Origin of the sequence: Sphingobacterium sp. WOUb80 (assembly GCF_050058145.1) — a bacterium.
Lineage (GTDB): Bacteria > Bacteroidota > Bacteroidia > Sphingobacteriales > Sphingobacteriaceae > Sphingobacterium.
In genome coordinates this window covers 5,882,487-5,997,829 of record NZ_CP165617.1, presented here as the reverse complement: position 1 = coordinate 5,997,829, position 115,343 = coordinate 5,882,487, and the positions used below count along the sequence as shown (strand labels likewise).

Below are 115,343 nucleotides of genomic sequence, written 5' to 3'. Positions count from 1 at the left end.
CGTTTCGCAACCGGAGCAATGTCCTTTGGATCAATTTCCCACGAAGCGCATAGTACCCTTGCCATCGCCATGAACCGCATCGGCGCAAAATCAAACACCGGGGAAGGCGGGGAAGATGAATTGCGTTATCAACCGCTTCCAAATGGAGATTCCATGCGCTCGGCAATTAAACAAGTAGCCTCGGCTCGTTTTGGTGTCACATCCAATTATCTGACACAAGCCGACGAACTACAAATCAAAATGGCCCAAGGTGCCAAACCAGGAGAAGGAGGTCAATTACCGGGTCCCAAAGTGGATGCCTGGATTGCAAAAACAAGACACTCTACACCGGGTGTCGGTCTGATTTCACCACCACCCCATCACGATATTTACTCCATCGAAGATTTAGCGCAACTGATCTTTGACCTAAAGAATGCTAACCGTCAAGCAAGAATCAACGTAAAATTGGTTTCTAAAGCGGGTGTTGGAACCATTGCTGCCGGAGTTGCGAAGGCCCATGCCGACGTGATTCTTATTGCAGGTTTTGACGGCGGTACAGGTGCATCTCCAATCAGTTCGATCAAACATGCTGGACTACCTTGGGAATTAGGTCTTGCAGAAGCGCATCAGACACTTGTTAAAAACAAATTGCGCAGTCGTGTCGTGTTACAAGCGGACGGCCAGGTAAAAACAGGTCGCGACATCATCATCGCTACTCTATTGGGCGCTGAGGAATGGGGCGTATCTACAGCCGCATTGGTTGCCGGCGGCTGTATCATGATGCGTAAATGCCACCTGAATACATGTCCTGTAGGTGTTGCAACTCAAGATCCAGAACTGCGTAAATTATTCTCTGGAAAACCAGAAGATATTGTCAACTTATTTACCTTCCTCGCGGAGGAAGTCCGTGAAACAATGGCTTATCTTGGTTTCCGCACCATCAACGAAATGGTCGGACGCGCTCAGTTCTTAAAGAAAAGGGAAAATATAAACCATTGGAAAGCTAAGAAAATTGATTTCACAGACATTCTACATGTGGAACGCAACGAGCCCGGACAATCGTTATACAATACCGAAGAGCAGGATCACGGTATGGCCATGATTTTGGATTGGGGCCTCCTAAAACAATCAAAATTGGCTTTAGATAGCAAAACTCCTGTATTTGGCACTTTTAAGGTCAAAAATACAGACCGTACTATCGGAACAATGTTGTCCAATGAGATTTCAAAACTCTACGGTTCTGAAGGCCTACCTGACAATACCATCAATTTCAAATTTGAGGGTTCCGCCGGACAAAGTTTTGGTGCATTTTCAACGAAAGGTCTTTCATTTGAATTACAAGGTGAAGCCAATGATTACGTTGGAAAAGGACTATCAGGAGCTCAGTTAGCAATCTATCCAGTTGCAGAAAGTGCACTTGTACCGGAAGATAATATCATTATTGGCAACGTTGCACTATTTGGAGCAACATCCGGCCATCTATTCGTCAACGGACAGGCCGGTGAACGCTTCGCCGTACGTAACTCAGGTGCAACAGCTGTAGTTGAGGGTGTTGGTGACCATGGCTGTGAGTACATGACAGGGGGCCGTGCACTTATCTTGGGGGCAACCGGTCGTAACTTTGCTGCCGGAATGAGCGGGGGTATCGCCTGGATCTACGACATTAACGAGGATTTCCGCGAAAACTGCAATCAGGAAATGGTCGATCTGGATCCATTGGAAAGTGAAGACGAAACTGCAATTATCGCTTTACTGAAACGTCATATCTTGCTCACCAATAGCCGTAGAGCAGATTTCATTCTACAAAATTGGTCAAGAGAAAAAAATAAATTCATTAAGGTATTCCCAAGAGAATACAAAAATGTCATTCGTCAAAAATTAGTTGAAGCATAATATAGGAAGCACAGATCATGGGAAAAATTACAGGTTTTAAAGAATTTGAGCGCGTGCTTCCGACAAAAGAAGCTGTGGAAGGTCGCGTACAGCACTATAAAGAATTCAATAAAGGGTATTCTGAGAACGAGCTCAATAAGCAGGCCGCGCGCTGCATGGACTGCGGTATTCCATTTTGTCATTCAGGTTGCCCACTGGGCAATGTCATCCCTGAATTTAACGATGCCGTATACGATGGAAAATGGGAAGAGGCCTATCAGATTTTGTCCTCCACCAATAACTTCCCTGAATTTACAGGTAGAATATGCCCGGCACCATGCGAATCAGCCTGTGTGCTCGGTATACATAGTACTCCGATCACTATTGAAGAAATCGAAAAACATATTATTGAGATTGCTTTTAAAAAGGGTTATGTCAAAGCACATAAAAGCTATTTAAAAACAGGCAAACGCGTCGCCGTCGTGGGCTCTGGTCCAGCCGGACTTGCTGCTGCCGCTCAGCTCAATAAAGCAGGTCACGATGTTATTGTCTTCGAACGTGATGATCAGGTTGGAGGCTTACTCCGCTACGGTATTCCGGATTTTAAATTAGAAAAATCGGTGATCGATCGTCGTGTCAATCTCATGAAAGAATCGGGAATAGAATTCAAAGTAAATACAGAAGTTGGCAAAGACATCAGCTTTTATGAATTAAAAGCTTATGATGCTGTTATACTGGCAACAGGCTCAACTGTTCCATGGCACATGCAATTGCCGGGACATGAAGCTAAAGGCATACATTTTGCCATGGACTTTTTAACTCAACAGAATAAAGAAGTAAGCGGAATTGCTGTCGAACAAGATCGTATCTTAGCAACAGACAAACATGTTGTTGTCATCGGTGATGGTGATACTGGATCAGACTGTATTGGTACATCCAATCGTCATCGTGCAAAAAGTATCACACAGATTGCCCGCAAACCTACGCCTTCTAAACAACGTCTGAAGAACAATCCTTGGCCTATGGACAAGCTCACATTCGGCACCTCCTCTTCCCAAGAAGAAGGCTGTGAAAGACTTTGGGCTACAGAAACGCAAGAATTTATTAAAGATGAAGATGGCCATATCAAAGCTATAAAAATCAAAGAGGTTCAATACGAAGTTGATGAATTTGGAAAAAGAACCCGCTTAGGAGAATCCGAGATTCGTGAAATACCAGCAGACCTCGTATTATTGGCTATTGGTTATCAACATACTGAACATACACTCCTAGAACAATTAGGTGTCCGTGTCGATGAAAAAGGAAATATCCTTGCAAATGACAAAGACTACCAAACGACAATTGATAATATCTTCACTGCCGGAGACTGCCGCAAAGGTCAGTCGCTTGTAGTTTGGGCCATCTCTGAAGGACGTGAATGTGCTCGAAAAGTAGACGAATACTTAATGGGATATTCAGAACTTGAAAGCAAAGACTTCCTGGCAACAATAAATGCATAAAAGGAGCTCGCTCTCAACAGAGAGGTCATACCAGTGATATGCCATGCCAGCGTTTAATCTTTAGTATCAAAGACAAAAGCTTGGACAGTATAAAATCATAAAAAAGGTCCGTTGAGAATTCAACGGACCTTTTTTATGATCAGTAATTAGTTCCTATTTCAATGGGTCCTTAAGCTTAACAAAATAAATACTGTTTTTGTCTACAGTCTTTATGTAAGGCAATATTTTAGACTCATAGAAGCCTTTTCCAGTCACCCCAAAATCATCATCATTACATACCGCGATCAGGAATGGGTTAATGACAGCCAAGCCCTCTGCTTTATCATGCGGATACAATTCCTTGATGTCAGTCATTAAATCGGCGACCAATGTCTTATTGACTGGTTTAACATTATATTTTGCCAATGTAGCCGCGTCTTTGAGTTCCTCCACAGTTTTACCATCAAATAATTTCCCCGTTGCGGTATTATTTGCATCCGAGATATCTGTTGCGCCAGAAAGATCTATTTTATAAATTTTCTTAAATACAGTAGAGCGAGTTGCTTCTGTCGCGTATTCCCCATCACGTTCCAAGACAATAAATGTTGAATTGCTCACCGCAGCGATTTCACTTACAGCCTGCAAATCGGTACGCTCCATCATATAGACATATTGTTTCGTGGCGCCGCTCGCAATATCCAGCGTAACAATACGGATTGCCAATGAATTTTTAATCGCATCTTTAGATGGATTATAAAGTGGAAATTGCATAATTCCGACCAGTGTTTTACCGTCTGGTGTAAGCGTCAATCCTTCCATTCCCCGATTAGGGCGACGTTTGGCAAATACCAAAGGCAACTTTTTACCCGTAGACCAAGGGTTAATCCGTTCGATTTCTTTTCCCGAAGCGTCAAAATGAACGATATGTGGTCCGTATTCGTCACTGACCCACCAAGAACCATCCGCGCCCCTCGCTAGTCCCTCTGAATCAATTCCATCCTCACTTTTCCCTAGATCTTTACCATCAACCCCCAATGCTTTCTCTCCAGAACCACCCTTCCCTTCGGGATTTGGCAGACCATTCAATTTCACCCCATCTTTATTTTTCAATTCGATAACAGACTCCAATGTTAGCGTATTTTCTTTTAATCTGAATTTACCGATCTGCGGTGCAAATGCTGGAGTAGCAAATATTTTACTATCACTTTCTGTCCCATCTATATTTGGTCCCCTATCCGTTAAAAGATAAAATATAGATTTATCAGTAGGATCTTGGACCATCGATGACCCATAGCCACCATTATACACTTTTACACCATTAATATCACTCAATACTTTTGGGTCTGTTGCTATTGCCTTTTGCGGATAGGTCAGTTCTATCGGGTCAGTAATCTGAGACACATCATCTTTACTACATGAAGCACACAATAGGGCCATCCCCAGTACACTGTATATTTTTTTCATCTGTACAAATTTTTCAAATAATGTTTACTGCTATTCAGGTTCATTCCAATAGCCAAATTCTATTACTGTTGCCTTGCATATCTGATAAAACAGTAGGGTTAGTCTAAACAATCTATGCTTGGCTGGCTGTCCGAATACTGATGCAAACATAATTGCCAGATATCAGCCAATCATTAACATAAGTTTAAATAAACTGCATCTATCGTAAAAAACATCCTATAAAAATTAAATATCTTCGGTTATGGAATTTCGCATTTTCATGCATCACTAGAAAAATAACAGCTAATTGTGCCGCGAACCATCGATGTATTCACGGACCTCACCTACTAAACATAGAAAGATGAAAAAGATCATAGTTGCCCTTTTCATAATTTTGGTATTTTCCAATGTGGATACGAAATCTCAGATCAAAACTACACGCGAAATACCCAGCTTAAGAATTAAAAATGACGATGGCCAGCAAAACAAGGTGATGTTGGCAGACCTAAAAGTAGATGTTGCGATCTTCGGAAATATAGCCAAAACGACGATGACAATGGTGTTTGACAATAAGACCAATCGCGATCTCGAGGGTGAACTGACATTCCCTATGCCCGAAGGTGTCTCTGTGAGCGGTTATGCCTTAGATATAAACGGCAAATTGCGTCAAGCAGTTCCAGTCGATAAAAATAAAGGAACCGAAGTATTTGAAAGTATAGAAACACGCCGGGTGGATCCGGGTCTATTGGAAAAAGTCGAAGGAAATAATTTCCGAACTCGGATTTACCCATTACCAGCGAATGGTAAGCGCACGGTTCAGATTAGCTATTCAGAAAATCTGACCATAGAATCCGATCAGGCTCGTTACTACCATCTACCCTTAAACTATACTGCCCCCATTGAAAACTTCGCCTTGGATATTCATGTTTTTCAAGACAGCCATAAACCAGATTTCACAGAGAAACCGGATGGTTCTCTGGCTTTCTCACAACATAACAGCAATTACACAGCTTCTTTACATAAGCAACAGTTTAAATCCCAGCGAAATTTAGTCATTCAACTACCAACAGACAACAGGGAATCATCAGGCCTATTTCAGGAAAATGGCGACAATACCTCTTATTTTCTTGCCAATGCAAGCGTCAACTCCGTAAAACCTGCTCAGAAAAAATGGGGGCACAGCATTGGAATTATATGGGACCGTTCGCTGAGCAGTAAAAATAGAGATATAGAAAAGGAGCTCGCGCTATTAGATCTCTTTTTTAAAGACAACCCCAATATGACAGTTGATCTGGGCTTATTGGACATCCGTTTTGTAAAAGGGCATACGTTTCAGGTACGACAAGGTAATTGGACTGAGCTCAAAAACTACATCAAAGAAATTGAATACGATGGTGGAACAGACTATAGTCAAATAAAAACCGGTGTAATACAGGGCAGCAATTACCTGCTGTTTAGCGATGGCCTTTCTACATTTGGTCAAAGTAAAATGAACCTTAACAATCCAGTCTATTGTATTACGTCGTCCAATGGATCGGACTACGGTGTCCTAAAACAAATTGCCCAAAAACATATTGGAAAGATGATCAATTTAGTCAATACCTCCATAACTGAAGCTTATCATAATCTAAATACGATAAACCTTATCTATCTGGGGATAAAAGAAAAAAATGATTTTGAGGAAGTTTACCCTCAGAAAGGCTCCCCAATACAAGCTAATTTTTCTATCGCAGGCTTAGGCAAACGCCCAGGATTGAAGCAGCTCACCGTACTTGTAGGAGATGGGCAACAAGCACCACAAGAGATTAGTATAGCGCTGCAGCCTGACCATGGTGAAATTGACCTACAGCAGATCTGGGCACAAAAGAAAATTGAAGCGCTGGATCTTCAATACGAAGACAATCGTGAAGAAATTGAAACCCTTGGTAAACAGTTCGGTATTGTTACCCGAAATACCAGCTTAATCGTGCTCGAAACTGTAGAAGATTACGTACGTTATGCAATAACTCCGCCTGCCGAATTGCTTTCCGAATTCAATAGGCTTATAAAAGAAGAACGTATAGAAAAGGAAGAACGTGTCGCAGATCTGTTGGATCAGGCTCAAGACATTACTGAACAGCTTCAGTCCTGGTGGAATACCGATTTTCAGCAAAAAAAGAAATACCCAAAGCGGAATAAGTCAATTCAGTCTACAAATGATATGGCTGTCGAAGAAGAATCCGCTCCAAATGTTGTTGTTCCCCCCATTCCGTCGCGCCCCACAGCTAGTCCCGCAGCACCCACGCTAGCCTTAGAATCGCGTTCATCTGACGGGGCCACAGCGAAAAGCATCTCGGCAACTGGCAATTCAAGCACTGCCCATGTAGCAACCAGCGAACTAGCGAGGGCTGCCGCATCTGAAGACTTTCTTCAGGAATTTGCTGTTGTTCAATCCCTAGAAGAACGTGTAGCTGGCCTACAAACGGCAAGCAGCATTAACAACGTACGTGGAAAAATCAGCATTCCCGAAATTAAAGAAGACCAGGCCTATTTACAGGACCTTATGCAATCCAAAGATCCTTACAAAAGCTATCTCCAACTTCGGAATCAATATATGGGAACGCCAACTTTTTATTTTGATGTTGCCAACTTCTTTTTCAAAAGAGGAGATCGCGAAAAAGCCTTACTCATCTTAAGTGCACTTGCAGACCTACAAATTGAAAATCCAGATCTCTACAAAACCATCTCCTATAAGTTACGGGAATGGGGAGATTACGATAATGCACTATTCGTGACAGCTAAGGTATTAAAATGGCGTCCAATGGATCCACAAAGCCACCGCGATTATGCCCTTGTCTTACAAGACAAAGGTATGTTCAAGGAAGCACTAGAGCAATTATATGGGATTTTGACCCAAAGCTACTCCCCGGAAGCTGCCGATCGCGATGACGGAATTGAAGAAACATTGGTTATGGAAATCAATAATCTCATTAAAGCAAACAAAGCTGCACGCTCGAATATTGCCGTGGACAAAAAAATTATCGCCGATCTGCCCGTTGACATCCGTGTTGTCATCAATTGGAATTCACAAAACACCGATATAGACCTTTGGGTCACTGATCCAAATCAAGAAAAATGCTTTTATAGTAATCCAGCCACGGCGATTGGGGGTCGACTCAGCAATGACTTTACTGGCGGCTATGGCCCTGAACAATTTTTATTGAAAAAAGCACTAAAAGGAAAATATAAAATTGAAGTTGATTTCTTTAACGATGGTTCCCTGACGCTAGCAGGTCCAGCGGCTGTCATGGCCGAAATCTATACCTACTATAGCAGTGGAAAGCAAGAACGAAAAATCGTTACGATCTACCTTGACCGCAATAAGGAGCGCAATATTGGGATTGGCGAATTTTCATTCCAGTAGATTACCCGAGACAGTGAAGTCAATAAATTGACTTCACTGTCTCAATTAATGCAATTTACGAATAACAAGATCCTTTTGTCTATTCTCTAATTTGGTTTTTACATAAGGGTAAGTAAATACTGCTCCTAAAACGATACAGGCTCCAAGATAAAACCCGCCGCTCATCGTCTCCTTTTGCCCAAATATCAACATCGCCAACAGAATACCATAAACAGGCTCCAGGTTTGTTGTCAGCGCAACAGTAAAAGCAGATAATTCCTTCATAACAGCAACGCCCATAACATAAGCCACCGCCGTACAAACCACACCTAACAACAGCAGATAAATTAAATCTTGCTGCCCCAATTTCATTTCAGCATTGAAATCTCCTGTAAACAACATCAATATGCTGATCCAGAAGCATGCCCCCAGCATCTCATAGAACGTAATCAGGGTTGGGCTCGATTTTTTAACCATGCGCGCATTGGCTATCGAAAATATACTCGCGCAAAACGCACAACCAAGCCCCGCCAATAGACCTACGAGGTAATGTGTTTCAAAAGAAAAGATCGTATAAATACCGATGATAATGACCAAACCAACAACAATATCCAACAGCGCAATGCGCTTTTTATTCACAATAGGCTCCAATATTGCCGTAAATAAAGTCACCGAGGATAGCGTAACCAATGTCACCGATACGGTAGATACTTTGATTGAATAAAAAAATAATACCCAATGCAGTCCAACAACGGCCCCCACCATAAAAAATTGGAGAAACTGTTTCCGCGAAACTACAATCGATTGTTTGGTTACCAAGAAATAGATCAACAGCGCGATAGACGCTATTGCAACACGATACCACACTAAATGAAGGGCAGATACGGAAATCAGACTACCCAAAATTCCGGTAAATCCCCAAATAAGTATCGTTAAATGCAGAATTAGAATATTCCGATTTAATTGAATTTTAGTCATATTCTCTAGAATACATTTGTATAGAAATGATGAGCAATACCTATTATTTCCCTTTATAAGGCAGGCTCACTGAAGTTATTGAAAACTGGCCAAAAAATTATTTTGGCGCTTTTATCGCCAGGTATAGTGCTACCAAAAAGAAGGTAACATTCGGAATTAATACGGCTATCAACGGTGGCAGTCCCCCTTTCAAAGAAAACATAGTTGCAAACTGTATAAATACGATATACGTAAAACTTAACGCGATACCAATACCAAGACTCAATCCTATCCCCCCACGCACTTTCTTGGAGGACAGTGCCACGCCCATCAAGGTCAGTACAAAAGCAGAAAATGGATACACATAACGCTTGTATTTCTCAAGTAATAAATCGTTCATGACTCCGGTTCCCCTGATCTCCTCCTTATGTATACGAATATTTAATTCGCGTGTATCCATGGCGGTAAACATATTATCACGCACCTCAAAATCAGAAGGTTTCATATCCAAGGTTGTGTCTTTAACAGCTCCTTTGTCCATGCGTTCATGTAGTCCATTGATAATACGATTGGTGTACCCTTCGATCTTCCATTTTGTTGCCACCGAGTCCCAGGTAATACGGTCAGCCATCATTTTCTCCTTAAGGGTATCCCCTTTGAAAATTTCAAGTACAAAGCCGTAGCCTGTTTTAGTTGAATTATCAAAATTGTCTATATAAACATAGCTGTTTTTGTCCAGTTGCATGTGGGTAGAAACCCTCGAGTTATCCTTAGGAGGCTTTACGTAGATATTTTCAAAATCAACCTTCATCTTATTGGTATTCGGAATAATAAAAATGTTGAATACCAAAGAAATGGCAAAGATTAGCGTTGCAGCAATCATGTAGGGACGAAGCAAACGATTAAAGCTATATCCTGCGCTCAGAATCGGGACAATTTCAGTTTGATCCGCCATCTTGGATGTAAAGAAAATAACCGCAATAAAGTTGATCAACGGACAAAGAAAATTTAAGTAAAAAGGAATAAATCCAGCATAATACTCAAAAATAATCTTATCGAGGGGTGCATGATATTTTAAAAAATCATCCAATCGTTCGGACACGTCAAAAACCACCATGACAACAGTAAATATCGCCATAGTGAATAAAAAAGTACTTAGATACTTTTTGATAATGTAACGATCGATTAACGACAGCATTTTTTTAACTTGAGCTATTTAGTTCTACAAACGTTGATCCAATATTTTCACCATTTTGTTTTTCCAATCGTAGAAAGTTCCATCAATGATTCGCTCCCTAGCCTGATTAACCAACCAAAGGTAAAAATGTAAATTATGTAAAGAAGCAATTTGTGCCCCAAGAATTTCCTGCGATTTAATCAAATGCCTTAGATAAGCTTTCGAATAAAATTGATCTGCGTGCAGATCACTCTCCGCTTCTATGGGTGAAAAATCATCTTTCCACTTTTCATTTTTGATATTGATAATACCATTTTGCGTGAAAAGCATACCATTTCTAGCATTCCGTGTTGGCATAACGCAATCGAACATATCCACCCCTAAGGCAATATTTTCGAGAATATTTACTGGTGTTCCTACCCCCATAAGATAACGTGGTTTGTCATGCGGTAAGATATCACAGACAACTTCGGTCATAGCATACATTTCTTCCGCAGGTTCGCCTACCGACAATCCACCGATCGCATTTCCTTCGCGGTTAAACGAAGCAATAGTCTCCGCAGATTTTATTCTTAAATCTTTGTAAACAGACCCTTGAACAATTGGAAACAACGTCTGATCATACCCATAAAGTGGATCTGTACTATCAAAACGATCCACACAGCGTTTCAGCCAACGATGGGTCATATCCAAAGAACGACGTGCATACCCATAATCACATGGATAAGGCGTACACTCGTCAAATGCCATAATGATATCCGCACCGATAATACGCTGCGTATCCATTACATTCTCCGGTGTAAATAGATGTTTCGATCCATCGATATGGGAACGAAAGGTGACCCCCTCTTCTTTGATTTTACGCACTTCCGTCAACGAATACACTTGATAACCACCTGAATCCGTTAAAATAGGTCGATCCCAGCCATTAAATTTATGCAATCCACCCGCTTTATTCAACACATTCAATCCTGGACGTAAATAGAGGTGGTATGTATTACCCAGAATAATCTGCGCTTCAATATCGTTCTTCAATTCATGTTGATGAATTGCTTTCACTGTACCTGCCGTACCAACAGGCATAAAAATAGGTGTTTGAATGGGACCGTGTGCAGTTTCGACAACACCTGCACGTGCTTTTGACAACTTATCTTGTGCTTGTAGCGTAAATTTCATTAATATTTTTCCTCTGAGACTATTTCTATTTTAAAGGATGATCTGCCATAGACATGGCGATATCGGCTTTTGGAGCAAAAAACAAAAAACTCATTTTCAACCAGTTGTAACTTAAAAAGTCGTTATAGCTTTACTAATTTTCACCCAAGCTCGGATTCATCCCTAGAATACGTTGCAAAAATACTATAAAAAGATTTGCAAACAGGATGTTTCAAAAATAAATTATCATTTTTCCCCTATAAAAAAGTTGCGGAAAGCACTTATCTTTGTGAGCTATGCTTGACCTTCACGTATTTTTGGCCAATCTTCCATATATTGCTTTCGGAGTATTAGGTCTTTTCCTATTGATACAATTATACTACATCTTATTTGTATATAGCAAATTGAGTAGTTATCAAATTGAACCTATACAAGAGGGAACTGAATTTCCACCGCTATCCGTTATTATTTGTGCACACAATGAACAAGATAATATTCCGGAATTCCTCCCGAGTATACTGAATCAAGACTATCCCAATTTTGAAGTAATTGTGGTCAATGACTTCTCGACTGACAATACGCCTTGGATATTGCATGAGTTCGAAGCAAAATATCCCCATTTAAAGATTGTCGATATCAAAGAGCATATTCGCTTGAAACACGGTAAAAAGTTTGCCGTTAGTATGGGAATCAAAGCATCAAAGCACCAGACACTTGTGTTTACCGACGCAGATTGTGCGCCACAATCCGATCAATGGCTCAAAGAAATTGCCGCAGCTTTCAGACCGGAAACAGAAATTGTACTGGGCTATTCTCCTTACTTTAAGAAAAAAAGCTTGCTAAATCTATTGATTCGATTTGAAACTAGCCATACTGCCATGAGTTATTTCTCCTATGCACTAAAGGGCGATGCCTATATGGGAGTAGGGCGTAACATGGCTTACAAAAAAGACCTTTTCTTTCGTAACAAAGGTTTTGCGGCACATATGCATATTAAATCCGGCGACGATGATCTTTTTGTCAACCAAAATGCAAATCCGACCAATGTTAACATTGCTCTGGCAGCCGAATCTATTATCTATTCGGCACCTAAAATGACCTGGAAGAGCTATTACAAACAAAAAGCAAGACATTCAGGCGCCTCTACCATTTACAAAAAGCGACATCAGCGCATGCTGGGCACCCAGCTGGTATCGGCAGTCTTCTTTTACATAGCACTTATCGCAACAGCGATTGCTTTTCCAATGTACTGGTATGTTCCCGTTACAGCCTACCTCCTAAGGCTGATTGCACAATGGATAATATTTGCCAACATCTATAAAAAACTAGAAGTAAAGGAACTGATTTGGTGGCTGCCTTTGGTAGACTTCATCTACTATTTCTATATTTGCATCAATGGCATCTTCAGCAGAAAAAAGAAAAAAATAAGCTGGAAATAATTCACTTTTAAAACACGAAGCTTTGAATCCAACAGTTGATATCATCAATAACTATTTTCCAAAATTAACGGATATTCAAAAAGAACAGTTTGCAAAACTTGCCGACCTCTATACATTTTGGAATAGCCAAATCAATGTCATTTCACGTAAAGACATTGATAGCCTCTACCTGCACCATGTGTTACACTCGCTAGGTATCGCTAAATTTGTTCAAGAGCTCACGCCAGGAACACAGATTTTGGATGTGGGCACCGGAGGAGGTTTTCCAGGTATCCCAATGGCAATTATGTTTCCTGAAGTCAAATTTCATTTGGTCGATTCTATCGGTAAAAAAATTAAAGTCGTTCGTGAAGTGGCTGCTGGACTTGGTCTCCAGAATGTTGAAGCCGATCATATCCGCGCAGAACAACTCGACGACAAATACGATTTTGTAATATCACGAGCTGTAACAAGACTTGGAGAATTTACGCCTTGGATCCGGAATAAATTCGCAAAAAAAGATAAAAACGGTATCCCTAATGGAATTCTTTACTTGAAAGGCGGAGATCTCTCCGAAGAAATCAAAGAATCTAAGCTCAAAGCAGAATTGCACCCGCTTTCAGGTTACTTTAAAGAAGACTTCTTTGATACAAAATATTTGGTCTATGTACCTATGTAGTTAAAGTTTTGCATTACCCATAGGAAACTGAAGTCGCCTATGGATAATGTCTACAGAATCGAGGTAATTCGTTAAACACTGATGGATATAAGCAATCTTCTCATACCGATCATTTTCACGAAGCCACTTTAAGGAAGGCTCATAGTATATCCTAAATTTACGCAAAGAATCTCCCGACAGCTTGCTGTATTCCTTTGTCAAAGGATACCATTCCTCACGAATCAAATCCTGTTGGTATTCTTTTTCAAACTGACGTTGAAGCTTCCTCGAATTTCGTCCCTTTCGACTGAATTTATTGTAAAGCTTGTTCAGATTGACAGCAATTCCTCCCTGATGAGGCAAGGTTACCATATTTTTCGTATCACCCCAGAAAAAGATGGATTTATGCTCCTCTTTTTTTTCTTCCCATTTATCCGCTGCTGATTTACGTTTGATCGAAACAGTATCCAAACGCAAAGTATCTTTTTGACTTCCTTTTTTTCCAATGGTATCCTGATAATAAAATTCCGCTGGATAGGCAAAAAGTCCCTGCTGATAAAATGAAAAGTATATACAGAAAAACAATAAAGATAGAAATCCGATACGTACCATATTTATAATTGATAGACTAAAAATAACCAACTATAAATAAAATTAAAAAGGATTTAACTATCTTTAACTTACAGAACTAAAGACCTAACTCCTTTTTAATTTCTAAGCCAATTAGATTGATTTCTTCATCCATACCAAACATAGGAAGCTCCGTTTCTGGATTAAGTTTCAACCAGTTTGTATCATTGTCTTTAATAATCTTTACGTATTCTACACCATCCTTAAAAATAACATACGTATCTTCTTCCTCAGGAAAAACAGAATAAACTACATCTCCTAATTCGATATCAAAAGGTTCTTTCATTTCCATAGTTAAAATATCATTTATCGACCAAAGTTACCAATTCCGCTGCTTTCTTTCCATAATTGACCAATATTTCATCTCACGAAATCTCAAATAAGCGCAAGAAAGTCTCATTCATACCATCGCAATCCGCGGATTTTCCAGTAGACACGCGATCTCCAAATTAAGGACTTCGTCATTCCACTAAAAATACTACAAGCCTAAGCAATTCTAACAAAAAGTGCGACAGCCAGTTATATTTTTCTTATATTTAAAGAACCCAATTATGAAATTAATTTATCCCATAGCTTTGACAAAAATCAAGGGCATTGGCCCTAGAACAGCACGTAACATCATTGACCAAGGTCATGAGTTAGCGGACATATTTGCTTACTCAAAAAAAGATTTGATGCAAATTCTTGGGGTACGTGAGTCAATCGCCGAAGCAATATACAATAAAAGCTATATGCCCGCCTGCGAAAAAGAACTTGCTTTTATCGAAAAACACCAGATACAAGCACTATGGCTGGAAGACGAAAATTACCCCGATAGGCTGCGGCAATGCGAAGATGCTCCGCTTGTCGTCTACTATAAAGGAAACCAGCCGCTCAACAGCACAAAAGTTATAAGTATAGTTGGAACCAGACACGCAACCTATTATGGTCAGAAAATATGCGAAGATCTGCTGGATGCTATGAGTGGAACCAAAGACGTCTTAATCGTTAGTGGTCTTGCCTATGGTATTGACGCATTCGCACATCGCAATGCACTAAAAAATAATATGCCTACCGTCGCTGTGTTAGGACATGGTCTCGATCGGATTTATCCGGCATCCCATCGCGAACTTGCCACAAAAATGCTAGATCAAGGTGGTCTGCTGACGGAGTTTACATCCAGCACATTACCTGAACGCAATAACTTTCCTATGCGCAATCGCATTATAGCCGGTATGGCTGATGTCACCATTGTCGTAGAAGCTGCCATTAAAGGAGGTGCTTTAATTACTGCCGAAATGGCCAACAGCTACAATCGGGATGTCTGCGCATTCCCGGGCTCCATCTATGAAAAAAGTTCTGAAGGCACCAACTATCTCATCAAAACTAACCGCGCTCATATGATTAGAGGGCTTCAGGATCTCGAATACCTCATGAATTGGGAGATCAGCACAAGAACTGTTGAAAAGCAGCTTAGTCTCCCTTTAACATTGACGAAAGACCAACAACTCCTTTTTACACTCATTCAGCAAAAGGGACAATTAGAAATAGACCATATGATTGACCTCACAAAATGGCCTCAAAGTAAATTGGCATTAATCCTATTGGAGCTTGAAATGCAGTCACTCATTCACAGCCTACCCGGAAAACGGTATAAAATAGTCGGACAGACCGAAATTCAAAAGAATTAGTTCTTTTCCGATCATGCAACAGCGCCGAAATGCCGTTTGGAGCACAATTAAAATTTACCATTATATCAAACCAAAAACCAAGAATTAATGAACGAAAACAATACAAAAAGTATCTGGAAAGTCATCGGAGCCTCCTCCATGGGAACGCTTATTGAATGGTATGACTTTTTCATTTTTGGCAGCCTATCCATTGTAATTTCCACCAAATTCTTTCCAGCAGAAAATCCAACAGCTGCTTTTCTTTCAACCCTCGCCACATTTGCTGCAGGATTTGTCGTCCGGCCATTTGGCGCTCTATTTTTTGGCCGACTAGGCGATATTATCGGTCGAAAATATACGTTTATGGTCACTTTAATGCTCATGGGGGGCGCAACATTTCTCATCGGTTGCATCCCCAGCTACGAGAGTATTGGTTTTTGGGCACCACTGTTGGTGTTGATCCTTCGTCTCTTGCAAGGTCTTGCGCTAGGTGGGGAATATGGTGGTGCAGCAACTTACGTCGCCGAACATGCCCCATTGGGCCAACGGGGCTATTGGACATCCTGGATACAAACAACAGCTACTTTTGGCCTTTTCATATCACTCGTTGTCATCCTCCTTACCAAAGGCTTTCTCAGCGAATCACAATTTGATTCTTGGGGATGGCGGGTTCCTTTCCTCCTCTCTTTAGTCATGGTATACGTTTCCTATCTTATTCGTAAGAAAATGAAGGAATCGCCCGAATTTAGCAAGGCCAAAGCGGAAGGAAAAACAAGTACAAATCCGCTAAAAGAAAGTTTTGGCAACCGCTACAACCTCAAATTTGTGCTGCTCGCACTCTTTGGTGCAGCCATGGGGCAGGGCGTTGTTTGGTACACCGGACAGTTTTACTCGATGAGTTTCATGAAAACAGTCATGCACCTTCAATCTGACCAGGCCGATACCATCCTCGGCATCGCACTACTGTTGGGAACTCCATTTTTTGTCGTATTTGGGTGGCTTAGTGACAAAATTGGACGAAAATGGATCATGCTCGGGGGGATGTTACTTGCCGTATTGACTTATCGCCCGATTTACGAATCCATGTACCAGCTTTCCAATGCAGAACAGAAAGTCAAGGTGAACGAAACAACGGAAGTCCCCTCTGGAACGCAAACAACCGAAATCATTTCAACCACCAAAACTCAATATGAGGACCAGACGGAAGTTACAAGAACCAGCATGATACATCAGTCAGGAAAACTCAAGGGACAGCCAATGACCAAAACTACAGTCCATCTTGCAGGAAAGAACTATATGCTGCTCGTCCTGCTGATCTTTATACAAGTGATTTATATTACAATGGTGTACGGCCCCATTGCAGCATTTCTTGTTGAACTATTCCCTGTAAAGATCCGCTACACATCCATGTCCTTACCCTATCATGTTGGAAATGGAATATTCGGCGGGCTCCTTCCTGCGGTATCGACATACTTAACGACAAATGCCGAAGCATCCAATACCCCGCAATTCTATCTTGCAGGTTTGTGGTACCCTATTATCATTGCCATTGTATGTTTTATCATTGGTAGTATTTATATCAACAACAAATCAACTCCCGCAACACATGAATAATCTCAAAAAATTCCTCGGCATACTTTGGATCGTTTTAGCTTTATTTACAGCCTATTTCTCTATTTTTGAACTGGCGCTGCCAAAGATTTCAACGGGACATCAGGAAGATCTGGTATTTGGGATCATTATCCTGTGCATCTTAACCCCCATAATCTCCATTGGACTCGGCTTATTTGGCTATTATTCCCTATTGGGCGAATACAATAAGGAAAAAATGTAGTTCCAAAAATAAGATCGGCTTTGAATAGGCGAAATTAGACGATTAGACCTATTCAAAGCCGATCTCCTATACGTCAGATTATTCTACTCCCGACGTTTTGAAAAGAATATTTACAGCAAATGGACTTCGTCATGCACTTATTTTACGCCATTTTTAGCTGGTTTACACAGATACCAACTATTTTCCACCATAAAATAGTACTAAGAGCAGCTACCAAATACAATTTATTACTATGATAATCAGTAGCATAAGATAAAATAGCATTTTTTCTTTCCTAAAACTGTTTTTTTTTCTACTTTTGTGGCGGGTAAGTCTTCTACGACCAGCTCCCATTGACTCCCCCAGGTTGGGAACAAAGCAAGGGTATTTGGTTGAGCGGTGCGATAGGAGTAGCTTACCCTTTTTTTATGCCCATTTTTTTGACTAATCCTCCGGTCCAAAATTCAATTCTAACCTAATAATCAGCTAAATATCTTATATATCCCAATTGTTACCCGCATTTCCCCTATTTATAGAAGCCCTGTTACACAAGGAGTTTTAATCGCTTGGCATGTACATTCAACACAATTATAATTGTATATAAAAGCAAATTTATATAAGTTTGTAATCGAATAAGAACTATCGTATGAGTTGGTTTAAAAGAGAAAAAGCTGGTATTAGCACAGCTACCGCTAATAAAAAAGAAGCACCTGATGGTATGTGGAACAAATGTCCTACATGTAAAAAACCATTGTTGCATCTTGAACAAGTAGAAAACGACTATGTTTGTCAATACTGTGGCCACCACTTAAGAATTGGCTCCAAAGAATATTTTTCAATTTTATTTGACAATAACGAATTTACAGAACTATTTCCTAATCTAAATTCTGGTGATCCATTAGAATTTTTCGATTCAAAGCCATACCCTGAACGTTTAAAGGAAAGTCAAGCCAAAACAGGCCTTAAAGATGCTTTACGTTCTGGCCATGGAAAAATGAATGGTCAAGACATCGTTATTGCTTGTATGGACTTTAGTTTCATCGGCGGATCAATGGGATCTGTCGTTGGTGAAAAAATCGCGCGTTCGATAGATTACTGTATTGAGCATAAAATTCCATTTATGCTAATCTCCAAATCAGGAGGTGCACGTATGATGGAAGCCGCATTTTCATTGATGCAAATGGCTAAAACTTCGGCTAAATTAGCGTTATTGGCAAAGGCAGGACTTCCTTACGTTTGTTTATTGACAGACCCTACCACAGGAGGAGTTACAGCATCATACGCGATGTTAGGAGATGTAAATATCGCAGAACCTGGTGCATTAATCGGATTTGCTGGACCACGTGTCATTAAGGAAACAATAAAAAAGGATCTTCCAAAAGGATTCCAGACTTCAGAATTTGTTCTTGAACATGGATTTTTGGATTTCATTGTCGACCGTAGACAGTTAAAAGACAAAGTAGCGACTTATCTTAAATTAGTGGGATAAGCATCCTCAAAATATAAAAGAAAGCGGTGCCAAGAATATTCTTGGCACCGCTTTCTTTTATATCGGCATTGAATGGACATTATTTTAACGATATTGCCAAAAAGCCCATATTTTTCTTTTGGACAGATAATCCGTTTCACCCTCCTTGTCATAAGCTTCCCGCTCAAAAGAAATACGCCGGTAAGCTTTATCAAAATCTCTAAATCGAATAAAATGAACGGCAAATTCAATGAGATACCATACATAGAAAAAGAGAATACCTAATTCAAGCGCCTGTCGCAAATGTATACGCTCATGTCGAATCAAGTCGTCCTTCTGTTTAAAAAAAGTACTTTTCAGAAAGATAAAGGGATAAATAGTAATTGCATTGGCTTTTCCAAAAGAGAATAGATTCGTCCAAAATTTGCTAACTATAATCATATACGATGCCCAGACTGGTTTTCAAACTAATCAAACTTAGAAAAATTTACGTTTATACACAATTATCAGTAGACCGTTTTTCAATCTGCGCTACATCGCTTTGTTTCAGTCTCCAATCGGACAAGAGATCGCAAAAATTTCTTTTTGAATTGGAATTTTTATTAAGTTTGCTATAGATTAATCGTGAAGATATGCCGTACAAAGAGCGTGAAATAAATAAATTGTATTATACAATGGGAGAAGTTACAGAAATGTTTGATGTAAATGCGTCCCAAATACGTTTTTATGAGCGTGAATTTGATATTCTACAACCTAAGAAAAATAAAAAGGGTAATCGCTTATTTACGCAAGAAGATATTGCCAACTTAAAGATCATTTTCAATTTGGTTAAAGAGAAAGGTTATACATTGCAAGGTGCGCGTGATTACCTACGTGACAACAAGTCTGAAGCAAAAGAAAATCAACGTGTTGTAGATTCATTGGAGCGTTTAAAAAGCTTTCTTCTGGAAGTTCGTGACTCTTTATAAGATCTGTAAATTACTTTAATTGAGGACTGCTATTTTTATATAGTCATCAGAGTTATGGTTGCCCTCCTAGGCAACCATTTTTGTATATACGATAACTTTAACTGATACCATTAAACAAAATTCAAAGTGATCTCTGATATAACAAATAAGCACCAGCGTCAAAGACACTGGTGCTTACATTTACTAAACAACTCTACTCATGGAAATTAAACTTAATTGACTTGAAGTGATGTCGGACCAAATTCTTCAAAGTAAATAGCTGTTCTTGGTACATTATGCTCAATCAGAAAATTATAATGTTTTGCAATAAACGCACCTGGACCGCAGATATAATACTCCGCATGCTGCTGTATAATATCGTCCTTGATCCTTGACAATTCTACCCACCCTTCATAATATGAACTATCTTCCACCTCCAATTGATCATAGAAAATATGTTGATTGACATTGATATTAGCATGTGTGATCTCAGCGACACGATCCTTAAACGCATGTACTGCCTCGTTACGACATCCGTGTATCCAAGTAATCGGCACCTCAACATTATTGTTATTAGCTACTAGTTCTTCCAACATCGATATCAATGGTGTTTGGCCAACACCGCCACTAATAAAGACTTTTGGTTTAGCTGCTTCGTTTTGCAAAACAAAAACACCTGCAGGTGCAGACAGATCAACTAAATCCCCCTCCATGACATGATCGTGGAGATGGTTACTGATCATTCCGTTGGGGTGTATAGTTCCTGCCTCACGCTTAACTGAAATTCGGTAATATTTTCCATTAGGTTGACATGAAATACTATATTGGCGGGGTTGTAAAAGATTTAGTTCAGGTAAGAACAGGCGTAAACTGATATATTGACCAGGCAAAAAATCTGCTACTGAACCACCATCAGATGGGTATAGATAAAATGAAGTGATTTCAGTCGATTCTTGGATTTTATGTTTCACAACGAACGGCCTCCATCCCGCCCATCCACCAGGTTTACTAGTTTGTTGTTCATAAATTTTTTGTTCGTGACCACTCATCAAAGAAGCCAATTGTTGATATGCAGCAGTCCATGCTTCCAAAAGTTCAGGCGTAGCACCGTCACCTAATACTTCGCTGATCGAAGCGATTAGGTGTCTCCCAACAATTGCATAATGTTCAGGCCGAATATCTAAACTAGTATGTTTATGACCAATATTGTTAACAACAGGCATTAATACAGAAGGATCTTCAATGTGTTCAGCATATGCTAATACGGCCATTGCTAACGCTGTTTGTTGCTTGTTATTCCGTTGATTTCCCATATTAAAAACATGTTTCAATTCTGGGTTGTGTTCAAACATCCGATTATAAAAATGGCTTGTTAATAATACACCATGCTCCTTAAGGATCGGTACTGTAGCCTTTACCAGATTTTTTTGATCTACTGTCATTTTAAATGAATATTAACAATAAAAGATGATTTTATCTTTTATTTAGTGAAAAAAAATTACTTGTTTAATATCAACTGACCTGCAATAAGCTCATAATTAAATAGCCCTATTGGTTACAGTATCGGATTAATGTTATTACTTCTATAGTACATGATCTTGGATAAAAAAACAGCGGCCATTTTATCCCCTCTCCACTTGGCCTCGTCAGCTGCTGCACCTTCAAAATATTGATCAACTGTTTCGCACCACAAAAATGTCCAACTATTAAAATGTGAAGTATCAATAGGCATTTGAGCATGAACAGGAAAGGGACTATTGTGATAGGTATGTTCCCCGAGCAACATTGTTTGCCAAAAGCGATACATTTTTTGAAGATGGTTTTCCCAATCCCCTATTCGTTCATTAAATACAGGGCCAATAGTCGAATCCTTCTTCACTTTTATATAAAATGAGTCCACTAAAAGGCGGATGTCTGAAATAGTTGTGATGTCCATTGTTAACCCTACATATACTAATCGCTTATGCGATAGGACAAAGGTATAAAAAACAAATAAAAGACAAAAACATCTTTTACTATTTTTTATGCAAGTTAAAGCACTCCCTTTATGAGCAGCGATGTGATTAGACTTACCACTTTTTATTTCAAACTGAGGATTTTCCGGGTTCGCATGATGGGTATACCGTTTGTAATCAAAGTTTTCACGATGTACGTTAACAACTACCCTAGATACTTCCCACCACTTAATCATTATTCGATTTATTTCCATTAAATTTTCTTTAACTTTATATAAGCCATGAAAACTGTACGTCATTTTTACAGAAAAACAAACGCATTAAATTGTTGCATTAATAATCAATCATCATGAAGATTGTCCTAAAAAGAATCTATTCACCAACAAGTCCAACAGACGGACTACGAGTCCTCATTGATAGATTATGGCCACGAGGAATGACCAAAGAAAGGGCGAGTTTATCGGAGTGGAATAAGGACCTTGCGCCCTCCGAATCGCTTCGGGTGTGGTTCCACCATAATCCAGAATTGTGGGATGAGTTTTCAAAAAAATATAGAATAGAACTCGAGCACAATAATTTTGGAAAAGAATTCCTAACACGCAACCAGCAGCAAGAAATAATTACCTTATTATATGCGGCTCACGATACAGAACATACACATGCCCTAATCCTTCAAAAATATTTACAGGATATATACAGACAACAAGCTTAAATAAACTATCAGTTCATCTTTATGCAAACAGCATCTATTTTTCAAAACGTTACCTATCAGGACAAAAAGCCCAAAATGGACCTCCTACTGGAAACAAATGGCAGCAAAGAATATCGCTTGGCTTTTGCCAAAGGACAATATCTGAAGGAACATAAAACGGCTGCATCGATTATTGTCGAAATTGTCGAGGGCAATATTGATTTTGGCGTTAATGGAAGCAAAATCAGTCTAACAAAGGGCATGTTAGTGACACTAGAACCAAATGTACCTCACGATCTCTTTGCCATTACCCAAAGTATCGTCCGGCTGTCTATTCACAAAAAAGACTAAAGAATAGTCTGTGTGACTTAACGGTCTTTGAGCTCAATAACCTCAAGGTTCTCAATTTTATCTTTATTGATATCAAACCGCATTAAAGTCCTTACTTTATGCCAGCCCTGCTTACCTGCTGCACCTGGATTGAGGTGAAGGCATTGAATCTTGGGATCGAAGATAACCTTTAAAATATGTGAGTGCCCCGTAATAAATAATTTTGGCGGATTTTTCATCAGTTCTGCTTTGATTCGAGGAACATATTTCCCGGGATAGCCACCAATGTGTGTCATAAAGACATCCACCTCTTCGCAAGTAAACCTTAGATCTTCTGGGAACCGTAAACGGATGTCCTGACCATCAATGTTTCCGTATACTCCACGCAGTGGCTTAAAAGCTGCTAACCGATCCGCAACATCGTTATCACCAAAATCTCCCACATGCCATATTTCATCGCAGGCTGCAAAATGAGTAAATACAGCTTCATCTAAAAAAGAATGTGTATCTGAGAGTAATCCGATTTTTGTCATCACTTAAAAAGCTAAAAAATAAGGAGCCAAGGCATTTCGATAAGCTTCTGAATAAATACCCTTGGCGGCATAAATAACAAAGGCACGTTTTACGAGCTGTTCAACACGTAAGCGTTCAAATGTAACGATTTTCCGAATGACCGATTCCCCTTCAAAGGAGCTTATTTGCACTTCACTGGAACAGTATAAGCCTCTTTCTGCTGAAATTTTAGTCAACGTTTCCGCTAATGCCGTCGGAACAATCAGCACTAATTTCCCCGAGCTCGATAAACGTAAAGCAGCGAAATCCAGCAGTTCAGCAAAAAAATCCAGATCGGTATGTCGCGCCAGTTTCTTGCGATCATCCGGATTATGCAATGAATCTGTGTAAAACGGTGGATTTGATACGATCAGATCGTAATACCCTTGCACATCCATTTGCTGAAAGGAGGAAGCATGCAACACTAAACGTTCCTGGAAAATGGAATTACGGAAATTTCTGTCTGCCATCGCAGCAGCCAAAGGGTCAATTTCAACAGCCTCTACCCTGCTGTCTACAAGTCGTTGAGCCAACATCAATGCAATAACCCCCGTACCTGTACCTACATCCAGTACCCGGTCCACAGGTTCTACCTCCAGCAAGGAAGCCAGCAGTACGCCATCTGTGTTAATTTTCATTGCACAGTCAGACTGATCAACCTCAAACTGTTTAAACCGAAATATCGACGCCATAAGCCAAAGATAAAACTTTTACAACCTTTGGCACAAACAAACCAGTGTATCATGCAATTTATTTGCTAATTTAGTCAGCAACAAATCTATATAAGCCATGAATATCCGTCAGCTTGCTCTTATGATATTGATCATCATTGCTGTGTTTCCCACAAAACTACTGTATGCACAAGAGAATTGTGACCGACATACAGCTGAAATACTTCCGTTATTGACAAAGACATTGAACAACAATGACTTTGATAAAATTGATCCTTTACTCAATAGTATGCAAGCAAGCTGTGGTGTCAACGAGTTTGTACAGCGTTTACGTATTCTTGTATACATCATTGAAAAGAAGAATAGCACAACAGAGATCAAACATTATCTAGACAACCAATTCGATAAAATCTTTCTACAGAGACTAGATGCGGCAGACCGGGAAGATTTCGCAGGTCAATACGATCAGGATAAAGCAAAATACAATTTCGTGCCATTAAGGCATCCCCTGGACGGCCTGATAAAAGTAAGAGCTAAAGCTCTTCTTGCTTCGGATAGTTATACGTTAAGCGATCAGGAGAAAGATATTTTACAGCTCTTTTCGGATACTGAAGTTGTCAATGCCATACAAGACCAACAATCTGACGAACAAGATAATCAACAGCGGTTTCCAACACCCAAAGTGTACAGAGATAGACAGAAAGCAAAAATGGGCTATGTTCCTTCAATCGGCGTAGTTACCCCACTTGGCGGAGCGAACAAAATTTTCGGAACCAATATAAGCTTTGGATTTATGCTGATGAGCTCGCTGGAAAGAAAATTTATTTTCGAAGGGGGCTTCAAAGTGCGTATCAACTCAAACGACCGCAATATTGATTACAATTACGAAGGCTCCAATGTTTCTGTCAATTCTTCCGCCACTGCGTTTATGGGCGGTGCGGTAGGCTACAAAGTTTTTGACAATGATAAATTTATACTGATTCCAAAAGGTATCCTGGGCATTGATATTACAGATACCGGCATCACAGAAAGTGCATATTCCTCTGGTTATTATGATCCAGATGGCTATTATTATGATGGTGGATACACCGATCGTATGGTAACCATCAATAATGTCCACTTGGGGCTTGGTCTTGCATCGCTATTTCGCATGAAAAACCAAAAGTATATCGGTTTCGAACTTGGCTATCACTACACGCCCTATGATGCAAGCAGTAAAGTATTGAGCCCGATACAAGCAAATTACGGAAGCTTGGAGCTATTCTTCAGATTTTAAGCAATAGCCCTTCAAAAACCTTCACTTCATGACTTCGCACACACCAACAGCAATGAAAGTGAGCTGAAGGTTTTTTCTGGCCAATAAGACCAGACACTTTCAGAAAAAAATACGCCAGATGATGTTTACCCTAAAAAACATCATCTGGCGTATGTAAATCGAAGAACACAACTCCCACTTGAGATCAAGTGTCCTAATATCCAAAGAAAGATTTAATTCTTTAAAAGGCGTTGTATCTCATCCAATTTCATTAATGCTTCAACCGGAGTAAGCGAATTAACATCCAGGTTATTCAGCATATCCCTGATCTTATTCAAGACAGGATCATCAATAGAAAACATCTGCAATTGGTAGGCCTGTTTCTGGATTTTGCGCATGCTATCTTTAATCTGCTCTCCTCCTGTACGCTCCTGCTCCAGCCTTTTCAAGATTTGATTAGCCCGATTAAGTAGCTTTTGCGGCATTCCAGCGAGCTTCGCTACGTGAATTCCGAAACTATGTTCGGAGCCTCCAGGAACAAGTTTACGCAAGAAAATAACTTTGTTATTAACCTCCTTCACCGTTACATTATAGTTTTTTATACGATCCAGCGAAGTAGTCAGCTCGTTTAATTCATGGTAATGCGTGGCAAACAAGGTTTTTGCCTTAGCTGCAGGATGATTATGTAAAAACTCGGCAATAGCCCAAGCAATAGAAATGCCGTCATAAGTACTTGTACCACGACCGATTTCATCCAGAAGAATAAGACTGCGGTCCGATAGATTATTCATGATGCTCGCAGTTTCATTCATCTCCACCATAAACGTCGATTCCCCTGAAGAAAGATTGTCCGAAGCACCGACACGGGTGAAAATTTTGTCAACCAAACCGATCTTAGCCTCTTTTGCTGGAACGAAGCAACCAATTTGCGCCATTAGCACGATCAATCCAGTCTGACGGAGCAATGCAGATTTACCCGCCATGTTAGGGCCCGTAATAATAATAATCTGCTGTGTTTTCGGATCTAAAAAAGTATCATTGGTAATATAATCCTCACCTATTGGCAGGTTTCTTTCAATGACAGGGTGTCTTCCACCTTTAATATCCAAAACCTTGCTCTCGCTGACTTCGGGTTTTACATAATAGTTTTTCTCCGCTACAACAGCAAAGTTAAGCAGTACATCTAACTTAGCTATGAGCTGGGCGTTGAGCTGAATAGGTTTGATGTATTCAGCAATGGCAACCAATAGCTCAGCATATAATCTATTCTCAAGCGCTTGGATCTTCTCCTCTGCACCGAGAATCTGTTCTTCATATTCTTTAAGTTCCTCCGTAATGTAACGTTCAGCATTCACCAGTGTCTGTTTACGAATCCACGTCGTCGGAACCTTATCTTTGTGCGTATTTGTGACCTCCAGATAATAACCGAAAACATTATTGAACGCTATTTTTAAAGAAGGAATGCCTGTGAGCTCCGCTTCCCTTTTTTGGATCTCAAGCAGATAATCCTTGCCACCAAAAGCGATCTTGCGCAAGCGATCCAATTCAGGGTCCACCCCTTCCGCGATTACACTCCCTTTATTGATTGCGACAGGAGGCTCCGCCTGAACCTGTTGCTCGATTTTTTCACGTATAACAGCACAAGCATCCAACTGATCTGAGATTGTCCGAAGAGAATCAGCATCTTTACGATCTGTAAGTTCCTTCAATTTCTCAATAGCATATAATGCGCGCTTCAATTGTACAATTTCCCGCGGATTTGCTTTTTGCAGTCCGATCTTGGAAATTAAACGTTCCAGATCTCCCACCTGCTTGATCTGACTAATCAGTTCATCCCGTAAGTCACGGTTAGTGAAAAAGAAATCGACCACATTCAATCGCTCCTGAATACTCTTTTTGTCTTTCAGCGGCATCACGATCCAGCGCTTGAGCAGACGCGCTCCCATTGGACTGGATGTATGATCCAATACATCGGATAGTGTAACCGCATTTTCATTCAACGATCCGATTAATTCCAAATTGCGAATCGTAAAACGATCTAGCCACATAAAACGGTCCTCTTCAATACGGGAAAGCGTAGAAATGTGCTGCAGATTACGATGCTCGGTTTCATTGAGGTAATGCAATGCTACACCAGCAGCAACAACTCCTGCTGTCATGCGGTCCACGCCAAATCCTTTCATTGACGAGACTTCAAAATGCTTCAATAGCGTTTCTGTGGCATAATCACCTGTATAAGGCCACTCGTCAAGAAAATAAGTATAATATTGTGATCCAAACTGCTCTGTAAACTCCTTGCTCTGTTTTTTGGAAAGGATAATTTCTCTCGGTTTAAAGCCTTGAAGCAATTTATCTATATAGGCCACACTACCTTGAGCAACCAGAAATTCGCCTGTTGAAATATCCAGGAAAGAAATACCGATCCGCTCCTTTTCGATAAAAATTGATGCTAAATAATTATTCGATTTCTGTTGAACAATATTGTCACTGTAAGAGACTCCAGGTGTCACCAGCTCGGTCACACCACGCTTAACGATTGTTTTTGTCGTCTTTGGATCCTCCAGCTGATCACAGATCGCCACCCGTTGGCCCGCACGTACAAGTTTCGGAAGATAGGTTTCCAATGAATGATGGGGAAAACCAGCCAATGCAGTTTCCGATTCCGAGCCATTGCCACGCTTTGTCAAAACGATGCCCAAAATCTGGGCAGCTTTGATCGCATCCTCACCAAATGTCTCGTAAAAATCGCCAACACGGAACAACAACAACGCTCCAGGATACTTAATCTTGATCGCATTGTACTGTTGCATCAATGGGGTCACTTTCTTTTCTTTTGCCAACTTTTAAAATCAATTTTTATGAAGCGTAAAAATAGGATAATATCGTCGCTTTGGCAAACGATACACTCAACTTCTCGACAAAATCATTTCCATTAAACAAGAATATAAGCTAAGTTTGTATCCGAAAAAAATTAGTCATGGCCATCAAAAGATCTGGTAAACAAAATACGTCCAGCAAACAACAAAATACCTTCAAAAAAAAATCCTTCAACCCATTGAAGTCCATAAAATCCCCTATCCTGCGCATTGTGACACGGGTAATCCTCTATTTTATTGGTATTTCACTCTTTTGGGTCATTAGCCTGCGGTTTATTAATCCTCCCATCACTTGGTTGATGATTCAACGTGGGTTTGAGCTAAAAGAACAGGGCAAGGGATTTAAACTGGAAAAAAACTGGCTGGATTACGATGAGCTTTCGGACAACCTAAAGTTAGCGGCCATTGCAGGAGAAGATGCTCACTTTATGACACACTGGGGATTTGACATGAAAGGCATTCAAAATGCTATCAAAAAAAATGCACAAGGAAAGAAATTACGCGGCGGAAGTACAATTAGTCAGCAGGTGGCCAAAAATGTCTTTCTATGGCCCGGCCGTTCCTGGTTAAGAAAAGGCTTCGAGACCTACTTTACCATTCTTATCGAAACATTCTGGAGCAAGAAACGCATCCTTGAAGTTTATCTCAATGTCATTGAAATGGGACAGGGAGTTTATGGTGCTGATGCGGCAGCTTCGTATTACTTTAGCAAAACAGGCAGCAATCTTTCCAAAAAACAAGCCGCATTAATCATAGCCATATTACCGAACCCAAGAGAGTGGGATGCACGTAACCCTTCTGCCTATGTCAATAGACGCGCAAATGCGATAGCAAAATATATGCATCATTATACTATTCCCGAATAAGCGAAAATATCGCTATTCGGCGGATCGACCAGAAGAAAAGCAATACAGATCTATAGATAAAATCTATAGATCAAAAAGAAAGGCCATATGTAACTATGGCCTTTCTTATATAACTCGTTTTACAACTTATCTAAAAAGTCGTTTATGCCAGCTCTGATGGAAGGGTATTACCCAAGCGTTTTCCATTTGATGCTCATGAGTAATGGTATTATCAAATACTAAGGTATTATCGTTGATGGTACCGTCTGCCAGTAGCTTCTCAAATCCGTCACGATTAACCACGCCTATTCCCTGATCCCCTTTATATGCAAATTGCATTCGATCAAATAGTTGAATACCATACTTCGATTCAACTCCTTTTAAAAACCGAACCGAACTATCAATAGAACAACCTGATGCAGCCGCGACTTCCTCGTCCACCTTTAGGATGATAAAAAGATTATCCCGTAATTCAGCGGAAGCAGAAAGTGGCTTTCCATGCACCTTCCATTGTTCAGCAAAAGCTTTCAGGTCAGTAACAATCTCCTGTCCCTCTGTCGCCGTTAACAGGCGATCGGCCTGATAAATCCAGATACGCTTCATATGCAATGATTTTTTTACAGATCCATTTAGCCGATATGAATTGGCTGATTAATCCGATACTGTTTACACTCCCGGACATATGGAATACCTGTTCCATTATATCCATTTCTATTTCAATTTTAAACCAGATTCAACACATCGAATCTGGTGCACCCTTGTGTTTTATAACACCAATTTGGCCTGCTTCCCGTTATCGCTAACCAATATAATATGGAGAGATCATCAAATAAACGATCACGCCGGTAACAGCCACATAAAGCCACATGGGGTAAGTAATACGCGCAAGCTTTTTATGACGCTCATAAGAACCCGATATACCTCTAACAAAGGTAAAAAGCACAAAAGGGATAATGATAATAGAAAGCAAAATATGCGTGATCAGAATAAAGAAATAGATCGGTCTCAAAATTCCTTCACCACCATATTTTGTTTCAATTGACGTCATGTGATAAGCAACATACATCGCCAGAAAAGCCAGAGAACAAGCAATGCACAATTTTATTAAACGTTCGTGCAATAATTTATTACCTTTTTTTATCGCTGCTACTGCCCAGAATAGCAATACAGCCGTAATGCCATTGATAGCTGCATAGATAGGGGGCAAAAATGTCAGTGGTTTCACGTCATAGCCCAGTTTCTGTAAATTGACCGAAAAAAGAATGGCGACGACTACGGGTATGACGATAGATAGCAACCAGATCCATTTACTATACTTCTTTTCTTTATTAAGACTCTCTTCCATGATAAAATTACCTCTTTTGTTCTATTGTAGCTGGATGGTTTCGAATTTCCTCGACCAATAATAATTTAATTTCATCCTCAAGGCGATCAACATCCGTTTTGACGTTGATGTCATATATACCTCTTATCCGTCCTTTTGTATCGAGTAAAAGATAATTAGAACCAATAATAAATGGCTTGCCACGTTCATTGTTAACAAGTGCGTCCTGCAACAAACTTTCCTTCGCAAATTTAAAGATATCGACGGAAGGATCTGTCACAAAAAACCAAGATTTGGTCCAGGGTTTGTAAACTTTCGCGTATTTAGCTAACACTTCTGGAGTATCGTATGCCGTATCAACCGTAATTGAATACAAGCGAACCTTCTTATTCTGAATAAACCGATTAGCGATTTGATCCAAACGCTTAATCATCGTCCTCGATAATGAAGCATCTCTAGAGTACATCAGATGGACGACAGAAAGTGTTGTATCATTATCCAATAGATGCACTTTCTTGCCATCGAAATTCACAAAATCAACCGGAGGTACAGTATGGTAGATTGTATCGGGAATATCACGTCCCCATTTACGATGGGTAGTTCCCGGAACCTCTTTCTTTCCAAAAATTGGCAAAGACGCGTAGCTATTAGAACCGCTTTTATTTAGTACAAAATATAAAAATCCTGGCAATAAAAGAATTACTGCCAGGATCAATATAGTTTTAATACCTTTCTTTTGTCCAGTATTATTATCCATTCACTTTATCTATTTATTTGGAAACAATTGATGTTCTTGAAAAGCAGATGCCAAGTGCCCTCCTTCAACAAGCATCAAAACAATAAAATAAATAATAAAAATAAACACAATTGCAACGGTAACAATGAAACTCGACTTCTCGAATTTCAAGTGCATAAAGAATGCAACGATATAATAAGCTTTAACTAAAGTAAGCACGATATAAATAGTATTTACTAACGCACCTTTAGCTAAAATTTGCCAATGGTGCACGAAGCCCAATGCAATTAAAAACTCTAGACAAGTAAGGGCTAAAAGTACACCAAATACTCTCCAGATGGCCTTCTTATCCATCCCACCTTCGTGAGCGTGCTCGCCATGAGCGATATTATCTTGATATTGTGACATAGCTATCTAAATTTATTATTTCGGAATTAGATTAAGTAGAAGAACGTAAATACGAATACCCACACTAAATCCACAAAGTGCCAATATAAACCTACTTTCTCGATCATAAGATAAGAACCGCGGTTTTCGAATGTATTATTTAATGTCATACATAGAATGATGATATTCAAAATAATACCCACAGTAACGTGGAAACCGTGAAAACCAGTAATTGTAAAGAACAAGTTAGCAAATTGCAAGGCCGAAGTATAAGAAATGTCATGTGTGAAATATGGCATTAATGCTGTTTTGATGGCATCACCTTCCAAACCTGTTGCTGGATTTTTACCAAACCAGAAACCCATGTGGTGTAAGTGAGTCCACTCGATAGCCTGACAACCTACGAAACAGATACCTCCCAAAATAGTCCAAAGCATCCATTTAACAACTTCATTCTTTTGATTACGGTGACCAGCTTCCACGGCTAAAACCATAGTTACAGATGACATAATCAAAATAAAGGTCATTAAACCGACAAATACCAACGGTTGACCATGCTCTGCAATTCCAGGGATAGATTGGAAGATCTTATCAGGATCAGGCCATGTTGGATGAGAAAAGCGTTGTGCGCCGTAATAAACCAAAAATGCAGAAAATGTGAAGGCATCCCCTACCAAGAAAAACCACATCATGATTTTTCCATACTCTAAGTTCCAAGGTGATTTCCCACCATTCCATGGACCAGTTTTTACCTTATCCAATTGCGATACTGTTGTACTCATTGTTTACTATTATTGATTCAAAAGTAAGAAAACATATATATAAATCCATAAAAGATCGAGAAAATGCCAAAAAATACTGGCAAGATCCATGCGGAAAAGATTGCCGTCTTTAGGAAGTTTGCCACTCCCTATAATCGCGCCAATCAAAACGATCAACCCCGCAATAATATGCGCCAAGTGCATCCAGATAAAAACGTAAATAAACGATTGTGATGCATTGTTATTCACAAAATAAACACCCCTATCGATCAATACATTCCAAGCATGAACTTGCAAGGCAAAAAATACAACTCCCAAAATAAAAGTTGCTATCAAAAACAACCGCTGTTTGGAAGATTCGCCATTTTTAGCCGCTCTATGTGCTAAAAACATCGTTAGACTACTCACCACAATCACCAAGGTACTATATAAAAGTGCATTTGGCAATAGGGTCTTAATCCCTTTGTCCACGCCGCTCGCTGTATATACAATGAAACCACTGGATAACGCCGCAAACATCATGAACATACCCAACATACCCAACCATAGGTTGAACTTTTGGGCCTTTCTCTGTACTAACTTCTCGTCAGTTTGTGCTTGTATATCTAACATTATTTCAACGGAATAAAGTTAAGCAATAATACGAGTTGTGTCACAGGTAAATAAATAAATGAGGTAAACATCACTTTCTTCGCTGAAGGAATATCACAATTCTTAAACAGCAAATAACCGTAATAACCAAACATTATTCCACCGACCACGGATACAATCGTAAACCAAATTCCACCAAAGCCAAAATGATAAGGTATAAAACCCGCAGGTATCATAAACAAACCTGAAATAAATACCATAAACGCAGATATCTTATCACGTTTTGTCGTCGGCAATAAGCGAAAACCCGCTAATTTATAGTCATCATCCACAACCCAGGCAATTGCCCAGAAATGCGGAAACTGCCATAAAAACTGAATAGCAAACAACACAAAGGGAATGATAATAATTGCCGCTTCGTTATGTCCACTATAGTAGGCTAAATCGTCTTGCGAAAAAGCTGCATAATATCCAATTAATGGCGGAAATGCACCTGGAAACGCGCCGACAAACACTGCTATTGGTGATTTTCTTTTTAATGGTGTATAGATAAATGCGTAAAGAAGGATACAGAAAACCGACAGCAGACCAGCGACAAAATTTAAACGAACAAGCACCAAGGTTCCTAAGATGCCCATAAAGACACTCAACACCAAAGCCTGTCCTGTTGTCATGCGGCCTGATGGCAACGGTCTGTCCTCCGTACGTTTCATCAGTTTATCCAAATCCTTTTCAATGATCTCATTAAATCCGTTGGCAGAACCTGTCACCAGAAAACCACCTATAGTCAACAATAACCAATTGAACCAGAATATATCACCCTGTTGTTTTGATCCTATCAGAAAAGCAATTGACGCAGAAAATACCACAGTCAACGTAAGTCTCAACTTAACAAGCTTTTTGAAATCTGAAATAAATTCTTTCATAACTAAAAGAGACCTCCTACTATCAGTGTAATTAAACACGTACTTTTAAACATAAACACCCCGAATTCCAAGATTAGTGCCTTTGCTTGTTTAACAATAACAACAGGTAGAACTGTGCCCCAAATAAGAGCGTAGCTACCACCAAATGCGTTGTCTGTGCAAATGCAGGTATTGCAAATCGAGCTAAGATAATTCCTGATAGCATTTGGATACCCACTAGAATCAATGCGATTAAAGCAAATTTATATTGCTTAGAACCCGTATTAAAACTCGTGCGGACCAAAAAGAATAATACAATAACTAAAATCAAAGAACAATATGCCAACCAGCGATGTAACTCAAACTGTTGGCCAATAGTTGTTATAAAATCAGTCCGGGCTATCGTTGAACCGGTTAACAAATCAACCTCCTCACGAACTCCCGTTCCGACAATTACCTGTGTTAGCATCAATAAAATTGAAGCAACAGCAAGTCCTTTTAATATACCCAAAGAACGATTGACCAATAAGGTCTTGTTGCGCAAAGTAACTGCTTTGAAATATGTATAAATACTAATACAAACAATTACAATGGCTAAGAGCATATGTACCGTAATAATCCAGGGCATCAGATTTGTCGATACAACGATCGATCCCAGCCAAGCCTGAAGTACTACAACAAAAAGATTAATCACTGACCAAACAACGATCGAGCTTTTTGATTTTAAATAGGTGAAAGAATAAATAGCTGTAAATAACAAACAGAATCCGGAAACAACGCCTACCAACCGATTGATATATTCCGTCCAAGTTTTCGCAACATTAAACTCTTCATGCTGCAAAATACTCTTATCGGTACGGAGCTTGTAAGCCATTTCCTTATCGCCGAAAAATTCTACAATTTTCGCGAAACGTTCGTTCTTCTTTGCTCTTCCTTCAATATAATGTTGTTCATATCCTTGAGGTAATTGGGAGATATCTGTTGGAGGAATAATACGGTTAAAACATCTTGGCCAATCTGGGCATCCCATTCCTGACCCTGTACTCCGAACAACTCCTCCAGCAATAATGACCAAAAACAACACAATGATCGTTATAAAATTGGTCTTTATAAATCGCTTCTCAGCTGCTGGAAACATAATACTACCCCTACCTCTTAAAATACAAACTTCTATAAAATAGAGTAGGAATCCCTACTCTATTTTATAAGATTTTATTAGTCTTTTCTACCATTTTGAGCATTCCATTCTGCCTGGATACGCTCAGCTTCCTCGTCTCCTTCGAAATCATGAGGCAAATTAGAGCTCATTGTTTCAGAGAAAGGAACACTTTGAGGAATAAAATCCTCACCGTGACCTGGCTTACTGTAATCGTAAGGCCAACGGTGTACAGTTGGAATTTCTCCTGGCCAGTTACCGTGGATATGCTCTACCGGAGTAGTCCATTCCAACGTATTTGATTGCCAAGGATTTTGTGGTGCTTTTTTACCGAAGAAAATCGATGTAAAGAAGTTCCACAAGAAAGCTACCTGACCTAAAGCAGCGATGATTGCAGCCCAAGTTACCAATTGGTTTACAGAAACCCATTTCGCCATGAAAGCAAATTCTGTAAATGCATAGTAACGGCGAGGCACACCATCGATACCCATAAAGTGCATTGGGAAGAATACCATGTAAGCACCAATGAAAGTCAACCAGAAGTGTAAATAACCCAATTTTGTGTTCATCATACGACCGAACATCTTAGGATACCAGTGGTAAACACCACAAAGCATACCGAAGATCGACGCCGATCCCATTACCAAGTGGAAGTGGGCAACAACAAAATACGTATCGTGTAAGTTGATATCTAACGCTGCATTACCTAGGAACAATCCTGTCAAACCACCAGAGATGAAGAATGATACCAAACCGATAGCAAACATCATCGCCGGAGTGAAACGGATATTACCTTTCCACAACGTTGCAAGATAGTTAAACGCTTTCACAGCAGAAGGAACCGCGATAATCAATGTTGTAATCATAAATACACCACCCAAGAACGGATTCATACCTGTTACAAACATGTGGTGACCCCATACGATAAACGATAATACAGTGATACCGATCAATGAATAAACCATCGCATGGTAACCAAAGATTGGTTTACGTGAGTTGGTCGCAATAACTTCAGAAGTTAAACCTAAAGCAGGCATAACAACGATATATACCTCAGGGTGACCTAAGAACCAGAACAAGTGTTGGAACAAAATTGGTGAACCACCTTCGTTCGGTAAAATTTGTCCTTGAACAACAAGATCCGACAAATAGAATGACGTACCAGCCGCACGGTCAAAAATCAACAGAACAACTGCAGAAACCAATACTGGGAATGACAACATACCCACGATAGCAGTTAAGAAGAACGCCCAGATTGTCAAAGGCATTTTCCATAAGTCCATTCCTTTTGTACGCATGTTCAAAATTGTACTTACATAGTTAATACCACCGATCAACTGTGAAGCTACAAATAGAACCATACTCACCAACCACAAAGTCATACCTGTTGCAGATCCAGCGATCGCAGTAGGAACAGCCGATAGTGGCGGATAGATTGTCCAACCTGCAGAAGCAGGTCCACTTTCTACGAAGAACGATGCAACCATAATAACTGATGCTACAAAGAACAACCAGTAAGATAACATGTTCATAAAAGGAGATGCCATATCGCGTGCTCCGATTTGATATGGAATCAATAAGTTACTAAAAGTACCTGATAGACCAGCTGTTAACACGAAGAATACCATAACGGTACCGTGAATGGTTACCAAGGAAAGGAAAAACTCCGGTTTTATACGACCTCCTTCAGCCCATTTACCCAAGAATACTTCTAATATAGGGAACTCTTTATCCGGCCATGCTAATTGGATACGGAATAATACTGATAAAAGCATCGCAAAAACTGCCATGATGATACCAGTGATCAAGAATTGCTTAGCAATCATCTTGTGGTCACCCGAGAAGATATACTTTCTGATGAACGACTCCTCGTGATGATGGCCGTGCGAATCGTGATGTTCAGCGCTATGCGATATTACTGTACTTGACATATTCGATTTTATATTCAAAAATTCTTAATTAGTTCAAAGATGCTGTAACTTGTACGCTATCCTTTTTCACGTTAGCTGTTTTACCGCTGAACTCTTTTTGCAAATCCTCAGTAAAATATTTGTTTTGTTTAGCTAACCACTCTTTATATTTCTCTTCAGTTACGACAACCACTTTCTTCGCCATGTTAAAGTGACCTTGACCACAGATCTTGTTACACAACATCACGAAGTCATAGTTATAATCACCCAAACGATCACGCATCTCTTCTGTTGTAACAGTAGGTGTAAACTGGAAATAGTTGGTCATCCCTGGTACCGCATTAATCTGAACACGGAAATCAGGAATATAGAAAGAGTGAATAATATCTTTTGAAACGATATGGAAACGAACTGGTTTGTTTACAGGCAACCAGATTTCAGATCCTTGAATATCATCCCAAGAATTTTTATCATTAAAGTCAATACCGTAAGGATTGGTTGGTGTCGTCATTTTATAATTACGTTTACCAATAATCCCATCTGAACCAGCATAACGGACATTCCATTGGAACTGCTCGCCTAATACCTCAACTTGTAATGCTGATTTTTGAAGATCTTCAGGAATATTTGTGATTGATCTCCATGTAAAGAAACCGAACAATACCAATACTGTCAAAACAACAGCAGGAACGATTGTCCACAATTTCTCGATTGCATTGTTATGAGGATAATAATAAGCCTGACGTTTTGCACGCATGCGGTACAAGAATGTAAATGTCATCAACAAGATATGTGTGATAACCAATACAAATGTTGTAATTGCTGTCGTAATGATAAACATGGTATCAATACGCTCACCGTGCTCAGTTACTGCAGATCTCCAATAAGCGGCTCCCCAGTGTACATATGACCAATATACACCGTAAAGGAATACAACCAAGAAAATAAATAACAATGCCGATTGAAACGTGTTATTCGCAAACGGATTGTATTTACCGTTCATCTTTCTTGTCAATTCATAGATCGAAAGTACTTTACCGATAACGGCAACAACTGTACATATAACCAAGAATAACAAGACATAATATGTGAAGTTTTTATAAACCTGAGGGTCTATTTGCTTCACTTCTTCAACAGCAGGAGCAGCAGCGCTAGCTTCTGTAGAAGAACTAGCAGATGCAACAGCAGCAGTACCTGCTGCCGCTGTTGTATCTTTTGCAACCGAATCCGTTGCTGCAGGGGCAGCTACTGCTGTAGTTGCCGCTTTAGCAGAATCAGATGCTACTGTATCTTGTTGACTTGCTAGGATAGGAGTCGCAAAAAGCAATCCTAGTGCAAGCACAAAACCCGAGATGGATTTGAATCTATTATTTAATTTAAAGCTCATTTCTTTTATAACGTTTTTACGTAACCTTCCTTTAAAAGTGAAACTATATCTGGTGATGCAAACTCTCATCCAAGAAAGGATGATTTTTAGGCACCAATGCTTGTTTACTCAATTTACTCATCACTAAGAAGATGAACAAACCTAAGAAACCAAGTGCAGTTCCGATTTCAATGACACCAAATCCTCTGTGTTCCGCTACCGTACCTGGCATAATCATGATGTAATAATCAAGCCAGTGACCAGCTAACAATAAAATACCGACAAACAACATGACGTTTTGTTTACGTTTCGCATCACGGTCCACTAATAATAACAATGGTGCCACAAAGTTAATGATAATACTCAACCAAAACCAAGGTTTGTATTCAGGTTCCCAACGTTTGTAGAAATAAACTGTTTCTTCAGGAATGTTTGAATACCAAATCAACATGAATTGTGCAAACCAAACGTAAGTCCAGAAGATCGAGAAACCGAACATCAATTTACCCAAATCGTGTAAATGATTTTCGTTTACCCAGTTCATATAACCAGCTTTCTTCAATACAACAACGATGATCGTGATACATGATATACCGCTAACCCACATTGCTGCAAAGTTATACCAACCGAACATTGTCGAAAACCAGTGTGCCTCTAAAGACATTACTGTATCGAAAGACCAGATAGGTGTAGTAAAACCGAAGATAACCAAGAAGATTGCAGACAATTTGAATGACTTTTTGTAAGAAGTCAATCCGCCTTCCAAATCTTCTTTATAAGAAAGTTTCGCAAAAATAACAGCAAAAATGCTATATGTTCCCATAAATACAACCTGACGAATCAAGAAGAATGGAACATTTAAATAAGCAGATTTACCTGCGATAATAGGGTCAAAATTTGTACTATGCGGATCAGTGATACCATCTGCATTCCAGTGGTGATATAAGTTATGCGTGGTTAAACCTAAACCTACAATAACTAATAAAATCAATGAAGCAATTGGTAAAACACTCGCCATAGCCTGAGGTATACGTACCAAACCTGCAGACCATGCAGATTGTGTTACATATTGCAAGGCAACAAAGAATGTTCCGGCTGCGCATACACATGTAAAGTAATAACCCATCAATAACAAGTTGGCATAAGTACGCTCTACAGTAACGTGATCGCCCGAAAGCAACCCGATAGCTACAGCAGCTACGCCTAGTACAACAGCGATAATACTGAACATTTTAGCTTTGCCAGCAAACTCGTATCGCTCGTTGAAATTATAATCGTGATGATGACTGTGAGTTCCCATTTATATATCTGATGTTAGATTATTTCTTTTGTAATTCGTGAACATACATAACAACTTTCCATCGCTCCTCTGGAGATAATTGAGATGCATGTGATCCCATGGAGTTGTGTCCGTAATAAATTGTATGGTAAATTTTACCATCAGTCAAGTCAGCCATCAAACCACCTCTTGAAGAGCTCGCCGCATCTGTTCTGTGATAAGATGGTGGCGGAGGAAAGTTCTCTAATTGACGCGTACCTCTTGAATCAGTCACGCTACGATCTTTCGTGATAGGACCATCACCTTTACCTTCTACTCCATGACATATAGAGCAATAAGTTGTGAACAAAGCTTTACCTTTTTCAAGATTTTCTGCATTTACGACTAAAGGACTTTTTACTTCTCTTCCTGCGCGTTCATAATCCTCTAATGTATTGGCATACTCAAAACGAGTGAAACCAATAGGATCTGTACCTTTAGGAGGTGTTTGTGCTGTTTTTCCATCAGCAAAATTCGCATTAGGTTGATCCGGATTGAAAGCAAGCGGATCGTACATGTTACGAGAAAACTCTAAACCTGTACTACGAGTTGTTTTGTCACCACAAGAAGAAACAAGTGCTGTCAATGCCACAGCTGCGCATAGCGTTCCAAGTAAATTCTTCTTATTCATAGCTAACATATTTTCTATCATTGTACTTAACTTCAACAGCTCCGGCTTCTTTCAATAAGCTATCGATCAAAGCGTGATCTGTATTTTCTTTGGCATCTACTGCAAGGATGAAACGGTCATCTGTTGCTCTCAAGTCCATTACACGAGGTGTACGTCCCGGGAACAAGTGGTTGCGGAAGAAAAACGTAGCAACCATACCCAAAGCACACAATAAGATGGTAACCTCAAATGTAACCGGAACAAAGTTTGGCATACCAAATGATGGTTTACCACCGATGTTCATCGGCCAATCGTATGCCATTGTATAATACAACAAACTAAAACCTAATGTCGTTCCTAATGCTCCAAAGCAAAATGCTGCGATAGGCAAGCGAGAAGGTCTTACGCCTAACTTCGCTTCGATGCCGTGGATAGGCATCGGAGTAAAGCAGTCGTAAATACTTATATTGTTTGCTTGCAATTTGTCGATCCCATGCATCATTTCATCTGGATCCGCAAAACTACCTAATATATATTTTGTATTGCTCATTGCTGATTATTTTCTAACTGATAATTCTTTAATCTCTTCTTCTGTCACTGAATCATATTTCTCTAATGACTCTTGGAAGTATTCTACTTGCTCGTCAGGGAATGCGCCTTGTTGAGCCAATTTAGTTTTATGTTGTAATGAAGATGATTTCAACAACAATTTCACTTCGGCAATAGCGATACCTGGTAGGAAACGTAAGAACAACAAGAATAATGTAAAGAACAATCCAATTGAACCTACAAAGATACCTACGTCTGTCCAAGTTGGGTAGAACATTGCCCAAGATGAAGGCAAGTAATCACGGTGCAATGAAGTCACGATAATTACAAAACGCTCAAACCACATACCGATGTTTACAACAATCGATAAGATCCATGAGATAGGAATACTTGTACGGATTTTTTTGAACCAGAACAACTGTGGAGAAATTACGTTACAAGTCATCATTGACCAGTAAGCCCAAGCGTATGGACCCAACATACGGTTCTCGAAAGCATACATTTCGTATTCTGAACGAGAGTACATGGCGATAAACAACTCAGTCAAATAAGCCACACCTACGATGGAACCTGTCGTCATGATAATGATATTCATGGACTCAATGTGGAACATCGTGATGTAGTTCTCAAAGTTCATTACTTTACGTAAGATCAACAATAAAGTCTGTACCATCGCGAAGCCCGAGAAGATCGCACCCGCCACGAAATATGGAGGGAAGATCGTCGTGTGCCATCCAGGGATAACCGAAGTTGCAAAGTCCATGGATACGATCGTGTGTACAGAAAGTACCAGCGGAGTAGAAATACCTGCCAAGATCAATGACACGATTTCAAAACGTTGCCAAGTCTTAACTGAACCATTCCATCCGAATGATAATACAGAATAGATTTTTTGTTTTAATCCAGTAGCACGGTCACGAATTGTCGCGATATCAGGCAACAAACCACAGTACCAGAATACCAAGGATACTGTAAAGTAAGTTGAGATCGCAAACGCATCCCATACCAAAGGAGAGTTGAAGTTTACCCAAAGTGATCCAAATTGATTTGGAAGTGGGAAAATCCAATAAGCCAACCAAGGACGACCCATGTGAGCTACAACGTATGTAGCCGCACAGATTACCGCAAAGATCGTCATCGCCTCTGCAGAACGGTTGATTGAATTACGCCAGTTTTGGCGGAAGATTAATAATACAGCTGAAATCAACGTACCCGCGTGACCGATACCTACCCACCATACGAAGTCGGTGATATCCCAAGCCCAGCCTACAGTTTTATTCAGACCCCAAGCGCCGATACCTGTCCAAAAGGTATAACTAACGCTAACTACCCATAATAAAGCACCTAATACAGCAACGGTAAAACCAATCCACCATGCTTTATTTGGTTTATTTTCAACCGGTAGTAAGATATCATCCGTAATTTTTGCATACGTAATGTCCTTACCGGTCATTAATGGTTCTCTTAATATTGATTCGTTATGCGATGACATAGTATTTTTATTTCAAATATTGTACAAGATTACGCCTCAAAAGTGTTTCTAACTTTTGTCATATAACCGATACCCGGTTGAACATTGATTTCCTCAAGTACGTAATAAACACGCTCGTTGCGTAATGCTTTAGATACTTCTGATTCTGGATCATTTGCATCACCAAAGATAATTGCATTTGCAGAACATGCTTGTTGACAAGCCATTTGGATATCGCCATCTTTAACTTTACGATTTTGAATCTTAGCTTGTAATTTACCTGCTTGAATACGTTGGATACACATTGAACATTTCTCCATTACCCCACGTGAACGAGTAACAACATCTGGATTTAAGACCAATTGTGTGAATTCATTGTTCAAGTAGTTGTCAAAACGCGAATCATTCCAGTATGCAAACCAGTTGAAACGACGAACTTTGAAAGGACAGTTATTCGCACAGTAACGTGTACCAAAACAACGGTTATATGCCATGTGGTTCAAACCTTCTGAAGAGTGTACTGTTGCCAATACTGGACAAACCGTTTCACAAGGTGCGTGACCACAGTGTTGACACAACATCGGTTGGTGAACAACAGTGATATCTTCGAAATCTAAATCAGCCGAAGCTCTCGCAATTTCTTTTTCTTTTGTAAGATCTTGATCTTTTCCTTCGATTGTATAGTAACGGTCAATACGTAACCAGTGCATTTCACGACGACGACGAACCTCATCACGACCTACAACAGGAATATTATTTTCAACGTTACAAGCAACGATACAAGCACCACAACCTGTACATGCGTTCAAGTCGATCGCCATCACCCATTTGTGACCAGGTTGCTCATATTTGTTCCACAAATCGTATGTTTTGTGATTATCTGTAAAGCGTCCTGCCTCAGAGTTAGGATCTTTCAAATATTTCGCAAATGTCGTTTCACGAATAACGTTACGACCTTCGATCGTGTGGTGTGTTTGTGTTTGTGCCAATTGGTAAGTACCAGACGCTTTTGCTACAGTTGCTTTAGCAACACCTTGTACTGTACCATTGATGATAGAAGCAAAAGGGAATGCGTTTTTACCAACTTCATTACCTGCTTTACCAACTTTTGTACGGCCATAACCTACAGCAACTGAAACTGTTCCTTGTGCTTGACCTGGTTGTTGTACAACAGGTAATTCCAATTCAACACCATTTGCTTTTACAGTTACTTTACCATCTTCACCCAAACCTAATTTCTCAGCATCTTTCGGGTTAAGCGCAGCGTAGTTATCCCAAGTTACTTTAGAAACCGGGTCAGGCAACTCTTGTAAGTAAGCGTTGTTCGCATAGCGACCGTCACGAAGACCTGCAGGCTCATAAAGTTTCAATTCAAACTCTCCTGTAATCGCTTTGCTTGATGCCTCAATCGCAGAAGCTGCTGCTGCAGCATTTCCTGTAAATGCAGGAGCTGTTGCCGCTTTAGCACCTTTATATTCAAAACCAGTTTGCAATACAGCATCCCAGTTTTTCGTAGAACCCGCTAAGATTTGTGTAGACCACAAGTTCTTAACAAAGTTGTACATATCTGTATCATTTCCTGCCCAAGTCAACAAGCTTTGTTCAACTTGACGTGTTTTGAAAACAGGATTGATTGTTGGTTGAACGATAGAGAACAAACCTTCTTTTGGATTCGCATCACCCCAAGATTCCAAGAACGTACTTGCTGGAGCAATCGCTGTCAATTCAGAAGCTGTTTCATCCGCACGTTGCGAAAATGATAAGGTGAAAGGAACTTGCTTCAACGCTGCTTTTACATCTTCTGCCTTGAAGTAGTCATACACCGGGTTGCTATTCAAGAAGAATGCAACACCAACTTGACCTGATTTCGCTGCAGCTAAGAAAGCTTGGAACGAAGAATCCGAACCTTGGTATTGTTTAGAATAGTTATCCAAATCGATGATTGTACCGTAAGCACCTAATGCAACGTTGATTGCATTCACCAATACCTGTACATTGACATCGTTAGATCCAGCAACAACAACTGCTGCGCCTTTGCTGTTCACCAATTCTTTCGCCGCTAGAGCGACACCTTTTTGTGCTTTTTTGTTTGCAGTAGCACCAGCCAAAGACTGACCAGTGATTGCATTATATAAAGCAACCAATGTAGCACCTTCTTCCGAAGGTTTGATTGCGATACGAGCATCCGCATTTGTACCAGTCATCGAAAGACCAGACTCAAATTGCACGTGACGTGACATTTTTCCGTTTTTCAACGATTTATAATCACGGTTTTTAGCGTATTGCTGTGTATGCTCCTCACCTGCTAACCAAGTTCCTAAGAAATCAGCTGCAACCGAAACAATCACATTTGCTTTTTCAAAATTGTATGAAGGGACAACAGCTTTACCAAATGAAGCTTTATTCGCCTCGATAATACCACTGTAAGACACAGCATCGTATTGTACATGGTTAACTGTTGGGAATTTCGTTGCGAAAGCAGCGATAGCCGCCAACGTCGAAGGACTGTTTACGGTGTTAGAAACGATCGTAATTTGTTTACCAGAAGATGCTGCTGCATTCAAAGCTTTAACAACTTCCCCATCCAATTTAGACCACTCCACATCTTGACCTTTCAATTGTGCCTGTTTCAATTTGGACTCATCGTATAAATCCAATACAGAAGCAGCAGTCGTTGAGTCCAAACCTTGGTTCAAACCAATTGCATTTGGGTTAGGCTCAACATTGATCGGACGACCTTCACGAGTTTTAACCAAGATGCTTTGACCGTTGAACGTCGAAGCATAATAGTTAGGGATACCTGGAGTTACCTCTTCAGGTTTAATCAAATAAGGAACTGCCTTATGCACAGGAGTACGGTTACAAGCCGCTAAAGAAACAGCACCCAAACCAAATCCTAATGCTTTCAAGAAGTCACGGCGAGGAGTTTTAGTACTCAAGCCAGCTTCGTTTAATACATCTTCTACAGGAATAGATTCGGCAAACTCACCCTTGCTTCCTTCAACGAAAGCAGGAGTTTGATTTAACTCTTCCAAACCTTTCCAATATTTTTTATTGCTATCCATTTAAGCTGTATATAAGATTGCGTATTTCAAATAATTATTAATAGTGACACTTACCACACTCAAGACCACCGATCATGGCTGCAGTCATTTTCTCACCTTTCTTAATTCTTTCGTGTGCTTTAATCAAATCTTCATAGTATTTGTTATCCGATTTGATATCTGTCTTTTTGTGACAATCAACACACCATTTCATCGTCAATGGAGAGTATTGGTATACTTCTTCCATATTTTGGATCGGACCGTGACAAGTTTGACACTCAACACCAGCTACCACAACGTGTTGTGAGTGGTTGAAGTAAGCAAAGTCAGGTAAGTTGTGGATACGAACCCATTGAATTGGTTTTGGATTGTTACCGTAAGTACGCGTATCTGGATTCCAATCCAATGCACGATAGATTTTAGCAATTTCCGGAGAAATCTCACCATCATAATGCTCTGAAGCAGTGATTGTATTGTGACAGTTCATACATACGTTGGCCGATGGAATAGACGCATTTTTAGATTTAAATGCTCCACCGTGACAGTATTGACACTCAATTTTGTTAACACCAGCGTGGATTTGGTGAGAGAACTTAATTGGCTGAACCGGCTGATAGCCTTGGTGAACACCAACGTTCCACATAGTTTTCCAACCACCGACAGCTAATAAAGCAACCAACATCAAGACTGTAAAGCCAACCAACTTCTTGTTTTTAACGAATGCTTTCGCAAACTTCACAAAACGTTGGCTATCTTCTGGCTCTTGTTGCGCAGCAATAGCTTCTTGGTTTTTAGCAATAACATTTTCTAAGGTACGGATCACACGATTCAACACCACGATAACCACAACAGCCAAAACAACAACTGCGATCAAGCCCAAAATCATGAACATAGACGCGTTATCATCTTTAGCTCCAGCACCATCTTTGCTTGGATCTTTCGGTTTCTCCTTAGAAGCATCTGTGATATACGCTAATACCGACTTGATCTGATCGTCAGACAAATCAGTAAAAGAAGTCATCACAAGCTTGTTGTTCTCTTCGAAGATTTTAACTGCATCAGCATCGCCAGACGCAATTAAAGCCTGAGAGTTCTTGATCCACTTGATTAACCAAGCTTCGTCTTTCGTCTCTGGAATCCCCTTTAAAGCAGGACCAACCACTTTTCTGTCAATCGCGTGACAGGATGTACACTTAGATTTGAAGATTTTTTCACCTTCCTTGACATCTTGCGCATGCAACGTCGTAACGGCAAATAATAGCATCAAACTCGTTGACACCACCCTCGCAAGGCTTCCCAAAACGGATGAGATAGTTCTCATATTTAGCACTTTATACTATTTATTTGTGAATGTAAAAAATTAACTCCCATGGTTAAAGGAGCCACTACCCCCTTAACAATGCCACAAAAGTATGATTTATTAACAAATCGCTGACAATTTTGTGACCTTTAATATCAATTTATAATCATTCTAAACAAATGCGTTTAAACAAGGATAAAAACCGCTTTAAGCAACTAAAGTAGTTCCATCGCTACAACTTTTCATTTGGATAGCCACTCAAATATAAGACAATTCCATGACAATGTAAAATACCCAAAATACAAGCTCCACATAGAGACAAAAAACATTTTTCGCCTTTATTTCCGTAACTTTATAAAATGAATTCAGGCTTGGCTTTGATCAGGTCTATGTCTATCATGAAAGAATCAGGAAACTGATCTTTTAGTGCAAGGGAATGAATTTAACTGCTCCAACTGGGACGTTCTTCTCATACCCTCAATAAAAACTTAATAAAACGACTATAATGGAAACAAACAAAAAATACAACCCGCTAAGTAAAGAAGAAGAATACATTATTATACATAAGGGAACCGAGCGTCCTTTTACCGGTGAGCTTTTAGACAATAAAGTCAGGGGAACTTATATCTGCCGCCGCTGTGACAGTCCTTTATATCGCTCCGAATCAAAATTTGAATCTGGCTGTGGCTGGCCAAGTTTTGATGACGAGATTCCTGGAGCCATTACACGCATTACGGATGCAGACGGTCGACGTACCGAAATCTTATGCAGCACATGTGGCGCGCATCTCGGTCATGTATTCCTTGGAGAAGGCTTTACGACAAAAAATACGCGTCACTGCGTCAATTCTATTTCGATGAAATTCGTAGCCGATACTACAAAGTAACTTTCACTTTAGTCGACTCACGAACTTTCAGTTCACAAGGCAACACCATTTTACGTGTTGCTTTTATTTTGCCCTGAAGACGAAGCAACAAAATATTGATCAGGTTTTCAGCAATGTCCTTTATCGGCTGTGAAACAACCGTGATAGAAGGTTCGACCAGCTTAAAAACCGTATGATCGTCAAAAGCAATAACTGCTGGCATCGCAAAGTTAAATGTTTTAGAGGCCTTCAAGCCCGAAATCGCCAGATAGTTTGTGGAGAACAAAACGGCATCCAGCCTATTTTCACAGATAAACTCCCGCAATAGTTCCATTGCTTCCTCATCCGAAGCATCCATCTGGATCTTTTGAATAAAACTTTGTTGCTTATTATTATCCATAGCCTTCATATAGCCATCTGAACGCTCCTTCATTTGTGTCTGATCCGAATAGAGCGATACAAACCCTATACGCCTATAGCCTTGTTGACACAAATGGTTACTGGCATCAAAGGCCCCCTGAAAATTGTCCGCACCAACATAATCCGTTTCAAGGCCTGGAAAATAACGGTCGAAGAGTACAACCGGAATATTATTCTGCTGTAACTGCTTTACGGTATCTTCCAATCCATCGGAAGGCGTAATAATAAAACCATCTACCTGCCGATCGTAAAACATCTGGATTAACTCCTTCGCTTTTTCAACGTCATTGTTGGTACTACAATAAATAATACGATAGCCCTGCTCATAGACCTTACTTTCGATCAGACGTGCTATATTCCCAAAAAAAGGATTGGAAATATCTTCGATGATCAAACCCAGAATCTTCGTCTTCCCGGTACGAAGACTTTTTGCCAATTCGTTGGGCTTATAGCCGACCTTTTTGACATAGTCCAAAACCCGCTTAGTCAAAGCCTCACTAATACGCTTTTCTTTTGCCTTATCATTCAAAATAAAGGACACAGTAGTTACAGAAATCCCCAACGCCTTTGCGATATCACTGATCAGAATACGTTTCTTCATGTAGTAGTAGTAGGTTTGTTAAGTTTTTTATTACGAAGATTACTAAAGTAAAAAATTTAACGACAATTTACTAAAATAATAATAAAATTGCGCTAAAAGGTTTTATTTACTAATTTTAAGCAGTTTTCAAATACCCGAACAAAACCTATGACAGGAAATAAACTACTCAAAACAGTGTTGGGCACAATAATTTTGCCATTTTGTGCGCAAGCCCAGCAAAATCTTACACAATATGTCAACCCCTTTATTGGGTCAGCGGATCATGGTCACGTCTTTGTTGGTGCAAACGTACCATTAGGTGCAGTACAATTAGGACCTACTCAAATTCCACAAATTTGGGACAAGTTCAACGGATGGGATTGGTGCAGTGGATACAATTACAAAAGCCAGGAAATTTTGGGTTTTACCCATACCCACCTGAGCGGAACAGGTATCGGTGACCTCAACGACCTTATGATCGTCCCGGCCAACGGAAAATTACAATTGACACCGGCAGAATTCAACAAAATGAATACAGGTTATGGTTCTTCCTTCAAAAAGGAAAATGAGGTAGCCAAACCCGGATTCTATAGTGCTTATTTAGACGATTATCAGGTACAGGCCAACTTGACGGCAACCGAGCGCGTTGGCTATCATCAATATCGTTATGAAAAAACAGATAATGCGCATATTTTGGTCGACTTAGGTTACCATATCAATTGGGATAAACCGACAGATACCTACATCAAACAGGTGAACGACTCGACCTTTGTTGGTTACCGCTTTTCAACAGGATGGGCAACTGACCAAAAATTGTATTTTGCCATCAGAACTTCCCAACCGATACAAAAAGTAAGATTTTTCGACGGTAAAGAAGAAAAATTAGGCCAAACAACATTTAAAGGACAGGCAATCAAGGCGGCTTTATTCTTCGATGCTGTTAAAAACAAAACCATCGAACTTAAAGTCGGTATTTCTCCAGTAAGCTCGACCAATGCCCTGAATAATATCAATGCAGAGATTCCAAGCTGGAATTTTGAGAAAGTAAAACAAGAAGCGGATCAACGTTGGAACAAAACCTTAAATAAGATTCAATTTGAAGCCGACAAGGATACAAAGACCATCTTCTATACGGCATTATACCATACCTACTTCGCTCCTACCATCTTCAATGATGCAAATGGCGATTACTTAGGAACCGACAAACAGGTATATGAGAAACAAGATTTTGTCAACCATACGGTATTTTCGCTTTGGGACACCTACCGTGGGCTTCACCCGCTGATGACCATCTTGGAGGATCGTAAAATCAACCAGGATTTTATCAAGACAATGTTGGCTATCTATCAACAACAAGGTAAATTGCCAATGTGGCACTTACAAGGCAATGAAACCAATACCATGGTGGGCCTACCTGCGATTCCAGTGATTGCGGATGCCTTCTTGAAAGGAATTATTGACGAGAAAGATTATCCTTTGGTCTGGGAAGCTGTTAAGACCACAGCCATGGGCAACGATCATGGCCTGAAATATGCACGTGAACTGACTTACATTCCGATCGACAGCATGCCGAATGAATCTGTAGCATGGGCATTAGAATATGCGATTGCTGACTTTGGTGCGTATAAAATTGCCGAAAAATTAGGTAAAACAGAAGACGCTGCCTATTTCAAAAAACGCTACAAACTATACGAGCAGTATTTTGACAAAGAAGTAGGTCATTTCGTCGGCAAAAAAGCCAATGGCGAGTTCCGCAGACCTTTCGACCCATTAATGGCCAAACACCGCGAGAATGACTACTGCGAAGGAAATGCATGGCAATATACCTGGTTAGTACCTCAAGATGTCAAAGGTCTGATCAATCTTTTCGGTGGTGAAGATAAATTTTTGAAAAAACTGGATTATTTTACGACCATGTCATCGGATCTTGGCGGTGAAGCCTCTCCGGATATTTCAGGACTAATCGGCCAATATGCGCAAGGTAACGAACCAAATCACCATATCCCTTACTTATATGCTTACGCTGGACAACCTTGGAAAGGTGCAGCTTTAGTCCGTAAAGCGATGACTGAGTTTTATACAAACACTCCAGCTGGTCTATGTGGTAATGATGACGTCGGACAAATGAGCGCATGGTATGTGTTCTCAGCAATGGGCTTCTATCCATTGAATGCAATGAGTGGTGTTTATGTCTTCGGATCCCCGATGATGCAACATGCGAACATCAATCTACCGAATGGCAAAACTTTAGCTATCGATGTTAAAAACCAAGGCAAAGCAAATCAATATATCAAATCGATCAAATTAAATGGCAAGCCTTACGCTAAAACGTTCATTACACATGCGCAACTTTTAGAAGGTGGACAGATGGAAATTGAGATGAGTGCTACGCCAAACAAAAACTTTGGTAAAAACAAAGCCGATTGGCCTTCAAGCATTGACAATAATTAACTGAAAAATTGTCAGTAAAACATTAATGGATTAATATTTGTTAATACCTTAATAACATATTTAAGGAGAAATAAAACATGGCAGATTTCAAAAACATCAATATACAAGATATCCCAGACGGAGGTGATAATCCAAAAGACTTCTATGAAACTTTCAAAGAGCGATTGGAAGATTTAGAAACATTTCCAAAGGACTATACGTACAAATTCATCTTACCGAAAGATCAGGACCACTTCAATCAAATCCAAAGTGTATTTGATGACACAGGTGCCCGATTTGATTTCAAGGACTCCAAAACAGGTAAGTACACTTCGATTACGGTAAACTTGAACGTAAAAGACGCCGATCAGGTGATCTACTTCTACAAAGAAGTAGCAAAGATAAAAGGTGTTATCATGTTATAAAATAACAAATGCAAATAAGGCTGTCGAATTGACAGCCTTATTTGTTTATTTACTTCAACAGCTCCTGCTTCACCAAATCCTCACATGCAAGTAGCTCTTCAATCATTACTTGATCAAATAATTCTTTAGGAACTTTCAATTTCAAAAGATAATAAATTGGACGCCCTGAGCGAATACCCGGCTTCCATTTTTTCTGCTTTCTCAGAAAATTAAAAAGCAGCCTATCTCCTGAACCACTTTCCCTATCCAATAGCGAGCCATCTTTTGCCACAAGCACCTCAAAGACATGGTCAGCATATAACGTTCTGCTCAATTGCCCTTCATTCATAGTATCTTTTAAATAGCTTAGCCAGCGAATCTTAAAATTCTCCATTCCGTCCCTTGGCTCCAGAAAAATATCAACTGCTCTAAAAATTTCTGATGTATCGCTTATTTTTGATACCTGTGCCATAACAGGGATAGATAGCAGAAATGCAAAAAAGAAACAGTATAATCGGATGGCAATTAAAAACATATAGTTAAGTTAATCAAATTTTGCGTAAAAAAAAAGCCCGCTTAAAGCGGGCTTTTCATATCATTAAAAAAAGAATAAACTTATTCTTGACCGGCACCAGCTACAGGAGCATCGCCGGCAGGTTTATCCTGCTTTGGTTTGTCTTCTTTTGGAGGACGAGGTAATAGCGCTTTACGCGAAAGCTTCATTTTACCTTGTTTGTCGATATCCAACAATTTAACCGTTACTTTATCACCTTCTTTGAAAATACCGTCCATTGTTTCAAGACGTTTCCAGTCGATTTCAGAGATGTGCAATAAACCATCTTTACCAGGCATGATTTCAACGAAAGCACCGAATGGCATAATTGATTTCACTTTACCTTCGTAAGTTTCACCAATCTCTGGTTTAGAAGCGATTGCTTTAATACGGCCTACTGCATCATCGATAGCGGCTTTATTATCTGCGAATACTTGAACAACACCTTTGTTATCAACTTCTTCGATCGAAATTGTAGCACCGGTCTCACGTTGCATCTCTTGGATAATTTTACCACCTGGTCCGATTACAGCACCAATAAATTCTTTATCGATCAACAATTGAACGATACGAGGTGCATGTGGTTTGTAGTCTTCACGTGGAGCAGAAATTGTTTTCTTCATTTCACCTAAGATGTGTAAACGCGCTTCTTTTGCTTGATCCAAAGCTTGCGTCAACACTTCCCATTTCAAACCATTGATTTTTAAGTCCATTTGACAAGCAACGATACCTTTTTCTGTACCAGTTACTTTAAAGTCCATATCACCTAAATGATCTTCATCACCTAAGATATCCGATAAGATCGCATACTTACCTGTTTTCTCATCAGAAATCAATCCCATAGCAATACCTGAAACTGGCGCTTTCAATTTCACACCCGCATCCAAAAGTGCTAATGTACCAGCACATACCGTAGCCATTGAAGAAGATCCATTTGATTCCAGGATATCAGAAACAACACGGATAGTATATGGATTTTCACTGTCTGCAGGAAGTACCTGTTTCAATGAACGCATAGCCAAGTTACCGTGACCAACTTCACGACGACCTGGACCTCTATTAGGTCTTACCTCACCTGTAGAGAATGCCGGGAAGTTGTAGTGAAGAATAAATTTGTTATAACCGTTGATAAAAGCACCATCAATCATTTGCTCATCGTCTTTAGCGCCTAAAGTAACCGAAGTCAATGATTGTGTTTCACCACGTGTGAATACAGCCGAACCGTGTGCAGCAGGCAAGTAATCCACTTCAGACCAGATCGGACGTACAGTACGTACATCACGGCCATCTAAACGCATACCTTCATCCAAAACCAGGTTACGGACAGCATCATACTGAACATCGTGGAAATATTTTTTGAATAAAAATGCCGTATCATCATCCAATTCCTCTGGCATTGTTGCTCTGTACTCTTCCGCGATTTTTGCGAAGTTCTCAGAACGGTCATGTTTTGCAGAAGCAGATTTTGCAATAGCATAAACCTTATCGTATGTAGCTGCAAAAATAGCATCTCTCAATTCAAGGTTTTCAGGCTCATGGTTATACTCACGCTTAACAGTTTTACCAACTAAATTAGCCAGCTCTACTTGAGCAGCAACTTGTTTTTTGATAGCTTCATGAGCAAAGGCAATTGCTTCTACCATTTCCGCTTCAGAAATCTCTTTCGCTTCACCTTCAACCATACCGATATCTTGTGCAGAACCAGCAACAATAAACTCTAAAGTTGCATTTTCAAGCTCAGACAATTTTGGGTTGATGACCAACTGACCGTCAATTTTCGCAACACGGACTTCAGAAATTGGTCCATTGAAAGGAATATCAGACACAGCAATAGCTGCAGAAGCAGCCAAACCTGCTAAAGCGTCAGGCATAATATCTTTATCGGCAGAGATCAAGCTAATTGCCACTTGTGTATCTGCGTGATAGTTTTCAGGGAACAAAGGACGTAATGCACGGTCTACCAAACGTGAGATCAAGACCTCATAATCTGACAATCTAGCCTCGCGACGTAAGAAACCTCCTGGAATACGGCCTGTTGCCGCATATTTTTCTTGATAATCTACTGACAGAGGTAAAAAATCAACACCAGATTTAGCTTCTTTAGCTGAAACAACCGTTGCAAGCAACATCGTATCACCTTGTTTTAATACTACAGCACCATCAGCCTGTTTTGCTAATTTCCCTGTAGACAATTCGATCTGGGTGCCATTACCCATATCGATGGTTGTTTTAATTTCGTTGTAATTCATTTAATCTTGTTTGTGACATGCTTTTCATCTTGTTGGCAGCATGCCAATATTTTAAATACATTAGATTTCAGCACAAAGGTAAATTAAAATATTAAGATTAATGCAATTAACGACAGGCTAAATCATCAAACCATCGGAACAACTGCTTCAAAAAAACACTAACTCTTTCAACAACGTAGTTCGGATGCAAAAAAGTTCCGCAGTAAAACAAGTTTTATTTGATATCATTTTCATACTTTGTTCGGTGCTTGTTCGGTACTTGTTCGGTGCTTCTTCGGAGCTTGTTCGGTTGGAAGCGAATAAATAGCGACTAAGCTCCGAAGAAAAAGCGATTATATTACGACTAAATGGCGAAATTAAAGTAGGGAAGAGCCGACACTATCCACCCTCATGGCTCAAGGGCGTTCAGAACATAAAGCTCCCGTTCTGACGCGAAAAATCGGATAATATAGCAGACAAAATAAGCACAACAAAACCTTCATGACTTCGCAGATATCAACAGTAATGAAAATGAACTGAAAGTTCTCTCTGACCAATAACATCGGACACTTTCAAAAAAAAAGCCATCCAAAAATTGGATGGCTTTCTTAACACCTTTGTGTAAAAGCTTATTTGATAATATCACGTAAACCTAGACCTTTAATGATCGCACGGTAACGGTTGATATCTTTTTTGTAAAGATAAGCTAATAATGAACGACGTTTACCTACCAACATTTGTAGGGCACGTTGTGTACCGAAATCTTTTCTGTTTTTTTTCAAGTGCTCAGTTAAGTGAGCAATTCTCTTAGTGAATAAAGCAACTTGACCTTCAGTAGATCCTGTGTTTGTAGCTGATCCAGCAAATTCTGCGAAGATATCAGCTTTGTATTCTTTACTTAAATACATTTCCTGAATAATATTAAAGCGTTAAAAATTTTATTAATTGGCTGCAAAGATAGCAAAAATCTTTGGTTGCCAAAATAATTTAATATGCAAAGGTTCAGATACCGTTACACCTTTACATAGATTTTCTTCTTATCCAACCAATAGCAGATTACCCACATTAAAGTCAGAAAACATAAGGAATAAACAAAAGAACCTACTTCAGGTATCCCAGGTACTTTCGCACAAACGTATTTATAGAACCAGGCAAAAGCGTCGAGGTATTTTTGCGTACCATCTTCTTTTACACCATCAGGAATACGGAACAACCCTAGGAAGCGCGGCAGGATACCGCTCAATACAAAGATGAACAATGGATTTTTACCAAAAACATCAAAAAACTGTGTCAATTTATTTTTGACACCCTGCACTTCAATAAACCAGATCATACCACCTATAGTCATTGTCGCCAAACCTGTTGTATAAAGCACATAGGAACTTGTCCAGATCTTTTTATTAATCGGGAAACCCAAAGCCCATATCCAAGCCAATACGACCAAAATAAATCCAGTCACAAACATCCCTGCCAATAATTTAAAATGGGGTTCATTAGACGCAGGCACCTTCGTCCACAACCAATCCACCTGACCTTGTTTTTTAATAAACACACCAACCAAATAGCCAAAAACCACCTGAACGATCGTTGGTAAGGTACTCATCAGGCCTTCAGGGTCAAAGGGTACCCCCTCACCTTTGTAAACATGCGGTAAACCTAGAATGGCAATATCATACTTTGTTCCGAACCAGCCTTCCAAGCTATAAGGATCTGCTCCTCCAGCTATTGCACATATTGCCCAATATAACAAGAGAATAACCGCCGAGATCCAGATAATGGTTTTCTCTTTAAAATAGTACGCTAAAATCGAAGCAAAGCAGTAAGCAACAGCGATGCGTTGGAGTACACCAAAAATCCGAATTCCTCGGCTCGGATCAGTTCCGTCCACCCATTGTTTAAATACCAGCTCCGCACCATCCCATTTCACAAAAGGCCACCAATTAATGAAAAGCCCAATGGCAAAAATCAAGATCGTCCGTTTAATTACTTTCTGCCAGAATACGGCGGGACCAGCCTCCTGTAAACGAGGTATAACAAAGGACATGGCATTACCAACTGCGAAAAGAAAAAAAGGAAAAACAAGGTCTGTAGGTGAGCATCCATGCCATGCTGCATGTTTTAGCGGTGCAAACATATGAGCCCATGTCCCCGGATTATTTACCATAATCATCAGTGCCACAGTAGCCCCACGAAAGACATCCAAGGAGTAATAGCGTTGTTTCATAATCAGATACTATAATTAAGAGGTAAATATAAGGTATTTGATATTCATTTTTATGCCTAATCCATAATTTAATGGCACAAACAGGAAAGACAAGTGATAACATTGTTACACCAGCAAGCGTTTGCATCGATTTAAGGGTTAATAATCAACAACTTTTTAAATATTTTTAAAAAGTATTTGGAACTTAATTCTAAATATTTAATTTTATCCAACAACTTTTATACTAACCATATTTTGTTGTTTAAATGAAAGCTTCAGAAATATCCGTCTGATCAGCAAAAAAAATTATTAACGAAAGTACCTTAGATTAACAGTGAACATCAGGTGTAATCCCATGGATTTGCCCATCACTAAACAACTTTATTAACCTTAAATAATAGAAAATGAGTGTCTTTTACAAAAAAAGTGCGGGCTTAGCCCTATGCACGCTGTTTAGCGCAACATCCCTCTATGCGCAACAAACTCTCACAGGAACGGTGAGAGATGCTAATGGGCCTATTTCCGGAGCCACTGTGGCAATAAAAGGAACAGATCGCGGAACTCAGACGAAAACAAATGGAACATTTTCGATTAAAGTATCACAAGGAGAAACCTTGCGTGTATCAATGGTCGGATATCGGCAACAGGAAATCAAAATCGGAACCTCAAACACATTAGACATCGTTTTAATTGAAGATGCATCTTCCTTAGACGAGGTTATTGTCACAGCAATGGGGGTGAAAAAAGAAAAAAGGTCGCTCGGATATGCAAGTACCACAATCTCAACAGAAGACCTAGCGGATAAGGGCTCGGCTATGAATGCGTTGACTTCTATGTATGGTACAGTTCCTGGGTTAAAACTAAATCTAACGGCAATGGGTCCTGGGGGAGGTATAAACGTAAACATTAGAAATGCAGTCGCATTTTCCGAAAGTTCAAATGTAAGACCATTATTTGTAATCGATGGAATTCCAATGTTGGACTGGCAAACCGATATTAATAGAAATCCAGGAAATGGCCTCAACGATCTTAATATGGACGACATTCAATCCTTTGAGGTGCTTCGAGGAGCAAAAGCCTCTTTATTATATGGCTCACAAGGAGCAAATGGAGTTATTTTGATCACTTCAAAAGCAGGAAGGAAAAGACCCGGATATGGAATCGATGTAAATTTATCACATCAATTTGACAGTCCATGGATATTACAGGAGCTCCAAAATGAATTTGGCTCAGGATATCCAGTTGGTTGGGGTTCATATGGAAATAATTACACTGAATACGGTTTTTATAAGAGAAATAACCAAGCCGCTTATGCGCCTGTAACGTACAATTTCGGTCCAAGGTTTAATGGTGAAGAAATATTATATTATGATAATACGATGAAACCATATGTAGCCCAACCTGACAATATTCGTGATCTCTATAGGAACGGCTACACTTCTACTGCAAACGTATCAATACAGGGCGGAGGATCACAAGGTGGTTATCGATTAGCTTATACAAATAAAAACTATAAAGGAATCTTTGAGGGCTTTAATATTAAAGAGAATAAAGTAACCTTCAATGGCAATATGAGCTTGACTGATAATGTAAACCTCCAATTGGTTTCTACCTACAGCAATAGCTTTAACCACAACCCTCCTAATCAAAATCAAGACGCCTTCGTTACCTATGGTGTTCCACGAAATTTAGATGTAAAAGAATTAAGAAACCAGATTATTGACCCAGAGACTGGTTACTTCTTTTGGTATATGAACAATATTCAGTCACAATATGTTTCTGGAAGCATTGTAAGAGAGAATCTAGCAAAAAACTATTTGTATAGCCAACAAAAAGACAAATACGACAATAACAGAAACCACTTCACAAATTCATTAAATCTTGATATAAAAATAAATAAAAACCTTAGCTTAAGTAGCATCGGTGGGTTTGACTGGATCATTAATGACTATAACACCTACGAAACTCTAAGAAGACCTTTATCCCAAGGGACCGGAGGAAGTGCTGGACTTAGAACACAACAAGATATTCGCTGGAATGCCCAAACGATGCTCCGCTACGAAAAAGACTTAACTCCAAACTGGAATGTTTCAAGTTTTATTGGCGGTGTTTATCAATCCTCGTCTTTCAGAATGTTATCGAGAACAACAAATGGAGGGTTCATCACTGCAGATTGGGAGTCTCTAAAAAATTCAAAAAACGATTTGAGATATAGCGATTCAAAAATCGGATCCGACGTTCTATACGGTCTATTTGCCTCCGCCCAGTTCAGCTATAAAAACAGGTTATTTTTGGATTTACAAGGTCGAAATGACTGGTCTTCTATCCTCCCGCCATCAAACAATTCGTATTTCTACCCTGGAGCAAGCGCATCCTGGATATTTTCTGAGAGCTTAAATGTTCCTGAATGGCTTAATATGGGAAAGGTGAGAGCTTCTTGGGCTGATGTTGGTAGACCTGGGGCAAGATACTTCGGCAATAACGTATATGCAATTGGATCATATGATAATGCTATTTACTATAGTGCAAGTAGTACAATCCCTCCATCCAATCTCAAACCAGAAAGAAAACGTGAATTTGAAATAGGATTTGACACAAAATTCCTAAAATCTAGGGTAGGCTTAGAATTTAGTTATTTTACAAGTAATAATTACAACCAAATAATGCCATTAAGTGTGGCTTCATCAACTGGATACACCAATATAGGGATTAATGCAGGTAAAGTTTCTACAACAGGATACGAATTTGCTTTAACAGGTACACCTATAAAAAGTAAGGATTTCTCTTGGGATATTATTATTAATGGATCGGCCTCCAAGCCCATGGTTAAAGAGCTGGATAAAGGTATAACAACTCAAAATCTCTGGGGAGCAAGTGGTTCCCGTATTGTTGCACAAGCAAATCAACCCTACGGTCAGATTTTAGTGAAACCGTATGCTGTAACCGAAAACGGCGAACGACTTGTAAATAACGACGGAACCTACTATACTGATCCTACTAAAGACAAAGTTGTTGGGAAAATAACACCAGATTTTATTGGAGGTTTAATCAATAACTTCTCTTATAAGGGATTAACTCTTGGATTGAATTTCGACGCTTCCTTTGGCAGCACTTTAATATCGCAAACAAACATGTACTTAATTGGTAATGGTAGTAGTAAAGAGACAATCGCGGGAAGGGATGAAGCAAGTGGAGGGCTTCCTTATTACATCAATAATAGTGGTTCATATATTGGCTTACCATCCCATAATTCAACACTACCTGGAGACTCCAAATACCCTATGATATTCCATGACGGCGTCATCCTACCAGGTATAAAACAAGATGGTACTCCTAATGACAAAATTATCAATGCGGCAGACAAATATGGTTATTTTTGGCAATCATTTATGGATATTCAAGAAGATGTTGTCTATAAAAACGACTATATAAAACTTAGAAATATCACATTATCATATGCATTGCCAAAGTCAATCACTTCTAAGATGAAATTTGAGAGATTGGTTGTTTCCGCATTTATGAATAACGTTGGTTACATACACCGCACAATGCCCAATGTAGATCCTGAATCAAATAACGGAACAAATGTCTTCTATGAAAACAATGCATTTCCTTCAACACGTAGCTACGGACTAAGTTTAAGAGCTTCATTCTAAAAAAATATAACATGAAAAAATATATAACAATACTTTCCAAACTGTTTTTTTCATCAGTTCTTTTGACCACAATATCATGTCAAAAAACACTAGAAGAAAAATTTCTCGATCCAGATGGATTTACACAACCTACAGTGCAAGGATTTATGGCTGATGGTCTTCAAAGATTAGGAACTTTCAGAACAGATTATGGAGCCTTGTACCATACATTTCCTGTATTTAATAGGATGTTAGGCACGGGTGGTTTCTCGAATGATGGTGTTACCAACACTTTTTCCTGGGGCCATAATCCATTTGAATCCTCCTTTGATCGCATGAGGTCACTAAATGAGCTTGATCTAAGATATGATGCCATGTCAGACCAAGATAAACAAACATACTTACCATATAAAGTTGTATCGGATGTCGTAAAAAGCTACATATTTTATAAGCTTACTGAAACACATAATAGCATACCCTATTCTGAAGCCCTACAGGGAAAAGGAAACAATTTCTTTCCAAAATTTGATAAGCAAGAAGATGTATATGCTGGAGTCTTGAACAAATTAGAAGATGCCTACAACAAATTTTCTAATTATACACTTGGAACTTCTTCGCCAGAGAAAGACTTCCCTTCGTTTGATATACTCCTGAAAGGAGATATTGGCAAATGGAAGATCCTTATTAATAGTTTACGTTTACGTATCGCACTTAGACACACAAACACAAACCCACAATTGGCAAAAGCTGTTATTCAAAAAGTATTAACTACATCTGTATATGCTAATTCAGCGGAAAATAGCATTCAATATTCAGATAAAAATACTGATAGAGCTCTGGAGTACCTTATAAACCGTGCCATGCAAGAACAAAGAAGTTCATTTTTTGCTCCAGCAGAAATGATAGCTTTACTTACTCCCGATAACACACATACCGATCCCAGACTTTATGTATTATTTCAACCTGATCTTTTTGGGAAGTATAGCGCAATTCAAAAAGAAGGCCCTTATTCTAAAGAATATAGTGCATCTATCACAACGACTGATCTAACAAAAACATATCCATCTCTGTACAATCGGACCACGTTTGAACAAAATCCAGGCTTACCAAGTCAGATAATCACTTCTACAGAAGTCAAACTGATCCTATCCGAAGCCGCACTAAGATGGCCTGACCTAAATTTAAATGCAACAACACTGTTCAAAGAGGCTATCAAAGAATCTATAGACAAGTATTATCTGATCAACAAGGCAAATACAACAGCTTATGCTGGAAAAATTACAGAATCCCAAGTAGCAGCGCCAACTCCACAGGCTATCACAAATTATGTGGATTATATAGGCAGCAAATTTGCCCAGGCATCAGATCTTGAAAAGAAAGGAATGATATATGATCAGAAATTTATAGATTTCAATGTAGTTAATCCTTTTGACCTTTGGAGTGAGACAAGACGATTAATCAAAGAGCTGGGTGCCAGGGTGATCAAAAAACCAACAAACATCCGTTTTATGGAACGTACAATTTATCCGACTTCAGAGTCAACAAATAATAGTAAAAATTTTACTGAAGTAGCAAAAGATAATAATTATACGTCGCCAGTCTGGTTTTCGGGCAGAACAGAAGCTTATAAATAGATGTAATTCATACTAAAAATAATTTGTTTAAATGCCCTCAAAATTTGAGGGCATTTTTTCTAACCTTGCATCAAATTTAATGAAAAATTGATACACCTTTTTAAAGTATTTTAAAAAGTATTTTGAACTTATGATAAAAATACGTTATCTTTATCATACAATTATAACCATTTCTGTCACTAGCCAATTTTACCAAATGAAAGCTGACATACTAAGATTATTATACTATAATGAGAGGCAATCGATTGCAGAGATCTCAAAATACCTATCTAAAAGCACACCTATTGTCACAAAAACAGTTAATGAGCTTGTTAAAGAAGGTCTAATCCTTGATAATGGTCTTGGAGAGTCTACGGGGGGGAGACGCGCATCTCAATATGGATTAAACAATACCCTTCCCTACTTAATCGCTAGCATAGCAATAGATCAACGATATAGTTCCTTTACGATTTCAGATCTAGCGCAAAATATTATTGTGCAGCAGAAAGATGTCGCTATCGATCTGAAAGAGCAAGATGCTGGTGAATTGATTCTAAAGCATCTGGAAGATATTATAGCTACAAATCAAATAAAAACACAGCATATTATTGGTGTGGGTATCAGTATGCCGGGGTTCGTCAATCCTGAAGAAAAAATTAATGATTCGTACCCCAAAAACTCTTCACTCCATCACCTCTACAAACAAATTGAAGAAAAACTAAGAATTAATACCGTCATTGACAACGATTCGAGGTGTATCGCATGGGCCGAAAAAGAGTTTGGACATGGAGTCGATATCGCGCACACCCTAGTCATCAATCTTAACTGGGGCGTCGGCCTTGGAATCATCATTAACGGCGAAATTTTTAAAGGTGCTACCGGATTTGCCGGAGAATTTAGTCACATTCCACTGTCAGACAAAAACACGTTATGCTCATGTGGCAAACGAGGATGCCTAGAAGTCGAAGCTTCTTTAAATGCCGCCATACAAAACACAGAAACCGATATCGAAAATGGCGAATACTCTATCTATTCCACTTTTGCAAAAGTAAGCCAAAATAAATCCGATGCGCTAATTGAAGCCGCTAAACTTGGCGACCAGATTGCCATTAACAACCTCGGAAAAATTGGTTATATGCTGGGCAAAGGAATCTCAACATTACTTCATATCCTCAATCCGAACAAAATAATTATCAGTGGACGTGGTGCTGAAGTGGGAGATATTATAGCGCCTCAGATACAAGTTGCCATCAATGAATTCAGCATACCAAAAATAGCGAAGATGACAGCCATTGAAATATCTTCACTTCATAAAAATGCACAGCAAATGGGGACTGCTGCCTTGGTAGCAGAGCACCTGATCGATAACATTATAAACTAAATCAATTCATATAACACCTATTCTATGAGTCTATTTCACAAAAAAGCTGCAGGAATAGCGTTAGGCACTCTCTTTAGTGTCACATCGCTATACGCACAGCAATCTCTCACCGGCACGGTAAGGGATGCAAACGGACCTATCGCTGGAGTCTCCGTTTCAGTAAAGGGGTCAAACCGGGCAACACAAACCAATGACAACGGTACTTTTTCCATTAGCGCAAGCAAAGGTGAAACATTGCGTATCTCAAGAGTCGGTTACCGATCCCAGGAAATAACAATAGGATCGAATACTGTATTAGACATTAACTTATCCAACGAAGATGCTGTATTGGACGAAGTAATTGTTACAGCATTGGGCATAAAAAGAGAAGCTAAATCACTTGGTTATTCGGCTCAAAAAGTGAATGCAGCAGATATCATGAAATCCTCACCGCCTGACCTAACTTCAGGACTAATGGGGAAATCTGCGGGGTTAAATATCACCAGTTCAAATGGTATACAGGGAAACTCTCAACGGGTCGTTATTCGAGGGAATAATAGTATTCTTGGAAACAACCAAGCTTTGATTGTAATAGATGGTATCCAAATAGACAATAGTCCGCTTGGTGGGCAACAGTCAAAGGTAGGGCAAGAAAGCCTTGAAAATCAAAAAGACTGGGGATCATTTCTCAACTCGCTAAACCCAGATGATATTCAAGAAGTCACGGTCCTAAAAGGAGCAACTGCTGCCGCGTTATATGGTTCTAAGGGGGCAAACGGCGTATTATTAATTACAACCAAAAAAGGTGATAGCAGAAAAGGACTTGGGATAGATTACAATTTCAGCACCTTATTATCGAACCCGTACCGATATTCAGACGTACAGAATAAATATGGTATGGGGCTGTCAAGCGCCATGTGGAGTGCTGACAATAAATTCAGAAAAACAACAGACGGCCAAAATAGATTTCCAGACCCTTGGTCAGATTTATATACGGATATACCTGGAGGATTTCAAGCTTACGATATGTTCAGCTGGTTTGGACGCGGAGTATCTTGGGGTCCAGAACTGGATGGAACAGAGATACTGTGGTGGGATGGAAAAGTTAGAAAATGGGATCCACAGCCCGACAATAGAAAAGCATTCTATCGCACAGGCAGTACCACCACCCATAATGCTTCTTTCAGTAAAACTGGAGACTTTGGAAGCTTTCGGTTTGGCTACACAAGGCTAGATAATAAGGCAATCTTAAAAAACAGTGATTATCAACAAAATAACTTCAATCTTGGTTCGAGTATCAATATATCGAATAAGCTCAAGTCGGAAGTTACCGTAAGCTACAACGATTACGAGAGAAAAAATGCACCTGATCTTGGACAAGATTTTAGCTGGGGAACATTTTCATCCTACAACATGTCTCGCGAATACAAACCTCTCGAGTTTGATATTTATAAAAATGCGGACGGAAGCAAAGCGGACTTAACAGCTCTATCTGTTGCTGGAGGCTACCCCTACCAAAACAACTATAATCAGCATCTGTTCTGGCACCTCCTTGAACAAAACCAATACATGAAAAGAAATCAACTATTGGGATCAGTGAAACTATCTGCCGAAGTAACACCTTGGTTCAATATGTCAGGAAGAGCTTCCATCGTAAATGCGAATACAACGGTAGAAAGCAAGTACACGCCTGTGGATGCTGCCGGACTACAAGGACAATATGGATTGGAAACCATCAAAAATCAAGACGTCAATCTGGAAGCATTCGGGACCTTCCATAAAGACAAACTTTTCAATGATGATTTTTCAGGAAGCCTGATGATCGGAGGATCTTCATTAAGAAGCAGAATGACCAACGTGAGCGCATGGAATAGTGGTGAGAAAGATGCAACTTATGGACAGTCTAGTCAATATCCATGGATTATCCCAAACAAGTACTTTCTGGCCAACACATCCTATCAAGGTCTATATGCTGCTCCAATTGAAACATGGGCAAACTATAATATAAATTCCTTATTTGGAATCCTTGACCTGTCTTACAAGAATTATCTATTCTTACAGGTAACTGGTCGAAATGACTGGTCATCAACATTACCAATTAAAAATGCCTCGTATTTTTATCCGTCTACAAGCCTAAGTTTTGTATTTACAGATGCATTCCAAAACCTAAAAACAGATTGGTTTAACTATGGTAAATTAAAGGCTTCAATAGCAGGAAGTGCTAATGGAACGGATGCTTATCTAGCCAACTATACGTATAACCCCTACGTAATATCCAACTATATAAATGGTCAGGCTCCTTCAACTTTTGGAGGAATGCCAATCCGAAGTTACAAAACAGATCTTCCACCTGCAGATGAATTAAAACCTCAAAGAAACACCAGTCAAGAATTTGGCGTTGAATTGGGCTTCTTCAAAAGCCGGTTAAATGTTGAATTTACTTATTACTCGACACGAAGTAAAGATCAAATCCTTTCCAGCTCCCTTGCTGGTTCGGCAGGAGCAACCAAAGTCAGATTTAATACAGGAGAATTATCAAATAAAGGGATCGAGTTTATTGTCCGCGCAACTCCTATCAGAAATTCCAATTTCAACTGGGATATCGCCTTAAACGGGGCACATAATAAAAACAAGGTCATCTCATTAGCTGACGGAATTGACATTTTCCCGTTACAGGATCTTTGGGGTAATAACGGCGTCAGAATGTATGCTAAAGCAGGAGAAGACTACGGTACCATATATGGCTATGATTATACTTACAAAAACGGCCAAAAAGTTGTAGAGGCGATTCACGAGAATAATGATGCGTCCAAGCCTGTTGTAGGAACACGGTATGTAACAACGGATGATCTTGTTCCTATCGGCAATGCAATGCCAAAATTGACTGGGGGTTTATCAAACACATTCCGCTACAAAAATTTCAGTTTATACTTTCTATCAGACTTTAAACTAGGAGGTCAAATCTATTCAGCAGATTACGCAGCGTCAATGGCCAACGGAACAGCTCCAGAAACCCTGCTTGAAAGAGAGGGTGGCGGACTTCCCTTTACCTATCCTGATGGCTCGAAGGCAAATCATGGTGTGATACTCGACGGTGTCTTCGCTGACGGAACACAAAATACTGATGTTGTCCATTACATGTACAAATATGCAGGCCAATATGGCGCTTGGTCGCATGTAAAAATGCCACGGAGTAATGCTGTTTTTGATAATACATGGATTAAACTTAGAGAATTAACTTTCACCTATTCAATTCCGGGGAAAGTGCTGGACAAAACGGGCTTTATCCAAAATTTAGATGTGTCTCTTATTGGCAGAAATCTTTTCTATTTCTATTCTAGCCTTCCTAACAATCTTAATCCGGAAGCAATCAACGGTATTGGAAATGCGCAGGGAATCCAATGGGCGCAATACCCTGGTACAAGGGAGTATGGAGTATCATTAAAGGTGAAATTTTAAACAATACAACAATGAAAGCGATTAAATTTCTATATATTGGATTACTTGCCACAGCATTCACGGCATGTACCAAAAATTTTGAGGAGATAAATACGCCTCCTAAAGATCCTGTCTCGGCATCAAATGAAGAACTGTTCAACGGAATTATTAGCTCGCTTCCATTAGCTGCAGGTGAATATTCTGTCATGAACTCTTGGATATACTCCATTACGCAACAGGGCGTTGTCGAGGGAAACAATCACTATAATTTTGATAATGCAAGAAATGGCGTCTGGGATCCTTATTACAGTGCAATGGCAAGTAGTAGATTATTAGAGTCTAGAATTGCCGAATCAGCCAACGTTTCTGCAATGAATAATTTTAGCGCGATGATAAAAACATTAATCGCTTATAAAACATTCAAAGTAACCAACTATTTCGGCAATATTCCTTATTCTAAAGCAGGCTATGCTCCAATAAAAAAAGCGGAGGGCTATAACGCTGCGTATGAAAAACAAGAAGATATTTACAAAGCCTTATTGGCAGACCTAAAGTGGGCGGTAGACAATTTCAATCCAAGCTCCGATCAATACTCACCACAGGCATACGATACCTTCTTCAAGGGAGACGTCTCCAAATGGTCTAGATTCGCTAATAGTTTACGGTTATATATTGCCGTCACCATGTACGATAAGAATCCGACCTTAGCACAATCCCATATCACCGAGTCCTTGAACAAACCACTTCTGGGAGATGGTGAAGATATTGGTCTATGGCCGGCTCAAATCCCTGGATTAAGCTTCCAATGGCGTTCCTGGTCTTTTGTACAGGACTGTAACTTAAGATTAGGCTCTACCATGTGGAACCTATTGTCGGACAATGATAATACGGATGGAAGCGGAATTTTTGACATTCGTGCCAAAATATTTTTTGAAACAAATGACGCCAATGAGTGGAAGCCTGCACAACAAAATGCAGCATTAACAGAAACAGGTTCTCCTTATAAAAGTGATAAAAGAAATAGCCTAGCTAATTGGGCCGACAAACAGGGGTCTATTCATTCTTCGTTCAATTTCAACATTGCCGCAGACTTAAATTCAATCCCCGAATTAATGTTAACATCAGCTCAGATACAACTTCTAAAAGCGGAAATTTACAACAGAGGTCTAGGTGTTGCTGCAGATCAAAACAAAGCTCAAAGTGCCTATGAAGCCGGAATTAAGAACTCTTTAAACATGTGGAAAAAAATCGCTTTTAATGCTCCGAACTGGTTTATTGATAAGCCTACACAAGAAACAGTCACAAATGCGGAGCTAAATAAGGTATTAAATAATGTAAAAGTGAAATACGATGTATCTTCTCCCGCTACTTCATTATTAAAAATCTATGCCCAATTGTGGATAGATCAGTACCGTCAACCCTTCGATGCTTGGACTCTACTTCGAAGAACTGGAGGAAAAACCCCTAAATCAACGATAAATCCCAACGGTTATCAAGATAAATATGGAAATCTTAATCGATTCAGATATCCAGACGGCGAGCAAAGCTATAATAATGCTAATTGGAAAAATGAAACACAGGGTTCGGATCTTACAAGTAAGAAAATATGGATTCAACCTTAAAATAGAAAGTAAAATATCCTACACAAGCGCTCCAATACTGGAGCGCTTTTTTTTTGACTACTCTATTACTATTTAAAAGATACTTATCAAAGAATAAAACTTTTTAAAAATTTTAAAAAGTTATTTTATCTTAACATAAAAATAACATATCTTTAGCACACCCTAAGGGGGTTACACTAACAAAACACTTGCTATTACATGGAACTAAAGGAGAAAATCCTTACCTATCTATATTATTTAAAAGAACAGTCTATTGCTGGCTTATCTAAAAGTCTCGCAAAAAGTACGCCTATTGTTACAAAAGCAATTAATGAATTGCTGGAGCAAAAAATCATTGTAGACAAAGGGCTAGCAGCATCTACGGGGGGTCGAAGAGCAGCATTATATTCTTTAAATGAAAACCTCGACAATTTTATCGTTAGTGTCTCAATTGACCAATTTTATACTTCAATATATCTTAGCAATTTACAACAAGAGATTTTAGCAGAGGAAGTTGACATCAAATTGGATCTCACAGATCCAACCGCCAGTGCCAATATCCTTAAACATCTCCGAATTTTCATCGAAAGCCATATTGACGCAGAAAAAGTAATTGGTATCGGAATAAGTATGCCTGGATTTGTCAACTCAACTACTGGCCTTAACAACTCATACACAGAGGATAATCCACTGCACTATCTCAAAAACACCCTTGAAACAGAATTTAATATTCCGACTGTCATCGACAATGACTCTCGCTGTGTTGCTTGGGCTGAAAAAGAATTTGGCAGTGGAATCAATAGCACACATACGCTGGTCATTAATCTGAATTGGGGAGTAGGATTGGGAATTATCATCAATGGCGAAATATTTACTGGAGCAACAGGATTTGCCGGTGAGTTTAGCCACATTCCACTGTCCAACACCAACAGCTTGTGCTCCTGTGGAAAAAGAGGTTGTCTTGAAGTAGAAGCCTCTTTAAAATCGGCTATCGATCAAACTGAAATTGCGATCCAACAAGGTGAATATTCAATTTATAGCACGTTGATAAAAACGATGAGCAATAAGAGTGACGCCCTGATAGAAGCTGCAAAAATTGGTGATCAATTAGTTATCTACCAAATTGGGAAAATCGGATTTATGATTGGAAAGGGAATATCCACTTTATTACATATACTCAATCCAAACAAGATCATTATAAGCGGAAGAGGAGCTGAGATCGGAAATATATTAATGCCACAGATCCAAAACGCAGTTAATGAGTTCAGCATTCCAAGGATTGCCAGGATGACCAAAATCGAAATCTCAACGCTACATAAGACAGCTCAACAAAGAGGGACAACGGCCTTGGTTGTTGAACATCACATTAATCGTTTATTAAATACTATTTAACTACCTGAAAAAGATGCCAGAGCTAAAAATACCATATAATCTGCTAGGAACAATCACTGATTATTCAGTAAAAACTGAGTTTTAATCATATCCTTTGTTACAATTAACATTGATATTAAAAAGATATGCCAACATTATAGCTAAAAATAAATATCTGAGCAATACTTTTTAAAAAATTTAAAAAGAATTTTGAACTTAACAGAAAGACTACATATCTTTAACATCATAAACGCTAATACTGAATCACATTAAGAAAAGTACCTTGATGAAAATTCAGGAGAAAAACATACTAACGATGATATTATAACATATCATTAAAAATACCGAGGAATAACTTTTAAATGCAATCATAAGATATTATAAATACAAAGAATAAATACACGAAATGCGCAACCGATTGCGAAACATAAATTATATAAACTTTTACATCTATTATAAATAAACACGTCAAGTTTAAAGCAAATTGCATTAAGCCATGACAAATTAATAAACAGTACAATTAACTGACACATTTACACAAATACCTAAAACATGAGTCTATTTTACAAAAGAACTGCAGGATTAGCGTTATGTACACTATTTAGTGCTACATCACTCTATGCGCAGCAAAGCATCACTGGAACAGTTTCAGATGCCAATGGACCTATTTCTGGTGCAACTGTTACTATAAAAGGTACAACCAGGGGCACACAAACAGCAGCAAACGGTTCCTATACCTTACAAGCTTCTAAAGGCGAAACCTTAAGAATATCCATTATTGGATACAAATCACAGGATATTGTAGTTGGCTCCACTAAAACGATTAATGTAACCTTAACCCCTGATGCCTCTGCACTGGACGAAGTTGTTGTCACAGCAATGGGCATTAAACGTGATTCCAAAGCTCTAGGCTATGCTGTGAGTACAATCAAAGCAGAGGAACTCACGAAAGCAGGAAACACCAACTTTGGTTCCGCACTATATGGTAAAGTTGCTGGTTTAAAGATCACAACAGCACCGGGTGGGGCGTCGAGTGCCGTAAATATTCAGATCAGGGGTATTAACTCCCTTAATTATCAACGTCAACCGCTCTATGTGGTAGATGGTGTCATTATCCGTAATGATGAACAAAACGGAACTAAAGGAGCCAATAACAACAACTATTGGGACGATCAGCGTATCCGTGGTAATGGTATGTTAGATATTAATCCGGCAGATATTGAAAGCATGTCCGTTTTAAAAGGATCAGCTGCGAGCGCATTGTATGGATCCGATGCAGCAAGTGGGGTTATTGTCATCACAACAAAAAAAGGAATTAAGGGTAGAGGTTTAGGCATTGACTTTAACTACAGCGGTTCTATCGAACGTGCTGCATTCTTACCTAGATTCCAAAATATTTACGGTCCTGGTTATGATGCTGCCACAAACATCGCCAATGGTGCAGATGCCGAAGGTTGGATCGCATATAAAGATTCTCCATCAGGAAGACGTCCCTACTTTCGTTCATATGGTAACTTTGGTCCAAAATTCACTGGCGAAGAGGTAAGCTGGTGGGATGGTTCAACTAAAAAATACGAAGCACGCGAAAATAACTTTAAAGATATCTTCGATACTGGTTATAATTCGAACATTAACTTTGCGATTTCCAATCAAACAGACAAAGTCAACTATCGTCTGAGCGGTACGCGCATGGATTACAAAAGTACCAGTCCAGGTTCAAAACAAAGCAGAAACACATTTAACCTAAATAGTACGGTGAAGATGCATGAAAAACTATCATTGGATCTCGTAGCGAACTATACAAATACAAAAACACATAATCGTACGGCATTACTCGGACAAGTCCTAGGATCCTATGGAGGCTTCTTTAGCCGAACTGAAGATATGTCGGTATTAAAAGAAAAATATCAAACTTCCGATGGCTATAAATATTCGCCTGCGACGACTGGACGCGATGAAGATTTCAAATTTGCAATTCGACCATACAATTTGTTGGACTATTTCTGGTCTCAATATAAAAACAATTACGAAGAGACAGAAAACCGTTTATTAACCAGTGCTACCTTAAATTGGGAAGTCGTAAATCACCTTAAGTTGAGAGGTCGTATTGGTAACGATTTTACTTCGGCAGCAATTACAAATCAACAATTTAACGAGTATGCAACTCGTTATAATTCCACAACCAACAGTTCAGGAGGATTCAGCACTGCAAAGGGACTATACTCAATATTATATGGCGACGTATTAGCGACTTACGCCAACAAAATAAATAGTGATTGGGATTATAGTGTAAGTGCTGGTTTCCAATCTCGTGAAGAAAACTATGACGATCAAACGTCTACCACACAAAGTGGGCTTGTAAAAGAAAACTGGTTTAGTCTCAACAATAGCTACGCGCCAGCAACCACCACAAATGAGCGTAAGAAAAAAATAAAATATGCCTATTTCGGAATGGCCAATATCGGTTATAAAGGATTTGCTTATTTAGATGGTACATATCGCTCGGAATATTCCTCAACTATGCCTCCCGGCAACAACAACTACAAATACGGTTCAGTTAGCGGAAGTTTTATTTTTAGTGATGCTTTGGGGCTAAAGTCTGAAAAATTCAATTTCGGTAAATTACGGGTATCTTATGGTATTGTCGGAAATGATGCCGGAATATATGCTGCCACTATTGCAAACATTCAAAGTCCTCTAGCTACAATCAATGGATCTGTGCCTTCACTAACATATAGTTCGAAGTATGGCAACTTAGCACTTATGCCTGAGATGAAATATGAATGGGAGTATGGTTTGGAATTGAAATTTCTAAAAAACAGATTAGGATTAGATGTCAGCTATTATGACAACTACATCGACAAACAGATTCTAGATTTAACGAAAGAAGCATCTGTAGGTGCTACTCTCCAAGCAGCCAATATAGGCCGTATCTCTAATAATGGTCTCGAAGTTTCATTAACAGCAACACCTATCCAACATGAAAATTTTAGTTGGAATACCCGTCTAAACTATTCCTTCAATCGTACAATGGTGGATAAATTAAGTACTGGCGGAGACATGCTAACGTTCTATAGTGCCGATGAAAACTCACTAAAAGTCGTAGCCGAAGTGGGGAAAAAATTAGGAAATATTTATGTCTATGATATTGCTAAAAACGACCAAGGAGATAATCTGATCTCTGATGAGGGTTACTATGTCATCGATAAAACAAAGTACAAATATGTAGGAAATATATTACCAAAAGCAATTGGCGGTATGACCAATACATTCAATTATAAAAACTTCTCACTAGATTTCACCGTAGATTACCGTTTCGGAGGCAAAATGGTCTCTGAGAATCAAAAATACGCTATGGGTACCGGTGCGTATGAAAATACTTTGGAATACCGAGAAACGGGTATTACCTTGGATGGTGTAAATGAGAAAACCGGAGCTAGAAATGATGTACACCTAAGCGCAGCTGAATATTACATGAATACCTTCGCATGGGGAGCGGATTCATGGACCGAGAAAGGCGCGGTATATGATAACTCTTTTGTCAAAATGCGAGAACTATCCGTTAGTTACCGAATCCCATCTTCTGTGACTCAAAAGCTCAAATTAAACAATGTAAGAGTATCGTTATTGGGTAGAAATCTATTTTACTTCTACAGAACCCTTAAGAATATTGATCCAGAATCTCCAGTTGGAAATCAATGGTGGTCACAAGGGGTAGATGTTGGCTCTAATGCTGCAACAAGAAGTTTTGGATTTTCATTGAATGCTAATTTTTAACCGTAATTAATCATGAATAAATCATTTTATATATTCTTATTTTTAACACTATCTACCTTTGGATTTACAGGATGTAAATCACAATTGGAAGATGCGTTTAACGATCCCGATAAAACCACTGAAGCTAGTATCCCTGGCTTTTTCACCGATTTGTTAAATAACGATCGAGTTCGCCCTTCGTATTGGCACTATAGAACATTTATACTATCGAATCAAGCGATATATACGCAAACCGCTTCTTTTATACCAAACAATACAATGTACCAGCCAAATGATAGTTATTCCTATGGCTATTGGACGGATTTCTATGCTCCCGGTGTACTGGGTATCTACCGAAAAATGCAAGCAGCTTACGCGGTACTAACCCCAGAAAATCAAGCTAAAGAAGAAGTTTTCCTTCAAGCCGGTAAAGTCGTCATGTACGATGAAGCATCAAAACTCATCGATAATTATGGTGATATTCCTTTTTCAGAAGCAGGGAATTTACCATTAACAGGTATTTCTAAAAAAGCAAAATTCGATGATCAAAAAGAGTTATACTATTCTTTTATAGATGATCTAAAAGCAATCAATACATATTTTACTAAAGCTGCTACAACAGGTGATTTTTCAAAATTCGACATCTTAAATAGCGGAGGTATTGACAAATGGAGACGTTATGCCAACTCTTTGCGTTTACGTTTATTAATGCGCATCTCCAATGTCGATGAAAGCAAAGCTAAAACAGAAGTGTTAGAAATGTTGAATAATCCCGGTACATACCCATTAGTAGATGGTTCTGCTAATGCAAACTACCTCCCTGGAACTACAGACATTTTGCTTCAACCATTAACAACGTACACAGGTACCTTGCGTCAAGCTTTAACAGAAGGAAATAATCAATACGCAACGGATTACATGTTAAATAAAACAATGAAACCCGCAAATGACCCCCGTATTCCTGTGTTTTACGATAAATTTGGTGTAACGAAAGATGGTGTATTTACCCCAAATAAGGAGTATAATGCGATGCCAATTACCTTCACTGAAAATGACATTTTAACAAATTATCAAAAATATGCGGTGTTGGATTCGGCAACTTTCTTTGATAACGCAAAACTGCCAGGAATCGTTGCGACTGCATCTGAGACTAACTTTGCTAAAGCAGAAGCTTACTTAAGATGGGGTAGTGATACAGATGCAAAAGCTGCTTATGATCTAGCGCTTAAACAGTCAGTTACGTTCTATTATTACCTGAATAATTTAAATACATCAGGCTTGAAAACTGAGACAAAACCTACTGATGCCGTCATCACTAATTTTGTTGACAATTCAACTGCGAAATACAGTGGGACCTCAACTGCAAAATTAGAACTGATCTTGACCCAAAAATGGCTTCATTATGGATTCTTACAGGCGCAACATGCATGGTCAGAATATAGAAGAACGGGTTATCCAAAAATTACGATCCTAACAGCTGGAGCTGCAAATTATTCTACTCTTCCATTAAGATTTTTATATCCTACAGGTGAAATTTCGAACAACTCCGAAAATTACGAAGCTGTTCGTTCAAAAGATACTAGAACAACAAAAATCTTTTGGGACGTAAACTAAAATATTAACTACATCTATCTATTAAGAAGGCCACCTAAGGTGGCCTTCTTTTTATCATTTTCATTATCTTTATCCATGCAAAAACTAAAAACCATTATAACCACCGCGCTAATCGCTTCAAGCACAACGCTAGCGTTTAGTCAAGCACATAACGTATCTAATGGCTATCAAAAACCGACAGATCCCTTAGTGATTGAAAATCTTGAACAATGGCAAGATATGAAGTTTGGCCTTTTCATGCACTGGGGCACCTACAGCCAATGGGGAATCGTAGAAAGCTGGAGCATCTGCCCTGAAGATGAAGGCTGGACCCAGCGCAAACCCGAACATGGTAAAACCTATTTTGAATACCTCAAGAACTACGAAAATCTGCAAACCACCTTTAATCCAACAGATTTTAATCCACAAAAATGGGCTGATGCTGCAAAAGCAGCCGGCATGAAATATGTCGTCTTTACGACCAAACATCACGATGGATTTGCCATGTTCGATACCAAGGAGTCGGATTATAAAATCACCTCTTCCAAAACGCCATTTTCGACAAATCCAAAAGCAAATGTAACCAAAGAGATCTTCAACACATTCCGCAACGATGGATTTAAAATTGGTGCTTATTTCTCCAAACCGGACTGGCACTCTGATTACTACTGGTGGTCATACTTCCCTCCAAAAGATAGAAATGTAAATTATGATCCTAAAAAATACCCGGAACGCTGGCAAAAATTCAAAGATTTTACCTACAATCAAATTAACGAGCTGACTTCCGAATATGGCAAGGTTGATATCCTTTGGTTAGATGGTGGCCAAGTCCGTCCCTTAGAAACGGTTGACAAATCTGTTGACTGGCAACAGACGATCAAAATGGATCAAAATATTGACATGGACCGCATCGGTGGCATGGCAAGAAAAAATCAACCGGGTATTATCGTCGTTGACCGTACTGTTCCTGGGAACTGGGAAAATTATGTAACACCTGAGCAGGCGATTCCTGAACATCCTTTGGATATTCCGTGGGAAAGTTGTATTACCATGGGTAATTCGTTCAGCTACGTTCCCAACGACCAATACAAACCGACCAAAAAAATCGTAGAAACATTGGTAAAGATCATTTCCCGTGGCGGAAACTATCTTTTGAATATAGCGCCCGGTCCTACCGGAGATTACGATCAGGCTGCATACGATCGCTTGAATGAATTAGCCGCTTGGATGAAAATCAATCAAACCGCCGTTTTTGCAACCCGTACGATTGCGCCTTATCACCAAGGTGACTATTACTACACCAGAAGCAAAGACAGTAAAGTGGTCAATGTTTTCCATCTTTCTGAAGGAGATGCTTACCAGCAGCCCAATGAATACGTCTTTCAGGTACCTGATAATTTCAGCGTCAAAAAGATCGCTATCCTAGGTCATAAAGGCAAATTGGACTGGTCTCAACGCGGTAATCAAATTACCTTGAGAAGTCCTGGTACAAGATTTAATTATGCCACAGCAATTCAATTGCAAGGTAAATAAGACAAATTGCCGTTGGATTATATCCAACGGCAATTGACGATTCAAACAACCATAGACACTGCTAATGAAGGTGTCAGTCTGCCAACACCCGAACCGCAACGCTTCTTTCCTAAAAAATAAGAATAAACTCACCATCTGGTTTTTAAAACCCTTGAATTCCAATGAAAAAAATCAACCTAATTTCCTTAATTATAATCCTGTTCTTATCTTCATGTGCAACGTATAAACCTCAGATCCTGGTGTCGGAACAAATCTTTAAAACAGGTCAGGTTCCATTCCAACAATGCCATGCTTCCACCATTCAAGTCATCGGAAAAGACAGCTTATTGGCAGCCTGGTTTGGTGGCACGCATGAATCTAACCCCGACGTCGTCATCTGGAGTTCCCTATACAGCAATGGACAATGGCAGGCCCCTGTACAGATTGCAGACGGCATACTTGGTGACACGCGTTTTCCGACCTGGAATCCTGTCTTCTATCAATATCCGCACAGTGACACCCTCTTTTTATATTATAAAGTAGGTCCTAACCCAAGAGAGTGGAAAGGCTACGTCAAACATTCCCTAGATAAAGGAGCTAGTTGGTCTGCTGAACAACAATTACCTGAGGGTATATTGGGACCTATCAAGAATAAGCCACTCACCCTGAAAAACGGATTGCTGCTCTCCCCTTCCAGCACGGAATCCAAAGAAGAAATATGGAAAGCCCATCTGGAAATCAGCCGGGATCACGGCCGTTCCTGGTCTATCAGCGCGATACGCCCCGACACGAGCATACAGGTCATTCAGCCAAGTGTAATCCAACATGCAGATGGACGCATTCAGGTACTCTGCCGAAGTAAAGAAAATAAGGTGATGGCCGCTTTTTCGACAGATCAAGGCCTTACCTGGGGTTCCTGGCAAGCGACAAACCTGCTCAATCCCAATTCGGCCACCGACGCCATCCGCTTAAACAATGGTTTATTTATGATCGTCTTCAATCCAGCCATAGCAGGCAACGACTGGTGGGAAGGACGGACAAAACTTCACGTCGCCATATCGAAGGATGGCTTACAATGGAAAGACGTCCTAACCTTGGAAGATGGGGTAAAGAACGATGAGTATTCGTATCCGACAATCATTCAGGATCCGAAGGGCTTCATCCATATCACCTATACCTGGAACAGAAAAAGTATCAAACATATTGTGCTCAAATAAAAAAAATAGGGCTGTCCAAAATTGGGCAACCCTATGCTATAGTTTGTGGTTTAGGATTAATAATCTCTCGTTAATTCCATTTCGCCTTTAAGTCGGATATCATCGGAAGATGCTCCTACCAAAAATTTAAACTTTCCTTTCTCAGTCTTCCATGCGTTACCTGCATTCCAAAGTTTGAGGTCTTCTTTGCTCAATTGAAAAGAATAGCTCGCTGTCTTCCCTGCTGCAATGCTTTTACGTTCAAATCGCTTCAGCTGCATGACTGGCGTTACAACCGAACTTACCTCATCAACAACATATAATTGCGCCACCTCATCACCAGCCAATTTACTCATGTTAGCGACATCGAATGACACTGTACAAAGGAAATCATCGCCGCTTTCTTTCAGGTTGACCTGTAAATTACTGTAATCAAAACTACTATAGCTCAGTCCGTATCCAAAAGCATACAATGGTTTGGCCGACATTTCCACATAATCGTGGTGTTTGGGTTTTGTATGATTGTAATGTACTGGAAGCTGGCCGACCGAACGAGGTACCGAAATCGGTAATCTTCCAGCGGGATTGTAGTCACCAAACAAGACATCTGCAATAGCCAAGCCTCCCTCCTGTCCGGGGTACCAGGCATTCACAATTGCCGGCACATGTTCAGCTGCCCAATTTAAGTTCAATGGTCTCCCCATAATCGTTACAAGTACAACTGGTTTTCCTGTCGCCTGCACCGCTTTCAGCAACTTGATCTGATCGCCCATCATATCAAGAGAAACACGATCAAATCCTTCTCCACTCTCCATATCACTTACCGTATTGGGATCAACATTAGCTGCTCCAGTTGCTTGATATGAGGTTTTAAAATCACGTGCACTCGAACCACCCAGGACTAAAACCACTGCATCGGCCTGCTTTGCAGCTGCGACAGCAGCAGCGATATCGGAATTGCTGGTATCACGGATCGCACATCCTTTAACATAATCGATCTTGGTATTTTTATCGACTGCCGCCCGGATTCCCGTCAGCAAGGTCTGCACTTTACCTTCAGCCTGTGGAGCAGTATAGTCTCCCAGCTGATTATAGGTATTGTCGGCATTCGGCCCAATGACTGCAATTCGTTTGAGCGATTTACTTAACGGTAGTATATGCTGATCGTTTTTAAGCAAAACAATGGACTCTCTGGCAACCTGCCTTGCTACCATTTTATTTTGTACGGTGGCAACTTTTTGAGCGACCAATTTCTCATCCACATAAGGACGATCGAAAAGCCCAAGATTGAACTTCATACGCAATACACGGGCTACTGCTGTATCAAGAACGGCGGGTTCAACAAGCCCTTGCTGCACAGCCTTGAGCAGATTAGGACCATAGCCCGTTCCGCTTAAGTCTACATCCAGTCCAGCATGTATACTCTGTGAAGCCGCTTCTTCAGCGGTAGCAGCAGTGGCATGTCCCCCATTAAGCCCCGATATGCTCAATAGATCGGACACAACAAAACCACTAAATCCCCAGTCTTTGCGTAAGATGTCTTTTAGCAGCCATGGATTGGCAGAACAAGGAATACCATCAATACTATTATATGCCGTCATCACCGACCCAGCTCCCGATTTTACAGCACGCTCAAAAGGCGGCAGAAAATACTGTCTCAGGCTTCGTTCTCCAAACGATACGGACTCACCATTGTGACCGCCATCCGGTGCCGCATAGGCTACAAAATGCTTTAAAGTTCCTATTATTTTATCGCGCTCACCTAGCTTCTCACCCTGAAAACCACGGATCATTGCACTTCCCATTTGTCCAATAAGATAGGGATCCTCTCCATAGGTCTCTTCTGTCCTGGACCAACGCGGATCTCGTGCTAAGTCCAATACAGGACCATAGCCATTTTTACCACCCACGGCATAAGTCTCCATAGCGATTGTTGATGCCATATCCTGAATCAACCGTGGGTTCCATGTACTCGCCTGTCCGATCGCCGTAGGGAACACTGTTGCACCAATAGCCATATGTCCATGTGGCGCCTCCTCAGACAATAACAATGGAATGCCCAGTCGTGTACTATCCACCATATAACGTTGGATCGCATTTGTAGCGCGCGCAGCTTCTACAGGGTTCAGACCATTCAGCAGTGTTTTCTGTGTCCAGGGATCGGCACGTAAGGTAGCCCACAATAATCCGATATGTTGTTCTTTTACTGCTTTTCGTAATTTATCACTGATTGTCACCTGCTTTCCGTTCTTGGAATACATATCCCATCCCAGCAGTTTACTCAATTGTCCGACTTTTTCCTCGACAGTCATTCTTCCCAATAGATCGTTTACGCGTTTTTCAGTAGGCAAAGTACTATTTTTATAAGGGAATTGCTGGGCTTGGAGCTGTGGACAGAGCAATGAGGTCATTGCCGTCAAAAGTAATATACGGACTTTCATATTAGATTATTGTTTTTCTATTTTCTATTCTTTGCCATGATCTGAATATATCACATCACCCAGTTTATGCAACCGGTTTCAAAAACACTAAATTAACGATTTAGCAGAAATAATCAAGTTAAATTTTGATTCCTTGTTCTTTTAATAATCGATATAGCGGCATCATCGATGTAAACAGCATTAACGTAAAACAGCACAATCAACGGTCTATTTTAAATTACCTGCTGAAATGAAGGAAAACAAATCGCAAAATACACGAAATTCCTTCTCGTACATTGCGAGATCAGCACTACATAAAGGAGCAGTAGAAATTGATCCAGTGAGTAGAATGAGATTTTATTCATGCATATCTGAACAAAAAAAGAAAGACGGCAAGCCGTCTTTCTTTTGAATGTTAAAGGAAATATACTACTTATTTTGTTGCCGCTCGCTTACCTTGAAAATAGTATTCAATTGGAGCTGCGTATGCTGCAGGATTATTATTGCGTGAAATTAATATGAGCTGATCACCATCAAGCTGTACCTCATAACTTTGGTAAGGGCTACTGTCGGCAAACTTGATACTTTTCTTCTCTTTATCATAGATAAATGCGCGATGCTGTTGTTCAGCAAAAATCAAACTTTCAAATGTTAGCTTATCATCCCCACATAGTTCTTTACCACGATTGACAGTGAACTTATTAGCTGATTCAGAAAATGTGAACGTATACACATTATTCTTTTCACAATCTTTCGGTTTGTGCTTCAATTGCTCATTTGTCGTCCCTTTTGCAGACACGATAGGACTCCATTCAAAACTTTCCAGCTGTTTTTGGACATCCATAGGTACAGTCACTTCATTTTCCTTACTACAGCCCGTCAGTAAAAAGAGAATAGCAAAACTGCCCGTAAATAATTTATTCATTGCGGTTTCTATTAGTTATAGCTGTATGACGATCGTTCTAACAATATCGCTACAATAAAATCAAGCATTTTTAACTAAACAGATAAAAATAGACTATGAGCCGGAAAGCACTTCGCGCCACAAACTAGGATGATCTGTTTGAATAAGACGCACAAAAGGATATTTCTCCAAAAAAGATCGATAAACCTCCTCTCCCTCCTGTTCTGCTTTGTCGTCATATTCCCCCAAACTATTCATCCAAAAATAAATGCCTTGTTGGCGCAATGCATTAAGTTTTTCAGTATCAATAAAAAACTCATCAAGATGCACGATCGTCGTTAATTTCATCTTTAGTATGGCCTCTAGATCCTTCACACTACGTGCCCTCGGGAAAAGCGTTATCGTTGGATTAAGTTTGTAAATCTTGGGCATGTCTTTGTAATCGTAAAGAAAAAATAGCACCTGGTCTTCCATCCCTTCCTGTTCAACAAGCGCATAGGTTTTCTTAATAAACTCTTTGCGATCTTCCTTGAAGTCGAGATCAACAATAATTTTTCCCTTTGCTACACGCAAAGCTTCCGATAAAGTTGGTATAACATGATCCGAGGCTTCACTATTTGCCTTTTTGCGTAAATGGAGCTGTTGAAGCTCAGCATACGTTAGTTTAGCAACCTCTCCCTGTCCATTTGTAGTACGGTTCACCGTTTTATCATGCATCAGCACAAGTACACCATCTTTGGTTGCCCTAACATCCACCTCTACCACAGAAGCCCCCAGCCGAATAGCCTCCTCGATAGCAGCAATAGAGTTTTCAGGCTGCTCCAGATGGGCTCCGCGGTGAGCCGCGACATGTAAACTTTTTTCATCGAGCTTTTTTATCAGCGCTATCGACTGGCCATATAAATGGGTTGTAGAACTTACTATCATACTCAACAAGATAGTAGAAAATAAAATCTTTTTCATTGCTGTATCGCTATTTTTTTAAGCAAACTTTTTATTCAGTTATCAGGTAGAAGCTCACTGTTTGGCTTCAATTAATTTACAATCGCCTCATTGGTGCCAATCCGCGGCTTAGTGATGGAGTACTTCGCTTGTAATCGGAATACTCCATCAATTCATTTTTATTTTTTCGACAACTCGAATGAATCAAATAACTGACCATTCAGCTTGTAACTTGAAAAATAAAGTTTATTGGCCGTCAGCCTGATCACTTGATACAATTGTGTCTGTGAGGTCGCAACTTCCATCCAGCGCTCAGAATCTGATTCATACATCTTAGGTCCCGCTACAGACAGGAGATAAATAGGTCGTTTTTTACCCAGCCCGCCACGAGCATAGGTATGATCGTGCCCCTGAAGCACCAAATCGACACCATATTTCTCAAAAATCGATTTGAAACGTTCCCTTAAGATCGTGTTATCACGATTTTTTGCTGTTGAATAAACAGGATGGTGCAGCACAACAATATTCCATTTTTTGGTTGAGGACGCAAGCACCTTTTCCAGCCATTTTTCCTGCGTTGCTGCTGCTGCCGAGTCCAGCATAATCAATTGTGAATTTAGAGAGATCATGCGCAGGTCCTGATAATCCAAGTAATAAACAGCATCCTGCATACCCGCAGGTCCATTCTTCGGCAAGTTGAACTGAACTTTCCAATGCGGATCCAATACAAGTTTGCCAAGTGAGTCTCGGCGGTACTCATGATTCCCCGGGGTCGGAACAGCTGGGATCATTTGATGAATAAACCCTGCAGCCTCATGCCATTCTGCCCACTCCTCGTCGGCATTCGAACGATTGATCAAATCCCCGGCATGAACAATAAAACGGGCATTTGCATCCTGCTGAAACGCACGACGAATGGCACGTGACCACCGTGAACGTAAGTCATTCTGTGCATCTCCCAAATAAATAAAGGAAAAAGCGCCCGAAAGCTCCGCTGTCCTGAATTGATTCCAAGGGCTCCAATTAGTACCGTCGCCAACGCGGTAAGCATAGGTCGTACCAGGTTTTAAATCACGGAAGGTTATCTGTCCATAGGTATCCTGTTGCTGTTCTCTATCGAGCGAGATTGCTGCCCCCTGTACGGTTAATGCCTTTGCTTCAAGTTCAGGATTGCTTTGCTCTTCGGCAATCTGACCGATGATTTTGCCCTCCTTAGCATTTACGCGCCAAGACACAGACTGCGTATGGCTTGGATCATCGGACCAGGTCAGCGTAATCCGATCCGGTTGTTTATACACGGTAGTTGTCTGGCTTTTGCCTTCAAATAAAGTACAGCACAAGCCAATGACAAAAAGAAGATGTTTTATTTTCATTGTAGTATTGATTTTATAAGCGATTTTATTGCTCGTTTTAATGACTTCCTATTTAGGATCAGTAATTACCATGGCTTGTTTGTTCCTTGTAGTAACCAAGGCTTTGACCATGCACTATTTTCATTATCGGCCTGTGAATACGCCGTCTTTTCAATATGTTTCAAGGCCTCTTCAGCATTTTTTTGATTCACACTCATTTCAGTCTGCATATAAGGTACACGTACAGGAAGCTGTGTACGAATGGCCGCAGGTCCTGCTTTTAGCACAGGGTATCCCGTCCGTCTATAGTCGAACCACGATTGTGCAGCTGTTGACCAGCTTGCGATCCATTTTTGTTCAATAATTTGTGCTTGGCTGTTTTCAAAACTCACCCCTTTCTGAAGGATATAATTGGAATATTCGGCCGTCTTTCCCCAACTGGTTAAAGATTCTTGAATCGCACGTTCATAGTAGGTACGGGCTGAAGCTGGCATAGTCCAGCCTTTCCACGCTGCCTCTGCCAAAATGAAATTTACTTCTGCCGCCGAAAGCAATCTTGCCTTCAACAAACCTCCTTTTGCCGAACGATAGCTATCATTGAGATAAGAAACATGTGGATTGATCGAAGTCTGTCCGGGCGTCGGATTGAGGTTATAAGCCGAGGGATTTTTAGAACCACTTGGTGGTAATCCAACATATTCCTTATCCGTATCAATTGGAATGCCTTTAACGACATCTGGCGACACGATACGGACTCCATTAACAATTTTATCGGTACCTGCAGGTTCGCTATTACGAACTTCAATAGGGATGTCGACCTTTCTTGCCCATACTGCTAAACGTGGATCGCCAAGTTCCTGTAGCCTATCGACCAAGGTTGCACACATTTTCATCCTTCTATAGTTGCTTCCGCTGGCATCATATAAGGTATTGGAAGGCCAGGAATCATTCGCATTATTTCCAACAAAGTCCATCAGCACATCATCGGTCGAACTGGTAATGAGGGGAAATCTCTCCGCATTGGCAACAATACTTTCAACCCCCTGTTTGGCAAAAGCTGGGGACTTTTCGGAAAGACGCATATAATACCGTAGTGCTAACGAATTGGCAAACCGGCGCCATTTCGAAGCCTTGCCCCCAAAGTAAACATCTGCATTAGCCAGCACCTCATAGGAACCATCAGGTCGTGATAGAAGTTCGTTGGCTTCTTTCAGTTCGTCGATAATTCCTTTATAGATAATTTCCTGGCTGTCATATTTCGGAAAATTGTATACCGCGTCTCCCAATTCTGCTTTCAACGCATCTGTATAAGGTGCGTCCCCCCATAGATCACTAACCAATCCAAATAGATAAGCACGCATCACTAGAGAAACTCCTTTATGGAAATCTAGCCCTAATTTCTCCGCACGTTTACGCATAAGTTCATTGTCGCGTAGAAAACCATAATAGGAATCCCAACTCAAAATTCCACCAGTCCATTCATAATCATTATGTGAATTGAACCAAGCATCAAATTGGGTATGCTGCATTACTCCCCCGAGATCTGAGAAGCTCAATTCATTGTATCTTTTTGCTGTTCCTGTCAATATCGTCGGTAATAGCAGGTTGGGATTGGCATCCTCCTCACTTACCCCATTCGGGTTGATATTAAGTTCAGTCAGATCCTTACAAGCTGAAATATTCCATACGATCCCCAAGCCAACTACCGCCATTGTGAATCTCTTCAACTGATTTTTCATGATAATTTCGTGTATTAAAATGTCACATTAACTTTAAATCCAATAGGCATTGACCAAGGGGTAACGTTATAACGTTCAATCCCTTGCTTAAAACCAATACCAGTTTCCGGCTGGAAGGCCATTTCCGGGTCTATGCCTACTTTCGCTTTGGTCCATAAGATCAGGTTACGGGTATATATGCCTACACTACCATTTTCTATCCCGAGACGTTTTAGCCATTTTCCCGATAAATCGTAGCTAAATGACAGTTCCCGAAGTTTAATAAAAGAAGCGTCAAATGTAGCTGCATTCATAAAATCCCATGGATAATTGTCCGAGTAAGCGATATATTTTGTTCCTTCGCCACCGAGATTCTCTGTATATCCGGTAATGTTGCCTTTCGCATCATATTGGGCAATAACTCCTGGATTAAAAACTCCAAAATTGCCAACCATGCCACCCACACTGATCGGATAGCCGCCATACTCTTCTCCTGGCCCACCAACAATGGGATAACGATTGCCTTGTACACGGACGAGGTTATTATCCACCAAATAATTACGAAGTGTTTCTCCTGTCATTCCATTGGGGTTGATCATCTGATCAAGAAAGCGTTGCGTGGTTAAGTTCGATTCAAAATAGCGGTAAGTCTGCGACATAAATTTCCCACCAAAACGCATATCTGCAGCAATATTCATTGTCCATTTTTTATAACGGAGACTTGACTGCAGTCCCATGGTGAAATCCGGATTGAAGTTGCCAATTTTATTGCGGCTATTGTTGATACGCACAGCTTGCCAGGAACCGTTTTTATTGAGAATAGGAAATCCGTAATAAGGTGATGATTGATCCTCAACCGTCACTAGCTTGGAATCGTACAGATCCCCAATTTCCTCACCAACATAGGTACGTGCTCCACCCCGGCCGTCGGTCCAGAACGTATAGAATTCTACACCCTCTGAAAGCTCATCGATACGGGTACGATTGCGGTGCCAATTGACGCCAACATCCCAGGACCAATTTTCTTTGGCAATGGGCCGTCCAGATAGAGCTAGTTCAATACCTCGGCTGCTCAATAATCCAGCATTGATATTTTTTGAATTGAAGCCGCTTGAGCCCGGAAGCGTTGTCGAAATAATTTGGTTTTTGTTCTCCAGTTTATAATAGGTTCCTTCAAACTTCAGTCTATTATTCCACATTCCTAGGTCAAAACCAAATTCGTAAGAAGTGGCAATTTCGGGCTTCAGATTAGGCACCAGAAGTGAACCCGAGCGTGTCAACCGCAACACATCTCCCCAGCTGCCAGGGTTACTCAGTACATTGGAGAGGTTATAGGGATAAGTATCATTTCCGACACGCGCGATACCAGCTCTCAGCTTGGCCAAATTGATCGTTTTAGGTAGCGAAAAAACCTGATTGGCCAATACACTGAGGGATGCTGACGGATAGAAATAGGACCTATTATTAACAGGCAGGGTACTTGACCAATCATTGCGGCCCGTTACATCAAGGTAAACCATATCCCGATAACTTAAATTAATCAGTCCGTAAACACTATTTATGGCTCTTTCGGAAATTGTGCTGTAAAAATCCAGATTGAGCGGACTAATATTAGCCAATGTGTAGAGTCCCGGCGTAATGAGTCCAGCGCCATTCTTTGATGTGTTTTGCACAGATTTACCACGGTTATAGCGCAGGTTTCCACCCAATGAGCCTGTGAACTGAAAGGCAGCCAATTTTTTGCTATACGTGGTCAGAAAGTCTATATTCTGTTCCATATTCATCAGATTAACAATCCCATAAGCACCTCTAGGTTCGTTCGTATAACTATAAGGGATTTTTGTTTCCCTGTTTTCCCAATAGATATCCGTTGCGTATCGAATCATGGCTGTCCAATCTTTTTTGATGGTCCAATCTAATCTTAGATTTCCAAAAACGCGATCTCTCGTAAAAGCATTATTCACACCATAGGCAAGAAAATAAGGGTTATTGTGATTTCCTATTGACTGCGAACGCTGTTGGATCTCTTCCTGTCCCGGCAGCCAATAGTCCTGTAAATCCAGGATATTGATATGGGGTGCAACCTCATAGGCCGCCTGAATAGGATTGGTGCCCCGATTGCCTGCAGGTCTGTTGTTGGAGTTATTTCTACTGGCATCAAGTGCAAGTCCCAATGTCAGGCTCTTACGGAGGCGCATGGTCGAATTGATATTCAAGGTATTTCTGAACAGATCCGAATTGGGTATAATTCCCTTATTGGCCATATTGGAATAAGAAAAACGATAATCTAGTTTTTCACTTCTGTTGCTCAAGGAAATTCCATTGGTACTTGTGATCCCTGTTTGAACAAAGTTCTTGATATTATTTGGATAAGATTTTAATTCTGTAGGAATAGGCTTGCCATTCTCATCAAGAGGGCTGTTCCATTGGACAGCTTTATAACCCTTATCCAAAGCAGGCCCCACCATCACACTTGATTCCTCTTCAATCACCAGATTACCCGGTAGGTCACCCGGTCTCCAGGGCATTGTACCGCTTGCAAATTTATTGTGTAGATCAATAAATTTATAAGGAATATCGAATACAGTATTGCTCGTGACAGCAATCGTCATCTTCTCCGCATTTTTACCACTTTTGGTCGTAATCAGCACCACACCATTTCCTGCTCGTGAACCGTAAAGAGCTGCCGCACTTGGCCCTTTCAATATAGAGATATTGTCAATATCTTCGGGGTTGATATTGGCGATTGCGTTGCCATAATCGACTTTGTTATCATCGCCAATCTGACCAATATTATTTAAGCTATTCATCAGCGGCACACCGTCAACCACAAACAACGGCTGATTATCTGTACTCAACGACGATGCTCCCCGGATTACCATATTTACACTGGAGCCAGTCGGTCCGGTAGCGCTGATTGAAACCCCAGGTACCTTGCCAGCCATCCCTACGAGAAAATTATCATTGTTGACCCGATTGATGTCCTCACCCTTGATTTTACCAACGGCATAGCCGAGTGAACGATCCTGACGTTTGATGCCCAGCGCCGTTACGACCACTTCATCCAATTCATTGTCATCTTCGGTTAAGGTCACCGGATATACTTTCACATTGCTGGCATCGACTCTCAGGCTGTTCAGCTCTTTTTTAGCATAGCCAACGTGGGTCACTGTGACGTCATATACACTTGGTGCTAATCTAATGGCCACCTCACCTTGCGCATTAGACGACGCACTTTGTCCAGTCAGCGGAATTCGTACGGAAGCTCCGCCGATCGGTTGGTTTTTACGATCGACAACCTGTAATTTCAAGTCATACAACTCTTGTTTATTGCCATTTTTCACAAGGACGATGCCACCTGCAACTTTTTTCGACTTAATATTAGTCCCATTTAGAATATAATTGAGCACCTCTTCGAAACTTGCATTCTGGAATGTTTTTTCTGCAATTGAAATCCGCTCCAGTTGGAGCATGTTCCTGTCGTAGCCGATAGCTTGGCCTGTTTGTTTTGATAACTGCAGTATTGCCTGAGCGGCGTTACCATTCAAGAGATGGATATTGATATTATCCCAATGTGCCATGCTGATCCTATCCAGTCCCTTGGCCTGGCTACTGGTTACAGCACAGGAGACCATAGAACAAAGAGCAAGCTTGGTCGCAAGGCTGGTAAGCTTAATTATTTTATACATATATTTGTATGAATGTTTTAAACATGAATATTCAGGTGCTCACTGGTCGATTTAGCGGTTTGCCAGGTGAGCACTTTTCTTGAGCAGATAAAAGATGCTGATCTACCCCTACAGCTTATTTGTATAAGATTATTTCATTTTTCTCCCTCCTAAATTTGATTTGATGAATGCTGCAAACGATATTCAGCACTTGATCTAATGACTGTACCTGAGGTATCATCAGCGAATAATTGAATGTATCTGTAGCCAGATTATCAGCAACCAGTACAACAGCATAGCGGTTATAAATAATTTCTTTCAGCTCCTCGAAACCGACATTATTCAGCAGCATACCGCCCTGTGTCCAAAGATTGATGGATGCGGGATCCTTATCGAAGGTTTCAAAGTGATTTTTAGCCAAGTTATACCGCACAGCCTTACCTGGCGTGAGAATATGATTCTCCGCATTTTTTTCACTTGAAACACTCACGCGTCCAGTTTTAACCTCGACAGTCACCTGTTTAGCAGTCATCGAATTGTTTACGTTGAATGAAGTTCCAAGGACTGCTACGGAAACGCTGCCTGTTTCTATCTTAAATGGATGTAAAGTATCCCTTTTGACCCGGAAGAAGGCTTCGCCCCGATCTAAAAAGAATCTTCTATTTGACACAAAGCTTTTACGATCATAGCGAATACGTGTGTTTCCATTCAAAAAAATAGATGTTCCATCAGGCAGTTGGATTTCTTTCAATTCACCTGCTTTGGTCACCATTTCCGTGAGCACTGTAGCGGTCTCCATTCGCTTCGGAGAAAGAAACAAGGGGTTATGCTGCAACAATAACAGACTGCCAGCAGCCAGTATCAGAATAGCTGCTGCTGCAGATCGCCAAATAAGTTTTCTAACCGGCATCTTTTTGGTCTTGACAGATGGAGCGGTTACTCCAACACGAAGAAATAGTTCATGCCTGATGCTATCCCGATGATTTGCATCTGTGAAGGGATCAATATCTTCATTTGAAATGGACTCATACCAGCCGTCGACACGATCTTTCTCCTCGTCGGTCAACTTTCCGCCAAGGTAATCTGCTATGATAAGTTTAAAGCGCTCTAAATTCACTTGTATTAATTTTTATACTAATACAGGTCAGAACACAGAAAGTACTTTAATTAAATATGTTTTTTATATTAAATAATAATGAAGTAAATAACTGCCGGCCAGCGCTAAAAAGATAGAATCGTGGTTTGCAAATCGCTGTGTTAAGTCGTTACGCATCATCTTCTTGGCTTCGGACAGGTAGTTTTTGACTGTTTGTTCCGCAAGATTAAGTTCTTTCGCGATTTGTGCGATGGAACAATTATCAGAACGCATCAAATAGACAGACCGCATCAATTGAGGTAATTTGCTGATCGAGTCATCCACAATAGCTTCCAGTGCCTGATATCTGGCGAATGCCTGCGTGTCCAAATTTGAAAAAGACTCCATGCGTTCCACTGATTTCTCCAGTACCTGTTTCCGTACACGTTCGGTGGCGTAGTAATTCAGTATTCTGTTTTTGAGTGCTTTATGGAAATAGAATTTTATGGAATCGTATTCACTGTTGATCAGTGATCGTTTTTCCCAGATATGGATAAAAACTTCCTGCACAAGATCCTTAGCCTGTGCCTCTTCCTGAAGATGGCGAAAAGCAACAATGTATAGATCCTCCCAATACAGCTCAAAGAAATAGGTAAAGGCAGTAGGGTCACCGTCTTTAAAACGCAATACATAGCGGTTATCTACATTGGCTTCGGTAGTTTTCACTTGACAAAGATAGGCTCGCTAGATTATCAAAATGTTAATTTTTGAGGAAACTTTTACTTGAATATACTATGTAGTCCAATTTGTATAAAAGCATCTGCCTAATTGTTAATAAACATGTTAACTTTCTAATACAGAGAAGATATTTTGTTAAAAACATTTGCAATATTTTATTTTTTCAAGTTTAGACAATCGCGCTAACGTCAAACCAAAAAAAATGTTGACAACTATGTTAATTCACTTATAACCAATAGTGTTTTTGTTAATAACTATTCATCAAAAAAGCACCAAAAATTTCCCCTGGAGCTTTTGAACCAAAGCTAGATCAGTCAGCTCAGCGGAGCAAGAAACAAAAAAATGGAAGAAAGCTAAGGGTAAACAGAAACTCAGCTGTCATAAAGATAAAACTAATCTTTTATGAAACTACCGCCAATCTTACTCATTGCACTATCGCTTCAGGCAGGACTTACATTAGCCCAGCATCCAGCATCACCGAAGATCAAAAATCAGACAGTGACCGAAACTGTCAAAGGAACAGTTATAGATAAGGACACCAGATTACCTCTTGCAGGTGCGACCATTGTTATCTCATCCAATGATGGCACAAAATCGGCAAGTACAGACACACAGGGTATATTCCGACTACAGAAAGTTCCCGTCGGGCGTCAACAGCTTCAAGTTCGCATGGCCGGTTACAAACCAGAAGAATTCTCCGAATTACTCATTACCAGCGGCCGGGAGAATACGATCAACGTAGAAATGGAGTCGCAAATAAATTCATTGAGCGAGGCTGTTGTCTATGCCGATGCCGGAAAACAGCCGCTCAATCAGATGGCGATGACTAGTGGGCGCTCATTTTCGCCCGAGGAGACAAATCGTTATGCAGGAGCTTTTTTTGATCCTGCCCGTATGGCACAGAGTTTTCCCGGTGTTGCTGCTGGAGGCGATGATAATGAAATTATCGTTCGTGGGAATTCCCCTAAAAGCTTACAATGGCGGCTGGAGGGTATCGAAATTGTCAACCCAAATCATTTCGGAGCCGAAGGCGCTGCAGGGGGCGGGATCAGTATGCTCAATACCATGGTATTGGGAAAATCTGATTTCTACACAGGCGGACTTGCTGCGGAGTATAACAATGCAACGGCGGGTGTTTTTGACCTCAGGTTTCGCAGAGGAAATACTGATAAACGTGAATATACTTTCAACGTCGGCGTTTTGGGCGTAGGAGCAACTTTGGAAGGGCCTTTCAAAAAAGGAAGTGACGCCTCCTATTTGATTAGTTATCGCTATTCTTCATTGAGTCTACTGGAAAAAGTAGGAGTAAAAGTTTCGGACACAGGGGTTCCAAAATATCAGGACCTCTCTTTCAATTTTGTATTTCCGACAAAAAAGGCCGGAACTTTTTCCTTATTCGGTATAGGCGGGTTAGGAAAGCTCAAACAGACTGCAGAGCGCAATTACGAAAAATGGGAAGAACGAACAGATGCCCAGGATCTGGACTTAAAATTCAACGCCGGAAGTGCAGGACTAAAACATCAATATATTGCGAACGATAGATTGTACTTTACCAATATTGTTTCTATGTCCATTAGCCGGAACGCCAACACGACCGATACCTTAACACGAGACTATGTTTCAAGCCTCTATCACAAGGACAAATTTACGAATACAGCCATTCGCTATGCGGGTACGTTAAATTATCGTGCCAACAGTAAAAACACTCTTAGAGCAGGTTTAAATGCAAGCTTATTACGTTATGACCTCTACGCGCTAACCTACGACACCGAACTTGCCACCTTGCGGGAGCGCATTAAAGAAAATGGAAATACAAGTACATATGATGCTTTTGCACAGTTAAAAACAGTTTTGAACGATAAACTAACGCTAAACACAGGAGTACATGCCAATTACTTTGCCTTGAGCAAAACTTGGTCTTTGGAACCAAGGCTCGGCCTAAACTGGCGCGTTGCTGCAGATCAAACCATTTCCTTTGGAACAGGCCTTTATAACAGATTGGAGCCTTTGGCTTACTATTTTGCCAAAAGTGGCAATCAGACAAGCGCTGAGCCAAACAAGCTCCTTTCTCCTACTCGGTCTGCTCAAGCCGTTATCGGCTATGAAAAGAACCTGAGCAGAACGCTCCGATTTAAAACAGAAATATATTACCAGCACCTCTATGATGTTCCGGTATCGACTGACCCCGAGGTAAACTTCTCCTTACTCAATGTATCGGATATTGCAGCCATTGGCACATCAAGCTACCGTCAGCTTGTCAATAAAGGAACCGGGAAAAATTACGGTATTGAGCTCACGCTAGAGAAGTCATTAAGCCAGGGCTATTACTTTATGGCAACTACTTCCCTTTTTGATTCCAAGTTCAAAGCGCTCAATGGGAAGGAATACAATACCACATTTAATACGCGTTATGTGGGTAATTTGCTGTTGGGAAAAGAATGGGCGGTTGGAAAGAATAAAAGTAATCTGTTCGGTCTTAATACCAAATTAATCTATGCAGGTGGAAGAAAATATTCACCAGTTCTAGAGGAAGAATCGCTCCGTCTGGATGAAGAAATTATTGACCAAGATCGCATCAATACGCTGACTGCAGCTCCTTATGTACGGGTTGATTTTTCATCGAGCTATCGGATTAACAGGAGAAAGGTGAGCCACTTGTTTATTTTGGACATTCAGAATCTCCTCAACAGAGAAAATACGGTGGGCATGCATTATAATTTCAGTAAACGTATCATTGAACCTCAAAAATGGACCGGCATTATTCCAACAATTAACTACCGCATTGAATTCTAATACCAAATTGTAACAAACATCATCAAAAGAGCCATACCCGATCGTTTGTCTCCAAAAATTAGTAATTGGAGACAAACGATAGATTGATCAGACGAGCTAATTTTTCGCTTTTGAACTCATTTAAAAAAAAACGATAACCGACTGAGATAATTCTTTAAGTACACTACATCAACTTTCGGGTTATTGATCCAAATACTCCCAGCAGTCTTACATTGCTAAACAAATATTGACCATAAATTTTTAGGCCAGCTATTACGAAAACGATTGCGAGAAAACACCGCTTTTGTTCCCTATAAACACTGTAAATTCACTTTATAGAAAATTCATTTTTCAGATCAATTAAATCTAAAAACCTATGATCAAGATAAAGAACATATTCGTTTCGAAAAATCGTTGGGTGTATTCGGCAATACCCTTATCCAGTGTGTCCAAAGATTATATCGAAAAAAAGTATTCCTGGAGCCTATATCGCCACCCGGGGCTACCAAAGCCGGCATAAGCTATGGCCAATGACAAGACAAAAAATCAAAATGAATCCGGCATCACTGCCATAAAATCTAGATTGGTAAGCATGAAAATTTATTTAATCGTAGTATTTTTCCTAAGCAGCTTTTCTTTTCAAAAGCTGTTAGGGAAAGATTTAAACCTACTGACGGGAGCTTTTAAGCTAGAAAACCTGAAAGCCAGTCTAGGGAAAGACAAATCTTGGGTTCCCTATCCGGCTTATTCAGATCGGGCGGCCTGGGATAAGCTGATGGCCCCCTTTAAAGACCGTATGATCAAAAAGGGAAATGAAGCCCTGAACTACCAATGGCAGGTGGTCAAAGCGACAGACTACCTCGAATATGAGCGTTCAGACAACCGTACTATGATGGAAAAGCCAATGAATGAAAACTGCACTGCATTGACTAGCCTGCTGTTGGCCGAACTTGCTGAAGGACAAGGACGGTATGTGGACCAAATCCTAAATGGTAGCTGGCAATTGACAGAAATGGCGACATGGTCCCTTTCAGCACACCTCGGAGCCTTTCAGTCCTCCAAGCGGTCTCTACCGCAAGAACGAACACAAGTGGTCGATCTCATGGCTGGTGATGTCGGCTCCCTCCTCTCCTGGATTCATTATTTCTTCCGCGATACGTTCAATAAAATCAATCCCGAAATCAGCATCCGTCTAAAACAACAGATCCAGCAACGCATTATACAGCCCTACCTGGACCGTAACGATATGTGGTGGCAGGCATTTGAACTCAAGGAAGGACAACTGGTCAATAACTGGAATCCCTGGTGCAACTTCAATGTCCTTACGGCATTACTTTTAGCCGAGGACAATCCGGATATCCAGCTTGCAGGAATTTATAAAACCATGTCGTCTGTAGATCGCTTTATTAATTATGTCAAAACAGATGGCGCCTGCGAAGAGGGCCCCTCTTATTGGGGGCATGCTGCAGGCAAGCTGTACGATTATCTAAAAATACTTTCATTGGCAACCCAGGGCAAGATCAATATTTTTGATAAACCGATTATTCGCGATATGGGCGAATACATCGCACAATCCTATATTGGCGGAGATAAATGGGTAGTCAATTTCGCTGACGCTTCTGCCAAAGGAGGTAGCGATCCGCTATTGATCTACCGTTATGGACAGGATGTCAGGAGCAGTGAAATGATGCAATTTGCCCGATACATGGAAAATCTTGGCGACAAAAATGCCAATTTCAAACCTTCAAGAGATATTTTCCGCGCCTTCGAAGATCTTAGGTGTTATCCGCAGCTGGAAAACGTTACAGCTGCACTTCCTCAAAACAATTTTAAGTGGTATCCAGAAACACAATTTATTTACCTGAAAAAGGGTCCGTTTTTCTTTGCCGCCAAAGGTGGTTTCAATAACGAAAGTCACAACCATAATGATGTCGGGAGTTTTATCTTATATGAGGATCAACAACCACTGTTCATTGATGCCGGTGTTGGCACCTATACCAAAAAGACCTTTAGCGACGAAAGATATAGTATCTGGACGATGCAGAGTGCTTACCATAACGTTCCGATGATCAATGGAGCCGACCAATCTTTTGGAAAGGAATATAAAGCCAGAAATGTCGCATTCCTCCCTGCACAGAATAGATTCCAGCTTGATATTGGAAAAGCCTATCCAAAGTCAGCCAACATTGAGTACTGGAATAGAAGTTATACCCTGGGCCAGAAGGGGCTAGACATTCAGGATGATTTTAAAGTAAAAGGCCCTAAGCAGGTCAATATTATCCATTTTCTGGTTGCTCAGGAACCGAAAATCAGTAAAGGAGAAATCATGCTGAATAGTGGACAGGCAAAATTTCAATTTGATGCCGGACAATTCATTGCTAGCTACGATGTCATTCCACAAGAAGACCCCCGTTTAAGCCAGGTCTGGGGTAAAGAACTCTATCGTATTACGCTTACAGCGAAGAGCATCAAAACCACGGGAAAATATACGTTTACGATTCGCCAAGAGACAATAAAATAAGAAAGAATCAAGAATATTAGTTAACTTACTGGGAATCTAAGCCGTTATGAATAAAAGAAAACTAGGTCTAAAAACGTTTTTTGTCGTCGCTTCTAGTCTGATTGCATTGAGTTTTACAGATCACAAACCAAGCTTTATTGACGCAAGTTTTAAAGCGGCAGAAAAACAATATCAATTTTTAGAACAAACAGCAGAAAAGCAACACAAGTTTCCACGCACACTGAGCCCCTCAGGAAAACTAGTAGGGACAGACGAATGGGATTGGACCGGGGGCTTTTTCCCGGGATCACTGTGGTATATCTACAACCATAGCCATAGCAAAGAAACCGAAGCCGCAGCGATCAAATGGACAGAGGCACTTGAAAAAGCCAAAGACCTTGATCAACATCATGATATTGGTTTTGTGATGTATTGTTCTTATGGCAATGCCATTAAATACCTCAAAGATCCCAAAAAGGTTGCCGCTTATAAGGACATCCTCATCCATTCAGCCAATACTGCGCTTAAACGTTATAATCCACAGGTGGGCGTCATCAAATCATGGAACGAGAAGAAGTCCTGGGATGGGAAGACCTTATGGAAATATCCAGTTATTATCGACAACATGATGAATCTGGAGATGTTGTGTTATGTATCCGACCTGACTGGAGACACAAAGTACAAGGATGTGGCAATCAGTCATGCAACCCAAACCATGAAAAATCATTTTCGTAAAGATTATAGTACCTATCACGTGGTCGATTACGATGCCAATGGACATCCGCTCCATCAACAAACGAACCAGGGCTATGCCGATAATTCAACCTGGGCACGCGGTCAAGCTTGGGCTATCTATGGATTTACTATGATGTACCGGGAGACTAGAAAACCTGAATTTCTCAAAACGGCAAAAGCAGCGGCAAAGTTCTACATGACCCATCCAAATCTTCCAAAAGATAAAATTCCTTATTGGGATTTTAATGCAGGAAAACCAGGTTATAAAACGGATGCTGATTTTTCTTCGCTAAAATTGAATTTCGTACCTCGGGATGCTTCAGCAGCAGCCATTGTAGCATCTGCACTGATTGAACTTTCGACATTGACCACTGGCGCCGAAAGCAAATCATATTTGACTTTCGCTCAGGAAAGCCTGCAAACACTATCAACTAACACCTATTTTGCAAAATATGGGACCAATGGTGGTTTCTTATTGGAGCATAGTGTCGGCAGCCTACCCCACCATTCGGAAATCGATGTTCCCCTCACCTATGCCGATTATTATTATCTGGAAGGTTTGACGCGGTTGAAACAGCTCGAAAAATAAAAATACGAATGGGAGATATTAAATATCTCCCATTTGCTTTTATAAGTCTTCCAATAGCTTTAGACTATCTTTTCTCCGTAGTGACAGTGCTCGTCATAGTACTTCCTGCATATTCACCCTGTGGAAGCGGGATTGCCAAAGTCCGATTTACACCAATACGTTTATTGACCAGCTGAACGTGTACAGTTTTAGCCTGCTGCAACGGATCTGCCACATCAAGCTGCATATTTGCGGTTGGCTGTGGACTCAATTGCAAAATAACAGGTTGGTCTAACGTGATGGACCAATCTCCAATCTGATAGGTGCCCGGCTGACGACAACTGAGCTGAAGAATTCCATGCCCTGTATGCTCAACTGCCTGTATGTCCGATGTATTCTGCCATATTTTTATGCGCTGCATTTCTTTCGTATCCAGAACCTTTGTCCCAGGCACAACGATATACGCATAACTCGCATTGTTTGGCGTCACGCCGTGGTCAAGCCAAAGCTTGAAGACCTTTCCATGGACAAGATCTTTGGAACGGGAACGGTTAATCCGATACCAAGAACCCGCCTGATCCTTGGTTGTCAATCCAACCTTCATGGCAACCGGGAAGTAATACAGAACATTGTTATGTGTTATAAATTCACCTTTTTCGACGCGTCTTCGTACAGAATCAAGCGTAGACGTTTCCTTACCATTCCAGACAACAGGTCCCTTTAGCCAGGTCTGGTTTAACGTTGTTACCACAGGTTCTTGCGCTGCACACTGAATACCGGCACCTAGGCAAACGACTTCCTTATCGAAAAAGAACCAGGCTTTTTGAGCCGTTACCCCGTCATACTGGACCGACATAGCTGAGGCCCCTGTCTTCCCGTTACTCACTCCACCTGCAAAGTTATTGGCTGCACGTGCCCCCCACTGTTCTTTCAATTCCAGATCGCCCAGATAATCTCTTGTGGTTGTCCCCGGAATCTTATCCCATTCCCAGACAGGCATAATATTAAAATATTCCGGCCCAAATACCTGAATATTAGTTACTCCGTCCGACATATTGCGACCAAGAACATTTTCTCCATTTCCAGACTCCGATTTATTGGTATGGTTGCTGGCTAGTCTAACATTAAAATGGAATTGTTTACGCAGATGCGTCGTATAGTCACCCTTCCAGTAATGACGGTGGGTACTGATATTCTCGGCATCAAAAGGCTGTACGCTATCTAGTTTTGCAAGCGCCATGTTCCAAATGGCATTTTTTGCTGGGTCGATCAGCTTCATTTGTTTTAATATGGCTGTCTCCTGTGTCTTTTCCAAGATATTGGGACGTGAGATGCCACGGCCATGTACATTAAAATCGATGTAACGCGAACGAATTATCGGCAGATATGTTTCGTTCAGAAAACGTTCAAAAAGGTCCAATCTCTTACGATCAACTGCATAAGCCGTCTCACGTACATAGGCCATAACTTTTGAAATCCCTTTCAGAAACTCTTCCCCATAGCCTGCAATATATAATTGGGGACCATGTTGCAAGTAGGAAAAATCGTATTGAAGTCCCTCCTTGCCATCCACGAGCTGTATCGGAAAAAGCAGCTGCTCCATCGCTGCTGCCAACAGATCAGCATCTTCCAAGATCAATGCACGATAAAAATAGTGCATGGCAATGTCACTTTTATTCGCCCCTGTTTTTGTATAAGGATCGCCACGCTTCATCAGCTCAACAAGTGGGATCTCTATTGCAGGGGGGATCTTTTCTTTTCCGAATTTCATCAGGATAAGACAAACACCTATAGCCTTTGGGGAAGCGATTTCATTATGCCACCAATTGGAAGATTCAAAACGATTATTTGCCCAATATTGTGCCGCCAGCAGAATTTTATCGTAAAGTGATTTCTGCTGGTAAGATGTGCTTTGTGGTGATATATATGCAATAATAAGCATCCTTAGCCGATCCAAATGCTCCCCAGGTGGCCAAAGTGATATGGACTTGCTGCTGTAGTCGATATCTGCCCAGGTACCATCTGCACGCAGCTGATTAAGCAAGTTTATTATTTTATCTGCATTTGGTAATGGTCCACTCAACTCATCATCATATACATGCTTTTTGATAAGTTCAAAAGCATTTCGGTTTTGCCCCTTTACCATAACCAAGGCAAAAGACAATAAAAATATAAGTAATCCTTTCATCTGTTTTTTAGTATTCCTTACTTGGGGGTATTGACATTCCGCAGCACGTCCGACGACATCCAAAGCGCAGCACGTCCGACGTCGCTCAAGATAACAATAACGTTAGGATGTTGCTGTCCGAATATGGGAATCCCAAACTGAAAGAGTATATTCACAAGAGTTAATATACTAAAGCAAGTAAATCGGTAGATCATAACATTAGATTTATCCTTATAAATGTAGAGCTAAAAGTATGGGATTTTTTGTTAAAAAACCGCAAACGATTTCGTTAGGCTATTTTTTGAAAATTAAAAATAAAGGTCAAAGATGAAAACAGATGAAAGAAAAATTGTAGGTACGCTTGCTCATTTTTTGGTAAACGATTCCGATGATGCTGAGTTTACTGCATTTTTACATTCAATAGATGATAATCGCAGTACAATTCGAAGTGCGCTTATTCAATTTGTAGCCAAATGGCAAGATAAGGAAGATAGCTTAATATTTCCTACTGAGGATCTTTGGACGGATTTTAAACTACTTGCGAGCAACAATCCCGACCTCGGCATGGCTGTTATTGATGGCTATAGAATCAACGATATTGCAAGTTTTTACCATGAAATCAATGCCGTCTACATGTCCCATGAAAGCTGGCAAATAGGGAGCCTCGATGGTCTGGATGACTTATTTTACGGTGGATTTGGCACCTTTAAAGACGCGGCTTCACATACTATTGTCTGGAAAGATATTGCCCATAGCAGCGCGTCGTTGGGTACCGAAACAACTTTGGTGTATTATCAGGGAAAGCTAGGCGCACAATCACCATTCAATCAAATACATTTTCAAAAAAAAATAGAGGAGCTAAAAGTGGGGCAAGGAGAAACCTATTTTGACATCGTTGCCGAAATCATCCGATCTCACCACAAAATCACCTGGATTTACAAAGGACATCCTCATATCAAATCCTTATATTTATAATAGCTAAACTTACCAAGATGAAGTATCTGATCAAAATAACTTTCCTGCTTATCTTATTATCCCATCAGGTTGTACACGCTAGTGAACGGCTTAAAGTAGCTGTTGCGGGACTCAACCATGACCATGTATTCTTGCTCCTAAATTTATATAAGGATAAGAAAGTTGATATTATCGGTATCGCTGAATCAAATGAAATCCTGTCCAACAAAATACGGACGCAGTATAATCTGCCAAAGACTATCTTTTATCCGGATTTGCCCAGTTTATTGAAGCATATCAAGCCAGACGCTGTGCTGGCCTACAATCCAACCAACGAGCATATCCATGTGGCAGAGACCTGTCTCCCGCTTAAAATCCCAGTTATGGTGGAGAAGCCTCTAGCAACAACGTTATCTGATGCAAAACGTATTGCATTTCTGTCCAAACAGTTTGAAACTCCTTTTTTGGTGAATTATGAAACCACCTGGTATAAAAGCAATCAACAGCTGAAACAACTGGTCGACAATGATGAAATTGGAAAAATCACACGTATACTTGTAAAAGACGGGCATGAAGGGCCAAAAGAAATCGGCTGTAGCAGTTATTTCCTCGACTGGCTTACGGATCCCAAGAAAAATGGTGGCGGTGCAGTGATGGATTTTGGCTGTTATGGTGCCAATCTGATGACCTGGCTCAAAAATGGCGAAAGACCAATCTCGGTCACGGCATTCACACAGCAGTTAAAGCCCGAAGTCTATCCGAATGTAGACGACAATGCCACCATTATTCTGAGCTATCGGGATGGCAGCACAGGCATTATTCAAGCTTCCTGGGCTTGGCCATATAGTGTTAAAGATTTGCAGGTTTTTGGCACAAAAGCTCAGCTCTATGCTAAAAATGATAAAGAGCTTCTAAAATACAAACAACAGAATGATCCACCTGTGATGGTATCGACTACTGTCCCTTACTTTGAGCACCACATTGCTTACCTTGAACAGGTCCTGAAACAAAAAATGATCCCGGAAAATGATCTTGGCTCCATCAACAATAATGTCACTGTTGTTGAAATTCTGGAAGCTGCAAAACGATCTGCTAAAGAAGGGAAGTCCATTTTATTAAAATAAAAAAGGTCTGTAGCTTGCACCGCTACGGACCTTTTTCATGCCCTGCCAATAGGCGATAGACAAAGCCGATCTGCTCAGTTAATAGACCAGCAGCTGGCCAAGTTAGTCGGCTAAGGATCCAGGGGTTCATCCGGATCGATCGTATAGGCTTCTTCTTTTGCCTTAAACTCGATGATCACATCAGAAATTCGTTTACCTAGTGAATATGGAACATACCCCAGTTCACGCATACAACGATCACCCATTTTTTCAACCGCATCGATATGGGCTTTACTGCTGTTTACAATAGCCCATTTATCTTTAGGAAAGCCATAATTCAAAAGAATACGCGCCGTATTGCGCAAGTTTGTTGTGGTATGTCTTGCATGCGGATCAATCAATATCGCTTCTTCAGGAACACCCATTACCTCGATCAGATATTTTTTCATTTCTATTGCTTCAATGAAATGAGTCTTATAGGGGTGTACTTTACCACCAGACAGTACAATAAAAGGAGCAAATTTCTCAAAATAACTCCGGGCGGCCATGCGCGCACGCAACATGCCACCAGGGCTAATTGGCTGCCCATAAACTTCGGGACCTGCACCTAAAGTAAGCAACAGGCTATAAGGATAGCTTGCGAAGTCCGTACTTTTGACCGCTTCGTAAGCTTTCTTATTTTCGAGTTCGATGAGCGGCTCCAGCTGCGCAGCATCCCATCGTTCATTTACCTCAAGCAAGCGCACGGCAGTCATCATGGTCATAAAAAATGCTGTTTTGCTTGTTGAAATATCTTTGAGGATGTCTTGGCGCACATCATCCAGAAGACGGAGGTAGGCCGGACGTTTTACATCAAAAGAGATCGAATCTATTTGGGGGTAATTAGGTTTTTTACCACCAGCATATACATCCACCACATAGTTCATGGCCTTTAAATCCTGTTGCAAAGCTTTTTTGAAATAGGATTTCGCCGTTTCATGTTGCAACAGACCATAAGTCATTGATGGGATAAGAGTAGACTGCACAAGCTTTTCCAGTTTCTGATGATGACTCAGCTGACCTGCCAATTGTTCTGCCAAGAGGTCGATTTCCTCATCCTGCCATTTGAAAGCATTTAAGTAACAGCTGAAATCGCGGCAATCGGTACTCATCGCAAAACGTTCGAACCTTTTTTCCAATACCTGTGCTATCGGTTTGGAGCCGACCAGCTCTTGAGTAAGTACAGGATCTTTTAAGAGCAAATAGGATGCATAATAATTCTTCTTGATCAGCCAGTCCTGCGGACCAGTAGGCCTATCGTTTACCTGGCCTTTGGAAATATGCAGACAGCATATTCCCAAAGCAAGTAAAAAGATCTTTCTGATATTTTTTATCATAGCCGTTCAATTGCGGATTAATAACCTGGGTTTTGATACATGCGTGCCGGATCCAGTTTATATTCATCAAAAGGAATTGGATAGTATCTATCTTTTGTCGATATATTGGAGATTTTAGCATTGCCGTAGTCAGCCTGGCTTTTTGTTTTGAAATAAGTCACCAGTTCCTGTGCATTATAATTACGGATCAAATCAAACCAACGTTGGTTTTCAAATGCCAGTTCCACACGGCGCTCATGCAATATTGCTTCTTTTAAAGTCGGATATTTGCTGCTATAGGCAGTATTTAACATGGAGGCCGCATACGAAGGCAATCCTGCACGCTCACGTACCTCATTCAACAGAGCAATAGCTTCCGCATCTTTACCCAGGTGAAATTTTGCTTCAGCCAGCAACAGCATCACATCCGCATAACGGATCAAGATCCAGTCGTTTCCACCCCAGCCATTTGTGCCTGCAGCGTCACTATTATCCCTAAATTTGGTTACGAACCAATCGTTAACCTGGGTATTTGTAGCAAACTTCACAGAGAAATCTTTACGAATATCGCTTTGCTCGTAATCTTTGATCAGATCTAGTTTTGCCACTTCACCAGCACCTGTCGAATTGTAGCGGGAGTTGATGGTCTCCCCTCGCGCCTGGTAATTACGGGCAATACTTGAACTATAATTCTGGTCACCCTGTTTGTATTGAATCTGGAAAACTAGTTCTTTACAGCTATTTTTCTTGGTCACATCAAAAACATCCGCATAAGGAATTTCGTTCAGCTTACCGAAAGTACGCATCTGATAAGCCGCATTGAGGTACTGTTCTGCTTTCGCAAAATTTTCCGCACTCCCCGATGTCTGCGTTGCGCCCAAAGTTAAGTATACTTGTCCCAAGATTGAATTGATGGCCGCTTTAGACGCTCTGCCGATGACGTAATCTTTCTGTGTATTGGGAAGATTGCTGGACAAAGCCTCCGTCAAATCTTTAATAATCTGTTCGTACACAATTGATTCTTTCTGACGAAAAGCCAATTCATTTGCTTGCTCTTTACTGGTCACCTGTACCGTAGATAATGGAATATCTCCGAATTTACGCACCATGTGGAAATATAATAATGCACGTACAAATTTTGCCTCCGCAATATAACGTCCTTTTAATTCTGCACTTGTAAAGGTCACATCGTCGACATGTGAAAGAACCACATTACAACGGCTGATTGCCGCGTACATAGCAGACCAATGTGTCTTTAGATAGGTATTACTTGGCAACAACGAAAAGTCATTGAATTGGAAAGGCTCCCCGGCATTGGATTGGTTATCATTGCGTCCACTATTATCAGAACGTTCCTCGTTATACAATGTGCTGGATTCACCGAGCGTACTTCCCGAACGAAGTGACTGGTAGAGCCCATTGACAGCCAAAAGCACATCATTTTCCGACTTGAAGTAATCATCGATCGTGACAGCATTGGGATTTTTCTGATTTAAGAAATCTTTGGTACATGAAGACAATGCCAACAAAACAAAGGGTAATATATATCTTTTTTTCATCCTGTTATTTTTTTATTTTTCATCAGCCTACGCAACTGCAAAGAGCAATCCGTAGGATTAATTTTATCCTGCTATTAGAAAGTTACTTTCACACCAAGGTTATATGATCTCACCAATGGATAAAGCCCATAATCCACACCTGGAGTCAGGTTGCCACGTTGATTATAATCCGGTTCCGGATTGTAGCCTTTGTATTTAGAAATCGTAAATGGATTGTCCACTGTAGCGTAGATCCTTACGCCAGAAAGTGTTAACTTTTCCGCCAGGCTTTTGGGAAGATTGTAACCCAAAGCAATATTTGTCATACGCAAGAATGAACCGTCCTGCAGATAAAAATCGGAAAGGCGTGTACTGTTACTTTGCGTACCACCACGCGATGCACGGTATACTTTACCATTTCCTGGATTTTGAGCTGAACGGTAACGTTGTGCCACATCCGCATATTGATTGCCGGAGCCTTCCATATTGTAGAGGTAATAATCATAGCCATCCAATACTTTATTCCCTTGGGAGCCATTAAATGATGCGCGTAGATCGAATGCCTTATAACGTGCGTTGACGGCAAAACCATAGGTGAAATTAGGATGAGGATTGCCGATCACCCGTTTATCGGCATCATTGACGATACCATTACCATCTACATCTTCAAAATAGAGATCACCAGGCTGTAGCGGAGTTGTTGAAGCCGCTGAAGGTGCGACAGTTTTATAATTCTCTTCAGTTGCGACGCCCAGAACTTTAAAGCCGTAGAACATACCAATTGGACTTCCTTCTTGCGTAATATGCGTTAAGTAAGAGCGTTCAGCACCATTGGTCAGGATAGTAGAAGCTCCTCCTAGATCAAGCACTTTATTTCTATTGACATTGATATTTCCGCTCAATCCTAATTCAAATTCATTTTTACGAATCAGCGTAGCATCAATCTGTAAATCAAAACCTTTATTCTGCACCTTTGAATTAGGGAGATTGGTTAAGATCGTTGTTGATCCAGACACAGCGGAGAGTGGCTGGTTGAATAATAAATTGAAGGAACGGCTCAGGTAGAAGTTGGTCATAATGTTGAGGCGACCTTTCAACAAACCGAGATCGAGACCAGCGTTGTATTGCGAGGTTGATTCCCAGCCCAATTTTGGATCGAACAGATCACCTGCTGTATAAGAAGTCTCCACTTTATCGCCAAGAATAACTCCTGCTGGCGAGTTGATAACGGATAACGCGCGATAATCACCAATATTATTATTTCCACTACGTCCCCAGCTCGCTCTTAGTTTGACCGTTGACTGTTGTCCTAACCAATCCGTATAAAACTCCTCCTTGGAGAGTGTCCAACCACCTGAAACCGATGGAAAGGTTCCCCATTTGTTATTTGGCCCGAAACGTGATGAACCATCGGTACGAATGGAAGCTGAAAGGAAATATTTGGAATCAAAGCTATAGCTTACACGGCTAAAATATGACTGGAGCGTCGTAATGCGTTTGAATGTATCACCAGGGATCAATTGGAAGTTAGAAGGATCAGCCCCCTTATCCGTAATTTCACCTATGGCATTATTATTAAAACCATTGGCCTTTACTCCCTGATAATCATAATCTGTACGTTGAACCGAATAGCCCAATAAAGCGGATACCTGATGCTTGCCACCGAAGGTCTTGTTATAGTTTAGTGTTGCCTCCATCAGTTTATCCAATTCACTTTTTGTTTTGGCCTCTGCGTAGGCCGCAGATACCGCTTGCGGTGAAAATGGTTTGTTATTCCCATCAGAAAGACTTGTAGGACGGAAATAGTCATACTTCTCGTCATAAGTAGACAGTCCACCATTTACTTTTAGATTTAGGCCATCAATAATGGAAAAATCAGCAAAGGCATTGTATAACCCTCGCTTTCCACGGCGGTTATTTTTAATCTCAGTGACATAAGCCAATGGGTTTTCTGGATTCTGTATACCATAGTTATTTGCAGAAAGATCGGCCATCAGGTATTTGGCATAAGTCCCATCTTCGTTATAAACCGGTAGCGTCGGCAAATAGATCAAAGCCGCCATAGACGGGCTTCTGTCGTAACGTCCAGTAGTTACCTCATTATTGTCGTTATACGTAAAGGACACATTAGCGCCAACGGTCAGTCTTTTACTCACTTTGCTATCGATATTGGCCCGGAAATTAAAGACTTTCTGATCTGTACCAAGCATGATACCTTGTTGATTCTGATAAGATCCACTGAGGAAATAGCGATTTTTTTCGTTACCGCCATACGTAGAAAGATTATGACGTTGGAAAGGTGCATTACGGTATAAAGCATCCTGCCAATCTGTATCGTATTTCGCTTTTTTTGCTGTACCGGACGCAAAGTCATAGTAGTCTTCAGGGATACTTACTGAGCCGGCATTTCCAACATTAGCAATACGTGTTTTATTATCATCAAAGCGTCTACTGTCGCTCCAGGCGATCCCTTTCGTAGCCAGCAGGTCTCTATAGGAATTGTTACGACCATCAATTAAGAGATCAATAAACTGTTCTGAGTTTAAAACATCGATTTTCTTGGAAAGCTGGCCAAAGCCCCCCAATACTTCGTAGTCCACATTACTTTTACCTTCCTTACCACGCTTGGTTGTAATCAATACAACACCGCCAGCACCACGCGATCCATAGATCGCTGCAGAAGCCGCATCCTTTAACACATCGAAAGATTCAATATCATTCGGATTGATATTTAAATTGTTCCCTATAGGATATCCATCAATAACGTACAATGGATCCGAACCAGCATTGATCGATCCCATACCGCGGACACGCATTTTGGTCCCATCGTATGGAGCACCACTTGTCTGCATCACCTGTACACCTGCTACTTTACCAACTAATGCTTGTGATAATTTTGGTGCACTCAGATTGAGTTCCTCGGCTTTAACGCTAGCGATGGCGCCAGTGACATCCGACTTTCTGATTCGCTGATATCCGATAGAGATGGTCACCTCTTCCAGTGTGTTCTCATCAGCCTGTAAGGAAAAGATCTGTCCATTGAATTGAGTGACAGACTGTACGAGTTTGCTATACCCAATAAAGGAAATACCTAGGCTATCACCGATTTCGGCTTCGATCTGGAAATTTCCTTTTTCGTCAGACTGAACAGATTTTTTACTTTTCAAATTTTGGACGGTTGCTCCCACAACAGGATTTCCCTGGGTGTCGACGACACGACCTTTGACGATTCCCTGTACATGCGTAAATTGTGACGTGGTTAGTGTGAGCGGTTTGGCTTGAACAGCTGGTGAGCTCGCTGCAATGGCACATAACAACCAAAAGACATTGTTGGCTTTAAATTTCATAAGTAGCGCATTTGATTTATGGGTACAAGATTACAAATGCTATATGAAGGCAGGGTCAATAAAACATTAACAGTTTTTAACTAAACCGAGTTAGCAAGCCACGAAAGCTTAACAAAAAGGTAATACTAAAAAGGCGACTGTGTACTCAGCCGCCCTGCAAAATAGCTATAAATATATTGAAAAAGTTCTGCGGAAACTTCGTATCGACTATCGCGTTTTTTTGAACGTATAAATCTCCGTAAATTTCCCCCGCCTTCCAGAAGGCTGGACAAGATAATACGTCACATGTATAGTCTTAGTTGTTGGGTCATAATAGTTATTTGCCGTATTGTCGATCTCGCCATACCGTCCACTACTATTGGTACCCTGTCCATAATAGTTTGTCACCCCTGTAACCTTATTCGATGCATTGTCAAACGTGAATATCGGGCTCCAATTGCCGAAATATGAATTTGATCCCCCTGCGTTAAAGTAATAGGAATGCGGAGAACTACCGTTATTGAAGGTTGTATAATTAATTTCACTGGTATTACCTGTGAGCGTAACAAGATTTGCGGTCTGTGGATAGATCCCCGTAAATGCAGCATTAACATAGTCCTGATAGGTTCCTGTGACCTCATAAATACCATCGTATTTATTTTTTATTGACACCGCATAAACCCCTTCGGCATAATTTCCGCTGATCTTGCCTCCTGTTGCAGACTGAATCTGAACGCCAAGCGCATAGGATTTGGTAAAATCGATGGCAGTAAAACGTGGAGGATAAATTTTAATATTCAAGATAGCTTCTTTTGCCCCTTTGGGGATGATAACATCATAAGTGTCCACAGCATATAAACGAGTAGGCAATGCTTCATATTTAGATTGCCAGGCCAGGTTGTATTTTTCAACAGAGCCGTCGTTTATTCTCAAGGTTAGCTTCAGCTCTTCTGTGGCACCCTGTGCACCTGTCAACTGAACTTTTACAGGCAGCGTCACAACGTCCAGGGCTTCAAAAACAGTCGTCACAGCACGGGCAATTGCCGTACTGCTTGTCCGTGCAGGAAGTACAAGCTGCACGATACCTGAGCTTCCACCATCTTCAAAGACACCTTTTTCTTTCACGCAGCCCCAGAGCGTCATACTCAAAGCGACAGCTGCCACGCCCAATAGTGATTTTTTATTTATATTCATTGATTTTCAAGCTTTAGTTGATGATGTTGATCAATTGATATCCCAAAAGATTGGATCCGAAAATCCATTCGTCAATTTGGGAACGTTCACATTTAAATTTATTTCAGTCTGTGGATAAAGATTGCGTATTGGAAGTTTATCCGCACGGGGCGAACCCGATTGGACCGATGCAAATGTTTCCGTGGCAACTTGCGAACCATTGACAATTTTTGGATATCCTGTACGGCGAAATTCGTTCCAGGCCTCATGACCATGGAAAAAATTCAAGGCTATATATTTCTGCGTGATGATAGCCTCCAACCGTTGTGCAGTTGTGGTAGCCAATGCATAATTGACAAGATAATTTGTACTATTTTCAGTTTTATAATTCGCAGCATCGTTAGCAGGTACCTGTCCTGTTGCTAACGCATTGGTCGCATTCTTTTCCAGATAAGTAAATGAAGCTAAAATGCCTTTTTCGAAGTTGGTTGATACCGAGCCACTAAGCTCGTGCCCATATAGAGCTGCCTCGGCCAATAAGAAATATGTTTCCGAAGCAAGAAATATAGGTAAACCTGCGGTACGTCCTTTCAATACACCTAGGGCATCTGCACTTCCTGTTCCAACATACCAGACATAGTCATCAGAATTGGGGTTATTAACTTCATCGCCGAGCTGACCGATGGATGTATTGGGGAAATTTCGGAACGTAAGCTTGCCCCGTTTCTCATCGGTTATTTTACGACCGTCATAGAACGTAAACAGATATTTAGAAGGCACATAATAATTGGCTGCCGTCGAAATTGAACCTGCAGTTGAGCTATGAAAAGTTGCAAATAGGGGGTTCTGTGTTGCCGTGGCCTGATACCCGGGATCTACAAGTACATCATCGATCAGAAATCCATCCGCAGAGAATTTACTAAAAGCCGATTGGACAAAGCTGTCAATAGAAGTGCCTCTTGCCCGCACCAAAAGACGCAATTTAAGGTTGTTAGCAAACTTAATCCAATTATCGAGATTACCAGCAAACACCGGATCGGTCTTTTTCGATAAACTCCGGTAATTTAGATCACCTTTATACTGCTTAATATCCGCGATAATTGCATCGAGCTCGGTAACCAATGCCTGATAAACAACTGCATCATCGTCAAACTTAGGGGCCAAGTTGTTATCCCCCTGAAGCGCTTCCGTGTAAGGAACATCTCCGTAGGCATCGACAAGCAACTGATAATTAAACACTTTAAAAATGCGCGCTATATCACCAAAGAATTTATACTCGGGACTTTTTTGTGCATAATTGATAATAAACTGATAATCGCGAAGATTGTTGAACACATTGTTCCACAATCCAACATTGGTATTGGATGTAATGTTATAGGTATATGTATCTCCATAACCGCCAATTCCGCCACCTGGAAGCTGATAGCCAACCAAAAATGCACCATAAGAATGGTAGCTAACGATATTGGAAGCTGTGGTCGCGATCGCCTGCGTCAACACCAGATCAGGTGTTATGGTCGCCTCGGTTGCCGCATTGGGATTTTCATTGATATCCAATTGTGAGCAAGAAGATAATGCAATGATGATCCCAAGGGAGAATATATTTTTCAAATGTAATTTTTTCATTGAGAATAAGTGTATGATAGTTCACTAATTAGAAAGTAAGTGACAGTGTAGCCCCAAAATAGCGTGTAGGTGGAGTCTGCCCTGTTGTCGAGACCCCTATGGCATTGTTATCATTGGCACTGTAATCAGGGTCGGTATATTCGTTGGACTTAGGGGTAAATAGCAAGAGGTTACGTCCCTGGATACTGACCGAAGCAGCTTTTACGCCTTTTAAGCGGGAAAGAATATGCTGTGGTAAGCGGTAGGAAAGTGAGGCTTCGCGCCATTTCCAATAATTACCAGAAATCACATAATTGCTGTATACGCCTCTATTGTACGTACCCGAAGTCCAAAATCCAGCTCCGCCGTCTGAAACTGTAATATGATCATTGGTTACATATTGACCACTGGTAGCATCTAAATAAGAGGAGTTTGGAAAGACAAACGCCTCCCGATTATAGTAGGCACTTCGAGCCGATGACCCGCCAAAATCAAGCGTGCTACCGAGGTCTATAGCCGCAAATTTATAGCCGCCACGGTATTCGAAAAGCGTGCTAAACGAAAAGTCCTTCCAACGTAAAGAAAGGTCAAGGCCCAGGCGGTGACGTGGTGTGGTATTTCCAAGTATCTTACTTTCAGAAGCCACGGAAGGGTAACCTGTATTTACGTCGACGATGACACGCCCCTGCTCATCACGGGCATAATCGGAAACGATGATCTGATTCAGCTCCAGACCCTTCTGCGCATAGATCACACTACTTCCATTAATAGAAATACGATCTAGCCCAGGGTAAAGATCCTGTAAGATGTTTTTATTGTGCGTATAGTTTCCGCCAACTGTTAGCTGGAAATCCCTGCTACGAATAGGCGTGATATGCAAAGCGGTTTCAATCCCCTCGTTCGTTACTTTACCCGTATTGACATAAAATTGAGAATAGCCGGAAGAAATCGCTATCCCGGCAGGAATCGCCTGCCCTGTTGTTCCGGTATGATAGTACGTGATATTTGCATCAATGCGGTTATCCCACAATCTAAAATCGGTACCAAACTCAATCCCTGTAGTAATCTCTGGTTTTAAATTAGATGAAATAATGCGACTTCCCTGTGAAAAAAACGTTCCGCTACTATACCCTGTAACTGAGGAGAATGTAGGCACCAGCGAGTAAGGATCGACGTTGACGTAGCCAGTGCGCGACAAACCTCCTCTCAGCTTCCAATAATTGACAATCGAATTGTCTTTTAATTGCTTAAAGGCATCCGTTGGAATAAAAGACAAATCTACTGAAGGATAGAAGTAAGATCTATTTGCTTTGCTAAGGACTGATGTCCAATCATTACGGCCCGTAGCATGTAAGAAAAGGTAATTTTTGTATCCTACCAGGAGGTCACCCCATATCGCAAATGTCCGCGCCAGTGTATTTGACTCGCTGGCACCAGCTTCTCCAATTCGGTTGGACACATTGTAAAGCCCCGGGATCTCAAGACCAGATGCCGAAACAGCCACCGATTTATACCGTCGGCTAATGGAAGTACCCGTCAGATTAAAATTGAAAGAGAAATCATTGATATCTTTTTTTACCCCTATCTGAAGATCGTGGTTGATACGGGCACTGTTATATTCAGTATCCGAAACACCTCCCGCTAAATTGGTACGTCCAATGGTATTGACAGAATAGCTCGAGTAAGTCTGTTTGGGTGAAACAGATTTTGAATCGTACCATCGGTTGGAAATTGAAGGTCTATAGGTAAACTCCAACCAAGTTGTCGGACGATACTTTAGTTCAATTTTGGCTGTCAGATAGCTATTTTTTGTTTTCGACCGATAATTATCCGCTGTCCAATAAGGATTTAAGTACCAAGGATTGTACCAACCATCCGGTGTCGCAAAAGGATTATTGACATAGTCTTTGTAGCTCAATAGTGGAATATTGGCTGGAGTCTGTGTTAACTGTGTATAAATGGAGCTTGTCGCTGAGGTAATATCATAAAAGTTCTCGACATAACTCGCTGAATAATCCAGGGTCAGATTGGGATAAAAAGCTCTTGTACCGTTTAAACGAAAAGAGATCCTGTTGTATTTATCGCCGGGGGTTGTTCCTCGACCGGTAAGATATTGACCGGCGATGTATTGCGAAGATTTATCATTTCCGGAGGAGATCGAAAGATCAGTTTGGTTATTGCGGCCGACATTCCAAAAATCAAAACGATCATTACGCGGTGAATATGTGCCATATTGTTGTTCCCCATTTTCCAGAGGATTACCGATCGCAACGGTAGACCCGTCGAAAGCAGGACCATACTGTTGGTTTTCTTCGGGGTTGTAGATCTGTGTACCCGAAGTGGATCCTGCACCAAACTTATCCTGTAACTTCGGAAAGAAACTGATTTCTTCTAGTGTAAAAGTATTGCTCAAGTTAATGGCTGTACGCCCTGCCTGGCCTTTCTTAGTTGTGATAATCAATACACCGTTGGATCCTTCAGCACCATAAGCTGCGGCACCTGCGGCTCCATTCAGAACCTGTACATTTTCTACATCCGCAGGATTAATATTGTTGAGCAGATCACTGCTCACAACAGCATTATCCAATACGATTAAAGCTGTATTGTCGCCCAATAAAGATCTGTTTCCTCTAAGCACCAACCGATAATTAGGGTTCACACCACTGCTGATCTGATTGATCTGCAATCCCGGTACCTTCCCCTGAAGCCCCCCAGCAATAGTCGGTGATTTTCCTTGGGTGAGATTTTCGCCGGTGACCTGCGTTGTTGCATACCCCTGCTCGCGGGGAGTCCTGAGAATCCCCCCTGCTGATACCACAACTTCATCCAACACAGATTCCTCTTTCAGTAACACAACATCCAACGATGATCGTCCTTTTAAATCAATGTGACGGACCTGATAGCCTATGAAGCTAAATATAAGTTTTTCGGAAGCTGCGACACGGATGCTATATTGACCATCTCTACCTGTTTGTGTGGCCTCCTTCGTATTCTCCACCCGGATAGAAACTCCAGCCAAAGGAGTACCATCCGGTGCAGATACAATTCCGCTGACTTTACGAGAAGACTGTGCCTGAACATGGATGGCAAAGAGTATCCCCAACAAAAAATAGATTAATTTTTGTTTCATTGTAATTTTCGATTAATAAAAGTGTAGCATGTCACACAGGGACAAGGCAATGCCCTAGGGGCATTTGCTCGGCATCCCTTTTTGCGACAAAAAAGTATAACAACATGAGGTAAACCCCATATCGTCAATGAATAAAATAGAGGGAGTAGTTTAGACCTACATATATGGAATAAGCATGCACATTCGTGCTTGGGAAATATAGGCTGAATCAACAACATGCACTGTCGTTGTAGCAATGGATTTTTTAAGGGATAAAATCGATAACTGTCTTTTCATAAATTCTGTATGTTTACTGTTTAATCAACGATATATTTAGAAAGTTGGAGTTCCAAATCTTCACCACGAAGGTTTTTGGCAATAATTTTTCCATTGGGATCGATCAGAAAATTTTGAGGAATCGATCGGATATTATAAAGCTTAGCGACCTGGTTATCCCAAAAATTAAGATCCGAAACCTGATCCCACTCTAATTTATCATCTGCAATAGCTTTTAGCCAGTTGTTCTTTTTGCCAGGTTGATCTAAAGATACACCGAGCACGGTAAATTTTTTGTTTTTTAGGGCATGATAAGCTTTTACGACATTTGGATTTTCATGACGGCAGGGACCACACCAACTTGCCCAGAAATCCAACAACACATATTTACCTCGATAATCAGCAAGGGAAATATTTTTACCTTCTGGGTTAGCTTGCGTAAAAGCCGGAGCAATCTGTCCGATCGACGTCGCTTTGGTTTGATCAATCTGTAGTGCAAAAGCTTTTCCTTTTTCCGAATGACGTATTTCTGGACTGAGCTGTTTGAAATATCGATCCAGGTCCTCAGCCTCGGGAGCATAGCCAACGACCTCTGCAATACGGTCTAGGCTGACGAAAGAATTGGGATTCTCTGAAATAAAGATTTCCAGGATTTTTTTATTCTCAAGCTGATAGTTTTCGCTGAGCTGTTCAATTTCCTTTTTGAATTCAGGAGAGTTTCGTTGCTCTTGGCTTGCCGAAAAATATTTTGTATTCAGCGCATCACGCAAAGGGGCAATTTTTTCAAGCCGCGTCTTTAATTGGCTAAGCTCCGTATTTGTCTTTCCTCCTTGAACCGATGGATTTTTCAATGAATCGGTAGACTGAACCTTGATCGCTGTATTTTCAAGATAGAATGTTAGACTTTTTGAACGTTGCGCTAAGGCCAGTGTTTTACCTACCGTTAGGCTAGCTATTGTCGGATCGGCAATCGTATAATTGAATTGAAATGTTCCATTTGAACCGATGTTAACCGAATCGGCTATGCGTTGTGTACCATTCCGATAGCTCAGAAAAGCTTTGTCCTGTGTGGTATAGCCAGTCACTTGACCGTTTAGCAAGGCAGTTTTATGCTGCGCCATAATCGCTGTAGAGAAAGTGAGCGATGCAATCAATGTAAATACTTTAGTCATATGTTTATTTTTTTTAAAAACTACTAAATAAGTAGACTATTCAAAAATAAGTGGTTTGACTATTCATTTCCAACAGTTAGGTAGAAAATATTCCTATATTAAATAGTGCTATGAACATTTAATGCGCCTTAGCTGGAAAGGTTTTTCGAGGAGGTAACAGTAATTTTGAAATAAATAAAAATAAAGACTACCATATAAGTAGATTATATTTTCAAATTACTTATCTTTGGCTATACCAAACCCTGTGTTCACATTAATTTGAATTCTACTAACCATGAGCAATGTTACATCACAAGAAATTATCAAAGCCGTTAAAGAGCGTAGGAAATATCTCAAGATATCACAACGGGCAATGGCTGAACAGCTATATATTTCCTTAAAAGCCTATCAGAACCTTGAGATTGGAACGACGAAGATAGACATTGAACGTCTACAGCAAATTGCGGCTATATTACAAACGGATATGAATAGTTTAATCAATCCTCCAACAGCTCAGATAAAGGGTGAAAAATTACCCTTAGCAAATGAAAAGCAGCTTTTGCGGGACAAAGAAAGTTATATTTCTTATTTGGAGGAAAGTTTACAGTTTTACAGAAATCTTATTAAGGAGAATAATCTGATGTAGCTAAAGAGCTTCAAATTAGAAAAGGTATGCTTGACATTCTTTATGAAATTCATAGACCCCTTAGCGTTTTCGTATGGTGACGCTATAAATCCGGAAGATCATCAAAGCCAGGGTTGCAGCAAAAAGAATATTGCCGATCAATTTTAGAGGTTCAAATTCAT

84 protein-coding genes and 1 other RNA gene (2 of these 85 cut by a window edge) are annotated in these 115,343 nt (G+C 40.4%); 34 read left to right on the top strand and 51 right to left on the bottom strand.

Annotated elements, in window-relative coordinates:
* Positions 1-1,872: the 3' end of a glutamate synthase large subunit gene (gene gltB / locus AB1Z56_RS24780; RefSeq protein WP_120333508.1), read on the top strand. Its footprint begins 2,643 nt before the window's first position; only the last 1,872 of its 4,515 coding nucleotides appear in the window; its start codon lies off the left edge, out of view; the stop codon is at positions 1,870-1,872.
* Between the two features lie 17 nt (positions 1,873-1,889).
* Positions 1,890-3,350 (top strand): glutamate synthase subunit beta, encoded by a 1,461-nt coding sequence (locus tag AB1Z56_RS24775; RefSeq protein WP_309364523.1) that lies wholly within the window; start codon positions 1,890-1,892, stop codon positions 3,348-3,350.
* A 153-nt stretch (positions 3,351-3,503) separates the two neighbouring features.
* Here AB1Z56_RS24775 and AB1Z56_RS24770 read toward each other — a convergent pair whose 3' ends face one another.
* Positions 3,504-4,793: an esterase-like activity of phytase family protein gene (locus AB1Z56_RS24770; protein WP_309364524.1), complete on the bottom strand. Its 1,290-nt coding sequence runs from the start codon at positions 4,791-4,793 to the stop codon at positions 3,504-3,506.
* Between the two features lie 340 nt (positions 4,794-5,133).
* Here AB1Z56_RS24770 and AB1Z56_RS24765 point away from each other — a divergent pair, with 340 nt between their 5' ends.
* Positions 5,134-8,175: a VIT domain-containing protein gene (locus AB1Z56_RS24765; protein WP_426790433.1), complete on the top strand. Its 3,042-nt coding sequence runs from the start codon at positions 5,134-5,136 to the stop codon at positions 8,173-8,175.
* Positions 8,176-8,220: 45 nt separating this feature from the next.
* On the opposite strand, the gene AB1Z56_RS24760 is transcribed toward AB1Z56_RS24765, so the two are convergent.
* The 3 genes from AB1Z56_RS24760 to tgt all read right to left on the bottom strand — a co-directional run bounded on the left by AB1Z56_RS24760 (position 8,221) and on the right by tgt (position 11,464).
* Entirely contained in the window at positions 8,221-9,132 is a 912-nt protein-coding gene (locus AB1Z56_RS24760; RefSeq protein WP_309364528.1) for a DMT family transporter, read from the bottom strand.
* A 97-nt stretch (positions 9,133-9,229) separates the two neighbouring features.
* A complete protein-coding gene (locus AB1Z56_RS24755) occupies positions 9,230-10,306 on the bottom strand; it encodes an LptF/LptG family permease (RefSeq protein WP_309364776.1) in 1,077 nt (358 codons plus the stop codon).
* Positions 10,307-10,333: 27 nt separating this feature from the next.
* The gene (tgt, locus tag AB1Z56_RS24750; protein WP_075991063.1) at positions 10,334-11,464 is read right to left on the bottom strand and encodes a tRNA guanosine(34) transglycosylase Tgt; all 1,131 of its coding nucleotides are present in this window, start codon (positions 11,462-11,464) and stop codon (positions 10,334-10,336) included.
* A 275-nt stretch (positions 11,465-11,739) separates the two neighbouring features.
* Here tgt and AB1Z56_RS24745 point away from each other — a divergent pair, with 275 nt between their 5' ends.
* Positions 11,740-12,882: a glycosyltransferase gene (locus AB1Z56_RS24745; RefSeq protein ID WP_426790432.1), complete on the top strand. Its 1,143-nt coding sequence runs from the start codon at positions 11,740-11,742 to the stop codon at positions 12,880-12,882.
* A gap of 22 nt (positions 12,883-12,904) precedes the next feature.
* On the top strand, positions 12,905-13,540 hold the full coding sequence (rsmG, locus tag AB1Z56_RS24740) for a 16S rRNA (guanine(527)-N(7))-methyltransferase RsmG (RefSeq protein WP_426790431.1): 636 nt from the start codon (positions 12,905-12,907) through the stop codon (positions 13,538-13,540).
* On the opposite strand, the gene AB1Z56_RS24735 is transcribed toward rsmG, so the two are convergent.
* Both AB1Z56_RS24735 and AB1Z56_RS24730 read right to left on the bottom strand, forming a co-directional pair.
* Positions 13,541-14,131, bottom strand: coding sequence for a hypothetical protein (locus AB1Z56_RS24735; RefSeq protein ID WP_313268089.1), 591 nt, complete (start codon positions 14,129-14,131; stop codon positions 13,541-13,543). It lies immediately after the preceding gene.
* Between the two features lie 76 nt (positions 14,132-14,207).
* Positions 14,208-14,441: a hypothetical protein gene (locus tag AB1Z56_RS24730; RefSeq protein WP_293905108.1), complete on the bottom strand. Its 234-nt coding sequence runs from the start codon at positions 14,439-14,441 to the stop codon at positions 14,208-14,210.
* 259 nt (positions 14,442-14,700) lie between these two features.
* Here AB1Z56_RS24730 and dprA point away from each other — a divergent pair, with 259 nt between their 5' ends.
* The 5 genes from dprA (at position 14,701) to accD (ending at position 19,100) form a co-directional block, all read left to right on the top strand.
* The gene (dprA, locus tag AB1Z56_RS24725; RefSeq protein ID WP_309364536.1) at positions 14,701-15,819 is read left to right on the top strand and encodes a DNA-processing protein DprA; all 1,119 of its coding nucleotides are present in this window, start codon (positions 14,701-14,703) and stop codon (positions 15,817-15,819) included.
* 87 nt (positions 15,820-15,906) lie between these two features.
* A complete protein-coding gene (locus tag AB1Z56_RS24720; RefSeq protein ID WP_426790430.1) occupies positions 15,907-17,412 on the top strand; it encodes an MFS transporter in 1,506 nt (501 codons plus the stop codon).
* Positions 17,405-17,632 (top strand): DUF6814 family protein, encoded by a 228-nt coding sequence (locus AB1Z56_RS24715; protein ID WP_426790429.1) that lies wholly within the window; start codon positions 17,405-17,407, stop codon positions 17,630-17,632. Before AB1Z56_RS24720 ends, AB1Z56_RS24715 begins: the two co-directional genes overlap by 8 nt.
* A gap of 305 nt (positions 17,633-17,937) precedes the next feature.
* Positions 17,938-18,035, top strand: an RNA gene (ffs, locus tag AB1Z56_RS24710) — signal recognition particle sRNA small type.
* 222 nt (positions 18,036-18,257) lie between these two features.
* A complete protein-coding gene (accD, locus tag AB1Z56_RS24705) occupies positions 18,258-19,100 on the top strand; it encodes an acetyl-CoA carboxylase, carboxyltransferase subunit beta (RefSeq protein WP_159730536.1) in 843 nt (280 codons plus the stop codon).
* Between the two features lie 84 nt (positions 19,101-19,184).
* Here accD and AB1Z56_RS24700 read toward each other — a convergent pair whose 3' ends face one another.
* Positions 19,185-19,520, bottom strand: a complete 336-nt coding sequence (locus AB1Z56_RS24700) for a hypothetical protein (RefSeq protein WP_309364541.1) — start codon at positions 19,518-19,520, stop codon at positions 19,185-19,187.
* A 191-nt stretch (positions 19,521-19,711) separates the two neighbouring features.
* On the opposite strand from AB1Z56_RS24700, the gene AB1Z56_RS24695 reads away from it, so the two are divergent.
* Entirely contained in the window at positions 19,712-20,047 is a 336-nt protein-coding gene (locus tag AB1Z56_RS24695; protein WP_077437903.1) for a MerR family transcriptional regulator, read from the top strand.
* 212 nt (positions 20,048-20,259) lie between these two features.
* On the opposite strand, the gene hmpA is transcribed toward AB1Z56_RS24695, so the two are convergent.
* On the bottom strand, positions 20,260-21,468 hold the full coding sequence (hmpA, locus tag AB1Z56_RS24690) for an NO-inducible flavohemoprotein (RefSeq protein ID WP_426790428.1): 1,209 nt from the start codon (positions 21,466-21,468) through the stop codon (positions 20,260-20,262).
* Positions 21,469-21,581: 113 nt separating this feature from the next.
* Positions 21,582-22,217: an HVA1 family protein gene (locus AB1Z56_RS24685; RefSeq protein ID WP_426790427.1), complete on the bottom strand. Its 636-nt coding sequence runs from the start codon at positions 22,215-22,217 to the stop codon at positions 21,582-21,584.
* 113 nt (positions 22,218-22,330) lie between these two features.
* Here AB1Z56_RS24685 and AB1Z56_RS24680 point away from each other — a divergent pair, with 113 nt between their 5' ends.
* Entirely contained in the window at positions 22,331-22,693 is a 363-nt protein-coding gene (locus AB1Z56_RS24680) for a DUF488 domain-containing protein (RefSeq protein ID WP_309364548.1), read from the top strand.
* A gap of 21 nt (positions 22,694-22,714) precedes the next feature.
* Entirely contained in the window at positions 22,715-23,023 is a 309-nt protein-coding gene (locus AB1Z56_RS24675; protein WP_426790426.1) for a cupin, read from the top strand.
* Between the two features lie 17 nt (positions 23,024-23,040).
* On the opposite strand, the gene AB1Z56_RS24670 is transcribed toward AB1Z56_RS24675, so the two are convergent.
* Positions 23,041-23,535 carry a metallophosphoesterase family protein gene (locus AB1Z56_RS24670; RefSeq protein ID WP_426790425.1) on the bottom strand — a complete coding sequence of 165 codons (495 nt, stop codon included), beginning with the start codon at positions 23,533-23,535 and terminating at the stop codon, positions 23,041-23,043.
* 3 nt (positions 23,536-23,538) lie between these two features.
* Complete coding sequence (locus AB1Z56_RS24665; RefSeq protein ID WP_309364554.1) at positions 23,539-24,246, bottom strand: tRNA1(Val) (adenine(37)-N6)-methyltransferase; 708 nt, start codon at positions 24,244-24,246, stop codon at positions 23,539-23,541.
* 97 nt (positions 24,247-24,343) lie between these two features.
* Here AB1Z56_RS24665 and AB1Z56_RS24660 point away from each other — a divergent pair, with 97 nt between their 5' ends.
* Entirely contained in the window at positions 24,344-25,501 is a 1,158-nt protein-coding gene (locus tag AB1Z56_RS24660) for a hypothetical protein (RefSeq protein WP_426790424.1), read from the top strand.
* Between the two features lie 212 nt (positions 25,502-25,713).
* Here AB1Z56_RS24660 and mutS read toward each other — a convergent pair whose 3' ends face one another.
* Positions 25,714-28,320: a DNA mismatch repair protein MutS gene (mutS, locus tag AB1Z56_RS24655; RefSeq protein ID WP_426790423.1), complete on the bottom strand. Its 2,607-nt coding sequence runs from the start codon at positions 28,318-28,320 to the stop codon at positions 25,714-25,716.
* Positions 28,321-28,457: 137 nt separating this feature from the next.
* Between mutS and mtgA the strand changes: the two genes are divergently transcribed.
* Positions 28,458-29,222, top strand: coding sequence for a monofunctional biosynthetic peptidoglycan transglycosylase (gene mtgA / locus AB1Z56_RS24650; RefSeq protein WP_426790422.1), 765 nt, complete (start codon positions 28,458-28,460; stop codon positions 29,220-29,222).
* Positions 29,223-29,348: 126 nt separating this feature from the next.
* Here mtgA and AB1Z56_RS24645 read toward each other — a convergent pair whose 3' ends face one another.
* The 16 genes from AB1Z56_RS24645 to AB1Z56_RS24570 form a co-directional block, all read right to left on the bottom strand.
* Positions 29,349-29,804: an ABC transporter ATPase gene (locus AB1Z56_RS24645; protein WP_426790421.1), complete on the bottom strand. Its 456-nt coding sequence runs from the start codon at positions 29,802-29,804 to the stop codon at positions 29,349-29,351.
* Between the two features lie 196 nt (positions 29,805-30,000).
* Complete coding sequence (locus AB1Z56_RS24640) at positions 30,001-30,546, bottom strand: DUF420 domain-containing protein (RefSeq protein WP_426790420.1); 546 nt, start codon at positions 30,544-30,546, stop codon at positions 30,001-30,003.
* 7 nt (positions 30,547-30,553) lie between these two features.
* Entirely contained in the window at positions 30,554-31,282 is a 729-nt protein-coding gene (locus AB1Z56_RS24635; RefSeq protein ID WP_426790419.1) for an SCO family protein, read from the bottom strand.
* Positions 31,283-31,291: 9 nt separating this feature from the next.
* A complete protein-coding gene (locus tag AB1Z56_RS24630) occupies positions 31,292-31,669 on the bottom strand; it encodes a cytochrome C oxidase subunit IV family protein (protein WP_075991045.1) in 378 nt (125 codons plus the stop codon).
* 26 nt (positions 31,670-31,695) lie between these two features.
* Positions 31,696-32,430, bottom strand: coding sequence for a cytochrome c oxidase subunit 3 (locus AB1Z56_RS24625; protein WP_046674128.1), 735 nt, complete (start codon positions 32,428-32,430; stop codon positions 31,696-31,698).
* Between the two features lie 9 nt (positions 32,431-32,439).
* A complete protein-coding gene (locus AB1Z56_RS24620) occupies positions 32,440-33,021 on the bottom strand; it encodes a cytochrome c oxidase subunit 3 (RefSeq protein ID WP_426790418.1) in 582 nt (193 codons plus the stop codon).
* Positions 33,021-33,926, bottom strand: a complete 906-nt coding sequence (cyoE, locus tag AB1Z56_RS24615; RefSeq protein WP_070563553.1) for a heme o synthase — start codon at positions 33,924-33,926, stop codon at positions 33,021-33,023. The genes AB1Z56_RS24620 and cyoE overlap by 1 nt, the downstream gene beginning before the upstream one ends.
* Before the next feature lie 73 nt (positions 33,927-33,999).
* Positions 34,000-35,043: a COX15/CtaA family protein gene (locus tag AB1Z56_RS24610; RefSeq protein WP_309364572.1), complete on the bottom strand. Its 1,044-nt coding sequence runs from the start codon at positions 35,041-35,043 to the stop codon at positions 34,000-34,002.
* A gap of 77 nt (positions 35,044-35,120) precedes the next feature.
* The gene (locus tag AB1Z56_RS24605; protein WP_426792402.1) at positions 35,121-36,887 is read right to left on the bottom strand and encodes a cytochrome c oxidase subunit I; all 1,767 of its coding nucleotides are present in this window, start codon (positions 36,885-36,887) and stop codon (positions 35,121-35,123) included.
* Between the two features lie 133 nt (positions 36,888-37,020).
* On the bottom strand, positions 37,021-38,358 hold the full coding sequence (locus tag AB1Z56_RS24600) for a cytochrome c oxidase subunit II (protein ID WP_426790417.1): 1,338 nt from the start codon (positions 38,356-38,358) through the stop codon (positions 37,021-37,023).
* A gap of 43 nt (positions 38,359-38,401) precedes the next feature.
* A complete protein-coding gene (locus tag AB1Z56_RS24595) occupies positions 38,402-39,637 on the bottom strand; it encodes a quinol:cytochrome C oxidoreductase (RefSeq protein WP_313268043.1) in 1,236 nt (411 codons plus the stop codon).
* A 19-nt stretch (positions 39,638-39,656) separates the two neighbouring features.
* Entirely contained in the window at positions 39,657-40,295 is a 639-nt protein-coding gene (locus tag AB1Z56_RS24590; RefSeq protein ID WP_286833372.1) for a c-type cytochrome, read from the bottom strand.
* A complete protein-coding gene (locus AB1Z56_RS24585; protein ID WP_309364579.1) occupies positions 40,279-40,815 on the bottom strand; it encodes a DUF3341 domain-containing protein in 537 nt (178 codons plus the stop codon). Before AB1Z56_RS24585 ends, AB1Z56_RS24590 begins: the two co-directional genes overlap by 17 nt.
* 6 nt (positions 40,816-40,821) lie before the next feature.
* On the bottom strand, positions 40,822-42,306 hold the full coding sequence (gene nrfD, locus AB1Z56_RS24580; protein WP_309364581.1) for an NrfD/PsrC family molybdoenzyme membrane anchor subunit: 1,485 nt from the start codon (positions 42,304-42,306) through the stop codon (positions 40,822-40,824).
* 29 nt (positions 42,307-42,335) lie between these two features.
* Positions 42,336-45,350, bottom strand: a complete 3,015-nt coding sequence (locus AB1Z56_RS24575; protein ID WP_313268039.1) for a TAT-variant-translocated molybdopterin oxidoreductase — start codon at positions 45,348-45,350, stop codon at positions 42,336-42,338.
* A gap of 37 nt (positions 45,351-45,387) precedes the next feature.
* On the bottom strand, positions 45,388-46,650 hold the full coding sequence (locus AB1Z56_RS24570) for a cytochrome c3 family protein (protein ID WP_426790416.1): 1,263 nt from the start codon (positions 46,648-46,650) through the stop codon (positions 45,388-45,390).
* A gap of 484 nt (positions 46,651-47,134) precedes the next feature.
* Here AB1Z56_RS24570 and AB1Z56_RS24565 point away from each other — a divergent pair, with 484 nt between their 5' ends.
* Positions 47,135-47,515 (top strand): methionine-R-sulfoxide reductase, encoded by a 381-nt coding sequence (locus tag AB1Z56_RS24565; protein ID WP_426790415.1) that lies wholly within the window; start codon positions 47,135-47,137, stop codon positions 47,513-47,515.
* On the opposite strand, the gene AB1Z56_RS24560 is transcribed toward AB1Z56_RS24565, so the two are convergent.
* Positions 47,505-48,515: a LacI family DNA-binding transcriptional regulator gene (locus AB1Z56_RS24560; protein WP_426790414.1), complete on the bottom strand. Its 1,011-nt coding sequence runs from the start codon at positions 48,513-48,515 to the stop codon at positions 47,505-47,507. The two genes, AB1Z56_RS24565 and AB1Z56_RS24560, sit on opposite strands and share 11 nt — an antisense overlap.
* Before the next feature lie 147 nt (positions 48,516-48,662).
* Here AB1Z56_RS24560 and AB1Z56_RS24555 point away from each other — a divergent pair, with 147 nt between their 5' ends.
* Together AB1Z56_RS24555 and AB1Z56_RS24550 are read left to right on the top strand one after the other, a co-directional pair.
* Positions 48,663-50,945 carry a GH92 family glycosyl hydrolase gene (locus tag AB1Z56_RS24555; protein ID WP_426790413.1) on the top strand — a complete coding sequence of 761 codons (2,283 nt, stop codon included), beginning with the start codon at positions 48,663-48,665 and terminating at the stop codon, positions 50,943-50,945.
* A 77-nt stretch (positions 50,946-51,022) separates the two neighbouring features.
* Positions 51,023-51,349: a DUF493 domain-containing protein gene (locus tag AB1Z56_RS24550; protein WP_209578665.1), complete on the top strand. Its 327-nt coding sequence runs from the start codon at positions 51,023-51,025 to the stop codon at positions 51,347-51,349.
* 49 nt (positions 51,350-51,398) lie between these two features.
* Here AB1Z56_RS24550 and AB1Z56_RS24545 read toward each other — a convergent pair whose 3' ends face one another.
* From AB1Z56_RS24545 to AB1Z56_RS24530, 4 genes are all read right to left on the bottom strand, one after another.
* Positions 51,399-51,800, bottom strand: coding sequence for a hypothetical protein (locus tag AB1Z56_RS24545; protein ID WP_426790412.1), 402 nt, complete (start codon positions 51,798-51,800; stop codon positions 51,399-51,401).
* Positions 51,801-51,943: 143 nt separating this feature from the next.
* A complete protein-coding gene (pnp, locus tag AB1Z56_RS24540; RefSeq protein WP_426790411.1) occupies positions 51,944-54,130 on the bottom strand; it encodes a polyribonucleotide nucleotidyltransferase in 2,187 nt (728 codons plus the stop codon).
* A gap of 608 nt (positions 54,131-54,738) precedes the next feature.
* Positions 54,739-55,017, bottom strand: a complete 279-nt coding sequence (gene rpsO, locus AB1Z56_RS24535; RefSeq protein ID WP_046674145.1) for a 30S ribosomal protein S15 — start codon at positions 55,015-55,017, stop codon at positions 54,739-54,741.
* Between the two features lie 104 nt (positions 55,018-55,121).
* Positions 55,122-56,333: an acyltransferase family protein gene (locus AB1Z56_RS24530; RefSeq protein WP_426790410.1), complete on the bottom strand. Its 1,212-nt coding sequence runs from the start codon at positions 56,331-56,333 to the stop codon at positions 55,122-55,124.
* Positions 56,334-56,716: 383 nt separating this feature from the next.
* Here AB1Z56_RS24530 and AB1Z56_RS24525 point away from each other — a divergent pair, with 383 nt between their 5' ends.
* The 10 genes from AB1Z56_RS24525 (at position 56,717) to AB1Z56_RS24480 (ending at position 77,408) form a co-directional block, all read left to right on the top strand.
* Positions 56,717-59,968, top strand: coding sequence for a SusC/RagA family TonB-linked outer membrane protein (locus tag AB1Z56_RS24525; protein WP_426790409.1), 3,252 nt, complete (start codon positions 56,717-56,719; stop codon positions 59,966-59,968).
* 11 nt (positions 59,969-59,979) lie between these two features.
* Entirely contained in the window at positions 59,980-61,581 is a 1,602-nt protein-coding gene (locus tag AB1Z56_RS24520) for a SusD/RagB family nutrient-binding outer membrane lipoprotein (protein ID WP_426790408.1), read from the top strand.
* A gap of 196 nt (positions 61,582-61,777) precedes the next feature.
* Positions 61,778-62,941, top strand: coding sequence for an ROK family transcriptional regulator (locus AB1Z56_RS24515; protein WP_426790407.1), 1,164 nt, complete (start codon positions 61,778-61,780; stop codon positions 62,939-62,941).
* 24 nt (positions 62,942-62,965) lie between these two features.
* Positions 62,966-66,379, top strand: coding sequence for a SusC/RagA family TonB-linked outer membrane protein (locus tag AB1Z56_RS24510; protein WP_426790406.1), 3,414 nt, complete (start codon positions 62,966-62,968; stop codon positions 66,377-66,379).
* 11 nt (positions 66,380-66,390) lie between these two features.
* Positions 66,391-67,980 carry a SusD/RagB family nutrient-binding outer membrane lipoprotein gene (locus AB1Z56_RS24505; protein ID WP_426790405.1) on the top strand — a complete coding sequence of 530 codons (1,590 nt, stop codon included), beginning with the start codon at positions 66,391-66,393 and terminating at the stop codon, positions 67,978-67,980.
* A 198-nt stretch (positions 67,981-68,178) separates the two neighbouring features.
* Positions 68,179-69,351 (top strand): ROK family protein, encoded by a 1,173-nt coding sequence (locus tag AB1Z56_RS24500; RefSeq protein WP_426790404.1) that lies wholly within the window; start codon positions 68,179-68,181, stop codon positions 69,349-69,351.
* A gap of 531 nt (positions 69,352-69,882) precedes the next feature.
* Positions 69,883-73,107, top strand: coding sequence for a SusC/RagA family TonB-linked outer membrane protein (locus AB1Z56_RS24495; RefSeq protein ID WP_426790403.1), 3,225 nt, complete (start codon positions 69,883-69,885; stop codon positions 73,105-73,107).
* A gap of 12 nt (positions 73,108-73,119) precedes the next feature.
* On the top strand, positions 73,120-74,700 hold the full coding sequence (locus AB1Z56_RS24490; protein WP_426790402.1) for a SusD/RagB family nutrient-binding outer membrane lipoprotein: 1,581 nt from the start codon (positions 73,120-73,122) through the stop codon (positions 74,698-74,700).
* A 75-nt stretch (positions 74,701-74,775) separates the two neighbouring features.
* A complete protein-coding gene (locus tag AB1Z56_RS24485; RefSeq protein WP_309364622.1) occupies positions 74,776-76,212 on the top strand; it encodes an alpha-L-fucosidase in 1,437 nt (478 codons plus the stop codon).
* 161 nt (positions 76,213-76,373) lie between these two features.
* Entirely contained in the window at positions 76,374-77,408 is a 1,035-nt protein-coding gene (locus AB1Z56_RS24480; protein ID WP_426790401.1) for a sialidase family protein, read from the top strand.
* Between the two features lie 56 nt (positions 77,409-77,464).
* On the opposite strand, the gene AB1Z56_RS24475 is transcribed toward AB1Z56_RS24480, so the two are convergent.
* The 8 genes from AB1Z56_RS24475 to AB1Z56_RS24440 form a co-directional block, all read right to left on the bottom strand.
* Positions 77,465-79,828, bottom strand: a complete 2,364-nt coding sequence (locus AB1Z56_RS24475; protein WP_426790400.1) for a glycoside hydrolase family 3 N-terminal domain-containing protein — start codon at positions 79,826-79,828, stop codon at positions 77,465-77,467.
* 412 nt (positions 79,829-80,240) lie between these two features.
* Positions 80,241-80,732 carry a hypothetical protein gene (locus AB1Z56_RS24470; protein WP_426790399.1) on the bottom strand — a complete coding sequence of 164 codons (492 nt, stop codon included), beginning with the start codon at positions 80,730-80,732 and terminating at the stop codon, positions 80,241-80,243.
* A 93-nt stretch (positions 80,733-80,825) separates the two neighbouring features.
* Positions 80,826-81,674 (bottom strand): glycerophosphodiester phosphodiesterase family protein, encoded by an 849-nt coding sequence (locus tag AB1Z56_RS24465; protein WP_426790398.1) that lies wholly within the window; start codon positions 81,672-81,674, stop codon positions 80,826-80,828.
* Positions 81,675-81,832: 158 nt separating this feature from the next.
* Positions 81,833-83,026 carry a metallophosphoesterase family protein gene (locus tag AB1Z56_RS24460; protein ID WP_309364632.1) on the bottom strand — a complete coding sequence of 398 codons (1,194 nt, stop codon included), beginning with the start codon at positions 83,024-83,026 and terminating at the stop codon, positions 81,833-81,835.
* 65 nt (positions 83,027-83,091) lie between these two features.
* Entirely contained in the window at positions 83,092-84,744 is a 1,653-nt protein-coding gene (locus AB1Z56_RS24455) for a SusD/RagB family nutrient-binding outer membrane lipoprotein (protein WP_309364633.1), read from the bottom strand.
* 14 nt (positions 84,745-84,758) lie between these two features.
* Entirely contained in the window at positions 84,759-88,412 is a 3,654-nt protein-coding gene (locus AB1Z56_RS24450) for a SusC/RagA family TonB-linked outer membrane protein (protein ID WP_426790397.1), read from the bottom strand.
* A 115-nt stretch (positions 88,413-88,527) separates the two neighbouring features.
* Entirely contained in the window at positions 88,528-89,508 is a 981-nt protein-coding gene (locus AB1Z56_RS24445; RefSeq protein ID WP_426790396.1) for a FecR family protein, read from the bottom strand.
* A 63-nt stretch (positions 89,509-89,571) separates the two neighbouring features.
* Complete coding sequence (locus tag AB1Z56_RS24440; protein WP_309364639.1) at positions 89,572-90,192, bottom strand: RNA polymerase sigma factor; 621 nt, start codon at positions 90,190-90,192, stop codon at positions 89,572-89,574.
* A 414-nt stretch (positions 90,193-90,606) separates the two neighbouring features.
* Here AB1Z56_RS24440 and AB1Z56_RS24435 point away from each other — a divergent pair, with 414 nt between their 5' ends.
* From AB1Z56_RS24435 to AB1Z56_RS24425, 3 genes are all read left to right on the top strand, one after another.
* The gene (locus AB1Z56_RS24435; protein WP_426790395.1) at positions 90,607-92,997 is read left to right on the top strand and encodes a TonB-dependent receptor; all 2,391 of its coding nucleotides are present in this window, start codon (positions 90,607-90,609) and stop codon (positions 92,995-92,997) included.
* A gap of 571 nt (positions 92,998-93,568) precedes the next feature.
* Positions 93,569-95,497, top strand: a complete 1,929-nt coding sequence (locus AB1Z56_RS24430; protein WP_426790394.1) for a heparinase II/III domain-containing protein — start codon at positions 93,569-93,571, stop codon at positions 95,495-95,497.
* A 46-nt stretch (positions 95,498-95,543) separates the two neighbouring features.
* Entirely contained in the window at positions 95,544-96,800 is a 1,257-nt protein-coding gene (locus AB1Z56_RS24425; RefSeq protein WP_426790393.1) for a glycoside hydrolase family 88 protein, read from the top strand.
* 64 nt (positions 96,801-96,864) lie between these two features.
* Here the strand turns inward: AB1Z56_RS24425 and AB1Z56_RS24420 are convergent, their stop codons facing one another.
* Together AB1Z56_RS24420 and AB1Z56_RS24415 are read right to left on the bottom strand one after the other, a co-directional pair.
* Positions 96,865-98,967, bottom strand: a complete 2,103-nt coding sequence (locus AB1Z56_RS24420) for a polysaccharide lyase 8 family protein (protein WP_426790392.1) — start codon at positions 98,965-98,967, stop codon at positions 96,865-96,867.
* A gap of 17 nt (positions 98,968-98,984) precedes the next feature.
* Positions 98,985-99,161, bottom strand: coding sequence for a hypothetical protein (locus AB1Z56_RS24415; RefSeq protein WP_426790391.1), 177 nt, complete (start codon positions 99,159-99,161; stop codon positions 98,985-98,987).
* A gap of 112 nt (positions 99,162-99,273) precedes the next feature.
* Here AB1Z56_RS24415 and AB1Z56_RS24410 point away from each other — a divergent pair, with 112 nt between their 5' ends.
* Positions 99,274-99,921: a hypothetical protein gene (locus tag AB1Z56_RS24410; RefSeq protein WP_426790390.1), complete on the top strand. Its 648-nt coding sequence runs from the start codon at positions 99,274-99,276 to the stop codon at positions 99,919-99,921.
* A 17-nt stretch (positions 99,922-99,938) separates the two neighbouring features.
* On the top strand, positions 99,939-101,024 hold the full coding sequence (locus tag AB1Z56_RS24405) for a Gfo/Idh/MocA family protein (RefSeq protein ID WP_309364651.1): 1,086 nt from the start codon (positions 99,939-99,941) through the stop codon (positions 101,022-101,024).
* Between the two features lie 110 nt (positions 101,025-101,134).
* Here the strand turns inward: AB1Z56_RS24405 and AB1Z56_RS24400 are convergent, their stop codons facing one another.
* The 7 genes from AB1Z56_RS24400 to AB1Z56_RS24370 form a co-directional block, all read right to left on the bottom strand.
* Entirely contained in the window at positions 101,135-102,379 is a 1,245-nt protein-coding gene (locus tag AB1Z56_RS24400; RefSeq protein ID WP_426790389.1) for a YdcF family protein, read from the bottom strand.
* A 17-nt stretch (positions 102,380-102,396) separates the two neighbouring features.
* Entirely contained in the window at positions 102,397-103,917 is a 1,521-nt protein-coding gene (locus AB1Z56_RS24395) for a RagB/SusD family nutrient uptake outer membrane protein (RefSeq protein ID WP_426790388.1), read from the bottom strand.
* A gap of 74 nt (positions 103,918-103,991) precedes the next feature.
* The gene (locus AB1Z56_RS24390; protein ID WP_426790387.1) at positions 103,992-107,243 is read right to left on the bottom strand and encodes a SusC/RagA family TonB-linked outer membrane protein; all 3,252 of its coding nucleotides are present in this window, start codon (positions 107,241-107,243) and stop codon (positions 103,992-103,994) included.
* A 207-nt stretch (positions 107,244-107,450) separates the two neighbouring features.
* Positions 107,451-108,416 (bottom strand): DUF1735 domain-containing protein, encoded by a 966-nt coding sequence (locus AB1Z56_RS24385; protein ID WP_426790386.1) that lies wholly within the window; start codon positions 108,414-108,416, stop codon positions 107,451-107,453.
* A gap of 30 nt (positions 108,417-108,446) precedes the next feature.
* On the bottom strand, positions 108,447-110,021 hold the full coding sequence (locus tag AB1Z56_RS24380) for a SusD/RagB family nutrient-binding outer membrane lipoprotein (protein ID WP_426790385.1): 1,575 nt from the start codon (positions 110,019-110,021) through the stop codon (positions 108,447-108,449).
* Positions 110,022-110,049: 28 nt separating this feature from the next.
* On the bottom strand, positions 110,050-113,130 hold the full coding sequence (locus tag AB1Z56_RS24375; RefSeq protein ID WP_426790384.1) for a SusC/RagA family TonB-linked outer membrane protein: 3,081 nt from the start codon (positions 113,128-113,130) through the stop codon (positions 110,050-110,052).
* A 296-nt stretch (positions 113,131-113,426) separates the two neighbouring features.
* On the bottom strand, positions 113,427-114,557 hold the full coding sequence (locus tag AB1Z56_RS24370) for a TlpA disulfide reductase family protein (RefSeq protein WP_309364664.1): 1,131 nt from the start codon (positions 114,555-114,557) through the stop codon (positions 113,427-113,429).
* 274 nt (positions 114,558-114,831) lie between these two features.
* Between AB1Z56_RS24370 and AB1Z56_RS24365 the strand changes: the two genes are divergently transcribed.
* Entirely contained in the window at positions 114,832-115,182 is a 351-nt protein-coding gene (locus tag AB1Z56_RS24365) for a helix-turn-helix domain-containing protein (RefSeq protein ID WP_309364666.1), read from the top strand.
* Between the two features lie 60 nt (positions 115,183-115,242).
* On the opposite strand, the gene AB1Z56_RS24360 is transcribed toward AB1Z56_RS24365, so the two are convergent.
* A protein-coding gene (locus tag AB1Z56_RS24360) for a hypothetical protein (protein WP_426790383.1) crosses the window boundary here: on the bottom strand, positions 115,243-115,343 show its 3' portion. 211 nt of this gene lie beyond the right edge of the window; the window shows 101 of its 312 coding nt (coding positions 212-312); its start codon lies off the right edge, out of view — the gene reads right to left on this strand; its stop codon occupies positions 115,243-115,245.

What these genes read in the sequence shown, in the direction of transcription:
- AB1Z56_RS24430 (WP_426790394.1), top strand. Translation starts at nt 93,569, where the DNA reads ATGAAAATTTATTTAATCGTAGTATTTTTCCTAAGCAGCTTTTCTTTT.
- pnp (WP_426790411.1), bottom strand. Translation starts at nt 54,130, where the DNA reads ATGAATTACAACGAAATTAAAACAACCATCGATATGGGTAATGGCACC.
- AB1Z56_RS24560 (WP_426790414.1), bottom strand. Translation starts at nt 48,515, where the DNA reads ATGAAGAAACGTATTCTGATCAGTGATATCGCAAAGGCGTTGGGGATT.
- AB1Z56_RS24470 (WP_426790399.1), bottom strand. Translation starts at nt 80,732, where the DNA reads ATGAATAAATTATTTACGGGCAGTTTTGCTATTCTCTTTTTACTGACG.
- AB1Z56_RS24630 (WP_075991045.1), bottom strand. Translation starts at nt 31,669, where the DNA reads ATGTCACAATATCAAGATAATATCGCTCATGGCGAGCACGCTCACGAA.
- mtgA (WP_426790422.1), top strand. Translation starts at nt 28,458, where the DNA reads ATGGCCATCAAAAGATCTGGTAAACAAAATACGTCCAGCAAACAACAA.
- AB1Z56_RS24555 (WP_426790413.1), top strand. Translation starts at nt 48,663, where the DNA reads ATGACAGGAAATAAACTACTCAAAACAGTGTTGGGCACAATAATTTTG.
- AB1Z56_RS24485 (WP_309364622.1), top strand. Translation starts at nt 74,776, where the DNA reads ATGCAAAAACTAAAAACCATTATAACCACCGCGCTAATCGCTTCAAGC.
- AB1Z56_RS24505 (WP_426790405.1), top strand. Translation starts at nt 66,391, where the DNA reads ATGAAAGCGATTAAATTTCTATATATTGGATTACTTGCCACAGCATTC.
- AB1Z56_RS24525 (WP_426790409.1), top strand. Translation starts at nt 56,717, where the DNA reads ATGAGTGTCTTTTACAAAAAAAGTGCGGGCTTAGCCCTATGCACGCTG.
- AB1Z56_RS24745 (WP_426790432.1), top strand. Translation starts at nt 11,740, where the DNA reads ATGCTTGACCTTCACGTATTTTTGGCCAATCTTCCATATATTGCTTTC.
- AB1Z56_RS24770 (WP_309364524.1), bottom strand. Translation starts at nt 4,793, where the DNA reads ATGAAAAAAATATACAGTGTACTGGGGATGGCCCTATTGTGTGCTTCA.
- AB1Z56_RS24500 (WP_426790404.1), top strand. Translation starts at nt 68,179, where the DNA reads ATGGAACTAAAGGAGAAAATCCTTACCTATCTATATTATTTAAAAGAA.
- AB1Z56_RS24545 (WP_426790412.1), bottom strand. Translation starts at nt 51,800, where the DNA reads ATGGCACAGGTATCAAAAATAAGCGATACATCAGAAATTTTTAGAGCA.
- AB1Z56_RS24620 (WP_426790418.1), bottom strand. Translation starts at nt 33,021, where the DNA reads ATGTTAGATATACAAGCACAAACTGACGAGAAGTTAGTACAGAGAAAG.
- AB1Z56_RS24730 (WP_293905108.1), bottom strand. Translation starts at nt 14,441, where the DNA reads ATGGAAATGAAAGAACCTTTTGATATCGAATTAGGAGATGTAGTTTAT.
- AB1Z56_RS24385 (WP_426790386.1), bottom strand. Translation starts at nt 108,416, where the DNA reads ATGAATATAAATAAAAAATCACTATTGGGCGTGGCAGCTGTCGCTTTG.
- AB1Z56_RS24590 (WP_286833372.1), bottom strand. Translation starts at nt 40,295, where the DNA reads ATGTTAGCTATGAATAAGAAGAATTTACTTGGAACGCTATGCGCAGCT.
- AB1Z56_RS24735 (WP_313268089.1), bottom strand. Translation starts at nt 14,131, where the DNA reads ATGGTACGTATCGGATTTCTATCTTTATTGTTTTTCTGTATATACTTT.
- AB1Z56_RS24425 (WP_426790393.1), top strand. Translation starts at nt 95,544, where the DNA reads ATGAATAAAAGAAAACTAGGTCTAAAAACGTTTTTTGTCGTCGCTTCT.
- AB1Z56_RS24715 (WP_426790429.1), top strand. Translation starts at nt 17,405, where the DNA reads ATGAATAATCTCAAAAAATTCCTCGGCATACTTTGGATCGTTTTAGCT.
- AB1Z56_RS24435 (WP_426790395.1), top strand. Translation starts at nt 90,607, where the DNA reads ATGAAACTACCGCCAATCTTACTCATTGCACTATCGCTTCAGGCAGGA.
- AB1Z56_RS24515 (WP_426790407.1), top strand. Translation starts at nt 61,778, where the DNA reads ATGAAAGCTGACATACTAAGATTATTATACTATAATGAGAGGCAATCG.
- AB1Z56_RS24380 (WP_426790385.1), bottom strand. Translation starts at nt 110,021, where the DNA reads ATGAAAAAATTACATTTGAAAAATATATTCTCCCTTGGGATCATCATT.
- accD (WP_159730536.1), top strand. Translation starts at nt 18,258, where the DNA reads ATGAGTTGGTTTAAAAGAGAAAAAGCTGGTATTAGCACAGCTACCGCT.
- AB1Z56_RS24670 (WP_426790425.1), bottom strand. Translation starts at nt 23,535, where the DNA reads ATGACAAAAATCGGATTACTCTCAGATACACATTCTTTTTTAGATGAA.
- hmpA (WP_426790428.1), bottom strand. Translation starts at nt 21,468, where the DNA reads ATGACAGTAGATCAAAAAAATCTGGTAAAGGCTACAGTACCGATCCTT.
- AB1Z56_RS24685 (WP_426790427.1), bottom strand. Translation starts at nt 22,217, where the DNA reads ATGATTAAGTGGTGGGAAGTATCTAGGGTAGTTGTTAACGTACATCGT.
- AB1Z56_RS24390 (WP_426790387.1), bottom strand. Translation starts at nt 107,243, where the DNA reads ATGAAATTTAAAGCCAACAATGTCTTTTGGTTGTTATGTGCCATTGCA.
- AB1Z56_RS24550 (WP_209578665.1), top strand. Translation starts at nt 51,023, where the DNA reads ATGGCAGATTTCAAAAACATCAATATACAAGATATCCCAGACGGAGGT.
- AB1Z56_RS24610 (WP_309364572.1), bottom strand. Translation starts at nt 35,043, where the DNA reads ATGTTTCCAGCAGCTGAGAAGCGATTTATAAAGACCAATTTTATAACG.
- AB1Z56_RS24760 (WP_309364528.1), bottom strand. Translation starts at nt 9,132, where the DNA reads ATGACTAAAATTCAATTAAATCGGAATATTCTAATTCTGCATTTAACG.
- AB1Z56_RS24675 (WP_426790426.1), top strand. Translation starts at nt 22,715, where the DNA reads ATGCAAACAGCATCTATTTTTCAAAACGTTACCTATCAGGACAAAAAG.
- AB1Z56_RS24640 (WP_426790420.1), bottom strand. Translation starts at nt 30,546, where the DNA reads ATGGAAGAGAGTCTTAATAAAGAAAAGAAGTATAGTAAATGGATCTGG.
- AB1Z56_RS24415 (WP_426790391.1), bottom strand. Translation starts at nt 99,161, where the DNA reads ATGATCTACCGATTTACTTGCTTTAGTATATTAACTCTTGTGAATATA.
- dprA (WP_309364536.1), top strand. Translation starts at nt 14,701, where the DNA reads ATGAAATTAATTTATCCCATAGCTTTGACAAAAATCAAGGGCATTGGC.
- AB1Z56_RS24570 (WP_426790416.1), bottom strand. Translation starts at nt 46,650, where the DNA reads ATGAGAACTATCTCATCCGTTTTGGGAAGCCTTGCGAGGGTGGTGTCA.
- tgt (WP_075991063.1), bottom strand. Translation starts at nt 11,464, where the DNA reads ATGAAATTTACGCTACAAGCACAAGATAAGTTGTCAAAAGCACGTGCA.
- AB1Z56_RS24585 (WP_309364579.1), bottom strand. Translation starts at nt 40,815, where the DNA reads ATGAGCAATACAAAATATATATTAGGTAGTTTTGCGGATCCAGATGAA.
- cyoE (WP_070563553.1), bottom strand. Translation starts at nt 33,926, where the DNA reads ATGAAAGAATTTATTTCAGATTTCAAAAAGCTTGTTAAGTTGAGACTT.
- AB1Z56_RS24700 (WP_309364541.1), bottom strand. Translation starts at nt 19,520, where the DNA reads ATGATTATAGTTAGCAAATTTTGGACGAATCTATTCTCTTTTGGAAAA.
- AB1Z56_RS24635 (WP_426790419.1), bottom strand. Translation starts at nt 31,282, where the DNA reads ATGGATAATAATACTGGACAAAAGAAAGGTATTAAAACTATATTGATC.
- AB1Z56_RS24365 (WP_309364666.1), top strand. Translation starts at nt 114,832, where the DNA reads ATGAGCAATGTTACATCACAAGAAATTATCAAAGCCGTTAAAGAGCGT.
- AB1Z56_RS24375 (WP_426790384.1), bottom strand. Translation starts at nt 113,130, where the DNA reads ATGAAACAAAAATTAATCTATTTTTTGTTGGGGATACTCTTTGCCATC.
- AB1Z56_RS24490 (WP_426790402.1), top strand. Translation starts at nt 73,120, where the DNA reads ATGAATAAATCATTTTATATATTCTTATTTTTAACACTATCTACCTTT.
- AB1Z56_RS24370 (WP_309364664.1), bottom strand. Translation starts at nt 114,557, where the DNA reads ATGACTAAAGTATTTACATTGATTGCATCGCTCACTTTCTCTACAGCG.
- AB1Z56_RS24600 (WP_426790417.1), bottom strand. Translation starts at nt 38,358, where the DNA reads ATGAGCTTTAAATTAAATAATAGATTCAAATCCATCTCGGGTTTTGTG.
- AB1Z56_RS24565 (WP_426790415.1), top strand. Translation starts at nt 47,135, where the DNA reads ATGGAAACAAACAAAAAATACAACCCGCTAAGTAAAGAAGAAGAATAC.
- AB1Z56_RS24775 (WP_309364523.1), top strand. Translation starts at nt 1,890, where the DNA reads ATGGGAAAAATTACAGGTTTTAAAGAATTTGAGCGCGTGCTTCCGACA.
- AB1Z56_RS24605 (WP_426792402.1), bottom strand. Translation starts at nt 36,887, where the DNA reads ATGATTGCTAAGCAATTCTTGATCACTGGTATCATCATGGCAGTTTTT.
- AB1Z56_RS24410 (WP_426790390.1), top strand. Translation starts at nt 99,274, where the DNA reads ATGAAAACAGATGAAAGAAAAATTGTAGGTACGCTTGCTCATTTTTTG.
- AB1Z56_RS24405 (WP_309364651.1), top strand. Translation starts at nt 99,939, where the DNA reads ATGAAGTATCTGATCAAAATAACTTTCCTGCTTATCTTATTATCCCAT.
- AB1Z56_RS24665 (WP_309364554.1), bottom strand. Translation starts at nt 24,246, where the DNA reads ATGGCGTCGATATTTCGGTTTAAACAGTTTGAGGTTGATCAGTCTGAC.
- AB1Z56_RS24510 (WP_426790406.1), top strand. Translation starts at nt 62,966, where the DNA reads ATGAGTCTATTTCACAAAAAAGCTGCAGGAATAGCGTTAGGCACTCTC.
- AB1Z56_RS24495 (WP_426790403.1), top strand. Translation starts at nt 69,883, where the DNA reads ATGAGTCTATTTTACAAAAGAACTGCAGGATTAGCGTTATGTACACTA.
- rpsO (WP_046674145.1), bottom strand. Translation starts at nt 55,017, where the DNA reads ATGTATTTAAGTAAAGAATACAAAGCTGATATCTTCGCAGAATTTGCT.
- AB1Z56_RS24450 (WP_426790397.1), bottom strand. Translation starts at nt 88,412, where the DNA reads ATGTATAAAATAATTAAGCTTACCAGCCTTGCGACCAAGCTTGCTCTT.
- AB1Z56_RS24475 (WP_426790400.1), bottom strand. Translation starts at nt 79,828, where the DNA reads ATGAAAGTCCGTATATTACTTTTGACGGCAATGACCTCATTGCTCTGT.
- AB1Z56_RS24595 (WP_313268043.1), bottom strand. Translation starts at nt 39,637, where the DNA reads ATGGGAACTCACAGTCATCATCACGATTATAATTTCAACGAGCGATAC.
- AB1Z56_RS24575 (WP_313268039.1), bottom strand. Translation starts at nt 45,350, where the DNA reads ATGGATAGCAATAAAAAATATTGGAAAGGTTTGGAAGAGTTAAATCAA.
- AB1Z56_RS24765 (WP_426790433.1), top strand. Translation starts at nt 5,134, where the DNA reads ATGAAAAAGATCATAGTTGCCCTTTTCATAATTTTGGTATTTTCCAAT.
- AB1Z56_RS24480 (WP_426790401.1), top strand. Translation starts at nt 76,374, where the DNA reads ATGAAAAAAATCAACCTAATTTCCTTAATTATAATCCTGTTCTTATCT.
- AB1Z56_RS24625 (WP_046674128.1), bottom strand. Translation starts at nt 32,430, where the DNA reads ATGAGTACAACAGTATCGCAATTGGATAAGGTAAAAACTGGTCCATGG.
- AB1Z56_RS24530 (WP_426790410.1), bottom strand. Translation starts at nt 56,333, where the DNA reads ATGAAACAACGCTATTACTCCTTGGATGTCTTTCGTGGGGCTACTGTG.
- nrfD (WP_309364581.1), bottom strand. Translation starts at nt 42,306, where the DNA reads ATGTCATCGCATAACGAATCAATATTAAGAGAACCATTAATGACCGGT.
- AB1Z56_RS24465 (WP_426790398.1), bottom strand. Translation starts at nt 81,674, where the DNA reads ATGAAAAAGATTTTATTTTCTACTATCTTGTTGAGTATGATAGTAAGT.
- AB1Z56_RS24695 (WP_077437903.1), top strand. Translation starts at nt 19,712, where the DNA reads ATGCCGTACAAAGAGCGTGAAATAAATAAATTGTATTATACAATGGGA.
- AB1Z56_RS24400 (WP_426790389.1), bottom strand. Translation starts at nt 102,379, where the DNA reads ATGATAAAAAATATCAGAAAGATCTTTTTACTTGCTTTGGGAATATGC.
- AB1Z56_RS24455 (WP_309364633.1), bottom strand. Translation starts at nt 84,744, where the DNA reads ATGAAAAATCAGTTGAAGAGATTCACAATGGCGGTAGTTGGCTTGGGG.
- AB1Z56_RS24660 (WP_426790424.1), top strand. Translation starts at nt 24,344, where the DNA reads ATGAATATCCGTCAGCTTGCTCTTATGATATTGATCATCATTGCTGTG.
- AB1Z56_RS24395 (WP_426790388.1), bottom strand. Translation starts at nt 103,917, where the DNA reads ATGAAAAAAAGATATATATTACCCTTTGTTTTGTTGGCATTGTCTTCA.
- AB1Z56_RS24460 (WP_309364632.1), bottom strand. Translation starts at nt 83,026, where the DNA reads ATGAAAATAAAACATCTTCTTTTTGTCATTGGCTTGTGCTGTACTTTA.
- AB1Z56_RS24720 (WP_426790430.1), top strand. Translation starts at nt 15,907, where the DNA reads ATGAACGAAAACAATACAAAAAGTATCTGGAAAGTCATCGGAGCCTCC.
- AB1Z56_RS24420 (WP_426790392.1), bottom strand. Translation starts at nt 98,967, where the DNA reads ATGAAAGGATTACTTATATTTTTATTGTCTTTTGCCTTGGTTATGGTA.
- AB1Z56_RS24645 (WP_426790421.1), bottom strand. Translation starts at nt 29,804, where the DNA reads ATGAAGCGTATCTGGATTTATCAGGCCGATCGCCTGTTAACGGCGACA.
- AB1Z56_RS24520 (WP_426790408.1), top strand. Translation starts at nt 59,980, where the DNA reads ATGAAAAAATATATAACAATACTTTCCAAACTGTTTTTTTCATCAGTT.
- AB1Z56_RS24680 (WP_309364548.1), top strand. Translation starts at nt 22,331, where the DNA reads ATGAAGATTGTCCTAAAAAGAATCTATTCACCAACAAGTCCAACAGAC.